The following is a 114,109-nucleotide window of genomic DNA, read 5'->3' on the forward strand; positions in this document are numbered from 1 at the left end:
CAGCCCCGCCACGATCGACTTGTGGCTGTCGCGCCCGACCAGGAGGCTGCCGTCACCGCCGGCGACGGCCATCATCGCCGCCCTGACCGATAGTGAACTGCCACAGGTGGAAAACCAGGCGACCTCGGCGCCCACGGCTTCGGCCATCAGGTCTTCGGCGTGCTTGAGGTATCCGTTCCTGGTTCTGCGGTCATCCAGCCCGCCACTGGCCAGCACGTCGTCCAGGAACGGCTCGCGGCCCAGGACTGCGAGGACCCGGCCGTCGGCACCGCGGCCCTGCCGGTGGCCCGGCGGTGTAAACCCGTACCGGTTCTGGTCCCGGTAATCGGCCAGCGCATCGAGCAAAGGAGCGGTCGACTGGTCCATGCCGGGCGGGTACCCGGCCGTCGGCGGCTAATTCGCGCCGACACCTGCAAAAGCGCGCGTGGGATGTGCGCCGGGGGCGTCAGCTCGAGGCGCCGGGTACGTCGGTGGTCTGGTCCCACCAAGACTGGGGCTGTTGGCTGGCCCATCCGCAGACGGCTTCCAGCTCGGCGGCCAGCGAAATCAGCATGCCCTCGCTGTTCGCCGGACCCATCAGCTGCACGCCGATCGGCAAGCCGTCGGACGTGAAGCCGGCGGGGACATTGATCGACGGCCAGCCCAGCACGTTCCACGGGAAGGTCAGCGGGCACGCCGCGATCATGGCGCGGTCGGTGCCGAAGCCACTCAACCGGTCGAAGGCGCGGGCCAGCGGCGGCGGCTGGGCCGTGGTCGGCGCCAGCACGACGTCGACGATGTCGAAGATCGATCCCACCCGGCGCTGGTCGGCCGCTTCGTGGTGGCGGGCGCTGCGCAGGATCGCCTGTCCCAGCACCGCGCCCAGACGCAGGTTGGACAGGGTTCGGGGGTCCAGCACCACGCCGTCGCCCAGCCGCTCCTCCCAATCGCGGAGGCCCGAGGTGGACCGGGCGAGGAAGTCCCAGGACAGCCGCATGCCGTAGTCCGGGTTGCCGGGCACCACGGTGTGGCCGAGCAGTTCGAGTTGCTTGCCGACGGCCCGCGTCGCGGCCAGGATTTCCGGGTGCAGCTTCGGCCGGAAGCCGGTGTACGGGAACCGGGTGGACAGCGCGATGTTCAGCGGGCCGGGCGCTTTACCGACATAGTCGGACGCGGTGATCGGGGGCGGCTTGTGCCGGTCGCCCTCGACATTGCCCGACGCCGCGTCGAGCACCAGCGCCGCATCGGCCACGGTCCGGGCCAGCACGCCATTGACAGTGATGCCGTTGAACGCCTCCGGCAACGGCCAGGTCGAGATGCGTCCACGCTGCGGCTTGATGCCCACCAAATGTGTCCACGCCGCCGGTATGCGGATACTGCCGGCGCCGTCGGAGCCGATCGCGGCCGTGACCAGGCCGGCCGCCACCGCCGCGGCGCTGCCGCCCGACGATCCGCCGGGGGTGTGCCGGCGCGACCAGGGGTTGCGGGTATGCCCGAAACCGGGCCCGCTGGTGAACGGCCATTGTCCGAGTTCGCAGGTGTTGGTCTTGCCGACGATCACGGCGCCGGCCGCCTTGAGCCGGCGCACCACCTCGGCGTCGTGCATGGCGGGCGCGACCGATCCCTCGGTCCCGAAGGCGGTGGGCACCCCGGCAACGTCGACGTCGTCTTTCACCGCGATCGGAATCCCCAGCAGGGGGGCGGTGTCCCCGGCCGCGCGCCGCCGGTCGGCCTCCGCCGCGTCGGCCAGCGCCGAGTCGGTGAGCACCACCCGGAAGGCGTTCAGCGTGGGCTGGCTGGCGTGGATGGCGTGCAGGGAGCGACCCACCAATGTGGTGGACGTCACCGAGCGGCTGGCGAGTTGATAGAGCAGGTCAGTGAGTGTGGGCAGGCGCCGGTGGCCGGATCCGGCAATGGACCCGGGACCCGTCCCAGAAGCGCCAATCACGGGGTACGAGACTAACGGCGCGGATACCCGTAATGTCGCGGCGGGGTGCAAAACTATTGTGATGCGGCTATACCGAGACCGGGCTGTTGTGTTGCGCCAGCACAAGCTCGGCGAAGCCGACCGGATCGTCACGTTGCTTACTCGTGATCACGGACTGGTCCGCGCGGTCGCCAAGGGCGTGCGCCGCACCCGCAGCAAATTTGGTGCGCGGCTGGAGCCGTTTGCGCACATCGATGTGCAATTACATCCCGGCCGCAACCTCGACATCGTCACCCAGGTCGTCTCCATCGACGCGTTCGCCACCGACATCGTCAACGACTACGGGCGTTACACCTGCGGCTGCGCCATGCTGGAAACCGCCGAGCGCCTCGCCGGCGAGGAGCGGGCGCCCGCCCCGGCCTTGCACGGGCTCACGGTGAGCGCGTTGCGGGCGGTGGCCGACGGCCGGCGGTCCCGGGGCCTCCTGCTGGACGCCTACCTGCTGCGCGCGATGGGCATCGCCGGATGGGCGCCGGCGCTGGGCGAGTGCGCCCGGTGCGCCACGCCCGGTCCCCATCGGGCGTTCCACGTCGGCGCCGGCGGCAGCGTCTGTGCACACTGCCGGCCGGCGGGTTCGACGACACCGCCGCCGGGGGTGCTGGATCTGATGTCCGCGCTGCACGACGGCGATTGGGACTTCGCCGAGAAGACGCCGCAATCGCACCGCAACTACGTCAGCGGTCTGGTGGCCGCGCACCTGCAGTGGCATCTGGAGCGGCAGCTCAAGACGTTGCCGCTCGTGGAACGGACGTATCACGTCGACCGGACCATCGCCGACCAGCGCGCGGCGCTGATCGGGCAGGATATGGACTGTGGCTAAACTCTGGGCCGGCGGCTCGGGGCGAAAGGCCGAGCCCGCCACGGCGCCAGCCGATTTCCCGCAGTTGGACCCCGCGCCCGACGACTATCCGGTATTTCCCGACAAGTCGACCTGGCCGGTCGTCTTTCCGGAGTTGCCGCCGTCCCCTGACGGGGGGCCGTCTCGGCCACCACAGCACATCTCGAAGGCGGCCCCGCCCAGGATCGAGGCCGCCCGACTGCCCAACCATGTGGCCATCGTGATGGACGGCAATGGCCGCTGGGCCACCCAACAGGGCCTGAGCCGCACCGACGGCCATAAGGCCGGCGAGGCGGTCGTCATCGACATCGTCTGCGGCGCAATCGAGATCGGTATCAAATGGCTCAGCCTCTACGCCTTCTCGACCGAAAACTGGAAGCGTTCGCCCGAAGAGGTTCGCTTCCTGATGGGGTTCAACCGTGACGTGGTCCGCATGCGCCGGGTGAACCTCAAGGCGATCGGGGTCAAAATCCGGTGGGTGGGTTCACGGCCCCGCCTCTGGCGCAGCGTGATCAACGAGTTGGCGATCGCGGAGGATATGACGAAAGACAACGACGTCATCACCGTGAACTACTGCGTCAACTACGGTGGGCGCGCCGAAATCGCCGAAGCCACAAAGGAAATTGCGCGCCTGGCCGCCGCGGGCCGACTGAACCCGGAGCGCATCAGCGAGTCGACGGTGACGCATCACCTGCAGCGACCCGACATTCCCGACGTCGACTTGTTTCTGCGGACCTCGGGGGAGCATCGGTCCAGCAATTTCATGTTGTGGCAGGCCGCGTACGCCGAGTATGTATTTCAGGACAAGCTCTGGCCCGACTACGACCGCCGCGATTTATGGGCCGCGTGTGAGGAATACGCTTCCCGCAACCGCAGATTCGGGAGCGCATGATGCCGTCGCTGCAGGAACGGTTGGCTGCGATACTCGGCGACGTCCTTCCGCTCGACGAGGAGCCCGACGGCGCGGTCACGGTGCGCCACGACGGCACCATCGCCTCGTTGCGCGTGGTGAATATCGCCGAAGGCCTCGACCTAGTATCGCTCACCCAGATCCTGGCCTGGGATCTGCCGCTGACCAAGAAGGTCAGCGAGCAGGTCGCCGCGCAGGCCCGCGACAGCAATTTCGGCAGTGTGAGCCTGATCGAGAAGGTCAATGAGAAGGCCGTGCAACGCAACTCGGGCAAGGGTGCGTCGAAAACCGCCGACGTAATGCTGCGGTACAACTTTCCCGGCGGCGGCCTGACCGACGAGGCCCTCAGGACGCTGATCCTGTTGGTGCTGGACACCGGCGCCGGGATACGTCGGACGCTGATGGCGTAATCGGCTATCGGCCGTCGCAATCCGAACAGGTGCCGAAGATTTCGATGGTGTGGCTGACGTCGGAGAAGCCGTGTGTGGCGGCCACTTCCGCCGCCCACTCCTCGACCTCGTGATCGCCCACCTCGATGGTGGCGCCGCAGGTGCGGCAGACCAGGTGGTGGTGATGGTGCTCGGAACACCTGCGGTAGACCGACTCACCGGTGTCGGTGCGCAGCGTGTCGATCATCCCGGCCGCGGCCATCGACTGCAGCGTCCGGTAAACGGTGGTCAGGCCGATGTTCTCGCCGCGGCGGCGCAGCTCGTCATGCAGCTCCTGGGCCGAGCGGAACTCATCGAGCGTCTCCAGCAGCGTGGAGATCGCCGCGCGCTGCCGGGTAGAACGGACGCTCACCCCGGTCATTGGCGCCACTCCTTCTCATTGCTAGGCGCTGCATCGTCGCTGGCGCGGGTCATTGTCGCGGCTCCTCACTGGCGTGCGCGACGGCGTCCACCACGATGTGCGCAAGGTGATGATCGGCGAGGCGGTAGAGCACTTCGCGACCGGATCGCTCCCCGGTGACCACCCCGGCCGCCTTGAGAATCTTCAGATGCTGGCTGACCAGCGGCTGGGGCACGCCGAGCGCATCCACCAGCTCGTGCACGCAGCGATGGGACTCGCGCAACTGCAACACGATCGCGATACGCACGGGCGCGGCCAGCGCGCGCAGCAACTCGCCGGCGGCGTCGAGGATGTCCCGGGGCGGCGGGACGGGGTAGGCGGCCAAACCGGGGTGCCCACCGGCGCCGAGCGCGTCGGGGTCGTGGCCGACCACGCCCGGGTCCGCGTCGCCGTCTTGCGCGGCCGGCATCGAGGCAGAAGGTGACGGGGACGTCATCATGGGAGCGGCATCACCTCGAAAGTGCCAGGTAGTGGGAAAAGTTTCCGCCATTGAATGTCGTTATCGGCTGCCATCCACTGTCACATGCATGATGACGCATGTCAAAGACCACGGCGTCGATCGCTACCATGACTGATGCTCTGCGCACCGCGGTCGATCGCCGCGCGTGCCCGCCCGAACCCGGAAAGGGAGTGCACCACGCCGTGGCGTCCGTCATCGACACCGTAGTGAACCTGGCCAAACGGCGCGGCTTCGTCTTTCCCTCCGGGGAGATCTACGGCGGCACTCGGTCGGCGTGGGATTACGGCCCGCTGGGTGTGGAGTTCAAAGAGAACATCAAACGGCAGTGGTGGCGCTCGGTGGTCAGCGGTCGCGATGACGTTGTGGGACTGGATTCGTCGATCATCTTGCCCCGGCAGGTGTGGGTCGCCTCGGGCCATGTCCAGGTCTTTCACGACCCGCTGGTCGAATCGCTGATCACCCACAAGCGCTATCGCGCCGACCACCTCATCGAGGCATACGAGGCGAAACATGGGCACCCGCCGCCCAACGGCCTGGCCGACATCCGCGATCCAGAGACCGGCGAGCCGGGCCAATGGACCGAGCCGCGCGAATTCAACATGATGCTCAAGACTTACCTGGGCCCGATCGAGACCGAGGAGGGTCTGCACTACCTGCGCCCGGAGACCGCGCAGGGCATCTTCGTCAACTTCGCCAACGTAGTGACGACCGCCCGCAAGAAGCCGCCTTTCGGTATCGGCCAGATCGGCAAGAGTTTTCGCAACGAGATAACCCCGGGCAACTTCATTTTCCGGACCCGCGAGTTCGAACAAATGGAAATGGAGTTCTTCGTCGAGCCCTCGACCGCGAAGGAATGGCATCAGTACTGGATCGACACCCGGCTGCAATGGTATGTCGACCTGGGCATCGACCCGGAGAACTTGCGGTTATTTGAACATCCAGCCGACAAGCTGTCGCACTACTCCGATCGCACCGTCGATATCGAGTACAAGTTCGGTTTCGCCGGTAATCCCTGGGGCGAGTTGGAAGGTGTTGCGAACCGGACCGATTTCGACTTGTCGACGCATGCTAAGCATTCCGGCGTCGACCTGTCGTTTTACGATCAGGTCACCGACACCCGGTACACGCCCTACGTGATCGAGCCGGCCGCCGGCCTGACGCGATCGTTCATGGCGTTCTTGATCGACGCCTACACAGAGGACGAAGCCCCGAATGCCAAGGGCAAGATGGAGAAACGCACGGTTCTGCGCCTCGACCCGCGCCTGTCTCCGGTCAAAGCCGCGGTGCTTCCGCTGTCCCGCCACGCCGACTTGAGTCCCAAAGCGCGAGACTTGGCCGCCGAGTTACGCAAATTCTGGAATATCGATTTCGACGACGCCGGTGCGATCGGGCGACGTTATCGGCGCCAGGACGAGATTGGCACACCGTTCTGCGTGACGGTGGATTTCGACTCGCTCGAAGACGATGCAGTGACGGTGCGCCGGCGCGACGACATGTCCCAGGAACGGGTCGCTATGAATGCGGTCTCGGAGTATTTGGCGGTGCGCCTTAAGGGCTGTTAGTCGTCCCTCCTGACCCCGGCTCGTGGATTTTCTGTGCCTGGACATCCGGCCATCTGATCGTCCCGCCCGGGCGGCGATAAGTCATCACTTACTCCGGATATTGTTAAATCGAGGGTTTGTTTTAAACTTCGGCCTTTCGCGTGGGGTGCCTCAAGGTCTTCGTTGCGGTATAAGTAGTAGCTAATGGCCGCGGGCGGACGTCGAGCCGTCCGGGGTAGTAGCCGTTGACTCGGTCGGTTGGGGTTGCGATTGATTCCCGCGTTTGTGTTCTTCCCTCCTGAGATCAACTCGGCCTTGATATTTGGCGGCCCGGGATCCGGACCTCTGCTCGAGGCGGCCTCGGCGTGGGATGGGCTGGCGGCCGAGTTGTCGTCCTCGGCATCGTCTTTTCACACCGTGGTTTCGGATCTGGCCAGTGGTCCCTGGCTGGGGCCGTCGTCGACCTCGATGACCGCGGCCTCGGCGCCCTACGTGGAATGGCTGCTCATCGCCGCGGCACAGGCAGAGGTGGCGGCGTTGCAGGCCCGGATGGCGGCCCTGGCCTTTGAGGGGGCTTTGGTGGCGACGGTGCCACTGCCGGAGGTGTTGGCGAATCGGGCCAGGCTGCTCGTCTTGATAGCGACGAACTTTCTGGGCCTGAACACGGCGGCGATCGCGCAGACCGAGTTTGAGTACGTCGAGATGTGGGCGCGGGATGTGGCCGCGATGCTGGGCTATCAGGCCGGGGCTCAATCGATGGCGGAGGCATTGCCGAATTTCAGCGTTCCGCCCGCGGCCCTCGGGGGCGGCGCGCCATCCGCGGACGGGGCGGACCTGGCCGGGTTGGTGACCGCCCCCTTGACTTTTGCGTCGCAGTTCTTGCAGGGCTTGTCGTCGCTGGGAACCGCGTTCGCCTCGCAGCTGCAGTCGGTGTTTTCGGCCCTCTCGCCGGCCGTCTCGTCGTTGACGTCACTGCTTTTGTCGACGCCGGTGGCCGCGTTGACGACGGCCGCGCAGGCCGGAGCGTACCCGGCAACCGCGTTGATGACGCCCATGGTGACGCTCGCGCAAAGTACGGGCCCGGCAGCGGCGGCACCGACACCCGTGCCTCCACTGGCGCCGGCACCGGGGTTGGTCGGTGCGACCAACGCGCCCCTCAGCGCGCCACCTAGCTCGGGTGGCGCGTTAACGGACCTGCAGCCGTTGGCCGGTGGGGGGTTGGGCGCCTTGGGCGTTGCGACGGCGGGGCTAGGCAGTGCGCGATTCGTCGGGTCGATGTCGGTGCCCGCCGCGTGGCAAGGGTCGATGCCGGCCTACATCGCCGCTCCGGCGATGTCGGGTGCGGGCTCTGGAGCTCCGGTTGCGGTGGGATCAACCGGAACCGGAAATGGCGTGCCGATGGCGGCGGTGCCGGTGAACGAGAAGAACCCCGAGGGCGAGGACCGGGGGACCAGGGCGCAGGTGGTGAGATCTCGTCCCAAAGTTGTTCCGCGCGGCCGGCGCGGATAGCGCGACGATGCTGCTGTTGCAGACGTGCATATTGTGCAAAGCGGCGAGAATTAAATACTTTTTGATTTGTCGACCTGCGCGGTAACACGCGGTGTAACGCGACGCGTAATTCATCGGGTGCGCCGGGTAAGACCAACCGCCCGCCTACTCGTCCAACCGAAGAAACCGGTCGAGAACCGACGCCCGCGACCCTTGAGCGGCCTCGTCTCGCCATCGAAGCCCGGCCTCGGTTCCATCCCTAAAGTGTTGTGTATCAACACATTATGAATTGATGACACCCGGCCGCACGAAACGTCGCACCAAGCGTCGGACACCGGCCGTCGTCCACGCGCGTGACGGCGTCCGGGCCGGCCGTCGTCGAGGAGTTGACGACGGGTCGCGCGCCGTTGAGCATGTGTTCGACAAAAATAATGTTCGGCAAGTCCCGCATATTTTGTTCAGTTTGTCTTACGATGTGAGCCGGTGGGCGTGAATTCGATTCGCCACAGCGCCTGAACGCTTTAATCGGCTGTGGAAGGGGGCAAGGGTGCTTTTGCCTCTCGGTTCGCCGTTGCCGGATGACACGGTGTCGGCAGTTCGCGGTGAGTCCGGCATGCTCGGTGGTCTGTCGGTCCCGCTCAAGTGGGGCGTGGTCGTCCCGCCGGATGACTATGACCATTGGGCGCCGAAGTCGGACGGCGCCGAAGCTCGCGAAGAGAAGGCGGACGGTGCGCGTAGCGGCTGGGAAAACGACCGTACCCCGGGCGTGGTACCGCATTCCCCGGCGGCTGGTTAAAGGCGGAGCGAACACCTAAAGCCGCTGCGATCGCCGGCGTCAGGCGCTGCTCAGAATCGGCCGCCGCCACCCATGAAACCGCCGCCGGATGCACCCGGGCTGCCGCCGAACGAGGTCGGGCTCCAGCCGCCGAATCCGCCCCGCATGCCTCCGCCGAGGACGTTGCCGATGATGATGCCGCCGAGCATCGCACCCATGTCGCTGCCGCCGCGGCCCATGTAGGCCCGCTGCGCCAGTTGCACGTCGTCGTTAGCCAGGGACTGCGCCGTGGCAGCCAGCGTCGACGCCGCATTGGCGTGCGCGATCGCCTCGGTCGGCAGCGTCGATCGTTTGTCCTGCGCGGCTTGGAGATGCCGTTTGGCTTCGGCCAGCCGGGTGCGCGCCTCGGGACCGATGCTGCCCCGACGGGTGTCTACGTAGTCCGACACCGCGCGCACCCGCGACTGCGCGGTGAACAACGCCTGCTCCATTGACCGGTTCAGCTGTTCGGCGGCGGCCTGCTCGGAGGCCAGCGTGGCCAGTAGCCCATTGAGGGCGGCGTCGGCCTTGGTCAACTGTGCGAACTCGCCCAGCGGATCGTCGGAAGCACCGGCTCGTGCGCGTTCGACGGCCGTGATGGCCGCGTCGCGCGCCGCGATCAGATCAGTGGTGTGGACGGTTTTGACGTTCGATGTCTTGCGCAACAGTTCGTCGGCGCGCGCGATGTCGTTCTGGATGTCGGTCATCGCCGACGGCAGCCTGTCGATGGCGTGCTGGATGTCCCCGGCCGCGTGGTCAACCGCGTCGAGCAACGCGTGCGCTTGGCCCAGCGCTGATTCGGCGGCCCGGACGGCGTCGACCAGACGGGACTGCTGCCCGCTGACGGCTTGGGCGGCAAGCTCACGGCCGGTGCCGATGTTGCGGTCGGCGAACGCCAGCCGCTCCTTGGCCGCCGTGACATTGCCGGACACCGACGTGAGCGCGGCGGCGCTGAAGTCCTTGTGCAGTGCGGCAAGTCGTTGATCGGCCGGCGCGATGCGGGTGGTGAGTTCCACGTATTGCTGCGTCAGTGCGTCCAGGCGGGCGGGTGCATTGATCACCAAATCGCGCAACTGCTCGAATGCTTCGGTTTGCGACTCCAGCTCGCGGTCGGCGCGCGCCGCCGAGACGATCACCCGGGTGAGCAGGTCGCGGCGCTGCGCCGGTGTCTCGGGCATCGCGTCGTCGAGTTGCTGGCGGATCGTGAAAGCCTGGGCCAGAGCAGCTTTGGCGTTCGTCACCGCCTGCGTGAACGGCTGGGTGCGGTCCTCGCCGAATTCGGCGACTGCCAGATCCAGTTCGTTGGCGCTGGTGCGTATCGCATTGTCGACGTCCACCACCAATGCACGGGAGAGGTCGTCGAGTGCCTGCGACGGCACCTCCGCCAGCGCGTTGGCGTCGGTGGGATCGACTCGTCGTGCCGCGGCCAACGCCGCGGCGCGACGGCGCCTGCGGCGGTAACGCATGACCAGCAGCAGGACTGCCAGTGCGATGAGGATGCCGGCCAATACGGCCAGCAGCGCCACTCGGCCCGATGAGCCCGGCGAGGCGTCCAGGCCGTTGGCCGCCGCCACGGCGGCGCCGCTCCAATCGCCGTTGTGCAGCGCGGGTTCGATCCTGTTGCGCCGCAACTTGTCGACCTGATTTGCGTTGACACTCTTGATCGTGGACGGCACCAGGAAGGCATACGCACGGCTCACGGTGCCGATAGCCAGCAGCGCGTCGTAGTCGCCGAGGTCGCTGCTGCTCACGGTCCGTTGTGCCCACTCGGCCGCGGGCTGCCCGGAGAAGTTGTCGACGTAGACCACCCACAGCCGGATGTGGCGGTCGGTGTACAGCTTGTTCAGCGCGGCCGTTACCGCACTGCGCCCGGAATCCGACAGCGCCCCCGCGTTGTCGGTGATGTAGTCGGCCAACCGGAGGGGTGGCTGCGCGCCCGCGGGCGGAGCCAGCAGCAACCCGCCGCTGAAGCTGAGGATCGTCGCGATCACGGCGATCAGGCGAGCGGTGCGCATAGGGCCAATCTAGCGCCGTGACGATGCACGCCAGTAGGCCTGAGTCGAGGCGAACTTCGCCAGGCAATCCCTGGCAGACTGTGCGTCGGTGACCGGGAATCAGCACGACCCATACGACGACTTCGACCGTCAGCGACGCGTGGCCGAAGCGCCGAAGACTGCGGGTCTGCCGGGCACCGAGGGGCAGCACCGCACGGACTTCGCCCGCGATCGCGCACGGGTCCTGCACAGCGCCGCATTACGCCGGTTGGCCGACAAGACCCAGGTGGTCGGGCCCCGAGAGGGCGACACACCGCGCACCCGGCTGACGCACTCGCTCGAGGTGGCCCAGATCGGGCGCGGGATGGCGATCGGCCTGGGCTGCGACCTCGACTTGGTCGAGCTGGCGGGTCTGGCCCACGACATCGGCCACCCGCCGTACGGCCACAACGGCGAACACGCGCTCGATGAGGTCGCGACGGACTATGGCGGCTTCGAGGGCAACGCCCAGAACTTTCGAATCCTGACCAGCCTTGAACCCAAAGTCCTTGATGCACAGGGCAATAGCGCAGGGCTGAATTTGACTCGTGCGTCGCTGGACGCGGTCACCAAGTATCCCTGGCCGCGCGGCGAAGGGCGACGCAAATTCGGGTTTTACGACGACGACCGCGAGCCGGCCGCCTGGGTTCGGGCGGGTGCCCCGGAGGGCCGGATGTGCCTGGAAGCGCAGGTCATGGACTGGGCCGACGATGTGGCGTATTCGGTCCACGACGTCGAGGACGGTGTGGTGTCTCAACGCATAGACCTGCGGGTGCTTGCCGACGATGACGAGGCCGCCGCATTGGCCGCGCTGGGCGAAACCGAATTCTCCCGGGTGCGCGCCGACGACTTCATGGCGGCCGCGCGTAGGCTCTCCGCCCTGCCGGTGGTCGCGGCCGTGGGCAAATACGACGCTACATTGGCGGCCTCGGTCGCGCTGAAGCGATTGACCAGTGAATTGGTCGGCAGGTTCGCCTCCGCGGCCATCGCGACCACCCGGGCGGCGGCCGGTCCCGGACCGCTGGTGCGTTACCGGGCCGAGTTGCAGGTTCCCGACTTGGTGCGCGCCGAGGTTGCCTTGCTGAAAATCTTGGCGCTGCAATTCATCATGTCCGATCCGCGGCATCAGGAGACTCAAGCCCGACAGCGTGAACGCATCCACCGGGTGGCGCACTGGCTGTATGCCGGGGCGCCCCGAACGCTCGATCCGGTGTTCGCTGCGGCCTTCAACACCGCCGCCGACGGGGCCGGCCGGTGGCGAGTCATCGTCGATCAGATCGCGTCGTACACCGAGGGCCGCCTCGAACGGATCGACGTTCGCCAGGCCGGGCCGTAGTCACCGGTGGGCATCAAGTCGTCCGGTCCGGGGATCAGCGGAGCCGCCGCGAGTTAGGCTCCCCGACATGAAGAAATTCAGCGGCTCGCCCTTTGTGGCCTCCTTCTTGATGGGACTTCCCGTCGTCGCCATGACTGCCTGCAGTTCACCGCAGCATGCGAGCACCCAACCGGGCACCACGCCTCCGGTGAAAAGTGGCGCTCCGACGTCGTCCGGTGAGACGACCACCCCGGCACCCGCCGGCGGCTCGCTCACCGCGGAGCTCAAGACGCCCGATGGCCGGTCGGCGGCCACCGCGACCTTCGACTTCACCGGCGGCTATGTGACCGTCACCGTGAAGACGACGGCTCCTGGCATCCTGACGCCCGGCATCCACGGCCTGCATGTGCACGAGATCGGCAAGTGCGAGCCCAACTCGGTGGCTCCCACCGGCGGTGCACCCGGGAACTTCCTGTCCGCCGGCGGTCATTACCAGGCCCCCGGCCACACCGGTAAGCCGGAAAGCGGCGATCTGACGTCCCTCGAGGTCCGTCAGGATGGCTCGGCATACCTGGTCACCACCACCGATTCGTTCAACCGGGACGATCTGCTGGCGGGCCACAAGACCGCGCTGATGCTGCACGGCGCCCAGGACAGCGAGAACGCGATGGAGCGGGTCGCCTGCGGTGTCATCGGTACGGGCTAGCGTTCGACGTCGCGCCTTAGACTGAGCCGATGTCAAGCCCGGCAGGTTCACGCGCGGAGGGCGATGGCCGTGCCCGGGGTCGCGGCCGGATTCCCGACCGCGATATCGCGGCCATCCGGGAACGGGTGCGCATCGATGAAGTCATCGGCGATTACGTCCAATTGCGGCGTGCCGGAGCCGATTCGCTCAAAGGCCTGTGCCCGTTCCACGACGAGAAGTCGCCGTCGTTTCACGTCCGCCCCAACCACGGGCACTTTCACTGCTTCGGCTGTGGCGAGGGCGGCGACGTCTACGCGTTCATCCAGAAGATCGAACACGTCAGCTTCGTCGAGGCCGTCGAACTGCTGGCCGACCGGATCGGCCACACCATCAATTACTCCGGCTCGGCCACCAGCGTTCAGCGGGACCGCGGCAGCCGCAGCCGACTCGTCGCGGCCAACGCCGCGGCGGCGGAGTTCTATGCGGAGGCGCTGGAATCCGACGAGGCCGCACCGGCACGGCAGTACCTGACCGAGCGGAACTTCGACGCCGACGCGGCCCGTCACTTCGGTTGCGGCTTTGCGCCGTCGGGCTGGGATTCGCTGACGAAGCATCTGGTGCGCAAGGGTTTCGAGTTCAAGGAACTGGAATCGGCGGGCCTGTCGAGGCAGGGTCGCCGCGGACCGATGGACCGCTTCCACCGCCGGTTGTTGTGGCCTATCCGGAGTTCAGCCGGCGAGGTGATCGGTTTCGGTGCCCGGCGGCTGTTCGACGACGACCCGATGGAAGCCAAGTACATCAACACGCCAGAGACGCTGCTGTACAAGAAGTCGAACGTGATGTTCGGCATCGACTTGGCCAAACGCGACATCGCCAAAGGCCACCAGGCCGTCGTCGTCGAGGGCTACACCGATGTGATGGCGATGCATCTGAGTGGGGTCACCACCGCGGTCGCCTCGTGCGGCACCGCGTTCGGCGATGAGCATCTGTCGATGCTGCGCCGACTGATGATGGACGACAGCTTCTTTCGCGGCGAACTGATCTACGTTTTCGACGGCGACGCGGCCGGGCGGGCCGCCGCGCTCAAGGCGTTCGGCGGCGAGCAGAACCTGGCGGGGCAGTCGTTTGTGGCCGTCGCGCCCGACGGCATGGATCCCTGCGATCTGCGGCTGAAATCCGGCGACGGGGCGCTGCGCGATCTGGTGGCGCGGCGAACGCCGCTGTTCGAATTCGCGATTCGCTCGGCGCTCGCCGAGATGGATCTGGACAGTGCCGAGGGCCGGGTTGCCGCGCTGCGCCGCTGCGTGCCGATGGTGAGCCAGATCAAGGACCCCACCCTGCGCGACGAGTACGCCCGTCAGCTCGCGGGGTGGGTCGGCTGGGACGACGTCGCGCAAGTCATCGACCGGGTGCGCGGCCAAGCCAAAACCACCAGTTCTCAGGCCCGCGGCGGTGCTGGGCCCCGGGCTTCCCGCCGCGCGGCCCAGCCGGCGCCGGACGCGGCCCAGTCCACCACCGGCCGCCCGGACCCGCGCGACCCCACCCTGTGGCCACAACGGGAGGCGCTCAAGGCGGCCCTGCAGTACCCGGCGTTCGCGGGGCCGGTGTTCGACACGCTGACCGTCGAGAGCTTCACCCATCCCGGGTACGCGGCGATCCGCGCGGCCATCGAGACCGCCGGTGGCACGTCGAGCGGGATCACCGGCGCGCAGTGGATCGAGGCGGTGCGCGATCAGGCCTCCTCGCCCTTGACGGCCGGCCTCGCCAGCGAACTGGGTGTGGAGGCCATCCAGGTCGACGAGGAGAAGCTGCCGCGCTACATCGGCGGTGTGCTGGCCCGGCTACAGGAGGTGTGGATGGGCCGGCAGATCGCCGAAGTGAAGTCGAAGCTGCAGCGCATGTCGCCGATCGACCAGGGCGACGAGTACCACGCTCTATTCGGCGACCTGGTGGCGATGGAGTCCTATCGTCGCAGTCTGCTGGAACAGGCTAGCGGCGGCGATTAGACGGCGTCAGCGCTTCGGCCGAGCCCTCGACGTCGCGTTCCATGATGGCCGTCTGGTCGTCGATCTCTGTCAGCGTGACGAAACCGGCGTCGGGGGAGATCCGATTGGCGACCTTGCGCCGTCCCCCTTCGATCATTGACTTGGCCACCGGACTGCTGGTCAGCGCGCGATAGGTGCCGACGAGCTGCTCGTACCGGCGACGCCCGGCCTTCGAGCCCAGCACGTAACCCAGTCCAAGCACCACGACATACCGGATCAAGACGTTCCTCCCGACGATCGATGGCTTCCATCCTGCCTCACCGGCCGGCGACCCGCTGCGCCGCGCTTGCGATCGGGGCGGTCCACACTAGTTGGGTGCGGTCGTGCCAGTACGCTAGAGTCGTCCCGCGATCGGGTTAGTCCCCTGTAGCTCAATTGGCAGAGCATTCGGCTGTTAACCGAAGGGTTCCTGGTTCGAGTCCAGGCGGGGGAGCATTTTCTTAGCCGGCGGCGGCCTGACGTGCCGTCCGCCCCGGGGTGGGCACCAAGCCCAAATGCTCGCGCAACGTCTGCCCGCGGTATTCGGTACGGAAGCTACCGCGCTCCTGCAGCAGCGGGACCACCTTCTCGACGAACTCGTCGAGCCCATGAGGCGTCAGGTGGGGCACCAGGATGAAGCCGTCGCAGGCATCCGACTGCACATAGCGATCGATCTCTTCGGCGACCTGCCCCGGAGTCCCGACGAACTGCTGGCGGCTGGTCACTTCGATGATCAGCTCGCGGATCGACAGGTGCTCGGCTTCGGCTCGGGCGCGCCAGGTTTCAGCGACCGCCCTGGGATCACCGTGCCGCACCCGCCCTCGGGTGATGTTCGGGTTTTCGGCGGTCTCGACCTCGGGCAAGGGCCCGTCGGGGTCGTAGGCCGAAAGGTCCACGCCCCACACCTGTTCGAGGAACGCGATCGCGGTCGGGCCGCTCACCTGCTGCTCGCGGATGAAACGGGCGTTGTCCTGCGCCTCGGCCGGGGTGTCACCCAGTGCGAACGTCGCGCCAGGCAGCACCTTGAGCTGGTTGGGGTCCCGCCCGTAGGCCGCAGCGCGGCTCTTCACGTCGGCGTAGTAGCGCCGGCCCGCCTCGAGCGACCCGTGCAACGTGAACAGGGCATCGGCGTGCCTGGCGCCGAAGTCGCGACCGTCGTCGGAGTCACCGGCCTGCAGCAGCACCGGGTGGCCTTGCGGCCCGGCGGGCAGCGAGGCGACGCCGCGGACGCCGAAATGCGGGCCGTCGTGTTCGACGCTGCCGATGAGGGCCGGATCGGCATAGACTCCGGCGTCGACGTCGGCAACCACGGCCTCGGGTGCCCAACTGTCCCAGAACCGCCGCGCCACGGTGATGAATTCCTCGGCTCGGCGGTAGCGGTCGGCATGGGCGAGGAACCCGCCGCGGCGGAAGTTCTCCCCGGTGAACGCGTCCGAGGACGTCACCATGTTCCATCCCGCCCGACCGTCGGACAGGTGATCCAGCGTCGCGAATTGCCTTGCCACCTCGTAGGGTTCGTTGAACGTGGTGTTGATGGTGCCGGCGAGGCCAAGGTGAGTGGTCACTGCAGCGAGCGCCGCCAGCACCGTGAAGGTGTCGGGCCTGCCGACGACGTCGAGGTCGTGAATCTTGCCGCGATGCTCACGCAGCCGCAGGCCCTCGGCCAAGAAGAAGAAGTCGAACAGGCCCCGTTCGGCCGACTCGGCAAGGTGCACGAACGATTCGAACGCGATCTGGCTGCCCGCGCTCGGATCGGACCAGACCGTGGTGTTGTTCACCCCGGGGAAGTGCGCGCCGAGGTGTATCTGCTTGCGGTGGCGGGCTTCTCGAATGGTCATCCGGTCAGTCCCCATCGCTTGGCGATCAGTTCGTGCGAGCGCAGCCGGTCGGCATGCCGGTGTGTCACCGAGGTGATCACCAGTTCATCGGCATCGGTGGCTCGGCGCAGCAGCTCGAGCCGGTCGGCGATCTCGTCCGGGTTGCCGACGAATTGTGTCGCGGTGCGATCGGCCACCAGCGCCTGCTCGTCCTCGGTCAGGGGCTGGCAGAAGTCGGGATCCGGGTAGGGGATGGCACCCTGGCCGCTGCGAATGGAGTGCACCCAGCGGCCGTAGCCGGATGCGAGATGGCGTGCGGTCGCGCTGTCCTCGGCGACCACGACGTCGGCCGACACCACCACATACGGCGCCGATAGCCGGGCGGAGGGGCGGAATGCGTTGCGATACGCGGTGATCGCGTCGATCGCGGTGCCCGGGGTGATGTGGTAGCTCGCGACAAACGGAAGTCCACGCGCGCCGGCCACTTCCGCGCTTTGGCCCTTGGTGCTGCCGAAGATCCACGGAGTCAACTGGGCGTGCTCGCCCGGGACGGCATGTAGCTCATGGCCATTGACGGTGTAGGTACCGTCCAGCATCGCTTCGATATCGGCCAGCTGTTCGGCGAAGTCCGGGGGTTGCGCGCACGGCTGGCTGAGGACCATGCCCTGGGCCCGGATCCGGTCGCTTTTCATCAGCGGCGTCTGATCGAAGGGCGCGGGAATGACGACGCCGGCTACCTCACGCCAGGGCGTGGGCGCACGTTCGGTGACGGCCGGAGGCGACGTGGCCGCCTCTTGGCGCCGCTGCCCGGATCGGCCCAATCCCATGTCGATGCGGCCCGGATAGAGCGCGTCGAGGATGCCAAAGCTTTCCACCACGGCAAGCGCCGTCGTGTGGCCCACCTGTACCGCCGCCGACCCGACGTGGATTCGCTCGGTGGCCGCGGCGATTTGGCCGATCAGGGTCACCGGCGATGAGCTGGCCACCGCGACGAAGTGGTGCTCGGCGAGCCAGTAGCGCCGGTAGCCCCATCGCTCGGCGTGCTGGGCGAGGTCGATGGTGTTGCGCAGTGCCGTCGCGGCGTCCCCGCCGGCGCTGATAGGCGCCAGGTCGAGGATCGACAGGGGAGTGACGGTCATGACGGCACCGTCGCGTAGCGGTTCGGTGCCGGCGCCAGACCCAGGCGTTCGCGCAGTGTCTCGCGGTCGCGGTAGCCGGCGCGGAATCGGCCGGCACGCTGCAGTCGCGGAACCAGGTCGTCGACGATGGCGGGCAGGTCGATGGCGTTGATCGCGGGCCGCAGCCGCACCCCGTCGACCCCGGCTTCCTGCCATGCGAGCAGAAGTTCCGCCAGATCGCTTGTGCTGCCGATGAATACATGCGCATCGGACGTGAGGGCCGCCGCCGGCGCCAACGGATCGTCGGCCAGCGACACCACCAGGTCCGCGTAAACCAGGAGCCGCCGGCCCACGGCGCACTGCGCCTGGCCTACCTCGGCCAGGATCTCGCGTAGCGAACTCTCGTCGTGCGGGGTGACGAACACCAGGTCGGCGCTGGCGGCAGCGAAGTCGTAGGCGGCGTGTGCCAGCGCCGTCACCACCGGCTGGCCCTGAGGTGGGCGCGGCGTGATCGAGGGGCCCTTGACCGAGAAGTATTGCCCGGTGAAGTCGATGTAATGCAGCTTGTCACGGTCGATGTAGCGGCTGGTCGCGACATCGCGGATGACGGCGCCGTCCTCCCAACTGTCCCAAAGGCGGCGCACCACCTCGACGGCGTCGGCCGCCTCGTCGAACAGTTCGTCGGCGTCGGGGGCGGACCGCCGGCCGAACAGCGCCGCTTCGTGCGCCGTCGGGCTCACCCGAATCTGCCAGCCGGCCCGGCCGTGCGAGATATGGTCGAGCGTCGCAATCGCTTTCGAGACGTGGAACGGCTCTGTATGCGTGACCGTTGCAACGGGAATCAAGCCGATGTGTCGAGTGACCGGCGCGATCCGGGCGGCCACCAACGTGGCATCCGCGCGACCCGCCAGGCGCCGCGGCGAGATTTCCGCCCGGCGCCCGGGTTGCGCGTCCAGGCTGTCGTCAATCGTGAGGAAATCCAGCAGCCCACGCTCCGCGGTGGCGGCCAGCGCGGCCCAATAGCGGCCGCTGAGTTGGCCGCCACCGGTCGCGTTGTGCGCGAACGCGTGTCGCCACGCCTGGGGATGCCAACCGTAGCCATCCAGGCCCACTGCCAGATGCAGCTCGGTCATCAGCGCTCCGCGAAAGTGGCGCCGTCGCGCATGGTGGTCATAACCCACTGTGCAACGCTGCAGCCGGCGATGCATTCCGCGACCGCGTTATGTTCAGCGTGAGTAATACTTCGCCGATCTCAAGCCTGCCGAACGCGGCGATGACGGTTTGGTGCAGGCTGGCGAATACCGGCGATCAGAGTGGGTTGAGCTGAGCTCCACAATCTTTCAGATCGAGAAGTCCTCGCCGTGCCAGACGCCGGCCTCGGGCGGCCTGATGACGTGATTGGTCTGGGAGCCGTCCGCGTGCGCTTCGAGTCTGGTCACGCGGGTCAGCAGCGACTGCAGGCTGACGCCGACGAGGTCGGGCATCATCGAGTCGTCCGGACTGCCTGGACGGCTGCGGCTGATGACCTGCCCCGGAACCCCGATGACCACCGAGCTCGATGGAACCTCCTTGACCACCACGGCGTTGGCGCCGATGCGGCTGTCGTCGCCGACCTTGATCGCGCCCAGAATTTTCGCTCCGGCGCCGACGATCACCCGATCACCGATGGTGGGGTGTCGTTTTCCGGTGTCCCTGCCGCTGCCGCCGAGGGTGACGCCGTGGTAGAGGGTCACGTCCTCGCCCACCTCGGCGGTCTCACCGATCACCACGCCGGTCGCGTGGTCGATGAAAAGACCGGGGCCCAAGATGGCACCGGGATGGATCTCGACGCCGGTCAGAATCCGGGTGATTTCGGCGGTGATGCGTGCGGCGAGCTTCGCGCCGCGCTGCCACAGCCAGTGGTTGACCCGGTGGCACCAGATGGCGTGCACGCCCGGGTAGGCAAAGATCACCTGCAGCGTGGTCGGAGCGGCCGGATCGCGCTCCTTGGCCGCTCGTATGTCCTGTCGGATGGCTTCGAGCACGGCTAATCTGCCAGGTCGGCGAACAACGGCGTGCTGAGGTACCGCTCGCCGAAGTCGGGTAGCACCACGACGACGAGCTTTCCAGCGTTCTCGGGCCTGCGGGCGACCTCCAGCGCGGCGACCACCGCCGCCCCCGACGAGATGCCGACCAACAGTCCCTCTTCGGCGGCCAGCCGCCGGGCCAGGGTCATGGACTCCTCGTTGCCGACGGTGATCACCTCGTCGACCAGATCCATCGCGAGCACGGGCGGGACGAACCCGGCGCCCAAGCCCTGGATGGGGTGCGGGCCTTTCTGACCGCCGGACAACACCGGCGACCCGGCCGGCTCGACGGCGATGAATTGTGTTGAAGGCTTGCGTTCCTTGATCACCTGCGCCACACCGGTGATGGTGCCGCCGGTGCCCACGCCGGCGACGAAGATATCGACTTTGCCGTCCGTGTCGCGCCACACTTCCTCCGCGGTGGTGGCGCGGTGGATCGCGGGGTTGGCCTTGTTCTCGAATTGCTGTGGCACGAAATACCGTTGGTCGCTCTTGGCCAGTTCCTCGGCCTTGGCGATAGCGCCCGGCATGCCCTCGGAGCCCGGCGTCAAAACGATCTCGGCGCCCAAGGCGCGCAACAACATTCGTCGCTCGACGCTCATGGTCTCGGGCATGGTCAGCACGCAGCGGTAGCCACGGGCGGCGGCCACCAGCGCCAGGGCGATGCCGGTGTTGCCGCTCGTCGGCTCGAGAATGATCGTGTCCGGTTTGATCAGGCCCGCCTGCTCGGCCGCATCGATCATCGCGACCCCGATGCGGTCCTTGACACTGTTGCCCGGGTTGAAGAATTCCAGCTTGGCGACGACGTCGGCGACCGCACCTTCGGTGACCCGGTTGAGCCGGACCAGCGGGGTGTTACCGATCAGTTCCGTGACGTTCTCGGCGATGCTCATCTACCTATTGTCTCCAACGATGTAGGGCCAGGCCTCGACCTGCCAGCTAATATCGGACTCTATGTTCATCTCGGCGGGGATGGCTAGCGCCACCGGGGTCAAGCGCTGCGACGCTTTGCCCAACGCCACCCGGTGAGGCACGCGTCCACGCTGATCGCAAACCGTTTTCGCGGCGCCGAGGGCTCGAGGAAATCAACAACAACAACAACAGCGACAACAGTCCACGGCGAGGTCACGCGACGGGACAAAGCGCAGCTGTGCGGGGCATTGCATGTCACCACTATAGGGCATCTGACGGCGGCGGTCGGTCGGCTCAGCTCGGCCGCAGGCCTTCTGGCCAGGACTTATTCCTGCCTCCGCTCGCCGCTGCTTTCTCCGGTGTGCACGGGGGATCACATGATCGCCGATGTCGTGCTGGGGCGGTCGCACAACAGCGGCACTGGGCCGAGCCCATTTCTGCTGGCACTGCGATTGCCGCTTGCAGAACCCCCGGCTAGCTGGGTGTGGGGCTTCGAGCGCCCCCCGCCGGGCGCTCAGGTGCCTGCGCTCCAACCGAATACGCGTGACGTCAGCAGCACGACGCCGAGCGAGATGGTGGCGACGACGGTGAGCCCGATGACCGCGACTACCAGCGGACGCCATCCGGTGCGCGCGATCTGACGGATATCGGTGTTGAGCCCCACGCCAGCAAACGTCAGCAAAAACGCCCATTTCGAGATGTTGGCCAGGTTGGCGGTTTGACCCTTGGTCAGCCAGCCCGCGGTGGCGATCCCCGAGACCACCAGGAAGCCGAGCACGAATTTCGGGAACTTGTTCCAGATGAACGCGACCTTGGCCTTGGCGCCCCGCGCGATTTCGTCGGCTTGCCCCCTACCCGCCCAGAACAGCGCGAAGCCCAGCACGACGAACCCGATCAGGGCGTTGCGAGTCGACTTCACCAGCACTGCGATCTTGCCGGCATGGTCGGAGTAGAGGTATCCGGTGGCGGTCGTCTCGGCGGTGTTGTCCACGGAAAGCCCCGCCCACAGACCGAATTCGTGGTCGCTAAGGCCGATCGCATGTCCTAGCGGCGGCAACACGAACAGCGATACCGCCCCCAGAGCCAGGATTGCCGCGATCGCGTAACTGACATCGGAGTTGCGGGCCCGGATCGCGCCTTTGGCGGCCACGATGGCCGACACCCCGCAGATGGACGTACCTATCGCCAACAGCGACCCGAGCTTGCCCGATAACCCGAACGCGCTGGCCACCACGATGATGATCGTCCCGGCGATCGTCATGTCCACGAGGATCTGTACCAGGCTGATCCCACCGAGTTTGGCGATATCGCCCAGCACGAATCGCGAACCGAGCGCCACGATGCCGGCCTTGAGCCAGAATTCATACGTCAGCACGCCGGGGCGGAAAATCGGGTGCAGGCCGACGGTGTTGGTGATGAGCAACCCAATCACTATCGCCCACGACACGTATTCGATGTCGGGCACGGTCCAATGTTCGTGCTTGGCCAGGGCGTTCCACCAGATCTGGGCGTACTTGCCCACCACCCCCACGCCGACCAGGAGCAGGACGCCGGGTACGTAGTCGAGCGGACGGGTGCTGGTGAAGGTGGCTTCGGTCGACGTGTCGTCGGGCCGCACCTGGACTGTGCTCACTCCGGTCACCAGGGGACCTTCGGGAGCGCGTCGGCCACGGCCAGCGCGACGATCACACCTGCCACCGCCGTCGCCCACCAGTCCACCGACACCGAGCCGAGCCGGGCCGCCCAATCCGGCCCCCGCGGAACCTCGAGGTTTTTGATTGGCACGTCTTCGCCCACGATGATCGCTCCTCAAGCGCCTATGGGGGCGCCCTTAGCCGCACCCGTCGACTCCGAATGGTGGCGTGCGCGGGGGCGGCATCGGAAGTGATTGGCTCGGGCTGAATTTAGCTCTGCCGGTCGATCAGGTTGGCAGGCCGTACTTCTCGGCGTCGGCGCGGTAGCGGTCCACCCAATCGTCGGAGCGCTGGTCGGCCTGGCGCTCCAGCACCGGGTCGGGCGCCAGCTGCGGGTCCAGTCCCAGCGCCTCGAGGATGGATCCCACCACCTGAGTCAGGTTGCGCCACAACACCGGATACGAAATGTCCATGGGCTTGATGTCCTCTTCGGCGAACCAGTTTCGCCAGCCCTCTTCTTGCGCACGCAGCATGCTGACCACGTGGGCGATCGCCCCGGCGTGATACGTGGCGCGCGCGTCCCGCACCGGGTCGGGCCTGCCTCGCCAGACCCGTGTCTGCACCGCCCGCCAGAACGACACGGCCTGGGAGACGACGTCGGGCCGGTAGACGTGAATCAGCAGCGGCCGCTCGCCCACTACATCGGTGATCGCCGCCAGCAGGCCCTCGCCACTCCGATCCGGCAGGTTCTTGGCACGATTCAGCAGCAGCGGCGTCTGGTTCCACATCAGCTTGCCGCCCCACACCCCGTTCGGTGTGCGTCCGACCGTGCGAATGTAGGCACGCCAGATCTCGGGCGGCGCCAGGTCCGGTGTCCCGACGTCCAGCGGATCGAGCAGGCTCAGGATCGTCTCGTCCTCGACACCGGCGAACCACTCCCGCGGCTGAGGGGATTGGCTGGTGGAGGGCAGGTACTGGAAGAACTCCTGTGGCTCGCCGGCCACGCCGGTGGCGCGCAGCGACTCGACCAGCAGCGTGCTGCCGCTGCGCTGCGACGCCAACACCAGATATGACGACGGGCTACCAGTCACCGGCAGAGTGTATCCAGAACCGCCAATTCTTATCCGGGGTAGCGCGATTACGGTCAGTATGAGTGAAAGTCTTGCGTTGAACGGGATTTGCCGAATGTAAACGGCAACGCTTGTCTTCGAGCCGACGTCACCGTCGCCGCAAGATCAAGTGCTTCAGCGGCATTCAAGGCTCGGTCGCGATTGACCCCGCCTCCGGCAGTTGATGTTTTATGAGTGCGAATCTGAGGTGATCTGCACTGTCCCCGCGCCGTCAGGTTCCTCGGCGGTCTCGCAGACGCATACGTGGACGCCGTGTCGCCACGGCCCGAACTGCGTGCCGCGCCTGCGCAGCAGGTGCTGCTTGTAGACCTTGTCGCGTTGATCCCGTGAGAATGCAAAATCCAGGTTGACGGGCAGGCCGGCCCAGTCACACTGGTCACCGACCGATCCGTCGGTCATGTCGGTGTACCGCAGTCGGCATTGCAGCGGGCAGCCGTTCTTGAAGACCCGATCGGGTCCATCACACTGCTGAGCCACGATGACGTCACTCCTTCAGGCGTGCGACCTTGTGAGTGCATCGTGCGGCGCAGAGGTTTCAGGCGCGGGTGTGCGATGTTTCCGCTGTGTTAAGGGTGTGGCCGATCGGCGCTAGTAGACGTCGCGGTGGTAGCGCTTGTCGGCGCTCAACGATTGGACGTAATCCTTCGCCGCGTCCTGGTCGAGGTTGCCGAATTCGGCCGCGATCTCGCAGAGCGCCCGGTCAACGTCCTTGGCCATGGGATCCGCGGTGCCGCAGACGTACAGCTGGGCGCCGTCCTGCAGCCAGCTCCACAGCTGGGCTCCACGTTTGCGCATCAGGTGCTGCACGTAGACCTTCTGCTGCTGGTCCCTCGAGAACGCCAGGTCCAGCTCGGTGAGAAACCCGTCGTCACGCATCTGCTCGAGTTCGTCGCGGTAGTAGAAGTCGGTGGCGGCGTGTTGCTCACCGAAGAACAGCCAGTTGGGGCCGGTGTGACCCAGCGCGCGTCGTTCCTGCAGAAAACCGCGGAAGGGCGCGATGCCGGTCCCGGGGCCGATCATGATCATCGGCGTGTCCGAGTCACTCGGCGGCCGGAAATTGCTCGACTGCTGCAGATAGACAGCCACTCGGTCGCCGGGTGAGCGGTCCGCCAGGTAAGTCGAGCACACCCCGCGACGCGGCACGCCCTGGAAGTTGAACCGCACCGGGGAGACCGTCAGGTGAACTTCGCCCGGACACGCTTTGGGGCTGGACGAGATCGAGTACAGCCGCGGCTGAAGGCGCTTGAGAACGCGCAGCCATTCGTGGGCCGATGCGGAGACCGGCAGCTTCGACAGCAGGTCGATGGATTGGCGCCCCCACGTCCAATCCGCCAGCGCGCGCTTGTTTTCCGGCTTCAGCAGCTCCGCGAGTGTCGAGTCGCCGGTGCGCTCCTGCACGAACCGCACCAGGTCGCGGCTGATGTGGGCGATCTCGATGCGCTCGGTGAGCGCGGAGCGCAACGACATCAGACCATGCTCGCCGACCTCGACCGGTGTCTGCCCGCTCAGGCCGGTGACCGACAGCCATTCGTCGACCAACTCGTCGCTGTTGCGTGGCCACACGCCCAGTGCGTCGCCGGCCTCGTACGTCACGGATTCTTCCGGCATGTCGAAAACCAAGTGCCGCACGTCTTTTGACGATTGCGGCTGGCTCAACACGGTGTTGCGCATCATGCCGGTGATCAGCGGATGCTTCTTGCTGTAGGAGCCAGGCGCGCCCGGCCGGGATGGCGCCACGACCGCGGAAGCGCGGGCCGGCGCTGCCGCGGCTCCGTCTCCGCCGACCGACGTGGGCGTCTTGGTGAGGGCGTCGATGACGTCGCCCAGCCACTTCGCCGCGGTGTCGTCGTAGTCGGGTTCGCAATCCACCCGATCGGTGATGCGGGCCGCGCCGAGCTCGGCGAGGCGCGCGTCCAGTTTGCGTCCATGCCCGCAGAAATCGTCGTAATTGGAATCGCCCAGCGCAAGTACGGCATAGCGGGTGCCGGTCAGTCGCGGTGCGCTGTCGGCGGTCAGCGCCCGCCACAGGCCGGCGCCGTTGTCCGGCGCTTCGCCGTCACCGGTGGTGCTGGTGACGAGCAGGAGTTCCTTCGTCGTCGCCAAGTCGCTTGCAGGGAAGTCATCCATGCTGCGTAATGTGACCGGAAGTTCGGCGGCACCCAACCGCGCGGCGATGGCGGCGGCGAGTTCCTCTGCGTTCCCGGTCTGCGACGCCCATAACACCACCACGGGCGCGCGCCGGGCCGCGGGTTTGGCATCGGCGGGCGGCGAAGTCGACCGGGACTTCTCTGGTATCGAGGCCGGCTCGGGTCCGTCGGTGCGCGAAAACAAACCCGCCAGCAGGCCGTCCACCCATAACCGGGTGCTTGAATCAAACGGCGCGCTCAGCGGCAGGGTGGGCACCCCACCGGCGCGGCGGCCGGCCTCCGAGCGCAAGCCGGAGAGCATGCCGGCGAGGTATGAGCGGCCACGATCATCGAATTCAGGCTTGGGTTGTGTTGCCACACCGAGCAATTCGCTGAGGGCGTCGACTTGTGACACGCTGATTTCTCGTACCTCCGTGGGCGCGGGTTCTGGTGTGTCGCTGGGGGTCGGCACCTCAGTGCCCGAAACGGGTTGTGAGACGGCCACCTTCGTCAGCGCGACGGCGCACGCCTTGAATTCTGGTTGGCTCGAGATCGGATCCACCGCGTCGTTGGTGACGGCGTTGATCGACAGGTACTCGCCGAAGGCGTCGTTCCAATGGAAGGGCGCGAAGCAGTTGCCGGGCCGCACCCGGTCGCTGATGACGGCGGGGAGTACGGCGCGGCCTCGGCGGGAGGCGATTTCGATCTGATCGTCGTCGGCGATCTGTAGGTTGACGGCATCGTCGGGGTGGATCTCGACGAAGGGCCGGGGATTGAGCTTGGTTAGCTTTGCCACCTTGCCGGTCTTGGTCATGGTGTGCCACTGGTGCGGCAGGCGACCGGTGTTCAGCAGAAACGGGTAGTCGTCGTCGGGCATTTCCTCGGGCAGCAGGTGCGGGCGGGCGAAGAACACCGCACGGCCCGTCGGAGTCGGGAAGGCCAGCCGCGGCACGCTGCCGTCCTCGCGGACCAGTTGCGTCTGGCTCACGCCGTCGTTGAGGTAGCGGATCGGGTTGCGGTCGCGCGCACCGTCGGGGGCGCACGGCCACTGCATCGGACCCTGACGCAGTCGCTCATGACTGACGCCGCGCAGGTCATATCCGGTCCTCGGGTTCCAGAACCGCTTGATCTCTTCGAAGACTTCATCGGCGGAGTCGTAGCTGAATGCCTCCGAAAAGCCCATCTCGCAGGCGATCCGGGCGATGATCTGCCAGTCGGGCAAAGCTTGGCCGGGCGCCCGCACCGCCGGCTGGAACAATGTCATGGTTCGCTCCGAATTGACCATGACCCCTTCGGACTCCGTCCACAGGGCCGCCGGCAATAACACGTCGGCGTATCCGTTGCTCTCGGTTTCGAAGAACGCGTCCTGGGCAATCACGAATTCGGTGCGTTCCAGTCCGGCCAGCACCGTCTTTCGATTGGCAACTGAGGCAACGGGGTTGGTGCAGATGATCCAGCACGCCTTGATGTGCCCGTCGGCCATCCGGGAGAACATGTCGATGGTGCCTTTACCGACCTCGGTACGCAGCGTTCCGCGGGGGATGGCCCACAGGTTTTCGACGAACTCGCGGTCGTCGTCCGATGCCACCGAACGCTGGCCGGGCAAACCCGGCCCCATGTAACCCATCTCGCGACCACCCATCGCGTTAGGCTGGCCGGTGAGCGAGAAGGGACCGCTCCCTGGCTTACAGATCGAACCGGTCGCCAGGTGCAGGTTGCAGATGGCATTGGTGTTCCAGGTGCCATGGGTGCTCTGATTGAGGCCCATCGTCCAGCAGCTCATGAAGTTCTCGGCCTCGCCGATCATTTGAGCCGCTTTGCGGATGTCCGCTTCGGGTATCCCGGTCACCGCGCTGACCATGTCGGGGGTGTACTGCTCGAGGAAACCGGGCATCGCCTCCCAGCCCTCGGTGAATTCGGCGATGAATTCCGCGTCGGTGTTGCCGTTCTCGACGATCAGGTGCAGCAGTCCGTTGAGCAGCGCCAGATCGGTCCCCGGCGCGATCTGCAGGAACAGATCGGCCTTGTCGGCGGTCGCGGTGCGGCGCGGGTCGACGACGATCAGCCGCGCGCCCGCTTTGACCCGGTCCATCATGCGCAGGAATAGGATGGGATGGCAGTCGACCATGTTGGCGCCGATGACGAAAAAGACGTCGGCCCGCTCGAAGTCCTGGTATGACCCGGGTGGTCCGTCCGCGCCCAGCGAGAGCTTGTAACCAGAACCGGCGCTGGCCATGCACAGACGCGAGTTCGACTCGATCTGGTTGGTGCCGATGAAGCCTTTGGTCAGCTTGTTCGCCAGGTACTGCGCCTCGATGGACATCTGGCCGGACACGTACATGGCGAAGGCATCCGCGCCGTGTTCGTCGACGATTGCGCGTAACCGCTTCGCGCACTGCGCGATTGCCTGGTCCACGTCGACGGGCTCGAGCGGTTCGCCGCGGTCGGCCCGCACATGCGCCGATTCCATCCGGCCGGGCGCACCAAGCATGTCCGCGGTGGTGGCACCCTTGGTGCACAATCGGCCGAAGTTCGCCGGATGTTCCTTGTTCCCAACCGACTTCGCGATGTGATCGCGGCCCGTTTTCGGATCCTTGGTGATCTGCAACACCATGCCGCAACCGACGCCGCAGTAAGCGCACATGGTGTTCACGGCGTTGTCGGGCGCCATGGACTCCCTAGCCACGCTTACGTCCCTCCGTCAAGTGCGTACGGTTAGCTCCCTATGGGTGAGTTCATTGTGGAGCAGGCATGTTTCGGCATCGCTGCTCGAAATTTCCCCCGGTTTACTTCTTCCTCTCAACGGTCAACGTGCCGGTGTGAAATCGCCGGGGGTATTCACGCGTGAGGACCGCATTAACGCAGGTCACCGTCGACCGCCTGTCCCGCTTGAGGTTACTCAGTGCGCCCTTCGAAACGCTTCTCAGAACAGGGTTTTTGACCAAACCGATGGGACATTCACAGTCTTCGCTAAGCTCACCGCGTGCGTCAGCTCATTGTGATCTTCCTGGTTTTGCTGGCCTCCGGCTGCGGCTGGAAGCCCACCGCGCCACCACAGGCCCGGCCAGACACCTGCAAGGACTCCGATGGACCCACCGCCGACACCGTGCGCCGGGCCATCACCGCGGTTCCCATCGCGGTCCCCGGCACCATTTGGGTCGAGATGGGCCGGGGACACACGCGGAACTGCCGGTTGTACTGGGTGCAGATCATCCCGACGATCGCCAGCGAATCGACTCCGCAACAGCTGATCTTCTTCGACCACAACACCCCGCTCGGTAGCCCAACCTCGAACCCCAAGCCGTATATCACCGTGCTGCCGCCCTCGGATGACACCGTCACCGTTCAATACCAGTGGCAGAAGGGAAATGATCAGCTGTGCTGTCCCACTGGAATCGGCACGGTGAAGTTCCGGATCGGCCCGGATGGCAAGCTGCAAACCCTTGGCAAGGTGCCGAACCAGTAACGTTGACGAGCCCGGGGCCAGCCGAGCGGGTGGACGATTGCCGAGCAGCCCGTCAGCTCGTGACGGCCTCGGCCAAATTCTCCGGATGCAGCATCTCGACGTAACGCAGCCGCTCCGGGACCCCGAACCCGTCGACAAGCGTCTCGGCATGCGGGCGCAACGCGCGACACCGGTCGTTGATCCCGCGGGTGACGGCCTTAGCGCGTTCGGTGGACAGGTAGCGGTGCTCGATGTACCAGGCCTTGTCGTCCTCGATGACTGATAGCGCGTACAGGTCGCACAAGATGCCGAGTAGTTCGCGGGCCTGCTCGTCGGGGCACGCGTCGATCCCTGCGACGAACGCCTCCAGGATGACGCGATCGATGTGCGCGCTGGCCGCGTGCAACACGTGATCTTGCACCGAGTTGAACGCGTCGAATGCCGACATCTCCTTGGACTTGGCCTGCAGCCTGCGCGCCACCGACGCCAGCAGATATTCCTCGCGGTCCTCGAACATCTTGATCTGGGTGCCGCGGTTGAAGAGGCTCCCCTCTTCTTCGCTGTCTTGCCGGGTGTCCACGATGGTTTGGATAATCGCTTCTGCCGCAGTGCGTTTCACCACACGCTCGCCAACGGTGTTGGCGGCGAAGCGCACCCATTCGACCGGACTCATGCTCTTGATGTCGTCGGCGTAGGCCGTGAGCAGTTCCTTGGCCACCAACTGGGTCAGCACGTGGTTGTCGCCCTCGAACGTGGTGAAAACGTCGGTGTCACCCCGAAGCCCGATCAGCCTGTTCTCGGCCATGTAGCCCGCACCACCACATGCCTCGCGGGACTCCTGGATCGCCCGGCTCGCATGCCAGGTGTTCGCGGCCTTCAGCCCGGCGGCACGCGCCTCGAGTTCGCGCTGCTCGTCGGCGTCGGGCGCGTCGGCGCTCTGCACGTCATGACACTTGCCGACCAGTTCGTTCTGCGCGAACTGCAATGCGTAGGACTTCGCGATCAACGGAAACAGTCGCCGCTGGTGCACCAAGTAGTCCATGATCAGCACTTCGGAGTCGTCATCGGGTGCGCTGAACTGCCTGCGCTGCAACGCATACCGGGTTGCGATATCCAGCGCGACGCGACCGGCGGCACCAGCGCTGCCGCCCACAGTGATGCGGCCACGGACCAGGGTGCCCAGCATGGTGAAGAACCGGCGGTTCGGGTTGTCGATCGGCGAACTGTACGTGCCGTCCGCGGCGACATCGCCGTACTTGTTCAGCAGGTTGACTCGCGGGACGCGGACATGGTCGAACACGATGCGGCCGTTGTCGACGCCGGGCAGCCCGCCCTTGTACTCGCAGTCCGACGTGGTGACTCCGGGCAGGTCGTTGCCGTCCTCGTCGCGGATCGGGACCAGAACACAGTGCACACCGTGATTGACCGGCTTGCCGTCCTCGGTGGTGATCAGCTGCGCGAAAACCGCTGCCATGGTTGCGGTTTCGGCGGCACCGCCGATGTAGTCCTTGCGTGCCGACGGGGTGGGGGAGTCGATGACGAACTCTTGAGTCTCAGGGTCGTACGTCGCGGTGGTCTCCAGTGACTGCACGTCGCTGCCGTGTCCGGTCTCGGTCATGGCGAAACATCCGCGCAACTCCAGGCTGATGATCTTGGGCACGTACATCTCGTGGTGGCGCTCGGTACCCAAGTTCTCCACGGCCCCGCCGAACAGGCCCCACTGCACGCCGGCCTTCACCATCAGCGACAGGTCCGACATCGCGAGCATCTCGATCATCGTGATCGCCGCACCGACGTCGCCGGTGCCGCCGTGTTCCTTTTTGAAACTGTCGGCGGCCGCGCCGAACGCCGCCATGATCCTCATCTGCTCCGCCACCTTGGTGCGGGCGATCACCGTGTTCGGCGTGTAGTGCGGGCGGAACAGGTCCTCGGTGAGCGTGTCCCGCATCCGGTTCCTGACGTCGCGCCAACGCCCGTCCAAGGCATTGCGCAGATGTTCGGCAGTGGTAGTCGTTTCAGGCGCCATAATCCGACAGTAATGGGCGGTTCGCGTCGCGGCGAACAACCACGAAGTTCATGTCGGCGAACCGACCTTCGCCACCGCCGTCAGCCCCCGGTGCCCGAACTCAGCGCTGGGTTTGAGGGGCTTCCCGGGGCTTGCGGTCGGGCGCCGGGTTGCGGTTCTCGCCGTGCGGCGACCGCAGCCGGTAGAGCGCGAACCCGGCCGCGACGACACCGAACAGGACGAGCATCCCCATGTCGAACACCCACCAGCCGCTGTAGTGCGTCCACGTCACGGCGTCGGCGGCCAGCGAGTCGACCCTGCGCAGATTCACGGTGGACGCGCCGGCCGCGAAACCCCATTGGGCCGGGACCAACCAGCTGATCTGCTGCAGGCCCCACAGACTCACCAGCTGCACCAGGCTCCCGTTGAACAGCGCCGAGGCCAGGACCACGGGCACCACCAGCGGCAGCACCTCCCGCAGCGACGTCCCCAAGGACGACAGCGCGAGGCCGATGACCGCGGACACGATTGCGGTGACGGCCACACTCACGTAAAGCTCGACCGTGGCGTTGTGCAGCAAGGCGGCGCTTCCTCCCGGCTCGCCCTTCACCGCGATGACGATCGTCACCATGACGGCGGTCCAGATGGCCGCGGCCAGGCCGTACACGGTGATCTTGGCGGTCAGGTACGCCGGTGCGGACAGTCCGACCTCCTGCTCGCGCCGGAAGATGCGGTGTTCGCAAACCAGCGCCCGGATGGTCAGCGCCGTGCCGATGATCACCGCGGCGATGTTGAGTCCGGCCAGGATCTCGATGGCCTCGTGCGCATTCGCACTGCCCGGGTCAGGCCGCGTCAGGCCGGACTCACCTGGAACCAGCAGCGTCAATCCCGCCAACACGAACGGCAGGATCGCCAGGAACGCGAAATAGATGGGATCGCCGAGAAGCAGGTGAGCCTCGCGCCGGACCACCAATCGGATCTGGCGGTTCCTGGATAGCCCGGGCGGCGGCGGACCGGGGGCCGCGACGTCTGGAGGGGTGGCCGGCGCCCCCGCCTGCTGCGTCGCACGGAAGGCACGGTGGGCTCCCTCGGGATCGGCTCCGACCTGCGACAGCACTCTCGACCAGTCGCTGGTGCCCATCACGGACTCGACCTGCAGGGGCGTTCCCAGATAGGCCATCCTGCCCGCCGCGGTTAGGACCAGCACCTGGTCGCATGCGTTCACGTCGGTGAGGGCCGCGCGGTCCGAGATCGCGACGACGACGGCGCAGCCGATATTGGCCTGGTGCCGCAGAATCGCCATGACCCGACGTTGTTGTGCCGCATCCAGTCCGGCAGTCGGTTCGTCGACCACGAGCAGACTCGGTCGGGTGACGAGCTCGACCGCCAGGGCAGCGCATCGTCGCACCTCGGGGGCGAGCTTGCGGATTCTGGTATCCCGGTGCGACGTCAGCTCGAGTTCGTCGAGAACCTGGCTGACCACGCGGTCGCGTTGCTCGGGCAACGTGTCCGGTGGCAGCCGCATTTCGGCGGCATACTCCACGGTCTGGGCGACCGTGAGCTGACGGTGCAGACGGTCGTCGCGCGGGACTACCCCGATCCGAGTCCGCATGTACTCCGGTCCTGCGTGGACATCGTGTTCGTCCACGGTGACGCGCCCGGAGCTGGGTGTTCTGGTGCCGGCCAGCAGCGCGAGCAGCGCGGAATTGCGCGCGGCCGAGGGCCCGATGACTGCGGTCATGGCGCCGGGACGCGCTTTGAACGAGATGTCCGACAGGGTCTCGTGCCCGTCGACTGTCAGCCCCATCTGATACGCGGCCATCCCGGTGGTGCGTGACGCGGTCTGCAGCGGCAGGCGATAGGTGGAGTCGGGTTCAGCGGTGCGAAACGAGGGGCGCTGGACGCGGAGCTTGCTGGTCACCATGCGCTCGATCAGGCTAGGGCCCTTTTGCTGCTCGCGTTCCGCGGCGGGCGGGCCGGTCGGTGCCATCGGGGGCTGAGCCGGGGGCGCCGCGACCGAGGGGACCGTACCGGGGGGAGGTGGCGGTGGACTGGGCTGGGGTGGCTGCTGGGCGGCGGCGGGCGGTGGGGGTGCTGCGACGGGCATCCGCTGCGTGGCGCTCTGGGTGGGTATCCGCGGGTCGGGCTCGTTCGGACGACCCGGCGGCGGCGCGCCTGGGGGAAATGGAGGCGCCTGCGGTGCATTCGGCGGGGGATACGTCTGGCCACGAGGCGGCTGGCCGGATGGTGCGCTAGAGAGCGCAGTTTGAAAGACGAGGCGCGGACCGTGCTGGGGATCCGCGATGGCGATTTCCAAGCCGTCGCGAATCTCGAGGGTGGGCACTCGGGTTCCGCGGGTGAACATGCCGCGACGGCTCAGGTCGATCGCCACCCATTGAGTTCCGGTGAACCGCAAGATCACATCGACTCGGGGCGCCGCGGGCGGTTGCGGCGGATTTTCGAGACGCTCCAGCGAAATGTCGCTACCCGGGCCGTAGCCCACGATCACGTCACGGCCCGGGGTAAAGACATACCTCGTCGGTCCCGCCCAGACGGTCAGCGAGGCCGGGTGTGCCGAAGCCTCGGTCGGCATTGCCGCCACCTTTCGTCACGTTCCGCTGGATTGATCTCGCGCTCAAGGACGGCCAGGCCCTCAGGCGCCGGTCGCCGCGTTCGCTTAACTGTCTACTCTCGTCCGAGCTGCTACCACCAGCGTCGGCTATTCACACCGTGGTACGCCGACCCGCGAGGGAGGCGCCACGCGACGCGTTGTCGAGCAGCCCGCGCAGCACGTCGACCGCTTGCACCAGCACTTGACGGTCCGCGGGATCGAGCAGCGCCAATTGCGGTTCGATCGCGGCGGCGCGGTCGGCCCGAACCGCGTTGAGCGTGCGCCTGCCCGCGGTCGTGATGCGGATCCGGACTGCCCGCGCGTCTCCCGGGTCGACCATCCGCGTGACCAAGCCCGCCTCCTCGAGACGGCGCACCTGCGTCGTCATCGTCGGTTGCGAACAGTGATCGACGGCGGCCAGGTCACCGATTCGGGCTTCGCCGTGAGCTTCGATGGTCGCCAGCAGCCTGGCCTGCGCCGCCGGCAATGGCATGTGGATGCGTTGGGTGGCCATGCGGTTGAGCCGTGCGACCACGGCGAGCAGATCGGCTCCCAGCCCCTGTGCTCCCTCGAACTTTGCGGCATCGACGACGTTGTCCATGCATCCATGGTTGCATAGCTTTGCTAAGCGAGGCAGAAATGGCGACGCGTTTCGCGTCGTGCGCAGATCACAGGATGTATCGGCGGGACTTCGCGCTGCGGCCTGGCAGAATCGTTGAAGTGAAAACCCCACCCCCGGTCCGTTTGCGCGATCGGGGTGGACCCCTAAAACCGACCGAGTTGGCACAGGCCTCGGTCATGGGTGCTCTCTGCGCGGTGATCGCCATCATCGCTACGGTGGTCCCGTTCGCTCAGGGCTTGGCGTTGCTGGGCACGGTGCCCATGGCGCTGTTGGCTTACCGCTACCGGCTTCGCGTGCTTATCGCCGCGACGGTTGCTGCCGGAATGATCACCTTTCTCATTTCCGGACTAGGTAGCTTGGCGGCGGTCCTCAACTGCGTCTACATCGGCGGGTTGACCGGGCTGGTCAAACGCAAGGGCCGAGGCGCACCGACTGTGGTTGTCACGTCCTTTGTCGCCGGGGCGGTCGTCGGCGGAGTAACCGTCGGAATGTTGGCGGTGCTAACCCGGCTGCGGCATCTCATTTTTCAGGTCATGACCGCGAATGTGGATGGTGTCAAAACATTCTTGGTGCGGATACACCTGCAAGGAGTCGCCGCCGGTGTGCAGCGGTGCTTTGCCTACGGGCTGCATTACTGGCCGTGGTTGATGCTCTGCTATCTCACCTACGGGGTGATGATCTCGTCGCTGATCGGGTGGTGGGTACTTTCGCGGCTGTTGCAGCGTATGCACAACATTCCCGACGTGCACAAGCTGGACACTGCTGACAGCGCCGGATTGTCGGATGCCGCGATCGGTCCTGTGCCGGTGCGGTTGGTCGACGTGCGGTTCCGCTACCCGGGCGCAACCCAAGACGCGTTGCGTGAGATCAGTCTGGACCTCCGGGTCGGCGAACATGTCGCCGTCGTCGGCGCTAACGGTTCCGGGAAAACGACCTTGACGCTGATTCTGGCGGGCCGGGAACCGACGTCGGGTGCCGTATATCGCCCTGGCGCAGTGGGTTTGGGGAGAGTCGGTGGCACGTCGCTCGTGCTTCAGCACCCCCAAACCCAGGTCTTGGGCACCAGAGTGGCAGACGATGTGGTCTGGGGCCTGCCGCCGGGCACAAAAGTCGACGTGAACCAGTTGCTGAGCGAGGTGGGCCTCGACGGGCTCGCCGAGCGCGACACCGGAAGCCTGTCCGGCGGGGAGCTGCAGCGCCTGGCGCTGGCCGCCGCGCTCGCCCGGGAGCCGTCGCTGTTGATCGCCGACGAGTTCACCAGCATGATCGACCAGCCGGGCCGCGAACTCTTGTTGGACGTCCTGTCCGGTCTCCCAGAGCGACACCGCACGGCCCTAGTGCACATCACGCACTTCGACAATGAGGCTGCATCGGCGGATCGCACGATCAATCTCAGCGATTCATCCGACAACAGCGGCATGGTCGAGATCGCACCGGCGCCGGTGCCGACCGGCGCACGCAGGCCCGGCTCCAACAAACCGGTCCTCGAGGTGGTGGGCGTCGGGCACGAATACCACAGCGGTACGCCGTGGGCGAAGACCGCGCTGCGCGATATCAACTTCACGGTGGAGCAAGGCGACGGCTTGCTCATCCACGGCGGCAACGGCTCTGGCAAGTCGACACTGGCGTGGATTATGGCCGGCCTGACGGTGCCTACCGAGGGTGTCTGCCTCATTGACGGTGAACCCACCCATCGGCATGTCGGCGCGGTGGCCTTGTCGTTCCAGGCCGCCCGGCTGCAGTTGATGCGCAGCCACGTCGACCGGGAACTGGCGTCCGTCGCGGGCTTCTCGCACCGGGACCACGATCGCGTGGCCGCCGCGTTGATCGCGGTTGGACTGGACCCGGCACTGGGCAAGCGGCGCATCGATCAGCTCAGCGGTGGGCAGATGCGCCGCGTGGTGCTGGCCGGACTGTTGGCGTGTTCGCCCCGGGTGTTGATTCTCGACGAACCGTTGGCGGGACTGGATGCCAGCAGCCAGCGCGGTCTCCTGCGAGTGCTTGCGAATTTGCGCCGTACCCGCGGAGTGACGTTGGTCGTCATTTCGCACGACTTCGTCGGGCTTGACGAGGTTTGTCCGCGGACCATCCGGTTGCGCAACGGTGCGCTGGAAACGGTGTCCACCACGGCCGCGGCGGGAGGCCCGGCGTGACGACTCCATCCACCGCGGCGACCAATGTGAATCGGCGCCGTTCCACATCGGTCGTCCTGCTGGTCCCGGTGCCCGGAAGATCGGCCATTCACGACCTTTGGGCCGGCACCAAACTGCTGGTCGTCTTCGGCGTTTCGGTGCTGCTGACGTTCTATCCGGGATGGACGACGATCGCGTTGGTGGCGGCACTGGTAGCGGCGGCGGTCTGGATTGCACGAATTCCCCGTGGTGCGCTGCCGCCGATCCCGCGGTGGCTGTGGGCCCTTCTCGCGTTGGGTTTTGTCACCGCGGCGCTGGCCGGCGGCCGTCCCACGGTGCCGATAGGCGATGTGGTCCTGGGGCTCGGTGGGGCTTTGCAGTTCCTCAGGATCACCGCGCTGTCGATCGTGCTGCTGGGCCTGGGAGCGATGGTGTCATGGACCACGAACGTTGCCGAAATCGCGCCGGCCATAGCGACGTTGGGTCGTCCGCTGAGAGTGCTTCGCATTCCGGTTGACGAATGGGCAGTGGCCCTGGCTCTCGCGTTGCGCGCGTTCCCGATGCTTATCGACGAGTTTCATGTGCTCTACGCCGCTCGGCTGTTGCGGCCCAACCGAATACCCGCGGGTCGCAGGGCACGGCTTCGGCAGCAGAGCCGGGGCGTGATCGACCTGATGGCCGCGGCGGTCGTCGTGACCCTGCGTCGGGCGGACGAGATGGGCGACGCTATCACCGCCCGTGGTGGCATCGGTCAGTTGTCCGCCAGCCCGGCGCGGCCGAAACTGGCGGACTGGTTGACGCTTACCATCACCGTTTTCGTCTGCATCGCCGCAGTGGTGATCGAGACCCTGCTGCCGCAAGTCGGCTGACGTCGGCGGCCCGGCCGCCCAGCGTCAAGTCCGCATCCGGTCGAGCAGGTTGGACAGCACGACGATGCTCTCACTGCGTTCGATGTCGGCGCTGGACCGGATTCGTTCCAATGCTGTCTCCAAATGCCGCATGTCGCGGGCCAGCACATGCAGGATCGCATCGGGAGTTCCGGTCACCGTCGCGGCGCTGAACACCTCGGGAATATCCACCCACGCCGCCCGCAGCGCGTCGGGCGCGATCCGGCCGTGGCAGAACACCTGCACGTAGGCCTCGGTGTTCCACCCCAGGGCGTTGCGGTCGATGACCGTGGTGAAGCCCTTGATGACGCCGCTGTCCAGCATCCGATCGACGCGCCGCTTCACCGCCGGCGCAGACAAATTCACCTTTTCGCCGATCTCGGCGAACGTGGCCCGGGCATGCTCGGTCAGCTCGGCGAGGATGCGCTCGTCGGTCTCGTCCAAGCGGTCCATAGTGGTCTTTCCTCCCGCAGAAGCAACGAATCACCATAATCCGCGATTTAACGCAACAAATCAACACTAAGCACGCAATAGGCGTGGTTTGATTAACGTTCGTGCCGTAAATATCGTTGATTTATGACGGACCAACACGTGGTAGCGGCGCTTGCGCCCGGGCCCGCCGCGCTTCGTCGCACCCCGAGCGTCCGTCGCTACGCGATGACGCCGCCGACCTTCTTCGCGGTCGAATACGCGATCAACCCCTGGATGGACATCAATGCACCCATCGATGTTGTTCTCGCACAGGCGCAGTGGGAAAGCTTGTATGAAACCTACCTACGGTTGGGGCATCACGTGGACGTGGTCCGGCCCGTGGCCGGTCTTCCGGACATGGTCTATGCCGCCAATGGAGGGTTCGTCGCCCATGATGTCGCGATTGTCGCGAGGTTCCGGTTCGCCGAACGGGCCGGCGAATCACACGCCTACGCCCGGTGGATGTCATCGCTCGGCTACCGGCCCGTGTGCACCCGTCACGTCAACGAAGGGCAGGGCGACCTGCTGAAGGTCGGCGACATCGTGCTGGCCGGCTGGGGATTTCGCACCGACCGGCGTGCGCATGCGGAAATCTCCGCGGCGTTGCGCGCGCCGGTGATCTCATTGGAACTGGTAGACCCTCGCTTCTACCATCTCGACACGGCACTGGCCGTTCTCGACGATCACACCATCGCCTTCTACCCGCCGGCTTTCAGCGTCGCCGCCCAAGCGCACCTGGCCGCGCTGTTCCCCGATGCCATCATCGCCGACACGGCCGATGCCTACGTGCTGGGCCTCAACGTCGTCTCCGATGGTCTGCACGTGATACATCCCAGCGCAGCAACGGGTTTCGCGGCGAAGCTGCGCGGGGCCGGGTTCGAGCCGATCGGGGTCGATTTGTCCGAGCTGCTCAAGGGCGGCGGTTCCGTCAAGTGCTGCACGTTGGAGGTATTCCCATGACGATTCTGGATGCGCAAACGTCGCAGAAGGTCACCGCCAATCGGATCGAGACTGCGATCCGATTGGTGAATAGGCGGACGGCGCACAACTATTCGCCGCTGCCGGTGGTCGCCGCAAGCGCCGAGGGAGCGTGGATCACCGACATCGACGGCCGACGCTACCTGGATTGCCTGTCCGCCTATTCCGCAGTGAACTTCGGTCACCGCAACCCGGAGATCACCGCCACCGCGCATGCGCAGCTCGACACCGTGACGTTGGTCAGCCGCGCATTTCATTCCGACAAGCTCGGGCCCTTCTGCGCCGCACTTGCCTACCTGTGCGACAAGGACATGGTGCTGCCGATGAACTCGGGCGCCGAGGCCGTCGAAAGCGGCCTCAAGGTGGCTCGCAAGTGGGGTGTCGACGTCAAGGGCGTTCCCGCGGATCAAGCCAACATCATCGTCGCCGACAACAACTTCCATGGCCGCACGATCAGCATCGTCAGCTTCTCCTCGGATCCCGCGGCGCGAACAGGATTCGGGCCCTTCACGCCGGGATTCCGTTCGGTGCCCTTCGGTGACGCCGCAGCGCTGGCTCAAGCGATCGACGCCAACACCGTCGCGGTGCTGTTGGAGCCGATCCAGGGCGAAGCCGGGATCATCGTCCCGCCCGACGATTACCTGCCGGCGGTCCGCGCGCTGTGCAGCGAGCACAACGTGCTGATGATCGTCGATGAGATCCAGTCGGGCCTGGCGCGGACCGGCTACACGTTCGCCTGTGACCGGTGGCGGGTGGTCCCCGACGTCTACCTGCTGGGCAAGGCGCTGGGCGGCGGGGTGGTTCCGCTGTCGGCGGTGGTGGCCGACCGCGACGTCCTGGGCGTGTTGCACCCGGGCGAGCACGGGTCTACCTTCGGCGGCAATCCGCTGGCCGCGGCGATCGGCACCACGGTGGTGTCCATGCTGGCGCGCGGCGAGTTCCAGGCGCGGGCGACGGCGCTGGGTGCGCACCTGCATCGGCGGCTGCGACGGCTGCTCGGGCACGGTGTCCAGGAGGTACGGGGTCTGGGTTTGTGGGCCGGCGTCGACATCGACCCCTCGCTGGGCAGCGGCAAAGAGATCAGTCGGCGGCTTGCCGATCGCGGAGTACTGGTGAAAGACACTCACGGTTCGACGTTGCGCTTCGCTCCGCCTTTGGTGGTCACCGCCCAGGAGATCGAGTGGGCGGTTGGCCAGCTTGCTGCGGTATTGCGGGAGGCTGCTTCATAATCAGCTGATCCGGCCACAGGAGGGTGCTTGCCAGCCACGTCGATCAGCCTGAAAGAGCAGATGCTGCGGCGGCGCCCGGTGGTGGGTGCGCACGCCGCACACGGGACCGCCGACCAACTCAAGCGCGGCATCGGAGCGTTCCAGCTGACCATGTTCGGGGTCGGTTCGACGGTCGGTACCGGGATCTTCTTCGTCATGTCGCAGGCCGTCCCCGAAGCGGGCCCGGGAGTGATCGTGTCCTTCCTCCTCGCGGGCATCGCGGCAGGTTTGGCGGCCGTCTGTTACGCCGAGTTGGCCTCGGCGGTGCCGGTTTCGGGGTCGTCGTATTCCTACGCCTACACCACACTCGGTGAGGTGGTGGCCGTGGGTGTGGCGGCCTGCCTGCTGCTGGAATACGGGGTGGCGACCGCCGCGGTCGCGGTCAGCTGGAGCGGCTATCTGAACAAGCTGCTGAGTAATGTCCTGGGATTTCGGCTGCCGCAAGCCTTATCGGCCGCGCCGTGGGACTCCCAACCCGGTTACGTGAATGTGCCGGCGGTCCTGCTGATCGTGATGTGCGCGTTGCTGCTCATCCGCGGCGCCAGCGAGTCGGCCAAGGTCAACGCCGTCATGGTGATGATCAAACTCGGCGTGTTGGTCGTCTTCGCCGCGGTCGCTTTCACGGCGTTCGATGCGAGCCATCTGCGTGACTTCGCGCCCTTCGGCGTTTCGGGCATCGGTTCGGCCGCCGGCACCATCTTCTTCTCCTACATCGGCCTCGATGCCGTGTCCACCGCGGGCGATGAGGTGAACAACCCGCAGAAAACCATGCCGCGCGCACTGATCGGGGCGCTGCTCACCGTCACCGGCGTCTACGTCCTTGTCGCGGTGGCCGCGCTGGGCACCCAGCCGTGGCAGGACTTCGCCGGCCAGCAGGAAGCCGGGCTGGCCACGATCCTGGACAACGTCACCCACGGCGGCTGGGCCGGCACGATTCTGGCTGCCGGAGCGGTCATTTCGATCTTCAGCGTCACGCTGGTCACCATGTACGGCCTGACCCGCATCCTGTTCGCAATGGGCCGTGATGGGCTGCTGCCGGCGAGGTTCGCGACGGTAAACGCGCGCACCATGACACCGGTGACCAACACGGTGATCGTCGCCATCGTGGCCTCGACTCTGGCGGCCTTCATCCCGCTGCAGAAGCTCGCCGACATGGTGTCGATCGGCACGCTCACCGCGTTCGTCGTCGTGTCCGTCGGGGTGATCATCCTGCGGGTGCGCGAGCCCGACCTGCCACGCGGATTCAAGGTCCCGGGTTATCCCGTCACGCCCGTCGTTTCCGTGGCGGCCTGCGGCTACATCCTGGCCAGCCTGCACTGGTACACGTGGATCGCGTTCAGCGGCTGGGTGTTACTGGCGCTGATCTTCTATTTCGCCTGGGGTCGCCACCACAGCGCGCTCAACGACGAGGCGGTCGAGCGGTCACTGGGCGACGCCCGGTGACGTGACCTCACTGGCGCGTCGCCGCGGCGTTGGCCGCCGCCTGAGCCCTTTGCAGCGTCGCCGCGACATCGCCACGGCCCAGGAACATTTCGTCGAAGTACGGTTGCAAGGCGTCGTTGCCGGCGGCAAATCCCGCGCCTCCGGGAGCCGCGATGCGCGGCCCATTCAGTACGGCGAAAAAGGGCGTGACGTCGACACCCCTGGTGGCCCAGTACTGGAAGTAGACCGGTTGGGCGCTGGACACCGCGGGGATAGCCGCACCGTAGCGTCCCAGGTATTCGTTGCCCTGCTTGCTCCCCATCCAGGCCAGCACCTGACGCACGGCGTCGGGGTGCTTCGTCGCCGCATTGCCCGCCGCGGCAATGCCATTGGTGACGCTGACGCGCCCGGCCGGACCGGTGGGCATCATCGCAACGCCCCAAGGGAAGCGGGCGTCGCGCGCTATAGGTGACAGGTTGTAGGTGCCGGACTGGAAGAGCGCCATTCTGCCGGCCAGGAATTGGTTACGGGAGAAGTCGCCGTTGTCGTTGGTGTCGGCCGCCGGGGGCGCGACGTGGTCACGGTTGATCAGATCGATCAGATACCGAAAGGCCGTCACGGCGGCGGGATTGTCAAACGCGAAGTTGTCGCCTCGCTGGAACACGCCGCCGGCCGAACCGATGTAGTTCAAGTAGATGGCTTGGGGGTCGTTCGCCGCGTTGTACGCCCACTGTCGCACCCGTCCCGCATCGAAACCTGCTGCGTCGCCGCGGTTTCCGTCGGCATCGACGGTGAGGCGACGTAACAGGGGAAGCAAGGTGTCGCCGTCGTTGGGATTCCACCGCAGGGTGCTCAGCTGCGCGGGATCGACGCCCGCGGCGGCGAGAAGATCGGCGTTGTAATACAACGCGATCCCAGCGTCGGTCAGCTGCGGCACGCCCCACAACGTGTCGTTGCGGGTGAACTGCTCGACGACCGGCCGCTCCCACCCGGACGCGGCCTCAGGCCCCAGTAGTTTGCCGATGTTCAGGAGCCGGCCGCTGTCGGCATACGCGGCGAGATAGGCGTTGGACAGCCAGAAGATGTCGTCGGCGCTGCCGCCGGCAACGTCGGTGCGCAGCGTGTTGAAGTAGGTCGAGTACGCGACCAGATTCAGGTGTATCTCGATGTCGGGATGGGCGCGGCTGAAGGCCTCGAAGGATTGTCGATAGGCCGCACCGATCTGATCGCCCCAGATGCGCACCGTGACGACGGTCTTGCCGCCGTGTGGCTGAGCGGAGTAGTCCAGCACCATCGCCATCGCGGCCAGCAGCACGGCCACCAGCGCAACCGATCCCGCGACCAGTGTGGAAAAGCGCGGCCGCCTCACTTGAGTCCCGAGACGACGATCGAAGCGACGATGTGGCGTTGGAACACCACGAACAGTGCGATCAGTGGGGCGATCGCGACCGTGGTCGCCGCCATCACCAACGTCCACTGGGAATTGAACCGCGACTGTAGGTCGGCGGTCGCAACGGTGAGCACCCGCCACTTGTGCCCGCTGGTGATCACCAACGGCCACATGAAGTTATTCCACTGCGAGACCACGGTGATCAATGCCAGCGCGGCCAGGACCGGGCGACTGGACGGAATCACCACGTGCACGATCACGTCCAAGGTCTTCGCGCCGTCCAGGCGGGCGGCGTTGATCAATTCGTTCGGGATGATCCGGAAATGCTCGCGCAGCAAGAAGATCGCGTACGGGGAGCCGAACATGAACGGCAGCACCAACGCCCAGAACGTGTTGCGCAGCCCGAGTTGCGCCATCATGAGGTACATCGGCACCACCGTGACCGTTCCCGGCACCATCAGCGTCGCGATGTACACCCAGAACAGCGCATCACGACCGGGGAATTGCAAGCGCGCGAAGGCATATCCGGCCAGCACCGAGAAGGTCAACTGGCCCAGCAGAATCACCGCCGTCATTAAGGCCGTCACCGCCGCCGCGCGGCCGAACCCGGCCCCGCCCAGGCTGGCGAAATTCGACAGCGTGGGCGGCCGCGGCAGCTGCAACGGCGTACCCGTGACGAACTGGTGCGCCGAGGTGAACGACGTCATCAGTCCAAGGGCGAACGGCGCCAACGTGATCAACGCGCCCAGCGACAGCCCGGCATAAATCGCCACATTGGACGCGATCCGGCTAGGTGAGGTCATAACTGATCCGTCGCCGGAAATACAGATGCTGGACCACGGTGACGCCGATCAGGATCACGAATAACACCAACGCCATCACCGACGCCCGGCCAACGGACGCCGAAGCGAAAGCCTCGGCGTAGATGCGATGGGCCACCAGGTCGGTGCTATTGGCCGGTCCGCCGCCGGTGAGGGCGTACACCATGTCGAAAACCTGTGCCGCGCTCACGATCCCGGTCACCAACACAAAGAAGGTCGTCGGTCGCAGCATGGGCATGGTGATGCGCCAGAACCGCTGCCATGCGGTGGCGCCGTCGGTGCGTGCGGCGGCATGGACGTCCTCGGGAATGGCCAGCAGGCCCGCCAGGAACGACAATGAGACGTAGCCGACGTTGGTCCACACCACCACGGCCGACACCAGCGGCAGCGCAAAGCTGGGATCCGAAAGCCATCCGATGCTGTGTCCCAGCACCGTGCTCACGGCGCCGTCCGTGGGAGCCAGGATCCAGCGCCACAGCACCGCGATGGCCAGCGGCGCGCAAATCCACGGCAGCACAAATAGGGTGCGAAACAGATTGGTGCCGCGGAGCTGTTGGGCCAGCATGGTCGCGGCCAGCAGTCCCAACATGGTCTGCGCCGGCACCACGATCGCCACGAAGATGACCGTGACGATCAGGGAGTTGCCGAACCCGGCGTCGGTCAGGACCGAGCGCCAGTTGGACAGGCCGACGAAGTGCAGCGGGCCGAGCAGGTCCCATCGGCACAGGCTCAGCCAGAGCACGACCAGGATGGGCAGCAGAAGAAAGGCGACCACGCCGAACAGGCTGGGCGCCAGCAGCGCGTAGCCCAGCGCGGTGGATCGAGGTTGAATCCCGCGTACCGCGCTGGCCATGGGGTAATTAAAGCGGGCGCTGGCGGGATTTGTGGTGACCGGTCGTTACGGTGGAAGCGTGACACCGAACCGGGGGATCGATGCCGACTTCCTGGACCTGCCGCGCCACGACCTGGCCGAAGCCGCGCTCTCGGCGGCGAAAGCAGCCGGGGCGACGCACGCCGACCTGCGGGTTCATCGCATCATCACCGAGATCATCCAGCTGCGCGACGGCGAGCTGGAGACCGCGGTGATCAATCGTGAGGTGGGCCTGGCGGTGCGAGTGATCGTCGACGGCACCTGGGGATTCGCCTCGCACGCGGAACTGGCGCCGTCGGTGGCGGCCGAGACGGCGCGGCGCGCGGTGCACGTGGCCACCACTTTGGCGACGCTGAGCAGCGAGCGCGTCGAGCTGGCCCCCGAGCCGGTCTACCCGGACGCGGCCTGGGTGTCGGACTATCGGATCGACCCGTTCGACATCTCGACGACCGACAAGATCGCCGTGCTGGAGGATTACTCCGGACGGCTGCTGAGCGCCGACGGCATCAACCACGTGTCGGCGATCATGACCGCCGTGAAGGAGCAGACGTTCTACGCCGACACGTTCGGATCCTCGATCACCCAGCAGCGGGTGCGGGTGCTGCCCTCGCTGGAGGCGGTGACGGTCGACGCGAAAGCGGGCACCTTCGATTCGATGCGGACGCTGGTGCCGCCGATGGGGCGGGGCTGGGAAGCCGTGGCCGGCGACGAGGTCTGGAACTGGACCGACGAGCTGGCGCAGCTGCCATCATTGCTCGCCGAAAAGATCAAGGCGCCCACCGTTATCCCAGGGCACAAAGACCTCGTGATCGACCCGACAAACCTGTGGCTGACAATTCATGAATCGATCGGGCACGCGACCGAATACGACCGCGCGATCGGCTACGAGGCCGCCTACGCCGGTACGTCGTTCGCCACACCGGACAAGCTGGGCACCATGCGATACGGGTCCCCGGTGATGACGGTGACCGCCGACCGCACCGTCGAATTCGGTTTGGCCACCATCGGTTACGACGACGAAGGGGTGGCCGCGCAAAGCTGGGATCTGGTGCGCGACGGGATCTTCACCGGCTATCAGCTCGACCGAGTGTTTGCCCGGCGGCTGGGGCAGCCGCGCTCCAACGGATGCTCGTATGCCGACTCGCCGCATCATGTGCCGATCCAGCGGATGGCCAACGTGTCGCTGCAGCCGGCACCCGACGACATTAGCACCGACGACTTGATCGGCCGGGTCGAGGACGGCATTTACATCGTCGGCGACAAGTCATGGTCGATCGACATGCAGCGCTATAACTTTCAGTTCACCGGCCAGCGCTTCTTCCAGATTCGTGATGGTCGGCTGGACGGTCAGCTGCGCGACGTCGCCTATCAGGCGACCACGACCGAGTTCTGGAATTCGATGGAGGCGGTGGGGGGCCCGTCGACGTGGCGCCTGGGTGGCGCCTTCAATTGCGGCAAGGCCCAGCCCGGCCAGATCGCTGCGGTCAGCCACGGCTGCCCGTCGGCGTTGTTCCGCGGCGTCAACGTGCTCAACACCCGCACCGAGGGCGGCCGATGATCACTGCGCAGCACGTCGTCAACATCGTGCTCGATGAGGCGGCCAAGCTCGGCCGCGCCGACGAGACCATGGTGCTGGTCACCGACAAGGTTGAGGCCACACTGCGTTGGGCGGGCAATTCGATGACCACCAACGGGGTTTCGGTGAGCCGCAGCGTGACGGTGATCTCGGTTGTGCGTCGCGGGTCCGGTGCGCGCATCGGCACGGTCATGTCCGCCGAGGCCGATCCGCGGGTGCTGCCCGGGCTCGTGGCCGCATCGCAGGAGGCGGCCGGCGCTGCGCCGGAGGCCGGCGACGCCGCGCCGCTGCTCGCCGACACCGGGGTGCCGGTCGATTGGGACGCGCCGGTACCCGGCACCGGGCCCCTTATCTTCTCCGACGTCGCCGACTCGCTGAGCCGTGGGTTCCGCGGCGCAGACCGGCTGTACGGCTTTGCCCACCACAGCGTTTCGACGACGTTCCTGGCGTCGTCGACCGGACTGCGCCGACGATTCACCCAACCCACCGGAGCGGTGGAGATCAACGCAAAACGCGGCGACGCCAGTGCCTGGGCGGGCGTCGGCACACCCGACTTCGTCGATGTGCCCACCGATTCGCTCCTTGAGCAGCTCTCGACGCGGCTGGGCTGGGCACAGCGCAGCGTCGAGTTACCGGCGGGCCGCTACGAGACGATCATGCCGCCGTCGACGGTGGCCGACATGATGATCTACATGGCCTGGTCGATGGCCGGCCGCGGCGCCCAGGAAGGCCGGACCGCGTTCTCGGCGCCCGGCGGCGGAACCCGGGTGGGGGAGCGGCTCACCGACTTGCCGCTGACCCTCTTCTCCGATCCGATGGCTCCCGGCCTCGCCTGCACGCCGTTCGTCGCGGTCAGCAGTTCCTCGGAGACGGTGTCGGTGTTCGATAACGGCGCGGAGATCAACCACGTCGACTGGATCCGCGAAGGGGTGATCAACGCGCTGGCCTATCCGCGGGCCACGGCCGCCAAATACGACGCCGACGTTGCGGTGGCGGCCGACAACCTGGTGATGACGGGGGGAACGGCCAGCCAGGACGACATGATCGCGACCACCGAGCGCGGCCTGCTGCTGACCACGCTGTGGTACATCCGCGTCGTCGACCCCACCACGCTGTTGTTCACCGGGCTGACCCGCGACGGTGTCTACCTCATCGAGGACGGCAAGGTGACCGCGGCGGTCAACAACTTCCGGTTCAACGAGAGTCCGTTGGACCTGCTGCGACGGGCCACCGAGGCCGGCGTCAGCGAGAAGACGCTGCCGCGGGAATGGGGTGATTGGGCCACCCGCGCCGCCATGCCGCCGCTGCGGATACCCGACTTCCACATGTCATCGGTGAGCCAGGCGCAGTAACTCGTTGCCGCCGGGGAACGCGCGATCTAGCGTGTGACGAATGGCCGCTCCGGTTTTTATTCGCGAAGACCAGCTCACGCGCTTGGTGTCGTTGTGCCCGGACGACGGTCGCATCGCGGCGCTGGTTCGCCGGGTATGCGCACAGACGATGTCGCTGCCGCCGCTGCCCGCGAGCGTCGAGGTGGGCGAGCCGGCATCGGAAGCCGAGGCCGCCGTCGCCGAGTTCGCCGAACAGTTCAGCGCCGACGTCTCGTCGGTGACCGCCGAGCAGCGGTTGCGGTTATCAAAGCAGCTAGGGGACAGAACCTTTGGGGTCGTCGTGCAGATGTACATCGCCGACTTCATTCCACGGGTGCGAGCGGGGCTGGAAGCGCTTGGCGTCGGCACGCAGTATCTGGGCTGGGTCGCCGAACCGATTGCCTGGGATCACACCACCGACCCTGCGGGCCTGGTGTTCGACGACTTTTTAATCGCGGTGGCGCGAATGCGCGCGCTTGACCCCGTGACCTCCGAGCTGGTTCGGCTGCGCGGGGCGGCGCAGCACAATTGCCGCCTGTGCAGCTCGCTTCGCGAGGGTGGCGCGATCGACGCCGGCGGTTCGGAAACGCTGTACGAGGAGATCGAACGCTTCGAGTCGTCGAATTTGCTCGACGACCGCGCTAAGGCAGCGCTGCGCTATGCCGATGCGTTAATTTGGACCCCTGCGCACCTCGTCGCCGACGATGTCGCCGAGGTGCGCTCTCGGTTCTCCGAGGCAGAGGCCGTGGAGCTCACCTTTGACATCATGCGGAATGCCAGCAACAAAGTAGCCGTGTCATTGGGTGCCGACGCGCCGCGCGTCGAGAATGGCACCGAGCGGTACTTGCTCGACACCGACGGCCAGACAGTATTCGGCTGACGTTTGCCGACACGAGGTCAGCCCGGACGAGCCGTAGTACCGCTCGTAGCTGTCGGGGCCATGGCATGAGCACCATTTGTTTGCAGCGCCGCCCGAAGGGCTTGGCGACCTGGGCCGCCGCCCGAGCTTGCCGGGCCGAGGGCACGAAATGTTAACCATTCATACACCCACGCGCAAGCGTGCGTTTCCGCTGTGTGCGGGGGTCATTCGCTACTTTTAGCCCGTTCGCCGACACTGAAACAACACCGATAAGTGACGGTAACCAGATGGCAGCGTGGCCCGAGCAGGATAGCCATCGATCGTGCGTCATTGGCCACGCTCCGGATGGCTTGCCGGCTCAGTTTTTTGCACGATTTCTAGCTTGGGGTTGCGTCGGAAGCGACTGGGTTTCCGCGCAGAGGGAGGTTCGGAAATGACCAGCACCCGTTCACGTTCGCGCGTTCGAGTGTCATCGGTGTGGGCTGCGGGCGTCGCGCTGGGCGCCTCGATGCTCGGCGGCGCCGTGCTGTCAGCTCCGTTAGCCTCGGCAAATTGCAATCTGAGTCCCGCCGACGATCAGTACATCAAATTGCTCGCGCAGAACAAGATGGTGCACAACGCCGACTACAGCGATTGCCACGAGGCCGCCGAGGGGCGTTGGTTCGCCGACCAGGTTCGGGCCAACCCCAATCCGTTCGGTGAGGGCCAGGAGCTGATCAACATGATCACGAACACCACCCCGATGACCCAGGCGCAGGCGGAGTGGGAGGTCGAGTCGGCGATTTACGTCTACGCGCCCGAACTGATCCCCAAGATCAAAGACCAAGCCGCAAAAGCAAACTGGCCGGCGGAGTAGCGAGAGCGATTGGTGCGCAGCGGATTTCGTTGCGCTGAGCGTAAACGGCCGGAGGGCTTGCCCTCCGGCCGTTTTATTTCTAGCTAACTACGTCATGGGCGCCGCCCCGCGTTGGGTCGGGCGGCCGGCCGGGCGCACCGCTTAACCGGCATTGGAACCGCTCCGTTAGCCCTTTGGACCCGATTTGTTTCTCGCACAGTAATTTCAGCCAATTGCTGTTCATGCGTTGTTGATAGGAAACCTCGTTTGCCGCGCTGATTGCCGGTGGTACCCGAACTTTGCCGCTAAGGGCAAGTAGCAAATTCCACGAAGAGGGGGTCCGGAGGAATGGCAACGACACGATCGTGCGTTCAGGTGCTGACGGCGGGGGCCGCCGGCATTGCGCTAGGGGCCGCGATGTTCGGCAGTTCTGTGCTGTCGGCGCCGCCAGCGTCGGCGTCGTGCAACATGAGTCCTGCCGACGATCAGTACATCAAACTGCTGGCGCAGAACAAGATGGTGCACAACGCCGACTTCAACGACTGCAGCGAAGCCGCCGAGGGACGATGGTTCGCCGATCAGGTGCGGTCCAACCCCAACCCGTACGGCGAGGGCCAGGAGCTGATCAACATGATCACGCGTACGACGCCCATGAGTCAGGCCCAGGCCGAGTGGGAGGTCGAGTCGGCGATTTTCGTCTACGCGCCAGAGATGATCCCCAAGATCAAGTCTCAAGCCCCCCAGGCGGGGCCGGGTCCCGCGTAGCGCGCGGGCATTAGAGCAGGTGCCGGTGGCGCTCCCGGAACGGGTCGCCCGCCGGGTTGTTGTGCAGGCGGCCGCGCCGCCCGACGGACATTGGTTCCCGGCTTCCGCTACGGTTTCCTACGGGACTACCCCGTCGGGGCGGTAGCTCAGTTGGTTAGAGCCGCGGACTCATAATCCGTTGGTCGCGGGTTCGAGCCCCGCCCGCCCCACTTCAGAGCATGTATGACGTCGGCTGATGGTTGACGGATCTATGTCGGGTGATGCCTGACAGTGTTTCGGCTGATGCTTGACAGTTGTTTCGGTTGATCCTTGACACTGCTGGACGAGGTAGTCGACCGTGGCCGGGCGGCCGGCACCGGGCCATGATGGCGGTGCTTAGTGAGGGCCTGTCGATCGCGCCGGTCGCTGAGAAGGCTGGGGTCTCGCGCCAGACGCTGCATGCGCGGTTGGCACGCTCTGGATCAGGCGGGCTCAGCGGTCGGTCGCATCGCCGGCCCGTCTTCGCGTTGAAGAATCCTCCGGCGAACGTCGTCGCGTCAGGGATGTGTGACGAGGTAGGTTTCGTTGTCCAGGCCGGCGGTAAGCTCGTCGACGTTGAACGGGCGGTCGAGGCGTGCCCGGAGCTCCGCGGGATCGACTAGGAGGCTGATTTCTGCGGTCTGCCATGCAAACATGCGTCCGACCAATGGATAAATCCGCCGCATGATCGCTCGTTCAGCGGGAGTGCATCGGGAGGCGCAGTAACCGACGTGACCCACTTCGTCGGTGAGGATTTCGCTGTAGAGGCGCTCTACGCGTTCGCAAACTTCTGGCTCGTCGGCGAACAGTTCGATCCCTACGCGGCGCAGTTCGTCGAACATGACGCATCCGGCCATCTCTCCTGCACCGATGAACGAAATTCCGAGTCTTTCAGGCAGAAACACACCCGTCTTGACGAATTGGCGCATGACAAATGGTGGGGGAACCACTTGGAATGTCAAGTCGAAGATGTCCAGCACGTATGCGAGAAGCCGAGTGTGGTAGTGCTCTTCGAGTTCGATGTACACCCGCTCAGGTGGCAGATTCTCGTCACTGTTCATTCCGTAGGTCTCGCCGAGTCCGACTCCGAACCGCTCAGCCTGGTTCAGCTTGGCGGTCGCTAACAGGAAGAGCATTTTCCGGTCCAAGCCTGGTTCGGGCTTGCGGCGGCGCAGGTTTCGAAGGAAAGCCGCTCGGTCGGCCGGATGGCCTGACCGCACTGGATTGGTCTCGAGGTGTCGGAAGAATTGTTCGCGATTCTCCAAGCGCCTGTTGAGTAAGTCGGCCTCCCCATCACGCCTGCGCAGGAAATCCCGATAGCCCTCGATTTCGGTGGTGTTCACCTTGCCTCCATCCCTCTGACGATGGTTGTCACGTAACGGCTGAGCACCGCGTCGGCGGTCGGGGAGTCCTGCACGCCAGTTGTGAGGAGCGCGAATAGTCCAGTTAGGAAAAACATTCCGAGTTCACCGGCGTCGGCGTCCAACGGTACTCGGCCCGCATGCTGCGCCTCCGTGATTGCGCCGCGCACAACCTCTGCCAAGGGGTGTTCGGCCAATTCATCTTCGACTGGCCGGGTCGACGAGAAGTGCAACCCCAGCATGTCGCGGAAGATCGCAGGGCCTAAGCGGCGTTCGGCTTCGAGTACTTGCCGCACCAGCAGCAGAAGCGTTGACGTCAGGTCGGCGTTGTCGGCTAGGGCATCGCGGAGTCGGGCCACCATCTTGGCTTCTTCGTTGCGTTCGAGTTCGGCTAGCACGTGTTCTTTCGTTGGGAAGTGAAAGTAGAACGTTCCTCGAACTACTCCCGCGGCGTTTGCGATGGCAGTTACGTCGGCAGCGGCCAGACCTGAGCGGTCTATTTCGGCCAGTGCTGCATCGAACAGACGTGCTCGCGTTTCGAGCCGTCGTGCTTCTCGAGTGCTTCGAACCTGCGAAGTTGCTTCCGCGGCGGCGTGTGATGACCGCATGGGAGCACCGTAGAACAATCGTTGACGATCGTCAATGACGACCGTCAACGACATGACGTGGTGTGGCGACGTACATCCGCCTGGCCAAGACAGGCGCTGCAAGACTCGTGTGGTCTCAAGGAAGATGGCGCCGTGGCAAACCACCTTCCCGAACCACTTGTTCCGGAAAATTTTGTCGGACAAGGCGAATAACGTGGCGACTTTGTTTGGGAGGTAAACGAACTGGCTTCGATACAGCGGGCCGGTCGGCTCGTCAGCGCACCGCAGGCCCACGCGACTGTTCCACGAGCTGAAACGGTGTCAAACTTCGGTGGTGTCCTCAGCGCTGCCGCCTCTTGTACTCCTGCATGGCGGATCCTGGTCTGGCGACCAATGGCGGGATGTTGCGCCGCTGCTGTCCCCTCACCACGACGTATACGCACCGTCAGCCCTCGGCCATCGTGGCGGACCAGTTGTGCAGCGGCGACCCGTCACGATCTGGGACGTAATTGATGAGTCCGAACGCTACCTCGACGAATGCGGACTGGATCGGCCACATTTGGCGGGCCACTCGATGGGTGGATTCACGGCACTCGAATTGGCGCGCCGTGGCCGGGCCGCATCCGTATGTGCGTTTTCGCCGGGCGGTTTGTGGTCAGACGGTCTGCGGGCTCGCGTCATTAGGCAAACTCGACGCCGCGTAGCGATGGGCCGATTGATGCGTCCCGTCACACCACTTCTAATGAAATCGCCGGGCATGCGCCGACGTGCGTTGGCGGATGCGACGTTGCATGGAGACCGACTCAGCTCCAGGCGAGCCATCGAAATCACCGAAGTGCCCTTTGACTGCACCATCATTGATGACATCTTCAACAACACTGACGAACAAGTCGCACCGATGGACCCTCTGCCGTGCCCAATCACCATCGCCTGGGCCGAAAAAGACAGGATTCTCCCAGTCGAGCTGTGCGCAGCCATCGCCCGTGACCGCCTGCCCCGCGCGACCTTCACCATCCTGCCCGGACTCCCGCACACTCCGACGATCGACGATCCCGAGCTGGTTGCGAGCACCATCCTCGCCGTCACCTGCGCCAACAAGGCGTAGCCATCGACGTATCAGCTGGCGCGCCTCGCCTTGACCAACCTAGCCTTCTAGGTGTACCGCGACCGTGCAGCTAACGTCGGAAAAGCGTTGTCCTGCAATTGATTGATTGCGAGGGATTAATTCGTTTCGCCTGGCGGCAGATGAGCGCCGACAGTACCGACTTACCGCTGGGTGCGGCGAAGTAGCGAGCTGTGCCGGCCTTGCTGCTGATCAACCGTAACCGCACCCTCGGCATCAGCGGATCCTTCGCCAAGAGCCACTGGACGTCGAACAGGCAGCGGGCGCGCAACAGCCAAACCTGCTGCGGTGACTCGACGGAGGCTCGCGGAGGCTGCGCAGGCGGTCGTCGCGCACCTGCGCGACCCCGATGGAAGACGTTTGCCGCTGCAAGGAACGGTCACCAGGATCGGCCGCCTCGCCGAGAATGACATCGTTCTCGACGATGACACCGTCAGCCGCCACCTCGCGGTAATCGTTGACACCGGCAACGCTTTGTCATCACCGACCTCCGGTCAGCCAACAGCGTCGACGTCGGGTACCAGCGGATTCGCACCAGCGCGACGCTGGCTGATGGCGACCGCATGTGCATCCGCGGCCACGAATTCACGTTGGAAATTGCGCCTTGGCCAACTGTGGGCTATTCCGCGCATCGCCGTCATTACAGTTGAACCAATGACCACGGGTGCAACGCCGAACGACGGCTTCGAGTTTGTCATTGCAGAACCGGGCGTCGAACTCTCGGTGCAACGGTCCGGCGAAGGCCCGACGGTGCTATTGATCGGCGGCCTCGGCATGCCGAGCATCACGTGGACCATCTGCGGACTTCCCCAGTCCCTCGTCGACGCGGGATTTCAGGTCATCGCATACAACGCTCGCGGAATGTCACCATCCTCCGCACCGGCCGCGCCGTACTCGGTGGCAGAGCTAGCCGCCGACGCCGCGGCCATCCTCGACCATTTCCAAGTCGCGCAGGCCACCGTCGTCGGCTACTCGATGGGTTGTTACACCGCGCAGACGCTGCTGCGTAACCGACCCGAGCGCGTGCGTGCGCTGGTCTTGTTCGCCGGGCTGCAGCCGTCGCCGGTGGGAGCGATGGTTGGCGAGATGGAGCTCGGCCTGATCGAGCGTTACGGTGAATTGCCGCGCGAGGTACTGGTGTTCGAGCAGCTGCTTACCACCCTCCACCTGCCGATGCTGCAAGATCCGGAGACCGTGAAGGGCTGGCAGCAGGCGCTGTCGGCCGGGTATGAGAGCGGTTGGGCTGGGCAGGAGGGCTTTACGGGCCAGCTGACGGCATCCCAGGAATGGATCACGTCCGGCGAACCGAAACCGGAGCATCTTGGCGCGATCGACGTGCCCACGCTGGTCCTGGCATTCGAACACGACCTGTTCTTCCCGCCGGGCCTCTGCGAGACGACGGCTCGCCTGATCCCTGGCGCGGAGTTCGCAAGGATCGACGGCGCGGGCCACGGAGGCATCTTCACCGCACCCGGCGACAGCGTCGCCCGGATCACCAATTTCTGTCGCGCGCACCGCGATTCACAGCGGTAGGTCGCCGCCGTCCCAGTCGTGATCGTGCATGAACGCGTCTGGGATATTCACCCGATAACGAGCGGCCTCGGTGAAGATGGTTGCCGCGACGAGCGGCAGCGCCAGGGTCGGCTTGAGATCGCTGCGTGTGAACACGGCGTCGTCGGTACGGCGATAATCTCGCAGAAATCCACGGAAAGTGTTGCCCTTCAGCGACGACTTGCGCCACCCGTACATCAGCATCCCCGGGCCCAGCATCTTGCGCACCCCGGGTTGGGGCGTGATGACCTCGTCGTTCACACCGAAAAATGCACGGTCGACCCTCGTTTCCGGATCGAACAACAGAATTCCGCTGGTTGCCCGCGGATTGCATTCGACCGTGAACAGACCCCGGCCCGGCACCTCGATGAAATCCAACCCCATCTGCCCGGTGAAATTGAACGCCTTGACGCATTCGCGCGTCCATTCGGCGATGCCCTCGTGCTGGACGGACTCGAACATCAGGCACGACGTACCGTCGATCGCGTAACGCACCGGGTACAGCGCGTGCGCTTTCACCTGCCCCTCGTGGCAGACGGAATACGAGCAATAGTTCGTGCCGTCCGCCCACTCTTGAGCAATCCACGGATTGCCCTCGTCGAAACTCAGGCCGCGAGGCAGTTCGCCCGGACGCACCTTGTGGACGTCCTGCGACCCGCGCGAGTAGACGCGCTTGAGGGCGAAGGGCTGGTCGAAGTCCAACGCTTCGAGCTCCTCCTGGCTGCGGACGAGCGCAAAGTCGAGGGTGGGCATTCCCAGCGTCTTGAGCGCGGCCTGGAACTCGTACTTGTTTTCCAACTGGGACTCGAGATCGAAACTGGATAAGAACAACTTCTGGCGGTCCGGGAACAGGTCGGGGTATCGCTTGATCGTGTTTGCCAGGATCTCGGTCCCCTCGTGGACCGTCACGACCATGTCTATGCCCTCGTCGCGAACGATCTGCGCAAGCGCCTGTGTCCATTCGATCGGTTCATACCTCGGCCGCGGTGCGCGGAATGTCTTCCTGACCGCCGATGAAAACCTGGTCACGGGAAACCGGACCGAGTCCGTAATCAGCACATCGTGTCCCGCGGCGCCCATCAAGCGGGCCAGGTGGAGCGACAGATATGACCGACCGAACGTGATCAGCACGGTCTTTCGACCAAATCCGGACATTGGACCTCCTATTGCGAACACCCTCTGCCCACCCTGCTTCGTCGACCTGCGGTCGGAGAGCCGAGCCTTAAGCTCCAGGTCTGACCGCGGTCCGGCCAGGTCTACGCGGCGTCCCGCATCGCACACTGCGGTGCCGAACCGTCCTATCCGACGCTACCCGCGCGGGTGCCGGAGGGGACTAGCTGCTGCCGTAGACGACGCATCCACCGGGTCGGAACCGGAGGAATTGCAAGCGCGTGCAGCTTCACTCGCTGCCGAAGTCGTACATCCGGTAGCTCAAGTCTCCGTTTTGCAATCCTTTGTGGCAGGTCTTCGCCCATCCCGCGTCGACAAGGAAGGCCGGACTGTAGCCGTTCACTTCCTTCAGGCGCGGCAAACTCTTCTCGAGTCCCCGTGCAACCTGTTCACTGATGATCGTTTCCGAAAACAGCCGCATCGGGCAGGCGTCGAGTTCCTTCTGCCACTGGGCGATACGATCGCTGTGCCGGATGTCGGCGTACAGGAAACGGCCCCCCGGGCGTAGTACGCGCGCCACTTCGGCGAGGAAACGGGGGGTCGATGGATAGCAAAACGCGGCTTCGATATTCAAGACGACGTCGAAGGACTGGTCGGGGAACGGTAGGTCCTCGGCGTCGCCTTGCACAAAATCCAGGCCCGGCATGTCGTGGCGTTTGCGGCAGAAGTCGACGCCGGCCGGGTTCAAGTCCAGCCCTGTGTAGGAGGCCGGGATGAGTGCGCGCATCAGGTAGGAGGCCCCGCCGCCGTGTCCGCAGCTGACTTCCAGCACGCGTTTGCCGGTGAGATCGACCTGGGTCGCCACGCGGTGATAGAGCTGGATGAAGAACCGGTTGGGCTCGTCGGACGCGTCCAACGGCAGGCCCATCGGCGGCTCTTCCTCGTAACCCGATCCGATGAAAACCAGATCATCGTTGCTGAAGTGGCTGAGGCAGCGGAACCAGTAGTTCGCCAAGAAGCCAAAGGAGTTCCGCGATCGGGTTGACCTTTGGCGTTCATAGAGCCGCACGGGCAAAGTATGCCACCACGCGCCGGTCGATTCGGCAAGTCAGCCAAGCCCGTTCAAGCGACCCAGGCAGTCCGGTTCACGGACGCAAGATGACGGTCCGGAGCCCTATGCTCGCCGTGGCGATCCCGCTCGTGCCGGCCTGCTCCCGCACGCTCATCACCTCGTTGAGAAAAACGGCGTGGAAGCCGTCAGCAAACCGTACACTCCGCGCATGCGCATGGCCGCATCCTGGGTCCTTTGGCCGCTGCTCGTTGCTGTCAGCTGTGCGATCACCGCCGCGGGGCTGTGCCACGGCGTCAATGGTTCCCTCGTCCTCGCGGGCGTCTACTTCGCCTTGATGCTGGCGTTGGGTGGCCTCGAGCGCGTGCTGCCGTTCGAGCGCGAATGGACCCGCTCCGACGGCCAAGTCACCCACGACGTGGTCTTCACGCTGATCGGCACCAGTTTGCCGGGCACGCTGGCTGACAGCCTCGTGCTGGCGGGCACCGTCGGGGTGGCGCAGTGGCTCGCCCGCCACGTCGGAGGCTCGTTATGGCCGCAGGCGTGGCCCGCGGTGGGGCAGATTGCGTTGGTGGTGCTGGTCGGCGACTTCGGCGCGTACTGGGGCCATCGCTCATTTCACAACGTCTCGTGGCTGTGGCCGTATCACGCCGTCCACCACAGCGTGCCGCGCCTCTGGTATCTCAACACCGGGCGCATTCATCCCGTCGACTCGGCGCTGATGATGGTGTTCTCGATGGTGCCGTTGTACTTGCTCGGGGCGCCCGAGGGCATGGTGGTGTGGCTGTTCTCGTTCACCACCTTCGTCGGCATGCTGTCGCACTGCAACGTCAACCTGCGTTGCGGCCCTCTCGACTGGTTGTTCTGCACCCCTGGAGTTCACCGCTGGCATCACTCGCGCCAGCTCTCCGAGAGCAACAACAACTACGGTGAGATCACCATGGTTTGGGACGTGCTGTTCCGCACGCACTACCGGCAGCAGAGGCGGCCGCCGTGCGACATCGGAACCAGCACACCCATACCGGCGGACATCCTCGGGCAGTTCACGGCGCCCCTGCGGCTGAGTTGGCAGGCAGCGACGGATCGCCCGACGCCATCCCTGTATGCACGAAAAGCACTGCATTACAGCAATCTTCGTGATCGTCCGCTCATGCCGTTACGCCCATTCGGGCAATAGTCGATTATCCGCGGACACGATAAATGGTTCGCGCAGGAGCGAACCCAGCCGCGTCGAAGTGGCTATTCGCGGTCCTCCGGCTTGATCCGGGTCTTGTCGCGGATCTTCGATCGCGCCTGATGCAGGTGTTTGGCCGCCCATCTGCGATACGTGCGTCGAGCCCACGACATCCGCTCCTGTGAATGCTCCGTACGGCGCACCAGCTCGAGTTCGACGTGGTCGAGCTCCTCCGCCCCGATCTCGACTCGGTCGCGACCGTGGATGAAGTCCAACACCAGCGCATCGGGGTCCAGCAATTCGCGCTCCCACGCCTCGTGGTCATCGAGGTCCGCTATGCCCATCGTGTCGGCGGCGTTGCGCAGCACGTCGCCCAGTTCGCCATCCAGCAGTTGACGGAACGCGTCGGCTCCTTGCCGCGGATTGGCGATCATCCACGAGTGGTACGCGTCGGGCACCCTGTACAGCGTGGCGTCGGACTCGTTGGCGATGTCGCGTGCGTGCGGGAACGGCACGATCATGTCTTTTTCGGCGTGCACCACCATCGTGGGCATCCCCTCGTCGCGCATGGTGTGCAGCAGCGGCGTGTAATCACCGGATTCGATGATCGCCTTGATCGTCCGCGCAGCTCCAATCGGATCACGCAGGTTCGGCACCGCCACCGCCCCCAGCACGCGGAAGTATGTGATTTGCTCCCCGGCCGAGAGCTGCGTCGGGTCGCCCAGCGTGTCGCGGACCGCGGTGTAGGCCGCGCCCAACGCCTTGGTGGGCGACTTCACCAGTTTTGGAATGGTCGTGTCGAACCGGCCTCCGGCCGCCGGGTCGAACAGCACGGCGGCAAGTACTCTTTCGGGCGCGCGGGCGGCCAGTTGGATCGTCATTCGCCCACCCATCGAATGGCCGACGAACACCGCCTGCCCAATGCCGAGTGCGTCCAGCGTGCGCAACACGGAGTCGGCTCGATCGGTGAAGGCGCACGCGTCGCTGGGCAGTCGCCCGGTGTCTCCGTGACCGGCCGCATCGACGGCGACGACCAGAAATCCCATACCGGCGATCCGGCTGAGCATCCGTAGATAGGCCTTACGGCTCAGCAGGAGCCCGTGCATGAACAACAACGGCACTCCGCGACCGCCGACTGACAGCCCGATCCGGCGCCCGTCATCGAGTTCCACAACGTGGTGACTCAGGCGGATGCGGCTCGGTGATGTCTCCGTCATGGCCTCGGCGGAATTCCCGGCCGGACAAGGGTTAAAACGGGGTCGAGACCAGACCGCTAATGAATCGCGAGAGCAAGCATCGCGCTTGCAGCGGCTTCGGTGGGGGTACTCGGCCTCCCAAGATGACCCAAATGTCCTATCGAAGCGCGGACGACATCGACCCTTGTGTGCGCGTTTACGGGTCGCGGGTCCACAATCTGCGGGGTGTCGACGTTGTCGCACCGCGTGACGCGCTGGTCGCCTTCACCGGGATCTCGGGATCCGGCAAATCGTCGTTGGCGTTCGGGACCATCTACGCCGAGGCTCAGCGCCGCTACTTCGAATCGGTCGCTCCGTACGCCCGTCGCCTGCTGTTGCCAACCGGTGCGCCGAAGGTAGATGACATCACCGGGCTACCGCCTGCGGTAGCTCTGCAGCAGCGCCGGGGTTCGGCGTCGTCGCGGTCGACGGTCGGCACCGTCACAACCCTGTCGAACCTGCTGAGGATGTTGTTCTCCCGCGCCGGGACCTATCCTCCCGGGGCCACCGAACGACTGGACTCCGATGCGTTCTCGCCGAACACCGCGGTGGGGGCGTGCCCGGAGTGCCACGGGTTGGGACGGATCCATCGGGTGACCGAAGAGACACTGGTACCTGATCCCTCGCTCACCATCCGCGAGGGCGCCGTCGCCGCATGGCCGGGCGCGTGGCAGGGCCAAAACCTACGCGACATCCTCGTCACGCTGGGGTATGACATCGACAAGCCTTGGCGCAAACTGCCTAAGCGTCAACGCAATTGGATTCTCTTCACCGATGAGCAACCAACGGTCGAAATCGATCCCAGCCAGCACCCCGTGCAGGCCGATTATTACTACAACGGCACGTTCTCCAGCGCCGAACGCCACGTCCGCCACACGCTGGCCAACTCCCATAGCGCGATGATGCGCCGCCGCGTACTGCAATACGTCGACAGCGTCGAGTGCCCAATATGCGAGGGCTCCGGACTACGGCCGGAGGCGCTGAAGGTGACGTTCGCGGGACGCACCATCGCCGACTACACGGCGATGCCGTTGGCCGACCTTGCTGATACGCTGCGCCCGACCGCTTCTCGGACCGATGCCGCCGCTGCTTATGAATCAACCGAATCCGGTGAGTTGACGGAAGTGGCGACCATGATCGCGGCGGATCTCGTCGCACGCCTGCAGGTACTCATCGATCTCGGCCTGGGCTATCTCACGCTTTCTCGGCGCACCCCGACGGTGTCGCCCGGCGAACTGCAGCGGTTGCGGCTGGCGACTCAGCTGCGCGCCGGCTTGTTCGGCGTGCTCTATGTGCTCGACGAGCCGTCGGCAGGACTGCACCCCGCCGACGCCGAACCGCTGCTCGAGGTGCTCGATCGCCTTCGGCGCGCGGGTAATTCGTTGTTTGTGGTCGAGCACGACATGGACGTGGTGCGCCGTGCCGACTGGGTCGTCGACGTTGGACCCGGGGCCGGAGAACTTGGTGGGGGCGTGCTCTACAGCGGGCCGGTGGCGGGCCTCGCCGAGATCGAGGCGTCGGTCACCCGTCGGTACCTTTTCGACGGGGCCGGGCCGCCGTCTCGCCAATCGCGCTCGCCGTCCGGGCGGCTGCGGCTGGGTGGCATTTGCTTCCACAATCTGAGAGACCTCGACGTGGATCTGCCGCTCGGTGTGTACACGGCGGTCACCGGGGTGTCCGGTTCGGGCAAGTCGACGCTCGTCGTCAAGGTTCTCGGCGATGTCGTGCACGGCCATCTCGGCACCGGACGCGCAGCCGAGCAAGCCGAATCCGATGATGACGAAACCGACAGTGGGATCGTCGATCTCGATCACGACGCAAGTTTGGGTGTGACGGTGGAGGGCGTCGAGCAGATCAACCGGCTGGTGTCGGTCGACCAACGCCCGATCGGACGCACGCCGCGCTCGACACTGGCGACCTACACGGGCTTGTTCGACGCCGTCCGCCGCGAATTCGCCGCGACCCCAAAGGCACGTCGCCGCGGCTGGACGGCAGGGAGGTTTTCGTTCAACGTGGCCGAAGGTCGCTGCCCCACCTGCCAAGGGGAGGGCTTCGTGTCGGTCGAATTGTTGTTCCTGCCTGGCATGTACGCGACATGCCCGGCGTGTCAAGGAGCGCGTTACTCCGCCGAGACGCTCGAAGTGCGCTACCGCGACCGAACGATCGCCGACGTGCTCGCGATGACCGTCGACGAGGCCTCGGATTTCTTTGTCGACGTCGCCAACGCGGCGCGGAGCCTGACCACGCTGCAAGAGGTCGGACTGGGGTACCTCCGACTGGGACAGCCCGCGACCGAGCTATCGGGTGGCGAGGCGCAGCGGATCAAGCTCGCCTCCGAACTACAACGACCCCGGCGCGGACATACCCTCTATGTCCTCGACGAGCCGACCACCGGGCTTCACCCCGCCGATGTGGATCTGCTCGATCGTCAACTCCACCGCCTGGTCGACGCGGGTAATACCGTAGTTGTGGCCGAACACGACATGCGGATGGTCGCGGGCTCGGACTGGGTGATCGACCTGGGACCGGGAGCCGGCAGCGACGGCGGCCGGGTCGTCGCGGCGGGCCCGCCGAAGAAAGTGGCACGTGCGAAACACAGTCGCACGGCGCCGTATCTGGCGAAAGCGGTTGGCGTCGTCTGATGCTCGGCGAAGTCGGCGATCTTCACGGAAGCTCTTGCTGAGGCGGAGTCACATCCGCGAATAGCGGCTCAGGGCGAAGCTGTACAGGCCGTAAGCGGCGAATCCGCTTCCCGCCAGAAGGATCAGCACCGTACCGAACGGGGCTTCTCGCAACGTTTTCACCGCGCCGTCGAGACCGGTCGCCTTCGATGGGTCGGCGCGAATGGAGGCCACGACCACCAAGAGGCCGGCCCCGGCCAAAACGGCACCTTCGGCGACGTACCCGCAAAAGCCCAGTGCCGTCATTGCCCGCCCGGGCGACACGGTGAGATCGTTGCAGAACTTCCGCGATGCTCCCTTGAAGGCGTAGTAGCTTCCGATTCCGACGATCACGAGGCCGACCGCGATCAGAACCGCTTTACCCGGCGTGGACTGCATCAACCGCGCGCTGAGCCCGGCGTTTTGCGCGGCGCTCGATCTGCGCCTTCCCAGCGCGAACTGCATCGCGGTGACTGCGACCGCTGCATATACAACGGCGAGGCCGAAAGCCTTGAGCCGGTTCACTATCCGAAGATCTCGAGGATCTCGGCGGCGTTCCGCCGGGTGGAGGCCGACGACGGTTTCGGCAAGCCGCCACAGCGTCAAGGGAACCAGTGCCACCGCGACTGCCCACAGCGCGACGACACCGCCGGTGGTGTCGGCGATGGTTCTCAACGCGCCGGTCTGATCAGCATCACCGTGACCTCCGAAGGCGATGCGGATGACGAGGTAGGCGATCAAAAGGTGCATCAGCCCGCTGATGAGATACCCGACGCGGGCGGCGATCTGCGCGGCCCGCTCGGATGTAGCGCGTCGCACGACATCGGTGGGACTGATCGCCCCGGCCATTTCGCTGGCGCTCCCCGGGTTGTTCCGGGTTTTATCCGCGCCGCTCATCAGAATGTCCTTCTCTTTGGTTCGACGTGATGCGCCGAGTGGCGATTACCCCTTTTCCTGCTGAGCCACGCGCGACGCGCGCCCTCTGGCCGTCACAGCTTGCTCAGGCGGCCAATCGTTAGAATCTCGGAGTCTCGGTACGGCCGTCCATCGGGTTGAAGCAGGTCCGCAAACCAGAGCTTCGGTTCCGCCGTATACGGGTGCTCCCAGGAGTCCCACGGTAAGTAGGTCTGCGTCTTCCCGGCGACCAGCCCCCAATTGATCGCACCAACGTTGTGCCGCTTGGCGATTGGCAGGACTCCATCCACGGTGCTGCCGATTGTCCGAGCCAGATACTCGGTGCAGAGGATTGGGCGTCCCAAAGGGGACAGCTCGGCGATCCGGGCCTCGAAGCCTGCTGGTTTGTCGTAAGAGTGAAAGGTGACTACGTCGGAGTTGTTCAGTTGAATTTCAGCGATTTCGCTACGCTTTGAAGGATCTCCCCACGCGCCGTCCCACACGCCACTGGTCAACGGTTGGCCCGCATCAACCGAGCGTGCCCACCCGAACGTCAGCGAGAGCAGGTCGGCGACGCGGTCGAGCTTGTCTTTCCTTTCGACGTTGCGATATTCGCGCGCGGGATTGTCGGGCTCATTCCACAGGTCCCAACCCAAAACTCGTTCGTCCGTGCGGAATTGAGTCAACACGCCGGTGACATAATCGCGCAGAGTGCGACGGTAGTCGAGGTCATCGAGGTGTTCGGCGCCTGGACTTTGTACCCAACCGGAGTTGTGCACCCCAGGCTTCGGTGACCGCTGTCGTCCCGGCTTGGGAAAAGGATCCCAACATGAATCGAATAAGACAAAGATGGGCTTGACGCGGTGGCGGGCGGCGATGCCGACAAATTCCGACAGACGTTTTTGAAATCCTCGTTGATCTTGGGCCCAGAGCTGATCGTGAAGGAAGACCCGCACCGTGTTCAGCCCGCGTAGCTGCGCCCAGCCGAGCTCGGTATCGATGCGCCGGGGGTCGAAAGTGTCGGCCTGAAACATCTCGAGCTGGTTGATGGCGTTCGAGGTGATGTAGTTGGCGCCGACGAGCCATCCCTGCGCCTGGTACCAGCGGTTGGCTCGTTCGGGTGACCAGGGGTTTTGCTCCGCTGCGGCGCGGGGCGTCGGGGTCAGCGTAACGCCGGCCGCGACTAGCAGCGGTAGCTTCAGCAGCGTTCGACGCCTCACGCACCGACCATAGGAGATGTGTCGCGACGGCACGGTGAAAAGCCCTTAAGACGGTGTCAGCGGTGGCCGCTCGAGCTCGTCGAATCTTGCGAGCGCGGCGTCGAGGTCTGTTTCGTCAAACATCTCACCGCGGTTGACCGCGTCTCCTTCGACTGTCAAAAGGGTGATTTCTCGCCACTCTGCGTCGAAGCCCTCTTGCGAGGTTCCGTAGAACGCGTGCGTGACCACCACGCCGATGTCACTCAGCCGGTGTACGGTCTCGATATGGCCCTTGCCGTCCGGGATGACGGTCCACGTGGCACTGACGAAAGGGATCATGTCGCCGGGCTCGAACGCCCTCCCGCGCCGGTGGTCGATGCTCACGAAGTCGGCTGTAGTTGAGGGTATCTCGTGCCTGTTGAGCGCGGCGTAGCCAGCCGCGATGACCGACCATGTGTGCGCATGGTCGGCCGCTTCGCCGGCGAGATACCGGGAATCGAGCTCGTCGAAGGCCGCATCGATGTCATCGGGGTCGAAGCTAATGGTCTGCTTCATTAGGTTGTCGTCGCCGACTTCCATCACAGACAAGGCCTCCCAGGTGATCGGTTGGTCAGTGTCATCGATGTCGCGGACGCGGTGGCGGGTCAGCGAAAGGCGAGATCCTCGGGTCCCGATGGCCTCCACGCTCAGTCGCCAGTTGCTAGGCGCCTGGAAAAGTTGTTGAACGTTCTTCCACAGCGCAAGCCCATCATGTATCCCGCGCAATCCCTTTCGTCGGTCGTCCAATCGAGCGTCTTCAGTCATGAGGGCGAGGAAGCCGCTCATGTCGCGGCGGTTGTACGCATCAACCAGGCGCACCCAGGTCCGAGTCGAGGCATTTTCGAGCGCAGGAGCCGGCCGATCGAGCTCGTCGAACCTGGCGAGCGCGGCGTCGAGGTCTGTTTCGTCGAAAATCTCGCCGCGGCTGAATAACTCGCCTTCAAAGGTGAGAATCATGATCTCTCGCCATTCGGCATCGAAACCGTCTCGCGTGGTCCCGTATGCAGCATGGGTGATGACCGCTCCTAAGTCGCTCAGCTGATGCACTGCCTCGGCGTAGGTGTAGAAGTTTTGGTAGACGTCGAACCCGACACGTACGTATTCGGTCCAATCCCCGGGCGCGAAAGCTGCCACTCGGCGGTGGTCGATGCCCACCCAGTCCCCAGTCCTCGCAGCGAATTCTCTCCGATTAACGGCGGCATATGTGCGTGTGACGGCGGACCAGATTTTCAAATGGGCGGCCGCTTCGCCGGCGAGATATCGGGAGTCCAGTTCCTCGAACGCGGCGACGAGATCTTCGGGATCAAACATAATATGGGTCGCGAGCCGATCGTCGGTGTCGAGCTCTGCGACGCAAAGCATTTCGACGCCGAAGTCACCTTGCTGCAGGTCGCGGTTCGGGGCAGAGATACGGGTCAGGGCGAGGCGTTCTCCGCGGGTCGCAATGGCAGTCGACGTTACGCCTGCCACAGCCTCCGCCAAATCCCGAATATTCGCGAGCACGACATCGCGCCCTTCCCAGGCGCCGATGTTCACGACGCGGCGCCGATCTTCGACAAGGCTGTCGTCGGCCAACATTTCAGCCGCGGCACCCCAATCACGCGCCCGGGTGTGGGCGAAGAAGCGGTCATCCGCCCGACTCGCCGCATTTGCGACCCGCGGCGCCTGTGGGTGCAGTTCCTCGAATCGGGCGAGTGCGGTGCCGAGGTCTGGCTCGTCGAAGTACTCGACGCGGCTCAAGAGCTGCCCTTCGACTATGGCCATGGCGATCATCCGCACTTCGGCGTCAAGGCCCTCGGGCGAGGCGGCTTTCACCACGTGGGTGACGACGGCTCCGAGTCCGTCCAGCCGATGCACAGCTTCGACGTAGAAGCTGGTGGCCGAAGTGATGTCCCATAAGGCTCTTAAAGATGCGGCCAGATCAACGCCCTCGACCGATACGAGCGCTCGATGATCGAGGTAAACGTGATCCGAAGTCGTCGCGGGAAGTTCGCGTCGATTGGCGCGCGCGTAACCGTCTGCAATCACCGACCATGTGTCGGCGTAGGCGGCCGCTTCACCGGCAAGGTACCGGGCATCGAATTCCTCGAACGCAACATCGACATCCTCGGGATCGAACGTCACGACCACCGAGATCCGCTCGTCATCGATCTCCACAATCTGTAGGACGTCGTGGAACTGGAACGCCTCGGGTCGTTTGTCGTTGCTCGGGTGGATGCAGTGCAGGACGAGGCGCTCCCCCCGGGTGGCGATGACGGTCGATGAAATGTTCTCGGCGCCGACGTCGGCGACGGCTTGCATGTTCGCAAGTTCGGCATCTCGACCGCGTCGGACGCCGGCATTGACCACTCGCCTGCGATCGTCGTCGAGTACGTCGTCAACCATCGTTTCGGCCATGGCTTCCCAGTCGCGGGCGGCATAGGATCGTTCAAAGCCCTCGACCACTTGGCTTGCTGTGTTTCCGAGACGTGGTGCTTTTGGGTACAGTTCCTCGAAGCGTGCGAGGGCTACGTCGAGATCTGTCTCGTCGAAAACTTCGGCGCGGCTAAGCAGGCCACCTTCGACGGTCTGTACTTCGATCATCCGCAACTCGGCGTCAACACCGTCGTTCGACGTTCCTTTATGGACTTGTGTGTAGACCGCTCCCAGTTGGTCCAGCCGATGCACCGCCTCGACGTAGACGCGGTACGCCGAGAAGATGTCGAACACCGCACGAATGGATGCGGCCAGATCGGCACCCTCGACCGATACCAGCGGACGATGATCGATGTAGCCCGGATTGGGTGTCGTGGCGGGAAGTTCGCGCCGATTGACCGCGGCCTGGATACCTGCGATTATCGACCACGTCTCCGCGTGGGCGGCTGCTTCGCCTGCGAGGTAGCGAGCATCCAGCTCAGCGATGGCAGCATCGAAGTCGTCGAGGTCGAGCGCGATGCGTGCCACGATCCGTTCGTGGCCATCGATCTCAATGATGCCGAGCACCTCGGCAATCACCACTTCGGACTGCTCGTCGCGGATTGAGAAGCAGTCACGACTGAGGGCGAGGCGCTCCCCACGGGTCGCGATAACCGCTGACGTAACTGATGAAAGCCCCAAGGCAGCCGAAGCTCGCATACTTTCGATCGTGGCGTCTCGGCCCTGTCGCAGCCCCGCGTTCACCACTCGACGGCGATCGTCGTTGAAAACGTCATCGGCCAGCATCTCCGCCACGGCATCCCAGTCGCGGGCAACCCAACGCGCCATAAAGCGTTTGAACAGCTGGCTTGCCGCGTTCTCGAGCCGCGGCGCCTGTTGGTGAAGTTCATCGAAGCGGGCGAGCGCGGCGTCGAGGTCCGCCTCGTCGAAGCACTCGGCGCGACTTACCAGTTCACCGTCGACTGTGACCATTTCGACGATCCGCAGCTCGGCTTCGAGGCCCCCCTGCATGGTCGCGTTTATCACCTGGGTAACGACGGCTCCGATTTTGTCCAGCCGATGGACTGCCTCGACGTAGACGTTGAAGGCAGAAGTAATGTCCCACAATGCATGTAGTGAGGCAGCCAGATCAACGCCCTCAATCGACACGAGCGGTCGATGATCGACGTAAACCGAATCCGGAGTGGTCGCAGGCACCTCTTGCCTATTGACTCCGGCGGTAATCTCTGCAACAAGCGACCACATTTCTGCGTGGGCGCTCGCTTCGCCGGCGATGTAACGAGCGTCAAGTTCAGCCACGGCGGCATCGAAGTCGTCAGCGTCGAATATAACGCGCGCCACGAGTTGGTCTTCGGCGTTGACCTCCGAAACGCATAGCGCCGTGGAGCCCGACCAGCGGTCTTCGATGAAGTAACGAGCGAGGACGAGGCGCTCCCCACGGATCGCGATAACCGTGGACGTCATGTTCGTTACCCCGACATCGGCGACGGCCCGCATGTTTGCGATCTCGGCACCTCGCCCGTGCCGAACACCGGCGTTCACTAGGTGACGCCGATCATCCAGCCGGATGTCTTCGGTGAACAGTTCCGCAATGGAGTCCCAGTCTCGGGCTGCAAAGCTGGCCAAGAAGCTTTGCTCCACTTCGCTTGCCGCATTTCTGACTTGCTGCGGCCGCGGTTGTAGTTCCTCAAACCGGACGAGCGCGGCGTCGAGGTCGGTGTCGTCGAAAAGTTCGAAGCGGCTGAGCAGGTCACCTTCGACCGTTAAAATCTCGATCATCCGCCACTCGACGTCAAAGCCGTCTTGCGAGGTCGCCGCCACCGCGTGGGTAATGGCCGCGCCGAAACTGCTGAGTCGATGCACTGCCTCGATGCGGAAACTTGCGTCCGGCGTGAGGTCCCAAAAGTCGCGCATTGCTGCGGCTAGATCACTCGTCTCGAACGTGGGGAGCTGCCGGTGATCGACGGTGACCCAGTCAGGCGTTGTCGCGGGAAGTTCACGGCGGTTGACCGCAGCGATACCACCCGAGATGACTGACCACGTGTGGGCGTACGGCGCCGCTTCTCCGGCGATGTACCGGGCGTCAAGCTCGGCGAAAGCGGCGTCGATGTCGTTGAGGTCGAATATGACGGCCGCTGCGACCCGTTCGTCGGTGTCGAATTCAAGGACCTGCAGCACATCGAATTGAACCGCGTCGGGGTCAGGGCCTGAGGCGCGCCAATGCGTGAGAATGCGACGCTCGCCCCGGCTCGCAATAATGTCCGCGGTGGCCATTGTCGTCAATCCGATGTCAGTAGCTACACGCAGGTCTTTGATCGCAGCATCTCGACCGCGGTAGACCCCGGCGTTCACGACTCGGCGGCGGTCGTCGAAGTGATAATTCTCAGCAAAGTCCTGCGCCATGGCGTCCCAGTCGCGAGTCGCGAAGTGCGTCAGGAAGCGTTCCGCCACTGCGCTTTTTAGCCGGGGGGAGCGCGGCTGCAGCTCGTCAAACCGGGCAATCGCCGCGTCGAGGTCCGTCTCGTCAAAGATCTCGCACCGATCGATTGAGTCACCGTCGACAGTCATCACTTCGACTCCACGCCATTCGGCGTCGAAGCCATCTCGCGAAATCCCATGCGCCACATGGCTGCAGACTGCCCCGCGGTTACTCAACCTATGCACGGTGTCCACCCGGAAGCTGACGTCCGGTGTGAGCTGCCACAGCGATTCTAGGGATGCGTTGAGCCCGCCCTCCTCGATAATCCTCGGCCGGCGGTGGTCGACGTTCACCCAATCCGGTGTCGTTGGGAAAAGTTCGTGCCGGTTCATCGCGGCGTAGGCGCCGGAGATAACCGACCACGTCTTCGCGTACGGTGCCGCTTCGCCGGCGAGGTAGCGGGTATCGAGTTCCTCAAAGGCTGCATCGATGTCATCAAGGTCGAACAACAGGCGGGCAGTGACCCGATTGTCAGCATTGAGCTCGACCAAACAGAGCACTTCGTTGCGGAAGGCCTCAGGCCCTTGATCGTCGACCGGGAGGAGGAGACGACCAAGGGTCAGGCGCTCAGCGCGTGTTGCTACCGCGGTAACCGTCACGTCCTTAACCCCGATGCTCGCGATTGCCCGCAGGTCCGCTATTTCGGCGTCTCGACCATGACGGATACCGGCATTCACCACTGGACGGCGATCCTCGGAGCAAATGTCTTCGGCCACCAGCTCCGCCAGGGCGATCCAGTCCCGGGCAGCGAAGCACGCGAAGACACGTTCAAGCACTTGGCTTGCCGCGTTCTCCAGCCGAGGGAAGCGCGGATGCAATTCATCAAAGCGGGCGAGTGCGGCGTCGAGGTCTGTCTCGTCGAAGATCTCGCATCGGTCGATTCGGTTGCCTTCGATAGTTAGAAGTTGGATTTGTCGCCACTCGGCGTCAAAGCCTTCTGATGAGGTTCCGTGCTGCGCATGGGTGATGACAGCTCCGAGATCGCTGAGCCGATGCACAGCCTCGATGTGAATCGTGAGATCTGGGGTGAGATCCCAGATGGCACGGATGGACGTGAGCATCGTGCCGGACGCGAAGGGTGTGCCCCGCCGATGGTCGACGGTGACCCAGTCCGTGGCGGGGAGTTCGTGCCGGTTGAACGCGGCATAGATACCTGCGATGACTGACCACGTGTGCGCGTGGACGGCCGCTTCGCCGGCGAGATAGCGGGCGTCAAGTTCGGCAATGGCGGCCTCGATGTTGTCGAGGTCGAACGAGATGGACGCCACAATTCTTTCGCTCGCGTCGATCTCGACGATGTTGAGGGCATCGTTTTGAATCGACCCGGGGTCGGCGCCCGCCGCGCGAACTCGCACGAGGGCGAGGCGGTCGCCGCGGATCGCAATGACTCCCAACATCGTTAGCGCGAAGCCGACCTCGGCGATCGCCCGCACATCTTCGATACCGGCGTCTCGACCGCGTCGGATCCCGGCATTCACCACCCGCCGGCGATCTTCGCTGGAAAAGTTATCCGCCACATTTGCGGCCATGGCGTCCCAGTCCCGCGCCGCGAACCACGCGTAGATGCGCTCATAGGCTTGGCTTGCGCGGTTTTGGAGCCGTGATGCCGGTGGACTGAGTTGTTCGAACCGCGCGATCGCTCTCTCGAGGTCTTCTTCTTCGAACACCTCACATCGGCTTAGTCGGCTACCTTCGACTGTGAGAACGTCGATCATCCGCCATTCGGCGTTGAAGCCCTCTGGCGAGTTCCCCCTCACCGCGTGGGTGACGACCGCTCCGTCATCGGACAGCCGATGTACAGCCTCGGTATAGATCCTGATGGTGGGCGTTTGATCCCACACTCCGCGAAGGTACGTGGGCAGATCGGCTGCTTCGACGGCTAAAACCGGTCGATGGTCGACGTACACCGAATCCGACGTCGTCGAGGGAAGTTCGTGCTGATTGAACAGAGCACAGGTTTGTGCCACCGCGGACCATGCGTGTGCATGTGCAGACGCTTCGCCGGCGAGGAAGCGACGGTCGAGTTCGTATATGGCGGCGTCGAAGTCATCAAGTTCGAACACCACGAGTGCCGCAATCCGCCCGTCGGTGTCGATCTCGATGAGATGAAGGACTTCGATCCGAATCGCCTCGGGGTCATGGCCGGTGGCTTGAGTGCGCGAAAGGATGAGACGCTCGCCCCGAGTAGCAATGATGGTCGACGTCAAGTTCGTGAAACCTACATTCGCGGCCGCCTTGGAATCTTCGATCTCGGCATCTCTCCCATATCGGACCCCCGCGTTCGCGATTCGGCGGCGGTCGTCAATGCAAACCTCCTCGGCCAAAATCTCGGCCATCACGTCCCAGTCGCGGTTTGCGAAACAGCTCAAGAAACGCTCGTACACCTGGCTTGCTGCGTTTTCCAGCCTTGGTGCCGGCTGGCTAAGCTGATCGAACTTTGCAAGCGCAACCTCCAGATCCGCCTCGTCAAATACCTCAGCTCGGCTGAGCATTTCACCGTCGACCGTCATGATTTCGACGCCCCGCCACTCCGCATCGAAGCCCTCCTGCGAGGCTCCATATCCCACCCAGGTGAACACCGCGCCGAGGGCGTGCGCCCGATGCACCGTCTCGACGTAGACATTGAGGGTTTGGTCGAGGTCCCACCCGGCACGGATGTAGTCAATTCCTTCGCCGGGTGCAAACGCGGCCCCTCGGCGATGGTCGAGACTCACCACATCCGGCGTCGCAGCGGCGATTTCGCGCCGATTGTGTGCGATGAAAGCACCGGTGATTACCGACCAGGTATCCGCATAGTCTGCTGCTTCACCGGCGATGTATCGGGCTTCGAGTTCGGCAAAGGCGGCTACAAGGTCATCGAGCTCGAACACTAAGATCGCTGCGATTCGCTCGTTGACGTCGATCTCGATGATGTGCAGGATTTCGACTCGAATCGCCTCGGGGTCCTGGCCGGTGGCTTGAGTCCGCGAAAGGACGAGCCGCTCGCCCCGCGTTGCAATGACTGTCGGCGTCAAGTCCGCGAAGCCCACGCTGGCAGCTGCCCGCAGGTCTTCGATCTCGGCATCTCTTCCGTGCCGGACCCCCGCGTTCGCGGCCCGCCGACGATCCTCAACGGAAACGTCCTCGGCGAGGACCTCCGCTATCGTGTCCCAATCACGGATCGCGAAGCAACTCCAGAAGCGTTCGGCCACTTGGCTTGCCCTATTTTCCAGCCGAGTTGCCGGGCGGCTGAGCTGATCAAACCTGAATATCGCGGCGTCGATCTCGTCTTCGTCGAACAGCTCGCAGCGATTGATCATGTCGCCTTGGACGGTCACCACATTGGCTCCGCGCCATTCGCTCTCGAAGCCTTCGTGGGAAACACTCTGCGCCGCATAGCTGTACACTGCGCCGAGGTCGCTCAGCCGGTGGACGGCTTCGATGTATACGTTCAGCTCTGCGGCGAGCTCCCACGGAGCACGGATGTACGCGGCCAGCTCGCCAGGCTCAAATGCGGTGACCCTGCGATGGTCGAGGGTGACACAGTCGGGTGTCATCGCGGGGAGCGCGTGCTGATTGACCGAGGTGAATGTTTTCGCGACCACCAACCAGGTGCGCGCATAGGTCGCCGATTCCCCGGCGAGGTAGCGCGCATCGAGGTCCGCAATGGCGGAGGCGAAGTCGTCGACGTCGAATGTGATCACTTCCGCGATCCGTTCGCCGGAATCGATCTGGACGACTTGCAGGACATCGTTTTGGATCGCAGCGGGATCGCGCCCAGCAGCGCGAACACGCACCAGAGCCAGACGGTCGCCGCGGGTGGCCCTGACATCTACGACCGATATGGTGAAGCCGATGTCGGCCGCCGCCCGCATTTCCTCGATTCCAGCGTCGCGACCGTGTCGGAGTCCGCCGTTCACCACTCGACGGCGATCATCGATCAACTCATGCTCGGCCACCATCCCGGTAATTGCCACCCAATCGCCGGCCTCGAAGTACTGCCACATGCGCTCGTAGGTTCGGGTTGCTGAGTTTTCGAGCCGCGGCGCCGGCCGACTGAGCTGATCGAACTTCGCGAGCGCGGCGTCGAGGTCGGCCTCGTCGAAGAATTCGCAGTGGTCGATCGTGTCGCCTTTAACCGTTGCGAGGCTGACTCCTCGCCACTCGGCATCGAAGCCCTGATCCGAAACACCGTGCGCCGCATAGCTGCAGACCCCGCCGAGATCGCTCAGCCGGTAGACAGCCTCGATGTACGGTGTGATCTTTTGGCCGAGGTCCCACCCGGCGCGGATATAAGTTGCGAGGTCAGTTGACCCGAACGCTGCTGCTCGGCGATGGTCAACAAACGCGGACTCATGGCTTATTGCGGGCAATTCCTGCCGGCTAAACGAGGCGTACGATTCCGCGATCATCGACCAGGCATGAGCGTGAATTGCCGCTTCACCGGCGAGATGACGAGCGTCGAGTTCGGCCATGGCGGCGTCGAAGTCGTCGACATCGAATTGGACGTGTGCCACCAATCGTCCGTCGGCGTCGAGTTCGACGATATCGAGGTAGACAACGTGGAACGTGTTGCGCGAGGATCGGATACGGCTGAGGGCCAGGCGTGCGCCCCGGATCGCGATGACGTCTGATGTCACGCTCTCAATTCCGACCTCGGCCAGCCCCGAGAGTTCGGCGATCAAGGCGTCTCGGCCCTGTCGGCGGCCGGAGTTGACTGTCGAGCGACGGTCCTCGCTCAAAACGTTGTCGGCCACCATCTCGGTTATCGCGGACCAGTCGCGGGCCGCGAAGCACACTTTGAATCGCTCGTAGAGTTGGCTTGCGGCGTTCTCGAGGCGCCGCGCCTGCGACTGCTCTTGGTCGAACCTGCCGTGCGTGGCGTCGAGTTCGGCGACGGCGGCGTCGAGGTCGTCAATGTCGAACCACACCTGCAGTGCGATGCGCCCGTCCTCGTCGAGGCCGTACAGCTGGAGAAATTCATCGCGCGGCGCCCCGGGGCTCAAGTCGGCACTGCTGATCACCAATCTTGCCAGAGCCAGGCGCTCACCTCGCACGGCGACAACGACTTGCTTGAACCGTAGGTGGTCATTTTCGACAGCGCGTCTGCTCTGGTGTACCCAGTCGGCCGAGGGGAGATCGCTCTGCTTGAAGCCGACAATCTTTCGGCGGCTTTCGACGAGACCGTCGGGCGCATACAGCTCCTTGACCACCTCCCAGGCCTCGCTATGGAGGGCAGCTATCACGCGTTCGCCCACTCGTACGCATGCATTGTCGAGCTCAATAACTGGCGCATCGGCTGGCGCCCGACTCACCGGGGCGGCCGGCATTTCGCGCGGGCTGAAAACAAGACGCGCCTTCTCAACGAGTGCGGCGGCCCCTTTTTGTTCCCATAGACCGGCGGCACGCTCGGCGGCGGCTCGTGCTCCCGAGACGTCACCCGCGGCGGCCAAAACCGTTGCCAATGCCAGGCATGCGTCGCCATGGTCAACCAACGCGTCGGTGCGCTCGGCCAGACTGACAGCGGCCTCGGCCACGTTGCGTGCCTCCACGTGATCATTGCTGCGCGACAGCAGCTGAGCCCGAAGCGTGCGCCAGGCGATCGAGGGCTTCAGCGCGTGGCCAGCGAGACGCTCACTTTCCGTGCATAACTCGCCGGCCTCCGCGTCTCGGTCTTGCAGGAGGCACGCACGACCGAGCAGGGCCGCGGTCTCCGCGGTGTCGGCGTCCAGGCCCATTCGGCGAAAACCGTTGTAGGCCTTACGCAGCGGCGGCTCGGCGGCAGCGGGGTCATCGATGACCAGCTCGACAATGCCGGCGAACTGCTCGACTTCCAGGAGTGCATGGCGCAGGCCGAGGTCCGTGACCGTGCGCCGGGCCGACTCGATCATTCTTCGGGCCGCAGCACCGCGGCCGCGGAAGGCTTCCAATAGCGCCTGGCATCGCGTCGACGTCGCCTCGACCGCAGGCGAATCGGTGGTGATTCGCAGTAGCCGCACCACGTCGAGACACCGTCCGCCCGCACGCGGAACGGGATTGGGGCCCCACAATGCGGCGAGCGGAGCGCCCGCCAACACGGCGTTGACCCGCCGGTGTTCACGCGCGCGCCGCGCCGCGGTAAGCGCTTCGTCCAGGGCGATTTCGCAGTCGGCGATTCGTCCGAGCCGCGCCAGGCAGGTGGCTCGTACGGTGTGGGCTTTGGCTTCCCCGGCGGCATCGTCCAGTTCAGCAAGCTTCTCGGCGGCCGCGCCCAACGCGGCTTCGACCTCGTCCAATCGCTCCGGGTGGATCAGCATCGACAGCTCACCGTCGAAACATGTCGCCCATGCCGCTAGCCGAGCCGAATCGACTGTCGCTGCCTGCAATTGCGAGACAGCCCCTGCCGCCGATATGACGTCGCCTGCGGCCAGCAGAGCCTCGCAGCGGGCGAGCAATAACTCCGCAGCCTGGTCGTTGCGGTCGGGTAGTTCGTCGTCGAGTTCCTCCAGGGCATGCAAGGCTCTGTCGTATAGCTCAGCCGCACCTTCGTAGCCGAGTCGTGCCATTGCCTGGTCTGCCGCACGCCGGCAGTACTCGACGGCCTTGGCCGCGTTTCCTGCCCATGCGCATTCGAAGTAGTGGTGCGCCAGTTCAGCCAGCAGCTCGTCGTCGGCGCCGGGCTCGGTCTCCAGCGTTGCGGCGATGCGCTGGTGGAGCCGCATGCGGCGCACCGATGCCAGCTCCGCAAGGAGCGACCGCCGCACAATGGCGTGGTTGAACCGGTATCGACCGCCGGGCTCCTCGATGACGATACCGGCCTTGCACGCCTCGTCGAAAGCGTCAACGAGATCCTGTTCGACGACCCGTTCCACGAGGTCCACGGCGAACCTGCTGCCGACGACGGCGGCTGCGGCAAGGGCCTTGTTCGTCTCTGCGGATAGCCGCGAAAGTCGGCGGCTCACGGTCTCACGGACGCCTTGCGGCAGGGTAGTCGGATCCCAAACGCCGCCACTCTCATCGACATGGCGCAGTGCCTCGATAAGAAAGAACGGGTTGCCACCGGTGACCGACGCCAACGCCCGCGCGAGCTCTTCGTCGTCGTAGCCGGCCTCATTGACGTACGCGGTCACGTCCCCCTCGTCAAGGCCGCTCAGTTGAAGGCGGTTGGCAGTGCCGGAATCGGCGCTGCGATGAAGATCGGCGAGCATGGCCGCCAACGGATGGGAGCGATCGAGGTCGGTGCTGCGGTACGTCCCGACGATCTGTACGCGGGCGTGGTCACCGAAGCGCAGGAGATGACGGAGCAAGAGCAGTGTGGGTTTGGCGGCCCAGTGCAGGTCGTCGAGAACAACGACGACGGGTGCGCTCGCGGAGGCGACTTCCAGCAACGCCACGACCGCGTCGAAAAGTGCGTAGCGTTCGGTGTCCGGGTCGGCAGGGGTTGGCGCGGCCAGATCAGGAAGGACATCGGTCAACCCGGGAACCAACGCGAGCAATGCTTCAACGCCGCGCACTGCGCGCAGTCGTGTGGCGCCGACGCACGGCACGAGCGAACGCAGTGCCTCCGCGAAGGGCTGATACGGCGCCCCGAGATCCTCATCGCAGCGGCCGTAAAGCACGACCGCCCCTTGCTGATAGACGCGTTGAGACCACTCGCCGGCCAGGCGCGTCTTACCGACGCCGGGTTCGCCGGCAATCAGAACCGCGTGCATGCCGCCCGTGAGCGCCGTCTTCCAAACGGACACAAGGCCTTCGAATTCATTGGTGCGGCCGACGAACGGACCGGGACCGATCAGCACCGCGGGGAGGCCGGGCCGCTCGAGGGGTGCGTCGGCCGGTTGTTCCGCCGGACCGTCCACGGTGGCGTGCAAGCGAAGCTCGAAAACGTGCTCGGGGCGTGCCAAGTTCTTGAGCTGGCGCATTCCCAAGTCGGCGAACACCACATCGTCGGGCAGTGAGTCGATGACGAGTTCGGCTGTCGCGCCGGAGCAAAGAATCTGGCCACCCGCTGCAAGCGACCTCAGGCGCGCAGCGCGGTTGACCGCACGACCGAAGTAGTCTCCGTCGCGAAGCTCTACCTCGCCGGTATGCAGCGCGATGCGGATCCGCATGGGTTCGCGCAGCGCCCATGGTTCTTGGGCAATCGCCTCTTGTAGCTCCAGCGCTGCAGTGGCCGCCGCCGACGGCCGATCGAAGACCGAGAACGTGGCGTCGCCCTCGCCGCGGGTCTTGATCAGCCGTCCTCCGCGGGACGTGACGATGTGTTCGGCAAGCTCGTCGTGGCGCGCGAGCGCGATCGCCATGGCTTCGGCGTCGGCCTCCCAAGCGGCGGTCGACCCCTCAATGTCGGTGAGTAGGAAGGTCACGGCGCGTGTCACCGTCGTAAGCTGTTGTCCTACGGGGACTTCCAGAGCTGCGTCCTGGGCAACGATCGCGGCTTCCAGGCGCCGGAGCTCCGGCCCGGGGTCGACCCCCAGCTCATCGGCCAGCAGCGATCGCGCTCGTTGGTAAGCGGCCAAGGCCTCGCCTTGCCTGCCGGCGCGGTAGAGGGCGAGCATCAGCTGGCCCCAGCGCCTTTCGCGAAGGGGAGCGTCGGATACGGCCGACTCGAGCTCGCCGATGATCTCGGCGGCCCGGCCGGTCGCTAGTAGAGCATCGGCGCGATCCTCGACCAGCGCGGCGTGGCCCTCTATCCAGCGTGTCTTCTCGGATACCCCCCGCCGGGTATCGGGCAGTTCCGGGATGCCGCGCCAGAGGGTCAGCGCCTCGTCGAAACGGGCCACCGCTTGGATGCTGTCGCCAGCCGCTGCGGCTTCACGGCCGTGCTTGGTTGCCAGCTTGTAGCGCGAAGCGTCGGTATCGGATTTGGTGAGGACCCATCCCGTTCCCTCGGTCAAAACGAAGCCGTCATCCAGCGTGCGCCGCAACGACGAAATGTGGGTCTGGAGCGCTTTGGCCGCGGTGCGCGGGGGATCGTCGCCCCACAAGAGCTCGAGCAGTGTCTCGGCCGACACGATCGAAGAACCGTGTAACCCGAGCATGGTCAGAATCGCGCGCGGCTTGGCGCCCGGGATTGTGACCAGGGCGCCGTCGCGTCGCACCTGGAGAGGTCCCAAAACCCCCAGTTCCACCGCATGAAGCGTACTCACGTTCCGATAGTCGGGGAGGGAAATCAACACACGGTCAAGGCCGAGTAAAGGTGTTTGCCGACAGCGAACCGCGGCCCTTGAGTCGCGCGGGCGCTACTCAGCGCTTGAGGCATCGACGGCCGGTCGCCGACGGCTCTGCCGGTTCCTTAGATTATCTGCACAACCGCTTGTTCAAAGAATTGGTTGTACGCAAGGTAGACAGGCTTTTTCCCGGTCGCTTCCAGGAACTCCTGGAATGCCTTGAATTCGTGTTCCGCGGCTTCGGGATAGTTATAGAATTCATCGAAAACTATGACCGTGCCCGACACGATGTTGTCGACAAGCTGGTCGAAGATTTCCTTTGCGGACGCATATATATCGCAATCCACATGTAAGAATGCGATGGGCGTCGATTTCAGGAATTCTGATTTGAACCGCGGAAGTGTGTCGTGAAACATGCCTTTCACCAGGCTCACATTGTGCAGAACCGGCGGCGTCCACCCTTCGGTGTTGACCCGGAAAGTACCCTGAGGGACGGTCAGATCCGTGCGAGCCCATTCTTCCGGAAGCCCGTCGAAGGAATCGAATCCCCAGATACGTTGCTCTGGATTGAGCGCGGCAATGAAATTGATGGTTCTTCCAGTGCACACCCCCATCTCCAAGTACGCGCCGCGCAGCGTAACCGCGTCAGAACCGAACTTCAGCACAGCCGCGTCGGTGTCCAAAGGCTTTGCATCTGCAAAGTATTCCGTCACCATTGCCCGAGCCGTCGGTGACTCTCGATAGTCCTTGTCCATCGGGTAGAAGTTGAGAACTTGGTGCCCCGTATGCCACTCGTCGCTCGCCGAGGGCATCTTTACCAATCGGTCCCAGTCGAACCCGTTGGTGTGCGTCAGTTCTGGGGTCATCTGCGGAATCTCGGTGCATCGCATGGCCGTGGGCGCAAGCCGAACATGCCGAGAAGACCTGCCGACAGGAGTGACGCCGCGGCGGACAGCAATTTCATGCGCTCAGCCTCCTCGCCGGATGACGCGGCATGATTAATCGGCAGCGTAGAGGCTGGGCGCGGACTTCACGATGGAATTGCGCGGTCGGCGCACGAGGCCACGAGTCCACCTATGACTGGAGTGTCACCTGAGACTGGCGTGGCGGATGAGTTATACGGGCGCCCAATCGAGCCCGCCATCGAGGCAAGCCAGCGCAGGGCCGCCCGGCGCGACGCCGGTCTTGCGGCGACATTGTACGGAAACACCAAGAATTAAGATTCCGCCGCGACCGCGCGCACAGTACTGTTTATGTGCCAGCGTCTCCGTGAGGGAGAGGGATCGTGGGATCGCAGAAAGTCGTCGGTAGTCGGCCGGATCGGCTTCCATTGGTCGCACGGTCATCCGCGGTGCCCGCGACGATCCTCCAACTAGGCACCCGGTATCCGGGTGCCGCGGTGTTGCTGGCGGTGCCGCTGGCGGTCGCCGGCATCTGGGGGATGGTCACGTGCCCGTCCTTGGCCCTGCCGCTGGTACTGCTGGCAGGCGTGGCCTTGGTTCTCTTCGATTTCCTGGCCGGGCCATACAGGGCGGTTGAGCAAAAGGCGCGGCTCACGACCGGCCCTCCGAAGCGGAACCTTCAGCCGCGCCCCAGCCAGCCCACGACCCACACCAAGCCAAAACCGTCGCGACGGGAATTAAAAGCCGAGGCGCGGGCGCAGAAAGAAGTGGCGCGGGCGCAGAAAGAAGCCGCGGCGGCCGAGGCGTTCGCCGACGAAGCCGAGGCTGACGCGCAGGCGCAGGTCGCCGCTGCCGAGGCGTTGGCCGCCGAAGCCGAGGCTGACGCGCAGGCACAAGCCGCGGCGGCCGAGGCGCTGGCCGCCGAAGCCGAGGCGGTGGCCCAGGCAGAAGCCGCGGCGGCCCAAGCGCTGGCCGCCGAAGCCGAGGCGGTGGCCGCCGAGGCGCGGGCGCGGGCAGACGCGGCCGCGGCCGAAGCCTTGGCCGCGGAAGCCGAAGCGCTGGCCGCGGAAGCCGAAGCGCTGGCCGCCGAGGCGCGCGCGCAGGAAGAGGCCGCCGCTGCCGAAGCGCTGGCCGCCGAACCCGAAGCGGTAGCCGCCGAGGCGCGGGCGCAGGCAGAGGCCGCCGAAGCGCTAGCGCTGGCCGCTGAGGCGCGGGTGCGAGAGCGGGCGCACGCCGAAGCCGCGGCGGCCGAAGCGCTGGCCGCCGAGGCGCGCAAGCGCGCAGAGGCCGCCGAAGCCGAAGCGCTGGCCGCCGAAGCTCGCAAGCAGGCCAAAGCCGCCGAAGCTCTGGCGCTGGCCGCCGAAGCGCGCAAGCAGGCCAAAGCCGCCGAACCGGAAGCGTTGGCCGCCGAGGCGCGGGCGCAGGCAGAGGCCGAAGAGATTGAGGCGCTGGCCGCCGAGGCGCGGGTGCGAGAGCGGGCCCGCGCGGAGGCCGCCGAAGCCGAAGCTCGGGCCGTCGAGGCGCGGAAGCGGGCGGAGGCGGCGGAAGCCGAAGCGCTGGCCGCCGCAGCGCGGAAGCGGGCTGAAGCTGCCGAAACTCAGGCCCAGGCCGCCGAAGCGCGGGAACGGGCAAAATTAGCCGAAGCCGAAGCGGTGGCCGCCGAGGCGCGGGCGCGCGCGGAAGCCGCCGAGACCCAGGCGCTGGCCGCCGAGGCGCGGGCACGCGAGCGGGCGCGCGCGGAAGCCGCCGACGCCGAAGCGGTGGCCGCCGAGGGGCGGGCGCGCGCGGAAGCCGCCGAAACCCGAGCTCGGGCCGCCGAGATTTGGGCGGGAGCCCAAGCCGCCGAAGCCCAAGCGGTGGCCGCCGAGGCGCGGGCGCGCGCAATCCGGCTGCGGCTGGAGGCTGAAGCCAAAGCCAAGCGGCACGGGAACAAACCGTAGGCGGACACAGCCCGGAGTGTCGTTCTACGGCACTTGGGTATCCCAGCGGGCGTATGTCTACAGCACGAACACAACCGGATCAGCGCGAAATTGATAGCGTCCGGGAGACCGTCGCCGCCATCTCCCAGGCATTCGCTGCCAAGATCGTCGGGCAGCGCGAGCTGCGCGAGTCGCTTCTGATCGGCCTGCTCGCGGGCGGCCACATCCTGCTCGAAAGCGTCCCGGGCCTGGCCAAGACCACTGCCGCGAAGGTGCTCGCCGAGTCGATTCAGGGCCGCTTTCAGCGCATTCAGTGCACGCCCGACCTGCTGCCCAGCGACATCATCGGCACCCAGATCTACGACTCGGCGACCAACTCTTTCGTCACCCAACTAGGTCCGGTGCACGCCAACATCGTGCTGCTCGACGAGATCAATCGATCGAGCGCGAAGACGCAGAGCGCAATGCTCGAGGCGATGGAGGAGCGGCAGACAACCATCGCCGGACAGGTCCACCCACTTGCAGATCCTTTTCTGGTCATCGCCACCCAGAACCCCGTCGACCAGGAGGGCACCTATCCGCTCTCCGAGGCACAGACCGATCGTTTCCTACTCAAGGAAATCGTGCGCTACCCCTCCCCGCAGGAGGAGGTAGAAGTCATGGCGCGGATCGACGCCGGCATCTACGACAAGGGACGGCCGACCGCGCCGGTGGTCAGCCTCGAGGACGTGGTGCGCGTCCAGGAGGTGGTGCGTCATGTCCACATGGACCGTGCGCTGATGCTCTACGCCAGCCAACTGGTTGACGTCACGCGCGATCCCGCACGGGCTTTGCCCAAGCAGATCGCGCGCCTCGTCGAGTACGGCGCCAGCCCACGTGCGACCATCGCGTTCTGCAAGGCGGCCCGGGCGCAGGCGGTGCTGGCCGGGCGGGCGCACGTGCTGCCCGAAGACATCGCGAAGCTTGCGCACCGGGTGCTGCGGCACCGGCTCATCCTCGGCTTCGAAGCGGCCAGCGCCGACATCACCTCCGAAGTCGTGGTCGACGCCGCATTGCGGGCTGTCCGGGTCCCTTGAGGTGCCAGAAGGCCAATCGTGGGTAAGCACCTAAACCGGGCGAAGGCGCACTTCGGCACCGATACCCGCGGCCTGCTCGAAGGCGGTCGATACGCGCTATTGCATACGCGCAGTATGGAATTCGACGATCTTCGCCCATACGTTCCCGGCGACGATGTGCGGGACATCGACTGGAAGGCTTCCGCACGATCGGGCGGCGTGCTCATCAAACGGTTCGTGTCCGAAAAGCATCACAAGATCCTGCTTGTCGCCGACGCCGGCCGCAACATGTCGGCGCTCGCCCCCAGCGGAGAGTGCAAACGCGACATCGCCGCGCACGTCATGGGTGCGGTGGGATTGATCGGATTACGGCGATCCGATCAGATCGGCATGGTCTACGGCGACCGGCGCGGTTGTGTGAACATTCCGCAACGGCGCGGCGAGTCGCACATCGAGGGCCTGCTGCACCGCTGGTACCAGCACACCACGGCCGGCCCCGGCCGCAGCGACATCACCGCCCAACTCGATTACGTCGCAACGCATTACCGGCATACCATGCTCATCATCGTGGTGTCCGACGAGCCCGAGGTGGACGACCGGCTGGGCGCGGTTCTCGGCAGGCTGACAGGGCGCCACGACATCATGTGGGCGATGGTGTCGGACATGCCTGCGGTGGGCCCCGACAACACCGACGGGTACGACGTCGCCACAGGTCGTTTCGTCCTGAACGGGGCCGACCTCGGTGCGCGGGTCGTCACCGCGTACCGCCGCGCCGAGCGGAAACGCCGCGACCGCCTCGATGCGTTCTTGACCGCTCACGCCATCGCGCACGCGACGATCGCCGGCAGCGGGGACATTCGGCGTGAACTCGTTCGCCTGACCGAGGTGGCCGCCCGTGCGGGATGACTTGCTGCGCTATGTGTTCGGTCCGCAGCCGTACTCGTCCTGGTGGCTGTGGTTGGCCGTCTTACTGATACTTGCCGTGATCGGTTGGTATGCAGTCGTTTTCGTGTGGACACTGCCGTCACGCCGGTTGCGGCGCATCCCGTTCGTACGGCGAATGCACGCCTGGCTGATCCGCGATCGATTCGCCCGCAGCGTGCAGCGCATCGCCCGCGAGCACGACGCCGGGCGGATGTCGACCCCCGCGGCGTGCGCAGCAATCAGCCGGAGTGTGCGCAGCTTTCTGCATCAAGCGACCGGCGCGCGTGCCCAGTACCTGCAGATCGGTGCGATGGCGGATGGGGGCCTGGCCCCGGCCGCGCCGCTGCTCACACGGCTCGGTGACGCGCAGTTCAACGCCGAGTCTCGCATCGAGGTCGCCGACATGAGTGCGCGGGCGCAGGAGCTGATCCGCTCGTGGACTTGAAGTGGTGGCCGGTAGCTGCCATTGGAGTGGCCTGTTTGGTCGCAGTCGTCGTGCTGGCGGCGTTGCTTCCGATGACCGCCGCTCGGCGGCGGCTGCGACCATTGGCCAACGTCGCGCGGCTGACCCGGTTGGCCGAGTACGCGAAGGTGGCGCGGCTGCGGTCGCTGGCAACCGTTGTGATGTTGATGGTGCTGACGGTCATGTTCGGTGCCGCGACCTGGGCTGCCGCCCGGCCCAACGTCATGAGCAAGGATTTCGACGCTGCTCACCCCGAGGACATCATGCTGTGCGTTGGGCGGCCGGTGACCGACGCGGCGACGACGGAGCTGCTCGACTACTTCGCGCGACAAGCCATTACGTCCCCTCGGGCACAACGCATCGGACTGACATCGGCCAACCGCCGCCTGGTGCCGCTCACGCGCGATCACCAATACGCAGCCGGGCGGTTCGGCGACTATACCGGCGACCGCCAGGCGCAGCCGGCATCGTTCGCCGCGCCCGTGTCCTATTCCGACTACGCCGCAAGCGTGAACGACGTTGTCGCGCTGTGCCTCTCGGGATTCCCCTCCGCCGAGCAGCGGGGCACTGGCCGACGCTCGGTCATCTATCTCGGTCCGTCGGATCTTCGCCCGGCCGGAGAGCAGCGCGCCGCTTTGTTCACCGATGACAGTGTCCGGGCCCTGGCCGAGCGCGCCGAGGCCCAAGTCGATGTGATTGACACTGCCCCCTCACCCACGAGCGGTGCGTTGGTCGCGCTCACCGAGCAGACCGGTGGCCGGTACGCCGTGCCGGCCACAAAGTCAGTGACCGCGATACTCAACGAGATTCGCGGTCACACCCCGCCGGCGCGCCGCGCCGACGGCACCATCGTGACAGCCGACCTCCGCGATGCGCCGGTAGTACCGCTGGTGATCGCCGTGTTGTCGGCTGCCGTGCTGTCGGTGGCCCTGTTGGTGTTGCGCCGATGACATTTCAGCCCGTGCTGCCCTGGCCGATCCTGGCCGTCGTTGCCGGTGCGCTATTGCTGGCGCGCCTGGTGACGCTGCGCCAGGCCTTGCTCTCGGCCGGACGCCGTAAACGGGCCGGGTTGCGATGGACCGGCGTGACTCTCGCGGTCCTGCTGCTCATCGTCGCGACCACCCGCCCGGCACTTGTCGACGACCAAAACCGCGAGGGCAAAACGGCCGCCGGCGCGAATCTCAACGTGTTTCTCGTCGTCGATCAGTCCGCCGACTCGGGCGTCGAGGACTACGGCAATGGCCAACCTCGGATCGCGGGCATGCGCGACGACATCGCGGCGTTGCTCAGGCAGTATCCGGCCGCACGGTACGCACTCGTCGGGTTCGCCTCGAAAGCTTCGCTGGACTGGCCACTATCCGAAGATGTCTGGAGTCTGCGCCCGACCATCGCGGCGCTCGGCTCCCAGAGGGCCACTCCTGACGCCGACGCGGGAGCGGCGGACAACGTGCTGCGATACCAGTTGATCGAGGCGACGCAGCAATACCCGGGTTCGCGGAACGTGGTGCTCTACTTCGGCTCCGGTGCGCCCGGATCGCGCGTGCCGCAGGGCGACTTCAACCTCATGCGGGGGTCGGTCGCAGGTGGCGCGGTGCTGGGCTACGGACAGACGATCGATGAAGCCGAATTGCACAGAATAGCAGCACAACTCGACGTGCCGTACCTGCACCGCGAGCCCGGACAACCGCTCCAACCGAACCTGCCCGACACACCGCATAGCCGAGCAGACCGCTCCGAACGGGCCGAACTGTATTGGCTACCTGCGCTGCTCGCCGCCGGCTTGCTGCTCGCGGAAATCTACCTGTCGGTCCGCGAGTTCCGCCGCGGCCGCATCGCACGACGGGACTTGGCGTCATGACGCCCCGACCGTCGCGCCTGCGGTTGCGACGACGGCTCCTTCTCTACTCTGCACCCGTCGTCGCCATCGCCCTCCTGGTCGCGATCAAGCTGTTTTCAGTTGTGTTGGTTGGCAACTCGGCAGGACACGCCTTTGCCAGCGGCGACGGAAGCGCGGTGCGGACCGATGCGGCGATCCTCGGGGTCGTCAACGTCGTGGAACCGGCGCGGGCGCCGTTCGCCGCGGGCATAGCCGCCGTGCTCGATGGCCGGCTAGAAGATGCCGACGCCCACTTCAGCGACGCGTTGTCCCGCAGCGACACCTCCGGTTCCTGTCCGGCGCGAGTCAATCTCGAATTGGTGCGCGAGACCCAGGGCGACCGGGCCGCGGCGGCAGGGGACCATGCACGCGCCGACGAACGCTATGCGAGCGCGTTGGCCGTCGTCGAAGCCGCGCCGCGCGGGTGCTTCCTCGGGAACACCGACCCAGACCGCCAGCGGCACTTCATCCGCGACGATGCCGCAAACCGGTTGGCGGCCAAGAGGACTGCTCTGACCGCCACGCCACCGGCAGCGCCACCGCCGCCCCCACCACCGCCGCCGGCGGCGCCACCCCCGCCGCCACCACCGCTGGACACCGTCACGGCCGGCGGGGAAAATAACCCACGTCGGCTCGATCCCGCGGGCGGTGATCCGCTCGACAAGTTGCAGCAGGTGCTGCAGGACGCCGCCGGCGCAGTGCCCCCCGGGGAGTCGCCCTAACGGTCTGTCAAGCTTTTGATGTGAATGACCTCCCTGGGCCGCCGTGCCCGTGCGGAAGCGACACGAGCTATCGCGCGTGTTGTGGGCCGTTTCACGAGGGCGAGTCACAGGCCCGGACGGCAGAGGAATTAATGCGATCGCGGTACTCGGCTTTCGCCTGCGGTGACTCCGACTATCTGTTTCGCACGTGGCACCCGCGCACGCGTCCAACGGAAGTAGCCGCCGATCCAACCATCGCCTGGACGGGCTTACGGGTGATCGACACGCTGGCGGGTGGGCCAGACGACGATGCCGGAGAAGTGGAATTCACGGCCAGCTTCGAGTCCGGGGGCCGCGCGGGCAGACTCCATGAGCGCAGTCGCTTCGAGCGCCGCGCCAATCGATGGTTCTACCTCGACGCCGTCACGGAAGATCTATAGCGGCCTTTCGCGTTGACAGGCTACGAAGGCAAACCCACAACAGGAACGAGGCACCTCCATGACCACGGACCCGCCTGGCACAGCCCTGGAGCTGCGATCGTTGGTGACCTCGGATGGCACGCTCGAACTCTCGCTGCACGATGTTCCCGTCCCCACCCCAGCCCCCAACGAGGTTTTGGTGCGCGTGGAAGCCTCGCCAATCAATCCCTCGGATCTGGGGCTGCTCATTGCCAGTGCGGACATGACGAAGGCGACGGTCGCGGGAACGCCGGAGCGTCCTGTCGTCACCGCCACCGTCGGCGAGGCGAGCCTGCAAGCGTTGTCGGCGCGACTCGACAAGTCGCTTCCGGTTGGAAATGAGGGCGCCGGCACCGTGGTGGCCGCGGGCTCCTCCGAAGCAGCCCAAGCACTGATCGGAAAGACGGTGGCGATCGCGGGCGGCGCGATGTATTCGCAGTATCGAGCGATCGATTCGTCCGCGTGTCTGGTTCTGCCCGAAGGGTCGACGGCGAAGGACGGCGCGTCGTCCTTCGTCAATCCAATGACCGCCCTCGGAATGACCGAAACCATGCGCCGCGAAGGACATTCGGGCCTTGTCCATACCGCTGCGGCGTCCAACCTCGGCCAGATGCTGGTCAAGCTCTGCCAACAAGACGGGATACCGCTGGTCAATGTTGTCCGCAAGCCCGAACAAGAGGAGCTGCTGAGGTCGCTCGGCGCAACTTATGTCCTGAACTCGTCAGCGTCGTCGTTCGCGGCCGACCTCGTTGAGGCTCTCAAAGCGACATCCGCGACGCTCGCGTTCGATGCCACGGGTGGTGGAACGCTGGCCGGTCAGATTCTGAACGGCATGGAGGAGGCGGCCAACTCGACCGCCGCTGAGTACTCGCGGTACGGGTCGAGCACCCACAAGCAGGTGTACATCTACGGGTCACTCGACACCGGTCCGACCGTCCTCAACCGGAACTTCGGCATGGCGTGGGGCGTGGGTGGCTGGTTGCTCACGTACTTCCTTCAGCACGCGGGCGTCGAGACCCTCGGCCGGCTGCGGGCCCGCGTCGCCTCCGAGCTCACCACGACATTCGCAAGTAGTTACACCCAGGAGGTCTCGCTTGCCGGCATGCTCAAACCCGACGCGTTCAAGTCCTACGTCAAGCGGGCGACCGGAGAGAAGTTCCTCGTGACTCCGCACGCCCTACCCTGATACCACTTGGCGCTCAACCCTTTTCGAAACTTGGAGCGAGTGACGGGATTTGAACCCGTGTATACGGCTTTGCAGGCCGCTGCCTAGCCACTCAGCCACACCCGCACAAGCCGCAACGATGCCAGCGCGCGCAGGCGTAGCCCAGGATTTTCCTCGGCGCGATCATTTCGGTTCTGCACTACGAGCTTGGGTGACGACGCGTTAGAGATGAGGGATGCCGGGCAGCGGAATGTGCGGAATGGGCACGGCCGGCGGACCGGCGGGGATTGGCGGACGTACTGGGGGGATCGGCGGCCCGGGCGGAGGTCCAGCCGGCCCGGGAAGACGCGGCGGAGGCAAGGGCAACCCCGGAGGGGGCGCCGGGAGTGCCGGGGGCGGGGCAGCAGGCGCTGGTGCGGCAGGCGCCGGTGCAACGCGGACCGGTGCCTGCGTTGGGGCGTTGGCAGGCGGGGGCGGTGCGGGCGCAGCAGGGGCGACGGCGTGTGCGCCGATTTGTGGTCTGGTGTCGGAATGCGGGCGAATCGCGATCGCCAGCGCGATCACCAGGGCCAAGACCCCGCCGACAAACAACGCCAACACGCTCAATGCCACCAAAAACGGCCGAGTGGTTCGCTGCTCACCGGGCGTGGCGCCCACGCCGGCCGACGTGTCGTCGTCGCCGAGAAACGCGGGATACGCGCCGGTGGGGTCGTCAGCCCCGGCGGGGTCGGCGCTATAGGCCAACGCGGGCGCGCCGCGTTCCACTGTGGCGACACCGTCCGCATTTCCGAGGGCCACCGCATGCGGAACCGCCGCAGCTGTCGCGGGATCCTGCGCGTAAGCGATCGCTGCTGTCGAGGACGAGAACAACGGCGGGTGTGCCGATGCCAGCGCCGCGCCCCTGGCCAGGGCCAGCTCCGGCTCCTCCGGTGTGCTCAACACAAGGGAACTGGCTGCCTGTAACTGCGTCCGGATTGCGGCGATGTCAACGCCGTCGCTGCCGACGACGAACAAACCGTCTGGGCGCTGTTCCATCGTTGCTGCCTCGGCGGCCATCGCGGTTAACGTGGTCAGCGCCTCGTATTCGTCGTCCGGGAGCTCCTGGCGGCGCACACCGGCGACTGAACCGTCGGCACTGTCGACCACAGCGATGGTCGCGGTGGCTGGCTCCACATACAACAACGCGGTGTGCGCGTACCCGGTCGTACTGCCCACCGTCTGGGTCAAGGCGGCCGCGGCCAGAAACGCCGAGACGAGCATGACTTTCTCGAGCCGCTGACCGGCCAGCAACTCTTGCAGGGCGGCGGCCTCGGTGGCATCGGTCCACGTCACGCCGATCGAAGCCAGCTGCAAACCGCTGTCAGCCGCCGCTTCGCGCGTCCCCAAGATCGCCGAGACAACCTGATGTGGCGCCGTCTGAGTTGACCGATCCCGAGAAGGAGGAACTTCGAACCTGTCCGTGTCGACCGTGGCGCCGTCGGCGTTTTCCCCTTCGACCACGACCATATGGACCGCCGTGGGTGTCATCGACACACCGAGTACGGTTTCCACCGCTCCTCCCAGATGGCTTACAGCGAACCTTGACCCGACACCCAGCGTATCCCTCGTTCGGCGGTCGGTGCCGGTGTCAGGCATTTCGATGCGATGACCGTCACCCAGCGGTGACCTGCGTGCGCGGCCTCCCCGGCGAGCCGCCCATCGTCGGGCAACCCGGTGGTAAGGCGGTCAATCGTCCTGGGGGACAACTGAAATCGTGCTTGTGGGCCTCGCGGCGCTGCTTGCCGATCAGAGGCCGATATAGACCGCTTTGGTATTGAAGTAGGCCTCGATACCCTTGCGGCCGCGCTCGCCGCCCCAGCCCGACTGCTTGTGACCACTGATCGGCATCGACGGGTCCGCCGCCAGCGAGGAGTTCACCCAAATCTGGCCCGCGCGAAGCTCATTCACGACGCGGTGGGCGCGAGACAGGTTCTCCGTCCAGATCGAGCCGGCGAGCCCGTAGTGCGTGTCGTTCGCGGCGGCGATCACCTCGTCCTCGTCGTCGAACGGGATCACACAGCCGACCGGTCCGAAGATCTCCTCCTTGATGAGGCGCATGTCCGGCGTGGTGTTGGTGATGATCGTCGCCTCGTAGAAATAGCCTTTGCGGTCCATCGGCTTGCCGCCGGTGATCACCTGCGCGCCGCCGGCGACGCCGTCATTGACGATGCCTTCCACGCGTTTGCGCTGCTTATCGCTGATCAACGGTCCCAGAACCGAATCGGGGTCATCGCTGCCGCCCATCGGCAGCATCTGCGCGAATCCTGCGAGGCCCTCGACCACCTTGTCGTAGATGCCGCGCTGGACATACATACGCGAGGTGCAGGAGCAGTTCTGGCCCGAGCCGGCGAGCAGGCCCATACCGGCCCCCATGATCGCCTTGTCGAGGTTGGCGTCGTCGAACATGATCAAGGGTGACTTGCCGCCGAGCTCGAGCGTCAGTCGCTTGAGGTTGCCCGCGGCCGCCTTCACGATCAGCCGTCCGACCTCCGTCGACCCGGTGAACGAGATCTTGTCGACGTCCGGATGCGCGGTGAGCGCGGCGCCGGTGGTCTCGCCGTAGCCGGTGATGACGTTCAGGACGCCATCGGGCAGACCGGCCTCGCGGAAGATCTCTTCCAACTTCAGCGCGGTGAGCGGCGTCTCCTCAGCAGGTTTGAGAACCGCACTGCACCCCGCCGCGAGCGCGGGCGCGACCTTGAGCATCGCGACGAAAAACGGTCCATTCCAAGGGATGATGAGGCCGACGACGCCGACGGGCTCGAGCTGGGTGAAGGTGTGGTAGGTCTCCCAGGTGCCGAGCAGACCATCGGAGACCAGATTGGCCGACTCGCCGTGAATCTTGCCGACCCAGCCGGCGTAGTACTTCAGCATGTCCACCGACACCGGGATGATGTGACGCGCGGCGGTCGTGTTCATGCCGTTGTCTTGGGCTTCGAGCGCGGCGAGTTCCTCAGTACGTTCCTCGATGATGCGCGCAGCCCGGAACAGGACGTTCGCGCGGTGCGAAGCCGGCGCCTTACGCCACACGCCCGACTCGAAGGTCTCGCGCGCCCGGGCCACCGCCGCGTCGACCGCCGCTTGGTCGGAATCGGGGACCTCCGCGATCTGCTCCTCGTTCGACGGGTTGAAGACCGCAATGGTGTTACTCAATGTTCCTGATGGCCCTTCACTCGCGGGAAATGCTGTGGTCGCGCGACAGAGGTTACGCGCTTAACCACAGGGTGTCCAGTGCGCACGCGGGTGGTCCCAGGTGGAAGATGTGCGCGGATTCCGCTGGTCACCGGGCTACCAGCCAGGAATGCTCGATCCGTCGGCGTGGGGTTCGAGCTACCCCCACGCCGCCTCAGATTGGCGGCTAGATTACCCCTATGCGGGTTTTTCGCCTGTCCGGCGCGGTCCTGTCAATGCTTGCGGCGGCGCTGTTATGGGCGAGCCCCGCGAGCGCGCAGCCGCCGTCCAAGCTCACCGATCACATCACCGACAGCGCCGGGGTATTGACGGCTTCCGACCGGGCAGCGGTCAGTGCCGCCATCGACCGGCTTAGCCGCGACCGGCGCATTCAACTGTGGGTGGTCTACGTCGACAACTTCGCCAGGTTCAAACCCGACAACTGGGCCGACCGAACACGCAGTGCCAGCGGGATGGGCGACCGCGACGCGCTGCTGGCCGTGGCTCCCAACACCAAGTCGTACACGTTCAACGTGCCGCCGCAGATGCTCTCGGCCGCGGAGTCGAACAAACTGCGTACCACCCAGATTGAGCCGGTACTGGGCGCCAAAGACTGGAGCGGTGCCGCGGTCGCCGCGGCGGACGGGTTGGACAAGTCGACGAGCTCTGCAAAGCCGGCGAGCCCGTCGAAGCCGCTCTGGCCGCTGATCGCGATCGGTGTCATCGTGGTCGTACTTGTCGTCGCGCTCCTTCTGCTGTTGGTGCTCGTGCGCGCACGCCGCCGCCGTCGCTCCGCGCGGAGTGGTGACCAGCTGGACATTGGCGGTGGTGATCATTCGGCGCAGCAGGCGTTGTCCACCGCGGACGCAAGAGTGCGTCAAATCTCCGACTACGTCGCCAGATATCACTCCAACATCGGCTCCGAGGCCCAGGCGCGGCTCGACGAGGCGAAACGCCACTTGGCAGCGGCGCGCAGAACGGAAACGGGGAACGGCGCCGATGCCATCGCGTATGCCAATAAGGCATCGACATTGGCTGCTCAGGCACAGACGCTGGCCAACGCCGACGTCCTCGAAGCGCACCGCACCCCGCGACGACGAGGCAGCACGTCTACCCGCTGACCGGCGTAACAAAAGGCGCGCAGATCATTTGGTGACGCACCACCGTCGTTAGCGGTAGGCGGCACGCAGCAGCGTCAGCGTCTGCTCAACGGTCTCCTCCATATCCCGCGTCGCGTCAACCCGCAGAAGGGACGGCTGCTCATCGGGAGGTGTGAACGCGGCCCGCAGCTCGGGCCACAGCTCGATCCGCGCATCTGAGACAACACCTTGCTCGGTGGCGCGCCGCTCGAGTCGTGCGATCAGGGTGGCATCGTCCGCTTCGCACAGCACGACGTGGAGGTGCGCTCCGAGCCGGTGCGCCAGTTGCCGGATCTGGGACCGCTCGCGCGGATTGCCGAATGTCGCATCGACGACCACGCCGCGGCCGCGGCGTAACCAGCGTGCCGCGTCGCGACGCAGCGCGGCATACGTGCTCCGCGTCATGGCCGGATCGTAGAGCCCCGAGCCAAATTCATCGTCACCGCGCCAGGTGGGCTCAATGCCCGCCATTCTCTTGCGCGCCACGTCGGACGAGAGGTGCACCAGCCCAAGCCGGCCGGCCAGCGCGCGCGCCAGGGTGGTCTTGCCGCTTGCCGGCAGGCCCATGGTGACCAGCATCGGTCGGTGGGGTAGGCCACCCGCGTGCGCCCACGCCAAATCGAAATACGCCCGCGATTCGGCGATGAGCTGACGCGCTTCACCACCCGGTGCCTGTTCGGCCTGTGCTAGACGCAGGCTGCGGACCTTGCCGCGCACGTAGGCCCGGTAGCAGGTATAGAAGTCGAGCAGGCTGACCAGTCCGTTATCGCCGCTGGCGCGCACGTAGGAGTCGACGAACCCCCAGGCCAGGTCCGTGCGACCGTGGTACTCGAAATCCATTGCCAGAAAAGCGACTTCCGAAGCCAAGTCGGCGCACCGAAAGCGTGGCGCGAACTGCAGGCTGTCGAACAGCAGGATCTCGCCGTCGATGACGCAGATGCTGGCGGCGTGCAGGTCACCGTGGCCGTCCCGGACATGACCGTCCGTTACTCGTCGCTGAAGCAACGGCGCGTTGCTCCGTATGAACTGGTCGACGTACTTTCGGATGTCCTCGTTGACGTCACTCGAGATGGTTCGACCGATGAAAGGGCCCATCTGGTCGAAGTTTTCCCGCCAGTTCGCTATCACGCTGGAAGCACTGCCGTACTCATCGATGTCGGAGCCGGTTTCGGCCCTGTCGTGAAGTTTGGCCAGGGTGCGACCGATTCGACGCGCGAGACGGAAGTCAACGTCGCCGCGCGCAAGCTTGGCGGGCAGCATGCCCTCTTCCGGTAGGCGCCGCATCCACACGGCCGGTTCGCCCGACCCCAATTCACCACCTATGCGGTAGTGACCATTTCGCTCGGCGACTTCGACGACTCCCAGATACATTTGCGGGCTGAACCGCCGATTGAGGCGCAGCTCCTCTTCGCAGTCCGCACGGCGGCGGTCGATGGTGGTGAAGTCCAGGAAGCCGAGGTTCACCGGCTTCTTGAGTTTGTAGGCATACGGGCCGGCGAGCACGACCCACGAGCTGTGCGTTTCGTGGAGACGCACATCGTCGGCCGGCGGGTCGTAGGCTTCGGGTCGCAACAAATCGGCGACGATCCGCGGGTGGCCGTCGGGTCCGGTCGGGTCGAAGGCGTGCGTCATGGTCTCGCTGAACGATTGCAGCCCCTCTGGTCGCGCGTCAAGGGCTTTCGTATCCTGGCCGGACTTCGGCGTGCACCAGCGAGTGCGTGACGCGCGCGCCCTCGAAGGTGACTGTGTGCGCGGGATGGCGCAGGGGCTCGATGGTGCCGCCCGGGTATGCGATAACGCCGCCGCCGGTGGGGATTCCAAGGCCGGTGACCGATCCGTCAAGCGTCTGAATCGCCCGCGACAGCCGTGCCCACCCGGCTCGCTCGTCGTGCGCGTCGATGACCAGGGGGACGAGATCGAACACGTCGAGCAACTCCGTTTCCTCGGGATTCGGCGTCTCGACGATTCCATAGCGCCCGAGCTGGACCGCGCCGGCCGAAACACCCACTAGCACCGCCCCTTTGGTGTGCCTGCCCAGGATCACGTCTTTCATGCCGGTTTTCTCGAACGTATTCCAGCCGAGCCGCACATCGCCGCCCGCGAGGACGATCAACCGGGCACCATCGAGGAAAGCGCGATCGTCTGGGCCGAACGACGAGTGGATCATGCGACGATCGGTCACTCCCACGGCATCCATTGCCGCTTCGAAGATTTCGTAGAACTCCGGACGGTCTTCGTTGGAAGCTCCGATGTACGCCGCGGTCAGCGGCACATCCCGAGCCAATCCATCGATTGCGTCTTCGAGCAGCAGTCTGTCGTCACGCTTCCAGAACAGCAGCTGACTGTCCGCCAGCAGATAGAGCGACTGGGGTTGTGGAGCAGTCATTTTGGCTGATTTTTGCCGGTGAGCTCGTCGAACCTGGCCAGGGCGGCGTCGACGTCCGGCTCGTCGAACACCTCGCAGTGATTGAGCTTGTCGCCATCAACCGTCAGGATGCTGACCTCTCGCCATTCGGCTTCGAAACCCTCGGGGGAGGTTCCAGTCGCCGCGTGAGTGACTACTGCGCCTTCCGGTCCCAGCCGATGCACCGCCGCGATGTGAATGCTGAGGTCAGGTGTCTGATCTAACGCGCTGCGAAGGAATTTGATCAGCTCGCCAGGGGCCATCGCCGCTCCTCGGCGGTGGTCGACGTCAATGAAGTCTGTTGTCGTCGAGGGAAGTTGCCCCCGACTGAGCGCGGCGTAACTCTCCACGATGGCTGACCACGCGTTGGCCTGCGCAGCCGCCTCGCCGGCCAGGTAACGAGTTTCGAGTTCGTTAAAGGCGGCATCGATGTCCTCGATGTTGAAGCCGACCTGCGCCGAGATCCGCTCCTCGTCGTCAATCTCGGCGAGGACTAACATGTCGCTGCTGAACTCTCCGTATTGCTGATTCCGGTTCGGAGAACACATGCGAGTAAGGGCGAGGCGCTCCCCGCGGGTCGCAACCACGGTAGAAGATGTGGGCGCCGCCTCAGCCAGGGCGCGCAGGTTTGCGATCACGACTTCGCGGCCGTCCCAGAACCCGGAATTCACCACATCGTGGCGATCATCGATGTAACTGTCGTCGGTGAGCATCTCGGCTATCGCTGCCCAGCTGCGTGCACGGAAGTACGCATAGAAGCGGTCAACTAATCGGCTGGCCGTGTTTTCTTGGCGGACCGGCCTGCTGAGCTCGTCGAACCGAGTCAGCGCGGCGTCGAGGTCCGCCTCGTCGAAGACCTCGCAGCGGTCGATCAGGTCACCGTCCAGAGTCAGGAGGTTGACCTCGAGCCACTCGGCGTCGAAGCCCTCCGGCGACGTCCCGTGCGTCGACTGGGTGACGACTGCCCCAAGATTGCTCAGCCGATGCACCGCATCGACGTATATCCTGGCGTGAGGCATCACCTGCCAGGTGGCGTGGATGTACGGAACCAGGTCGCCCGGCGAAAACGCTCGTCCTCGCCGGTGATCGATGTTCACCCAGCCTGGCGTCGTCGAAGGAAGCTTGTGTTCGTTGAACGCGGTGAAACCTCGCAACAGAGTCGACCATGTATGCCTATGGGCGGCCGCTTCGCCTGCCAGGTAACGTGTTTCGAGCTCCGCAAACGCGGCCTCAATGTCTTCGGGGTCGAAGATGACTGTAGCTGCAAATCGGTTATCCTCGCCGATATGCACGACGGAAAGTGCAGCGGCTTGGGACGCTGTGGGCAGCGAATCCTGGCTTGCGAAGGTGAAACGGAAGAGCCCGAGGCGCTGGCCGCGGGTCGCAACAACAGCCGCCCTCATATCAGACTTCCAAACCTCTGCGGTTGCTCGCCAATTCGCCATCTCAAAATCGCGGCCGCGTCGGATTCCGGCGTTTATGCCTCGGCGCCGGTCGTCGGAGCAGAACTCTGCATCGATCAGGTCTGCCATGGCATCCCAGTTGCGGGCCGAAAAGTGTGCCAGGAATTGTCCGATTACCCGGGTCGCGTCATTTTGGAGGCGGGATGCCGGCCTGCCGAGCTCCTCCAATCGCGCGATGGCGGCTTCCGGCTCTGTTTCGTCGAATACTTCGCAACGGGTGAGGCGGTCGCCGTCGACGATGAGAAGCATGATCATGCGCCATTCGACGCCCACGCCGTCGGGCGAGGAGCCGTGTGCATAGTTGGTGATCACCGCCCCAAGCGTGTTGAGGTGGTGAACGGCTTCAATATGGACCTTGAAATCCGGTGTGAGATCGAAGATGGTGTGAACGGCTGAAGTCATGTCGCCCGCAGCGAATGGTGTGCCTCGGCGGTGGTCAATGGTCACCCAATCCTCGGGGGGATATTCATGCCGGTTGAACATCGCGTGCACACCGGCTACCACCGACCACGTACCTGCATGAGAGGCCGCTTCGCCGGCGACATATCGGGCGTCAAGTTCGTTGAACGCCGCGTCGGCATCGTCCATGTCGAAGACCACGCGTGCCACGGCGCGGCCGTCGGTGTCGAGCTCGAGAATGTCGAGACCGACCACGTAAAATCCATCGGATCCTTGGTCCGGGCCGGAGTTTTGGACGCGGCTGAGGACGAGGCGCTCACCACGGGTCGCGATCACGTCGGTCATCAGGTCGATGCCAAGCTCGGCGAGCCCCGAAACCTCCTCCAGCACAGCACCTTTACCCTGCCGAATGCCGGCATTTACTACTCGTCGGCGGTCATCGGTGCAGACGTTGTCGGCGAACATATCGGCTATCGCTTGCAGGTCGCGGGCTTTATAAGACGCCTTGAACTGCTCATACAGTCGGCTTGCCGCGTTTTCCGGGTGTTTTGCGGGTGCTTGGATCGCCTCAAAGCGAGAAAGGGCAGCCGATAGGTCCGACTCGTCGAAGACCTCCAGGCGGTCGATCAGGCCGCCCTCGATCGTCAGCAGGTTGACCACTCGCCACTCGGCGTGGAAACCCTCCTTCGAGGTTTCCCGTGTCACAGAGGTGACCACAGCGCCGACGTCGTTGAGCCGCTGCACCGCCTCGACGAAGTTGTTAAAGTCAGGCGTGGCGTCCCAATTGGCGAGAAGCGCGGACCCTTCGCCGGGGGCAAACGATATTCCTCGGCGGTGATCGATGCTCGACCAATCGGCTGTCGTCAACGGTTGCTCACGGCGATTGAGCGCGGCGTAGGCCCGGGTGATCACCGACCAGGTGTGGGAGTAGGAGGCCGCTTCGCCCGCGGCGTATCTTGCGTCGAGTTCGGCTATGGCGGCGTCGAAATCATCAAGGTCGAACACGACCCGTGCCACGACTCGGTTGTCGTCATCGACCTCGACGAGGCCGAGCACCTCGCTGTGGAACGCGTTGGGCCCCTGCTCGCGACCCAAGAACCGGGTACGGCCCAGGACAAGGCGCTCGCCCCGGATCGCGATGACATCTGACGTCATGTTCCTGATGCCGACGTTAGCCCACGCCCGCATGTTTTCGAGATCGACATCCCGACCTAGTTGGACCCCCGCTCCAACCACCCGACGACGATCGTCACTGGAAAAGTCGTCGGCAGTCATTTCGGCCATCGCACCCCAGTCGCGTGCCGCGAAGTACGCCAGGAAGCGGTCGCTAATCTGGCTGGCTTTATTCTCCAGCCGTCGGGTGCGCGGCTGCAGCTGATCGAACCTCGCGAGTGCCCTGTCAAGATCTGACTCGTCGAAAAGCTCTGTGCGGCTGATTCGGTCGCCCTCGAACATCACAACGTCAACTACCCGCCACTCGGCGTCGAATCCATCCGTCGAGGTTCCGATCGCCACATGGGTATGCACCGCACCGACGCCGCTCAGCCGATGCACGGCTGTGACGTAGATGCGGGACTTCGGCGACAGCTCCCAAGTGGCATTGAGGTACGCGCCCAGATCACCGGACCCGATTGGTGCGAGGCGCCGGTGGTCAATGTTTGCCCAATCAGGCGTCGTCGCAGGTATTCTCCGTTGGTTCAGTGCCACGAAAGCCTCAGCCACGAGGGACCAGGTGTGCGAGTAGGCGGCTGCTTCGCCTGCGATGTATCGGGCGTCTAGCTCGGCGATGGCGGCATCGAAATCGTCAACGTCGAACACAACGCGTGCCACGATCCGGTCTTCCGCGTCGATCTCGACAATTTCGAGGACATCAGTGTGGAAGGCCTCGGGACGCCGGTCGCGTCCGGAAGTCCGAATCCGGCCAAAGACGAGGCGCTGCCCGCGGATAGCGATGACATCCGAGGTTGCGTTCGCAACGCCGATCGCCACAAGTGCTCGTGCCTCGGCAATCATGGCGTCTGGGCCTTGCCGCACTCCCACACCGACGACGCGCCGGCGATCGTCGTGGGACACGTCGTCGGCCAGTCCTTGAGCCAGGGCTTCCCAATTGCGGGTCGCGAACGACTCCTGGAAGCGTTTGTTCGCACGGCTTGCGGCATTCTCCAGCTGCGGCGCCGGCCGGGTCAGCTGTTCGAACCTGGCGATCGCGGCGTCAAGGTCCGATTCGTCGAAAACCTCTGTGCGGTTGATCATGTCGCCATCGACCGTGAAAACGGCTATCCCGCGCCACTCCGCGCGCAAGCCCTCTTGCGCGGTTTCATGCGCCGCATAGGTGACGATTGCTCCGGTGTCGCACAGCCGATGCACTTGCTCGACGTAGACGTTGATATTTTGCTCGGCGTCCCACCCCGCTTGGATGTATGCATTTACGTCGCCCGGTCCGAAAGCTGTTTCCCGTCGGTGCTCGACGTTGACGCAGTCCGGCGTTGTCAACGGCAACTTGTGCTTGTTCAGCGCCGCGTAACTCGCCGCAACGGCGGACCACATGCGCGCGTGGACGGCCGCTTCGCCGGTGAGGTATTGAGCGTCAAGCTCCGCGATGGCGGCGTCGAAGTCTTCGACGTCATACGTGGCGACCCGCGCGATTCGGTTGTCGCCGTCGACCTCGACGATGTTGAGGGCATCGTTTTGGATCGCTTCAGGGTCGCGGCCACAGGCGCGACTTCGTGCGAGGACCAGGCGCTCTCCGCGGATCGCAATCGCGTCCACCATCGAGATCGTGAATCCGACTTCCGCGGCCGCCTGCAGGTCTCTGATCACTTCATGTCGACCGTGTTGAGTTTCGGCACTGACGATTCGTCGGTGATCGATTCCCACATAGTTGTCGGCGACCGTTTGAGCCACGGCAACCCAGTCGCGAGCCGCGAAGTGCGACCAGACGTGCTCGAACACGCGCGCGGCTGCGTTCTCCAACCGCGGTGTCGCTCGGCTGAGCTCTTCGAATTTCGCGATCGCGGCGCCAAGGTCAGTCGCGTCATAGAGTTCGCAGCCGTTGACGATGTCGCCTTTGACTGTCGCAACGGCAATCTCGCGCCATTCGGCGTCGAAGCCCTCATGCGAAGCGCCTTGCGCCACATAGGAGCAAACGGCTCCCACGCTGTTCAGCCGGTGCACGACCTCGACGAAGGGCCGGATGGTCTGTTCGACGTCCCATCCGGCGCGGATGTATTCACCCAATTCGCCGGGAGCAAAAGCGGCCGCGCGACGATGGTCGATACTCGCGCAATCGCTTGTCAGAGCGGGCGATTCGTGGCTCCTGATCGAGGCGAACGTTCCCGCGACGGCTAGCCATACGCCCTCATAGGGCGCCGCTTCGCCGGCCAGGTAGCGGCGATCCAACTCCTCGAATGCCCCGTCGATGTCGTCAAGATCCAAGACAACGATCGCTGTGAGGCGCTCGTCGGCGTCGATCTCCACAAGATTGAATGCATCGTTCTGAATCGTGTCGGGATCTCGGCCGGCGGCGCGCACCCGCGTGAGGGCGAGGCGTTCGCCCCGGATAGCAACGACATCTGCCACCCATATCGTGAAGCCGAGGTCAGCAGCCACCTGCAGGTCCTCGATCACGGTGTCCTGGCTGCCTCGGTCCCCAGCATTCACCACCCGCCGGTGGTCTGCGCCGGAAAGCCGATCGGAGAGAATCACTTTCACGGCGTCCCAATCGCGGGCGGCAAAATAGGACCAGAAGCGCTCGTAGACGAGCGTCGCCGCGTTTTCCAGCCGCCGCGTAGGTGGCTGCTCTAAGGCATACGCAGCGTCGAGTTCGGCCAGCGCGGCGTCCATGTCTTCGACGTCGAACCACACCTGTCGCACGACTTGACCATTCTCGTCGATGGCGTATAACTGGAGGAGCTCGTCGTGCGGCGCCCCAGGGCTCTCGTCTACAGAGCTCGTGATCAATCGAGAGAGAGCCAGCCGCTCGCCCCGCGCGGCGACCATGACATAGTCAACACGCGCGACGCCCGCCTCGAGATCACGCCTCGTCTCACGTCGCATCGCGTCCGATGGGAGGTCAATTCCGACGATCTTCCGCCGATTCTCGATCGAGACATTTGGTGCGAACAGCCGCTCGAACTCATCCCAGTCCTTGCGATGAACGGCGGCCATCACGCGTTCGCCCACTCGCACGCATTCACTGTCCAATTCGACAACGGGCACTTCGGGAGGAGCCGGGGTGGGCGGCTGAGCCGGCTCGCCGAGAACTTGCCGGGCCATGTCGGCAAGCGCCGCAGCGCCTTTGCGCTCGTACAAATCGACCGCCCGCTCGGCGGCGGCACGCGCTCCCACGATGTCGCCGGCGGCGCCTAGAACCGTCGCCAGCGTCAGGCATGCGTCGCCGTGATCGACTAGGGCGTCGGTGCGTTCGGCCAGACTGACCGCCTCCTCAGCGAGCCGGCGGGCCCCGTCGTAATCGTAGTTTCGCGCCAGTAGATGCGCCCGAAGCGTCCGCCATGCGATCGACGCCTTCAGCGCGTGCCCGGCGAGACGCTCACTCTCCGAGCACAATTCACGGGCCTCGTCATCGCGATCGAGCGCAAGGCACCCCCGGCCCAGCAGCGCAGCGGTCTCGGCGGTATCGGCGTCCAGGCCCATGCGACGAAAGCCGTTGTAGGCCTTGCGCAGATGTGACTCCGCGGCGGCAGCATCATTGCCGATGAGTTCGACGATGCCGGCGAACTGCTCAACTTCCAGCAACGCGTGGCGCAAGCCGAGCTCGGTGAGTGTGCGGCGGGCCGAGTCGATCATCCGCCGTGCCGCCGCCGTGCGCCCGCGGAACGCCTCCAGGACGGCCTGGCATCGTGTCGACGTGGCCTCGACGACGGGCGAGTCGGTCGTGATCCGAAGCAGCCGGACCACGTCGAGACACCTTCCGCCCGCGCGCGGAACCGGATTGGGGCCCCACAGCGCCGCGAGCGGCGCACCCGCCAACACTGCGTTCACCCGGCGGTGTTCGCGCGCCCGACGCGCCGCGGTAAGGGCATCGTCCAGGGCGATCTCGCAGTCGCCGATTCGCCCGAGACGCGCCAGGCACCCGGCGCGGACGGTGTGCGCCTTGGCTTCCCCGGCGGCGTCGTCCAGCTCGGCGAGTTTGGCGGCGGCCGCACCCAACGCGGCTTCCACCTCGTCGAGCCGCTCGGGATGAATCAGCATCGACAGTTGACCGTCGAAGCACGTCGCCCACGCCGCCAACCGGGCCGAATCCGCTGCCGCAGCTTGCAATTGAGAGACCGCACCGGCCGCGGAGGACACGTCGCCGGCGGCCAGTAAGGCCTCGCATCGGGCGACCAAAAGTTCAACGGTCTGGTCGTCGCGGTCGGGAAGCTCATCGTCGATGTCCTCGAGCGCGTGCAGAGCGTGATCGTACAGATCGGCGGCACCCTCGTAGGCGAGTCGTGCCATCGCCTGGTCGGCGGCACGCCGACAGTAGAAGGCCGCCTTGGCTGCGTTTCCCGCCCAAGCGCATTCGAAATAGTGATGCGCCAGTTCGGCCAGCAGCTCGTCGTCGGCGCCGGGCAGCGTCTCGAGTGTCGTCGCGATGCGCTGGTGCAGTCGCATGCGCCGCACGGACGCCAGCTCGGCCAGCAGTGACTGCCGGACGATCGCGTGATTGAACCGGTAGTACCCCCCGGGCTCTTCGATGACGATGCCTGCCTGGCGTGCTTCGTCGAAGGCGTCGACGAGGTCGCTTCCGACCACCTGCTCGACCAGCTCCAGGGCAAACCGGCTGCCGACGACCGCGGCGGCGGCAAGGGCCTTGTTGGTGTCGGCAGGAAGCCGAGACAGCCTGCGGCTCACAGCTTCCCGCACGCCCTGGGGCAGGGTGCTCTGGTCCCACGCCCCGCCGCTCTCATCGACATGGCGCAAGGCCTCGATGAGGAAGAAGGGGTTGCCGCCTGTTACAGAGGCCAATGCGTGGGCGAGTTCCTCGTCGTCGTAGCCCGCCTCCGCGACGTAGGCCGTCACGTCGTCCTCATCGAGTCCGCTGAGCGTGAGCCGATCGGCTGTCCCGTCGCGGTGCAGGTCGGCGAGCGTCGCGGCGAGGGGGTGGGAGCGGTCGAGGTCGGTGCTGCGGTAGGTGCCGACGATCTGTACGCGGGCGTGGTCGCCGAATCGCAGCAGATGCCGCAACAGGAGCAGTGTCGGTTTGGCTGCCCAGTGCAGGTCGTCGACGATCATCACGATCGGCGCGCTCTTCGAGGCGATTTCCAGCAGTGCGACGACGGCATCGAACAACGCGTAGCGCTCGGTGTCGGGGTCGGCGTGTGCGGGGGGCGTGAGATCGGGCACGACGTCGGCCAATCCGGGCACCAGCGACAGCAATGCTTCGACGCCGCGCAGCCCGCGCAATCGGTCAGCACCCACGCACGGCGCGAGCGAACGCAGCGCCTCGGCGAACGGCTGATAGGGAGCACCGAGATCTTCGTCGCAGCGGCCGTACAGCACGACCGCCCCTTGTTGGTAAGCCTGTTGCGACCATTCACCGGCAAGGCGCGTCTTGCCGACGCCGGGTTCGCCTGCGATCAATACGGTGCGCACACCACCGGCGATCGCGGCCTGCCACGCCGAAAGCAGCCCTTCGAGTTCGCGGCCGCGCCCGACGAACGGCCCCGGGCCGACGAGTACGGCGGGAAAGCTGGGCCGCTCCATCGGCGCCTCAGGTGCCTGCGATTTCGGTTGGTCCGCAACGGTTTCCAATCGCAACTCGAAGACATGCTCGGGGCGCGCGAGGTTTTTGAGTTGACGCATCCCGAGGTCGGTGAGCACGACGTCGTCGGCCAGCGAGTCGAGGACGAGCTCGGCGGTCGCACCGGAGCACAGGATTTGGCCCCCCTCGGCCAGCGACCTCAGGCGCGCAACCCGGTTGACCGCCCGGCCGAAGTAGTCGCCGTCGCGCAGCTCGACCTCGCCGGTATGCAGCGCCATGCGGACACGGATGGGGTCCCGCGACCCCCACGGCTCGTGAGTAATCGCGTCCTGCAGCTCAATTGCCGCTGCGGCGCCCGCAGAAGGCCGGTCGAAGACCGAAAACGTCGCGTCCCCTTCTCCGCGCGTCTTGATCAGTCGACCGCCCCGTGACGTGACGACCTGTTCGACCAGCTCATCGTGGCGGGCGAGCGCCGCCGCCATGGCATCGGCATCCGCCTCCCACGCGGCCGTCGATCCCTCGATATCGGTGAGCAGGAATGTGACGGCCCGGGTCACCGACGGAGCGCTTTGTGCGACAACGATATCCAGCGAGGCGTCCTGCGTGACGATCGCAGCCTCGAGCCGGCGAAGTTCCGGCCCAGGATCGACTCCCAGGTCGTCGGCAAGCAGCGCCCGAGCCCGCTGATAAGCGCCCAGGGCCTCACCCTGCCGGCCCGCGCGGTAGAGGGCGAGCATCAGCTGGCCCCATCGCCTCTCCCGTAGCGGGGCATCAGCCACCGCGCTTTCGAGATCACCGATGACTTCCGCGGCGCGACCGGTAGCCAGCAGTGCGTCGGCTCGGTCCTCGACCAGTGCGGCGTGGCTTTCGACCCATCGTGTTTTTTCGGACGTTCCGTGTCGGCTATCGGGCAGTTCGGGGATTCCGCGCCAGAGGGCAAGGGCCTCCTCGAAGCGGGCCAGCGCTTGGCTGGTGTCGCCCGCGGCGGCGGCATCGCGTCCCAGCCGGGCCGCCGATTTGTAGCGCGCGGCATCGACCTCGCTCTCGGCGAGAGTCCAACCCGCGCCCTGCGTCACCACAAATCCGTCACCGAGGGTGCGACGCAGCGAAGAGATGTGGGTCTGCAGGGCCTTGGCGGCGGTGCGCGGCGGATCCTGGCCCCAGAGCAGTTCGACGAGGGTGTCGGCCGGTACGACGGAACCGCTGCGCAGCCCGAGCATCGTGAGGATGGCGCGCGGTTTCGTGCCCGGTATGACGACGGACGCGTCGCCTTGCCGGACCTGAAGAGGTCCCAAAACCCCCAGTTCCACCGATGAAAGATTACTCACGTCAGCTATCTTCGGCGGCACAATTCAATACCTGGTCAAGATCGGGTAAAGCCCCGCTGCCTGCAGTTCAATCAGCGTCTGGAACAGCCCGTGATCTCGGTGAATGGCGGCCAGCTACTGAGCCGGGACCCCCTGATCCGGCGGTTAAGCGTCAGCGGGGTGGCAGAACCGCCCAGATACCGAACATTCGTGTTCACCCCACCGTTTACCGTTGGTACCTATGGACAGCGACCAGAGCGAGTCCGCCTTCACTTGGCAGGGCCCGCGCGAGCTGGTGAGCCGAATGCATGATCAGCTCGACGAGCTGGTGGCGGCGCGTGACCAGATGGAACAGCTGGTGCGCGTCATCGTCGAGATCGGCTCCGATCTGGACCTGGACGTGACGCTGCACAGAGTCCTCCAAGCCGCGATGGAGTTGACCGGCGCCCGGTATGCCGCGCTGGGCATCCGCGCGTTCGACGGGGCCCTCGTTTCTTTCGTGCATGCGGGAATCGACGTTGACACTGCGCGCCGGCTCGGCGATCTTCCGGTCGGCGACGGCCTGCGCGTCGATGATCTGAGCACGCATCCCGATACCGCCGAGTTGGCCGGACACAATCCGCCGATGCATGCGCTGCTCGGGATTCCGATTACCGTGCGGGCCGCGAACTTCGGCAGCCTGTACCTCGCCGACGACCGACCAGGGCGGGTTTTCTCCGACACGCAGGAAGGCGCCGTACGCGCCATGGCTACGGCGGCCGCCGCCGCCATCGACAATGCCCGGCTCTTCGAGCGGGAACGTGAAGCGGCGAAATGGACGCGGGCCAGCCGCGAGATCACCACAGCGTTGCTGTCCGGCGACCCGCAGACAGGGCCGTTGCAGCTGATCGTGAACCGGGCGCTGGAGCTGGCCGGTGCCGAGCAGGCCATCCTGCTGGTTCCGCGGGAGGCCGACCTGCCCGTCGAACAGGTCGACACCCTGGTCGTAGCCGCGACCGCGGGCCGGTACTCCTCGGAGGTGATCGGTCGACAAGTTCCGATGGACGGCTCGACCACCGGCGGCGTGGCCCGCCGCGGTCTGCCGCTGATCACCGATTCCTTTCAATACCCGATCGAGGGTTTCACCGATGTCGGTGAACGCTCCGCGATCGTCATGCCGCTGATTGCGGACGACGCGGTGCTTGGCGTCATCGCCGTCGCGCGAGACCCGCACCAGCCCGCGTTCGGTAACGACTACCTCGAATTGGTAAGTGACTTCGCCCGGCACGCGGCGATCGCCTTGGCGTTGGCGGCGGGGCGCGAACACGCACTCAACCAGGAACTGGCCCAGGCCGACACCGTCGATGACGCGGTGCGAGCCGCCGCTGAGGAACTGCGCCGGCTCTGGCGGGCGCGCCGTGTGCTGGCCGTCACCTTCCCGGCCCAAAGTTCCTCGACCGAACCCGCCTTCGGTGCGCCGCGGATCGTGTCGGTTGGCGAGCCCGCGCAGTGGGCCGAGCTGCCACCGCGCATTCAGGAGGGGCTCAAAGCGTTGCGCGACGGCGACCTGCTGACCCCCAATGCGGCGCAGCCCGGAACGGCGGGCATTGGGCTGCAACACCCCGAAGGAGTCCTCGTGGTCTGGATGGACTTGACCGCGCAGCGTCCATTCACCCTCGAGGACCAGACCTTGCTCACCGTCCTGGCCGGGCGACTCGGCCAGGGCTTGCAGCGAGTGCATCAGGTAGATCAGCAGCGCGAGACCGCGTTGGCGCTGCAGCACGCGATCCTGGGTCCCGCCGACCTGCCCAGCGGTTTCGCGGTGCGCTATCAGGCCGCGACGCGTCCCCTCCAGGTTGGTGGTGACTGGTACGACATCGTCGACCTGGACGACGGGCGCATCGCGTTGGTCGTCGGCGACTGCGTCGGCCATGGCCTGGCTGCCGCCGCCGTGATGGGCCAGGTGCGCAGTGCCTGCCGCGCCTTACTATTCGAAAACCCAAGTCCTGGCGCAGCTCTCGCGGGGATGGACCGCTTTGCCGCGCGCCTGCCCGGCGCGCAGTGCACCACCGCTGTGTGCGCGGTGCTTACCCCCGAGACCGGTGAATTGGTCTATTCGAGCGCCGGTCATCCGCCGCCCATCCTGGTACACGGAGACGGCAGCACCCAAACCCTCGACGATGGGCACACCATCGCATTGGGGATACGGGCAAACTGGATTCGGCCGGAAGCCCGCGTGACCATCCCGGCGCGTTCGACCCTGTTGCTCTATACCGACGGACTGGTCGAACGTCGCCGCATTCCGCTCGACCACGGCATCTCCCGCGTCGCGGCCGTCGCGCAGGATTCGCGCGCTTTGAAACTGGAGGATCTGGCGAACCAGGTCATGTCCCGGGTCGCACCGCGCGGCGGATATCAGGACGACGTTGTGCTGCTGCTCTACCGCCACCCGGCCCCGTTGGAGCTGAACTTTCCCGCCGACGTCAACCAGCTCGCGCCTACCCGTACTGCCTTGCGCAACTGGCTGACCCGAGCCCGGTTGGACCCCGATCAAGCCCTGAACGTGCTAGTCGCCGCCGGGGAAGCCGTCGCCAACGCCATCGAACACGGTCATCGTCATAGACCGCAGGGCACAATTCGGCTGGGAGCGGTGGCGCTCGGCGACGAGGTCCAGTTGACCATCACCGACACTGGCTCGTGGAAGCCCCCGGAGCCGGCCTCGTACCCTCACCGAGGTCGGGGCATCCCGCTGATGCGAAGCCTCATGCGCGACGTCGACATTCGGCCCGATACCGGCGGCACCACCGTCCACCTATCCACGAGGATCACCTGATGACCAGCCCGCTCACGCTCGACACCGCACGCGGCAGCGACGGGAATTTCGTACTGGTCGCCGCTGGGGAGATCGACATGAGCAATATCGATGCGTTCAGCCGCGCGCTGGCCAATGCCGCAGCCGAGGCGTCCGGCGATGACGAAGCATTACTCGTCGACCTGAGCGCGGTGGAGTACCTGGACAGCGCCGCCATCAACGCCTTGGCCGCTCACGCCGAGAGCATTAAGCTCGTCGTGCACCCCATCCTGATGCCCGTCCTCAGGGTCAGCGGTCTCGCCGAATTGACCATCATCGAGCCCGCGCCGCCGGCAGCGGGTCGGTGACATATCTGCGATACTCAGACACGCCCGCTTGTGCTGGGTTGCCTTGCAGTGCAATATAAACGAGCTTGTGTTGGCCGACACCCCTGCCGCGTGCCACGATGGCGTCATGGCTGACGACGCGCTGAGCTCGGAACGGGAATTCAACGAACAAAACATTGAAGAGTTTCGCCGCAATGGTGGCAAAGTGGGCGGGCAATTCGAGGGCTTCCCGCTGCTGCTGCTGACTTCGACCGGTGCGCGAAGCGGCGCCCAGCGGGTCAACCCGGTCGCGTACTTCGATATCGACGACAAGATTTATGTCGTCGGCTCCGCCGCGGGTCGGGACAACAACCCCGCCTGGGTGCACAACATTCGCGCCAACCCTCGCGTGTCTGTCGAGATCGGCTCAGAGCCCGCGAAACCCGCGACCGCCCGCGAATTGCCGCGTGACGAAAGGGATTCAGTCTACCCGGTGGTGGTCGAGCGTGCTCCCGGGTTCGGCGAATACCAGCAACGCACCGACCGGCTCATCCCGGTCTTCGAATTGGTGGCCGACTGAAGACACAGGCCGCCGACGGTGAATGCGCCCCCGGTTGGGGCTGGAGCGTCGATCTGAGCGAATGGGTATTCTTGGCCCCGGCCGCGAACGGACCGGGCGGACCCGGGGGGCCACGGGGGCCGCATTAAATGATCCCGCTAGCTGCGGCAGCGTGACGCTCGGACTCGCGAACTAGTTGCGCTGCGAGCCGCGGGAACTTTGTGTGCCTGCCGGTCGTTATACCAGCTAAGTAACCTGTGACTCCGAGGGGGACAAACCGCATGCCACGCACAGACGACGACACCTGGGATTTGGCCACCAGTGTGGGCGCGACCGCGACGATGGTCGCCGCCGCGCGAGCGATCGCGACCAACGCCGACAACCCGCTGATCGAAGACCGCTTTGCTGAGCCGCTGGTGCGTGCCGTAGGAGTGGACTTTTTCACGCGCTGGGTCTCAGGTGACCTAGTGGCCGCCGACGTCGACGACCACGAGTCGGGCTGGAAGCTCGGACACATGCCCGCCGCAATGGCTGCTCGGACCCGATTCTTCGACTCGTTCTTTCACGCCGCGACGCAGGCCGGAATCCGGCAGGCCGTGATTTTGGCATCGGGCCTGGACGCGCGCGCCTACCGGTTGGCTTGGCCGGCTGATATGACCGTCTTCGAAATCGACCAGCCGCAGGTGATCGAATTCAAGGCCGCCACGCTGGCCAAGCTGGGCGCCGCCCCGCGGGCCGAGTTGCGCACGGTGGCCGTCGATCTGCGCAACGACTGGCCAAAGGCTCTGGCGGAAGCCGGCTTTGACAAGAGCCAGCCCACGGCCTGGATCGCGGAGGGGCTCTTTGGGTATCTGCCGCCGGAAGCGCAGGATCGCCTGCTGGACAACATCACCGCACTCAGCGCTGACGGCAGTCGCCTGGCGTGCGAAGCTATTCCGGACATGTCAGAGGTAGACACCGAGAAAGCCCACGAGATGATGAGCAGTGCCACCGCCAAATGGCGTGAGCATGGCTTCGACCTGGAATTCGGCGAGCTCGGCTACCAGGGCGAGCGTAATGACGTCTCCGCCTATCTCGACAACCTGGGATGGCGGTCGGGCGGAGTGCGGATGGGTGAGTTGTTGGCCGACTCCGGTCTCGACGCGATTCCGCAGACCAACGACTCCGTGTCGATGGCCGACACGATCTACTACAGCTCGGTGCTGAGCAAATGACGGCACCGCAGCGACGAGGGCTCAACGAGGCCGTCACGCGGATGTGGAGTTTTCTCGCGCCGGCTTACGATCTGCCCTTCTTGCAACGGTGGGTCTACCGACCTCCGCATAACGAGGTGATAGCCCAGCTGCGCAACCACGGCGCACGCAAGATCGCTGATATAGCCTGCGGCACAGGTATTTTGAGTGATCGAATTCAGCGTGAACTGCAGCCCGACGAGATCTACGGCGTCGACATGTCCGACGGCATGCTGGGCCAGGCTCGTGCAAGGTCGGATCGGGTGCAGTGGATGCGCGGCCCGGCCGAGCGGCTTCCTTTTGACGACGGCGCCCTGGATGCGGTCGTGACGACCTCCGCCTTTCACTTCTTCGATCAGCCCGCGGCGCTGCGTGAATTCTATCGTGTGCTGGCTCCGGGTGGCCTGGTGGCGGTCTCGGCGCTGAGCACGCGGCAACCGCGGCTGCAGTCATCTGCGAACTCTCGGTGGAAGCCGCAACACAACACGTCCGCGCCCGAGATGCGGACGTTGTTCGAAGATGCCGGGTTCGTCATCACGGATCAACACCGGATCCCGCGACCGGTGTGGACGGCGCTCGTATCCGACCTGTTGACCGTCGGCACGAAAAGTTAGAGAAAGCGCCGGGCAGGAAAGCCGTTCGGCGCCAGCGCATACAAGCGACGACGCCCGCTTCGCCAATCGGCGAAGCGGGCGTCTTGTCAGCTATCGATCACAGCGGGATCCACACTCCGAAGAGCCAGAAGCCCCACTGGTTGAAACCGGGATCCCAGATGGGCGTTTCCTGGTAGCCCCAGTAGTTGATCGGGCCGTAACCCCACTGCCCACCGGGCGGGGGGAGCGGTCGATCCCATGCCGGCCGCGGCGGCGCACCCGCGCCCCACGGGCCAGGCCCATCGCCCCACGGTGCCCCGCGGAAGTAACCACGCTGGGCGTCGCCGTGCCACGGGCCGCCAGGGTGAGGATCCGGTCCGCCGAATCCATTCGGGGCGCCGGGGTGATCGCCGGGACCGCCGGGGTGATCAGCGGGGCCGCCGGGGTGATCAGCGGGGCCACCGGGGTGATCAGCGGGACCAGCGGGACCGTTCGGTCCGCCGGGGTGCTGCGCTGGACCAGCGGGATTGCCGGGTCCTCCACCCCCTGGGCCGCCGTGCGGGCCACCGGGGCCCACAGGCCCGCCCGGATTGCCCGGATCATTGGGACCGGCAGGCGCCGGCCCGCCATGATTACCGCCGGGACCGCCCGCAGGCGGGGCGCCATGACCACCAGGAGGCTCCGGCGCTCCGGGAGCAGCGTTGGCAAACCCGGCGCCCATTCCCAGGGCCGCAGCGCTGAGCGCTCCGGCGATGGTCACCCCTCCGACAAGTTGCTTCAACTTCATGATGCTTCACCTATCCACCAGGGATTAATCGCAAGGAAGTTCCTTGGAACACCCCCCGTTACCACCCCGACGTTAAATAGCTTCCCTATGGATCAGCTGTGACTCGCCCGTGCGCAACTTTTGGCCCGGCCTCCATCACCCATTCGTCGCGGCAGCCCATCCGGGCCCAGTCGTCCGCCACGGGACTGCCGTACCTTTCGGCATCAGGCGTTTGACCGCGGACAGAGGCCGTCGTCAACCGGCGCGCGAAGGGGTTTGGGAAGGCTACGTTGGCTAGTCCGCCGGAGTTTTCCTCTATAGGGTTGCGGCCGTGTCGAATGCGTCACATCCGCACGAACCGCACGTCGGTTCGGTGTCATCGAAGCTGAATTGGCTGCGCGCGGGCGTCCTGGGCGCTAATGACGGGATCGTCTCCACCGCGGGCATCGTCGTGGGGGTCGCGGCGGCCACCGCCGAACGCGCCCCGATACTGACCGCCGGTAGCGCCGGACTGGTCGCGGGCGCGGTGTCGATGGCGCTGGGCGAATATGTCTCGGTCAGCACCCAGCGTGATACGGAGAAGGCGCTGTTGAGGCAGGAACGTCGCGAATTGCGCGACGATCCCGTCGCCGAATTGGACGAGCTCGCGACGCTATATGAGGCAAAAGGCCTCACGCCGGCGACCGCCCGCACCGTGGCCGAGGAACTCACCGACCACAATCCGCTGCTGGCCCACGCCGAGGTCGAACTGGGCATCAACCCCGAGGAGCTGACAAATCCCTGGCAGGCGGCATCGTCCTCGGCGCTCTCGTTCGCGATTGGTGCCCTGCTGCCGTTGATCGCAATCCTGGTCCCGCCCACGACGTGGCGAGTCCCCGTCACCGTCGCCGCGGTCCTCATAGCGCTGGTGATCACCGGTGCGGTCTCGGCCCGGTTGGGCGGAGCGCCAAAGGGTAGAGCGATGCTGCGCAACGCCATTGGCGGCAGTCTCGCGTTGGCGATCACCTACGCAATCGGTCATCTGGTGGGCTCCGCGATCAGCTGACCGTGGGGAGGACGGTGCATATTCGGAGACTGGAAGCGCAACTGTAACATCGACGGTTGCGGTCCTCAGCCGAGCCCGCCAATCCCAGACGCGGAGAGTCAAGCAGTGGCCGAGCTCGATATCGTGCCGGATGAAGCCCAATGGGCGGAACCGACGCCCTACTTTGTGCGCGACGACAAGTACTTTGTGCCAACCAAATTCGCGCGCGGAGCCCGAGTTTTGGCGCGGTTTCGATCACGGTGGGCTCGCTCGAGGATTAGCGGGGGACACCGGCTTTGAGGCCGTGACCCTCGACCTGGCAACACCCCCGGCCGCCGGTGAGCTGCGGCTGCCCGGCGCCGCGCTCGAGGCCCTGCCGGCGCCGCCAAGTGCCGCCCTTGAGGCACGCTGGATCTACTACTCCTCGGGAACCACCGCAGCACCCAAGGGGATCCGTCATACCGACACATCTGTCATCGCCGGCTCGGCCGGAGTGGTCGACATGGTGGGCGCCAACAGCAGCGACGTGGATCCGATCGCCTTCCCGATCGCCCACATCGGCGGCGCCGCGATGCTGGCCACCGCGCTGCTGACCGGCATGCGGCTGGCCCTGTTCGAGACGTTCGACCCGGCCACCACACCGTGGGCCATCGCCGCGCACAATCCGACGTTCCTGGGCACCGCGACCCCGTTCTTCGTCGCATTCCTCGAAGCCCAACGGGCTCAAGGCGATCGCCCGCTGTTTCCGTCGGTGCGGGGCTGCCTGGCCGGCGGCGCGCCCATCACCGCCGAACTGGGACGCCAGGTCCGCGAAACCTTCGGCCTGGCCGGCATCGCGAATGCGTGGGGAATGACGGAGTTTCCGTGCGCAACCTCACCCTCGCTGACCGCGGCGCCCGAGGTGCTCGACCATACGGTCGGCCCGCCGGTGCCTGGGGTCGAGGTGCACGTGGTCGACGGCCGAGGCGTCGAGGTGGCCGCCGGACAGGAGGGGGAGCTGCGGCTGAAGGGACCCCAGTGTTTCCTCGGCTACGCCGACCCGACGCTCGACGCCGGTGCCTTCGACAGCGACGGGTGGCTGCGCACAGGCGATCTCGGCCTGATCGATGCCAGCGGCAACGTCCGCGTCACGGGCCGTACCAAGGATGCGATCATCCGCAACGCGGAGAACATCTCGGCCCTGGAAATCGAGAATGCCCTGGCCACCCATCCCGGCGTCGCCGATGTCGCCGTCATCGGCATTCCTGACCCGCGCACCGGCGAACGCGTCTGTGCCGTCGTGGTTCCCGCGACGGCCGGCGGCGTGTCGTTGGAATCCCTTGTGCGACATTGCCAATCACGGGGGCTAAGCCGATACAAACACCCCGAGCATCTGGTGGTCGTCGACACGTTACCGCGCAATCAATTCGGCAAGGTGATCAAGAAGGAACTGCGCGAGGCGTTCGGGTGAAGCGTGCTAGCACGTCTCATGTTGCGGTGACGACACTGCACACAGCCCCGCCGGCCTACAGACCCTTGGGCGCATCGCGGACGGCCTGCACCGCGGCGGCGTCGCCGTCGAATTCGACCATGGCCTGTCGCCCCACCGAGAACAGCAGCAGCTCGTCGGGCGCCCCAGTCACCGTCACCGCCGGCCCCTGACCCGCGGTGAGCACCGTCTTGCCCTCGGTGGTACGCAACGCCACCCGCCCGGGCGTCTTGGCGAGTGTGAGCCGGGCCATCAACGGCAGGGTGCGCCGCAACATCTTGCTCAGCGCGGGCTCCAGAGAGCGCGGCTGCCAGCCCGGCTGCGCGCGTCGCACGTCCTCGTGGTGGATGAACATCTCGGCCACATTGGCCACCGGGTCGAGCAGTTTGAGCGGCGAGTAGACCGGCGGGCCCGCGGCGAGCTTGCCAACCAGCTCGTCCCAGTCGTTCTGCTCGGCCACCTGGTTCTGCACCTTCTCCGTGTGGGAGGCGAAGAAGGGGATCAGGATGCCCGGTGCCGCGTCCGGCCGGTACTCGCGGATCACCAGGTGGGCGGCCAAGTCCCGCGTCTTCCATCCCTCGCACAGGGTCGGCGCATCGGGCCCGACGCCGCGCATTGTTTCCACAAGGGCGGCACGTTCGCGTTGAGCAACAGACATCCGTTCAGCCTAGAGCCGGTCGCCCCCGGACAGCACGGGTCCACCGCGCACCACTCGTCGGCAGCTCGGTTAAATTTGGGACGTCATGTTGTCGAAGGGAATCTCATGAGCGCGCACGTTGAGCAGTTGGAGTTTCAGGCAGAGGCTCGGCAGCTGCTGGACCTGATGGTCCACTCCGTCTACTCCAACAAGGACTCGTTCCTGCGAGAGTTGATCTCCAACGCTTCCGATGCTTTGGACAAGCTGCGGCTTGAAGCGTTCCGGAACAAGGACCTGGACGTCGACACCTCCGACCTGCACATCGAGATCGACGTCGACAAGAATGCGCGCACCCTGACCATCCGCGACAACGGCATCGGGATGACCCGCGCCGAAGTGGTCGACCTGATCGGCACGCTGGCCAAGTCCGGCACCGCCGAGCTGCGCAAACAATTGCGCGAGGCCAAGAACGCCGCGGCCTCCGAGGAACTCATCGGTCAATTCGGGATCGGTTTCTATTCGAGCTTCATGGTCGCCGACAAGGTCG

At 65.5% G+C, this 114,109-nt stretch carries 78 protein-coding genes, 3 tRNA genes and 3 pseudogenes (1 of these 84 running past the window's edge); 44 read left to right on the top strand and 40 right to left on the bottom strand.

What is annotated here, in order from left to right:
• A pseudogene (locus tag AC5Y4H_RS08055) lies at positions 1-366 on the bottom strand (aminotransferase class I/II-fold pyridoxal phosphate-dependent enzyme) (it extends 1,090 nt beyond the left edge of the window).
• Positions 367-445: 79 nt separating this feature from the next.
• Entirely contained in the window at positions 446-1,927 is a 1,482-nt protein-coding gene (locus AC5Y4H_RS08060) for an amidase (protein ID WP_499980141.1), read from the bottom strand.
• Positions 1,928-1,988: 61 nt separating this feature from the next.
• Here AC5Y4H_RS08060 and recO point away from each other — a divergent pair, with 61 nt between their 5' ends.
• Genes recO through AC5Y4H_RS08075 form a run of 3 tightly spaced genes read left to right on the top strand, consistent with a single transcriptional unit; the run spans position 1,989 to position 4,124 of the window.
• Positions 1,989-2,786 (top strand): DNA repair protein RecO, encoded by a 798-nt coding sequence (gene recO / locus AC5Y4H_RS08065; protein ID WP_499980142.1) that lies wholly within the window; start codon positions 1,989-1,991, stop codon positions 2,784-2,786.
• Positions 2,779-3,696: a decaprenyl diphosphate synthase gene (locus AC5Y4H_RS08070; protein WP_499980143.1), complete on the top strand. Its 918-nt coding sequence runs from the start codon at positions 2,779-2,781 to the stop codon at positions 3,694-3,696. The genes recO and AC5Y4H_RS08070 overlap by 8 nt, the downstream gene beginning before the upstream one ends.
• Positions 3,696-4,124 carry a hypothetical protein gene (locus tag AC5Y4H_RS08075; RefSeq protein WP_499980296.1) on the top strand — a complete coding sequence of 143 codons (429 nt, stop codon included), beginning with the start codon at positions 3,696-3,698 and terminating at the stop codon, positions 4,122-4,124. Before AC5Y4H_RS08070 ends, AC5Y4H_RS08075 begins: the two co-directional genes overlap by 1 nt.
• A gap of 4 nt (positions 4,125-4,128) precedes the next feature.
• On the opposite strand, the gene AC5Y4H_RS08080 is transcribed toward AC5Y4H_RS08075, so the two are convergent.
• Positions 4,129-4,524, bottom strand: coding sequence for a Fur family transcriptional regulator (locus tag AC5Y4H_RS08080; protein ID WP_499980145.1), 396 nt, complete (start codon positions 4,522-4,524; stop codon positions 4,129-4,131).
• Between the two features lie 49 nt (positions 4,525-4,573).
• Positions 4,574-5,002: an ArsR/SmtB family transcription factor gene (locus tag AC5Y4H_RS08085; RefSeq protein WP_499980146.1), complete on the bottom strand. Its 429-nt coding sequence runs from the start codon at positions 5,000-5,002 to the stop codon at positions 4,574-4,576.
• A 191-nt stretch (positions 5,003-5,193) separates the two neighbouring features.
• Between AC5Y4H_RS08085 and AC5Y4H_RS08090 the strand changes: the two genes are divergently transcribed.
• The 3 genes and pseudogenes from AC5Y4H_RS08090 to AC5Y4H_RS08100 form a co-directional block, all read left to right on the top strand.
• Positions 5,194-6,585, top strand: a complete 1,392-nt coding sequence (locus AC5Y4H_RS08090) for a glycine--tRNA ligase (protein WP_499980298.1) — start codon at positions 5,194-5,196, stop codon at positions 6,583-6,585.
• Between the two features lie 249 nt (positions 6,586-6,834).
• The gene (locus AC5Y4H_RS08095; RefSeq protein WP_499980302.1) at positions 6,835-8,073 is read left to right on the top strand and encodes a PPE family protein; all 1,239 of its coding nucleotides are present in this window, start codon (positions 6,835-6,837) and stop codon (positions 8,071-8,073) included.
• 526 nt (positions 8,074-8,599) lie between these two features.
• Positions 8,600-8,759: pseudogene (locus AC5Y4H_RS08100) on the top strand (hypothetical protein); the annotation flags it as partial.
• Between the two features lie 139 nt (positions 8,760-8,898).
• On the opposite strand, the gene AC5Y4H_RS08105 reads toward AC5Y4H_RS08100, so the two are convergent.
• Entirely contained in the window at positions 8,899-10,881 is a 1,983-nt protein-coding gene (locus AC5Y4H_RS08105; RefSeq protein WP_499980147.1) for a TPM domain-containing protein, read from the bottom strand.
• Between the two features lie 88 nt (positions 10,882-10,969).
• Here AC5Y4H_RS08105 and AC5Y4H_RS08110 point away from each other — a divergent pair, with 88 nt between their 5' ends.
• From AC5Y4H_RS08110 to dnaG, 3 genes are all read left to right on the top strand, one after another.
• On the top strand, positions 10,970-12,235 hold the full coding sequence (locus tag AC5Y4H_RS08110; RefSeq protein ID WP_499980148.1) for a deoxyguanosinetriphosphate triphosphohydrolase: 1,266 nt from the start codon (positions 10,970-10,972) through the stop codon (positions 12,233-12,235).
• Positions 12,236-12,302: 67 nt separating this feature from the next.
• Entirely contained in the window at positions 12,303-12,920 is a 618-nt protein-coding gene (gene sodC, locus AC5Y4H_RS08115; RefSeq protein WP_499980149.1) for a superoxide dismutase[Cu-Zn], read from the top strand.
• 29 nt (positions 12,921-12,949) lie between these two features.
• Complete coding sequence (gene dnaG / locus AC5Y4H_RS08120; protein WP_499980151.1) at positions 12,950-14,905, top strand: DNA primase; 1,956 nt, start codon at positions 12,950-12,952, stop codon at positions 14,903-14,905.
• Here dnaG and AC5Y4H_RS08125 read toward each other — a convergent pair.
• Entirely contained in the window at positions 14,889-15,164 is a 276-nt protein-coding gene (locus AC5Y4H_RS08125; protein WP_499980153.1) for a hypothetical protein, read from the bottom strand. The two genes, dnaG and AC5Y4H_RS08125, sit on opposite strands and share 17 nt — an antisense overlap.
• Before the next feature lie 140 nt (positions 15,165-15,304).
• On the opposite strand from AC5Y4H_RS08125, the gene AC5Y4H_RS08130 reads away from it, so the two are divergent.
• Positions 15,305-15,377 (top strand) — tRNA-Asn (locus AC5Y4H_RS08130).
• A gap of 7 nt (positions 15,378-15,384) precedes the next feature.
• Here the strand turns inward: AC5Y4H_RS08130 and AC5Y4H_RS08135 are convergent.
• The 10 genes from AC5Y4H_RS08135 to AC5Y4H_RS08180 all read right to left on the bottom strand — a co-directional run bounded on the left by AC5Y4H_RS08135 (position 15,385) and on the right by AC5Y4H_RS08180 (position 28,397).
• Complete coding sequence (locus tag AC5Y4H_RS08135; protein WP_499980154.1) at positions 15,385-16,761, bottom strand: NtaA/DmoA family FMN-dependent monooxygenase; 1,377 nt, start codon at positions 16,759-16,761, stop codon at positions 15,385-15,387.
• Positions 16,758-17,879: an LLM class flavin-dependent oxidoreductase gene (locus AC5Y4H_RS08140; RefSeq protein ID WP_499980156.1), complete on the bottom strand. Its 1,122-nt coding sequence runs from the start codon at positions 17,877-17,879 to the stop codon at positions 16,758-16,760. Before AC5Y4H_RS08140 ends, AC5Y4H_RS08135 begins: the two co-directional genes overlap by 4 nt.
• A complete protein-coding gene (locus tag AC5Y4H_RS08145) occupies positions 17,876-18,991 on the bottom strand; it encodes an LLM class flavin-dependent oxidoreductase (RefSeq protein ID WP_499980157.1) in 1,116 nt (371 codons plus the stop codon). Before AC5Y4H_RS08145 ends, AC5Y4H_RS08140 begins: the two co-directional genes overlap by 4 nt.
• Positions 18,992-19,198: 207 nt before the next feature.
• Positions 19,199-19,882: a serine O-acetyltransferase gene (gene cysE, locus AC5Y4H_RS08150; protein ID WP_499980158.1), complete on the bottom strand. Its 684-nt coding sequence runs from the start codon at positions 19,880-19,882 to the stop codon at positions 19,199-19,201.
• A gap of 2 nt (positions 19,883-19,884) precedes the next feature.
• A complete protein-coding gene (cysK, locus tag AC5Y4H_RS08155; protein ID WP_499980160.1) occupies positions 19,885-20,817 on the bottom strand; it encodes a cysteine synthase A in 933 nt (310 codons plus the stop codon).
• A 533-nt stretch (positions 20,818-21,350) separates the two neighbouring features.
• Positions 21,351-22,481, bottom strand: coding sequence for a YeiH family protein (locus AC5Y4H_RS08160; protein WP_499980304.1), 1,131 nt, complete (start codon positions 22,479-22,481; stop codon positions 21,351-21,353).
• Positions 22,475-22,633, bottom strand: a complete 159-nt coding sequence (locus tag AC5Y4H_RS08165; RefSeq protein ID WP_499980163.1) for a hypothetical protein — start codon at positions 22,631-22,633, stop codon at positions 22,475-22,477. The genes AC5Y4H_RS08160 and AC5Y4H_RS08165 overlap by 7 nt, the downstream gene beginning before the upstream one ends.
• Positions 22,634-22,757: 124 nt before the next feature.
• Positions 22,758-23,561 (bottom strand): trehalose 2-sulfotransferase, encoded by an 804-nt coding sequence (gene stf0, locus AC5Y4H_RS08170; protein WP_499980165.1) that lies wholly within the window; start codon positions 23,559-23,561, stop codon positions 22,758-22,760.
• Positions 23,562-23,768: 207 nt separating this feature from the next.
• Positions 23,769-23,999 (bottom strand): hypothetical protein, encoded by a 231-nt coding sequence (locus AC5Y4H_RS08175; RefSeq protein ID WP_499980305.1) that lies wholly within the window; start codon positions 23,997-23,999, stop codon positions 23,769-23,771.
• A gap of 189 nt (positions 24,000-24,188) precedes the next feature.
• Positions 24,189-28,397: a bifunctional nitrate reductase/sulfite reductase flavoprotein subunit alpha gene (locus AC5Y4H_RS08180; protein WP_499980306.1), complete on the bottom strand. Its 4,209-nt coding sequence runs from the start codon at positions 28,395-28,397 to the stop codon at positions 24,189-24,191.
• Positions 28,398-28,724: 327 nt separating this feature from the next.
• Between AC5Y4H_RS08180 and AC5Y4H_RS08185 the strand changes: the two genes are divergently transcribed.
• Positions 28,725-29,192 carry an LppP/LprE family lipoprotein gene (locus AC5Y4H_RS08185; RefSeq protein ID WP_499980308.1) on the top strand — a complete coding sequence of 156 codons (468 nt, stop codon included), beginning with the start codon at positions 28,725-28,727 and terminating at the stop codon, positions 29,190-29,192.
• A gap of 52 nt (positions 29,193-29,244) precedes the next feature.
• Here AC5Y4H_RS08185 and AC5Y4H_RS08190 read toward each other — a convergent pair whose 3' ends face one another.
• From AC5Y4H_RS08190 to AC5Y4H_RS08200, 3 genes are all read right to left on the bottom strand, one after another.
• Complete coding sequence (locus AC5Y4H_RS08190; protein ID WP_499980166.1) at positions 29,245-31,197, bottom strand: acyl-CoA dehydrogenase family protein; 1,953 nt, start codon at positions 31,195-31,197, stop codon at positions 29,245-29,247.
• A 100-nt stretch (positions 31,198-31,297) separates the two neighbouring features.
• The gene (locus AC5Y4H_RS08195; protein ID WP_499980167.1) at positions 31,298-33,769 is read right to left on the bottom strand and encodes an ATP-binding cassette domain-containing protein; all 2,472 of its coding nucleotides are present in this window, start codon (positions 33,767-33,769) and stop codon (positions 31,298-31,300) included.
• A gap of 130 nt (positions 33,770-33,899) precedes the next feature.
• Complete coding sequence (locus AC5Y4H_RS08200) at positions 33,900-34,388, bottom strand: MarR family winged helix-turn-helix transcriptional regulator (protein WP_499980168.1); 489 nt, start codon at positions 34,386-34,388, stop codon at positions 33,900-33,902.
• 74 nt (positions 34,389-34,462) lie between these two features.
• On the opposite strand from AC5Y4H_RS08200, the gene AC5Y4H_RS08205 reads away from it, so the two are divergent.
• Both AC5Y4H_RS08205 and AC5Y4H_RS08210 read left to right on the top strand, forming a co-directional pair.
• Complete coding sequence (locus AC5Y4H_RS08205) at positions 34,463-36,562, top strand: ABC transporter ATP-binding protein (RefSeq protein ID WP_499980309.1); 2,100 nt, start codon at positions 34,463-34,465, stop codon at positions 36,560-36,562.
• Positions 36,559-37,410, top strand: a complete 852-nt coding sequence (locus AC5Y4H_RS08210; RefSeq protein ID WP_499980171.1) for a CbiQ family ECF transporter T component — start codon at positions 36,559-36,561, stop codon at positions 37,408-37,410. The genes AC5Y4H_RS08205 and AC5Y4H_RS08210 overlap by 4 nt, the downstream gene beginning before the upstream one ends.
• Positions 37,411-37,434: 24 nt before the next feature.
• Here the strand turns inward: AC5Y4H_RS08210 and AC5Y4H_RS08215 are convergent, their stop codons facing one another.
• On the bottom strand, positions 37,435-37,881 hold the full coding sequence (locus AC5Y4H_RS08215) for an Rv2324 family transcriptional regulator (RefSeq protein ID WP_499980176.1): 447 nt from the start codon (positions 37,879-37,881) through the stop codon (positions 37,435-37,437).
• Between the two features lie 123 nt (positions 37,882-38,004).
• On the opposite strand from AC5Y4H_RS08215, the gene ddaH reads away from it, so the two are divergent.
• Genes ddaH through AC5Y4H_RS08230 form a run of 3 tightly spaced genes read left to right on the top strand, consistent with a single transcriptional unit; the run spans position 38,005 to position 41,588 of the window.
• Positions 38,005-38,859: a dimethylargininase gene (gene ddaH / locus AC5Y4H_RS08220; RefSeq protein WP_499980179.1), complete on the top strand. Its 855-nt coding sequence runs from the start codon at positions 38,005-38,007 to the stop codon at positions 38,857-38,859.
• Positions 38,856-40,106: an ornithine--oxo-acid transaminase gene (gene rocD, locus AC5Y4H_RS08225; RefSeq protein WP_499980183.1), complete on the top strand. Its 1,251-nt coding sequence runs from the start codon at positions 38,856-38,858 to the stop codon at positions 40,104-40,106. The genes ddaH and rocD overlap by 4 nt, the downstream gene beginning before the upstream one ends.
• A 27-nt stretch (positions 40,107-40,133) precedes the next feature.
• Positions 40,134-41,588, top strand: a complete 1,455-nt coding sequence (locus AC5Y4H_RS08230) for an amino acid permease (RefSeq protein WP_499980186.1) — start codon at positions 40,134-40,136, stop codon at positions 41,586-41,588.
• A gap of 7 nt (positions 41,589-41,595) precedes the next feature.
• Here the strand turns inward: AC5Y4H_RS08230 and AC5Y4H_RS08235 are convergent, their stop codons facing one another.
• The 3 genes from AC5Y4H_RS08235 to AC5Y4H_RS08245 are packed head-to-tail and all read right to left on the bottom strand — an operon-like array spanning position 41,596 to position 44,631.
• On the bottom strand, positions 41,596-42,936 hold the full coding sequence (locus AC5Y4H_RS08235; protein ID WP_499980190.1) for an extracellular solute-binding protein: 1,341 nt from the start codon (positions 42,934-42,936) through the stop codon (positions 41,596-41,598).
• Positions 42,933-43,760: a carbohydrate ABC transporter permease gene (locus tag AC5Y4H_RS08240; protein WP_499980194.1), complete on the bottom strand. Its 828-nt coding sequence runs from the start codon at positions 43,758-43,760 to the stop codon at positions 42,933-42,935. The genes AC5Y4H_RS08235 and AC5Y4H_RS08240 overlap by 4 nt, the downstream gene beginning before the upstream one ends.
• Positions 43,747-44,631 carry a carbohydrate ABC transporter permease gene (locus AC5Y4H_RS08245; protein ID WP_499980198.1) on the bottom strand — a complete coding sequence of 295 codons (885 nt, stop codon included), beginning with the start codon at positions 44,629-44,631 and terminating at the stop codon, positions 43,747-43,749. Before AC5Y4H_RS08245 ends, AC5Y4H_RS08240 begins: the two co-directional genes overlap by 14 nt.
• Positions 44,632-44,689: 58 nt before the next feature.
• On the opposite strand from AC5Y4H_RS08245, the gene AC5Y4H_RS08250 reads away from it, so the two are divergent.
• The 6 genes from AC5Y4H_RS08250 (at position 44,690) to AC5Y4H_RS08275 (ending at position 50,263) form a co-directional block, all read left to right on the top strand.
• A complete protein-coding gene (locus tag AC5Y4H_RS08250; RefSeq protein ID WP_499980200.1) occupies positions 44,690-46,207 on the top strand; it encodes a TldD/PmbA family protein in 1,518 nt (505 codons plus the stop codon).
• Positions 46,204-47,577: a metallopeptidase TldD-related protein gene (locus tag AC5Y4H_RS08255; protein WP_499980202.1), complete on the top strand. Its 1,374-nt coding sequence runs from the start codon at positions 46,204-46,206 to the stop codon at positions 47,575-47,577. Before AC5Y4H_RS08250 ends, AC5Y4H_RS08255 begins: the two co-directional genes overlap by 4 nt.
• A 40-nt stretch (positions 47,578-47,617) precedes the next feature.
• Positions 47,618-48,475, top strand: coding sequence for a carboxymuconolactone decarboxylase family protein (locus AC5Y4H_RS08260; RefSeq protein ID WP_499980204.1), 858 nt, complete (start codon positions 47,618-47,620; stop codon positions 48,473-48,475).
• A gap of 412 nt (positions 48,476-48,887) precedes the next feature.
• Positions 48,888-49,310: a hypothetical protein gene (locus tag AC5Y4H_RS08265; protein ID WP_499980206.1), complete on the top strand. Its 423-nt coding sequence runs from the start codon at positions 48,888-48,890 to the stop codon at positions 49,308-49,310.
• Between the two features lie 327 nt (positions 49,311-49,637).
• On the top strand, positions 49,638-50,054 hold the full coding sequence (locus AC5Y4H_RS08270; protein ID WP_499980208.1) for a hypothetical protein: 417 nt from the start codon (positions 49,638-49,640) through the stop codon (positions 50,052-50,054).
• Between the two features lie 135 nt (positions 50,055-50,189).
• Positions 50,190-50,263: transfer RNA gene (locus AC5Y4H_RS08275), tRNA-Ile, on the top strand.
• A gap of 327 nt (positions 50,264-50,590) precedes the next feature.
• On the opposite strand, the gene AC5Y4H_RS08280 is transcribed toward AC5Y4H_RS08275, so the two are convergent.
• Both AC5Y4H_RS08280 and AC5Y4H_RS08285 read right to left on the bottom strand, forming a co-directional pair.
• Complete coding sequence (locus AC5Y4H_RS08280) at positions 50,591-51,415, bottom strand: hypothetical protein (protein WP_499980210.1); 825 nt, start codon at positions 51,413-51,415, stop codon at positions 50,591-50,593.
• Positions 51,412-52,041 (bottom strand): TetR/AcrR family transcriptional regulator, encoded by a 630-nt coding sequence (locus AC5Y4H_RS08285; RefSeq protein WP_499980311.1) that lies wholly within the window; start codon positions 52,039-52,041, stop codon positions 51,412-51,414. The genes AC5Y4H_RS08280 and AC5Y4H_RS08285 overlap by 4 nt, the downstream gene beginning before the upstream one ends.
• A gap of 313 nt (positions 52,042-52,354) precedes the next feature.
• On the opposite strand from AC5Y4H_RS08285, the gene AC5Y4H_RS08290 reads away from it, so the two are divergent.
• Together AC5Y4H_RS08290 and AC5Y4H_RS08295 are read left to right on the top strand one after the other, a co-directional pair.
• Positions 52,355-53,125, top strand: a complete 771-nt coding sequence (locus AC5Y4H_RS08290; protein WP_499980212.1) for an alpha/beta fold hydrolase — start codon at positions 52,355-52,357, stop codon at positions 53,123-53,125.
• Between the two features lie 672 nt (positions 53,126-53,797).
• A complete protein-coding gene (locus tag AC5Y4H_RS08295; protein WP_499980214.1) occupies positions 53,798-54,676 on the top strand; it encodes an alpha/beta fold hydrolase in 879 nt (292 codons plus the stop codon).
• Here AC5Y4H_RS08295 and AC5Y4H_RS08300 read toward each other — a convergent pair.
• Positions 54,665-55,849, bottom strand: a complete 1,185-nt coding sequence (locus AC5Y4H_RS08300; RefSeq protein WP_499980216.1) for an ATP-grasp domain-containing protein — start codon at positions 55,847-55,849, stop codon at positions 54,665-54,667. The two genes, AC5Y4H_RS08295 and AC5Y4H_RS08300, sit on opposite strands and share 12 nt — an antisense overlap.
• A gap of 244 nt (positions 55,850-56,093) precedes the next feature.
• Positions 56,094-56,879, bottom strand: a complete 786-nt coding sequence (locus AC5Y4H_RS08305) for a phthiotriol/phenolphthiotriol dimycocerosates methyltransferase (protein ID WP_499980219.1) — start codon at positions 56,877-56,879, stop codon at positions 56,094-56,096.
• Between the two features lie 205 nt (positions 56,880-57,084).
• Here AC5Y4H_RS08305 and AC5Y4H_RS08310 point away from each other — a divergent pair, with 205 nt between their 5' ends.
• Positions 57,085-58,050: a sterol desaturase family protein gene (locus tag AC5Y4H_RS08310; protein ID WP_499980221.1), complete on the top strand. Its 966-nt coding sequence runs from the start codon at positions 57,085-57,087 to the stop codon at positions 58,048-58,050.
• 62 nt (positions 58,051-58,112) lie between these two features.
• Here AC5Y4H_RS08310 and AC5Y4H_RS08315 read toward each other — a convergent pair whose 3' ends face one another.
• Complete coding sequence (locus AC5Y4H_RS08315) at positions 58,113-59,264, bottom strand: alpha/beta fold hydrolase (RefSeq protein WP_499980223.1); 1,152 nt, start codon at positions 59,262-59,264, stop codon at positions 58,113-58,115.
• Between the two features lie 122 nt (positions 59,265-59,386).
• On the opposite strand from AC5Y4H_RS08315, the gene AC5Y4H_RS08320 reads away from it, so the two are divergent.
• Positions 59,387-61,924 carry an excinuclease ABC subunit UvrA gene (locus AC5Y4H_RS08320; RefSeq protein WP_499980225.1) on the top strand — a complete coding sequence of 846 codons (2,538 nt, stop codon included), beginning with the start codon at positions 59,387-59,389 and terminating at the stop codon, positions 61,922-61,924.
• A gap of 48 nt (positions 61,925-61,972) precedes the next feature.
• Here AC5Y4H_RS08320 and AC5Y4H_RS08325 read toward each other — a convergent pair whose 3' ends face one another.
• The 4 genes from AC5Y4H_RS08325 to AC5Y4H_RS08340 all read right to left on the bottom strand — a co-directional run bounded on the left by AC5Y4H_RS08325 (position 61,973) and on the right by AC5Y4H_RS08340 (position 78,962).
• Entirely contained in the window at positions 61,973-62,791 is an 819-nt protein-coding gene (locus tag AC5Y4H_RS08325) for a DUF1206 domain-containing protein (RefSeq protein WP_499980312.1), read from the bottom strand.
• Between the two features lie 140 nt (positions 62,792-62,931).
• Entirely contained in the window at positions 62,932-64,056 is a 1,125-nt protein-coding gene (locus AC5Y4H_RS08330) for a glycoside hydrolase 5 family protein (RefSeq protein WP_499980227.1), read from the bottom strand.
• A 45-nt stretch (positions 64,057-64,101) separates the two neighbouring features.
• On the bottom strand, positions 64,102-78,057 hold the full coding sequence (locus AC5Y4H_RS08335) for a nuclear transport factor 2 family protein (RefSeq protein ID WP_499980314.1): 13,956 nt from the start codon (positions 78,055-78,057) through the stop codon (positions 64,102-64,104).
• 164 nt (positions 78,058-78,221) lie between these two features.
• A complete protein-coding gene (locus tag AC5Y4H_RS08340) occupies positions 78,222-78,962 on the bottom strand; it encodes a TylF/MycF/NovP-related O-methyltransferase (RefSeq protein WP_499980229.1) in 741 nt (246 codons plus the stop codon).
• 485 nt (positions 78,963-79,447) lie between these two features.
• On the opposite strand from AC5Y4H_RS08340, the gene AC5Y4H_RS08345 reads away from it, so the two are divergent.
• Genes AC5Y4H_RS08345 through AC5Y4H_RS08385 form a run of 9 tightly spaced genes read left to right on the top strand, consistent with a single transcriptional unit; the run spans position 79,448 to position 87,580 of the window.
• Positions 79,448-80,938 carry a hypothetical protein gene (locus tag AC5Y4H_RS08345; RefSeq protein WP_499980231.1) on the top strand — a complete coding sequence of 497 codons (1,491 nt, stop codon included), beginning with the start codon at positions 79,448-79,450 and terminating at the stop codon, positions 80,936-80,938.
• A 53-nt stretch (positions 80,939-80,991) separates the two neighbouring features.
• Positions 80,992-81,993, top strand: coding sequence for an AAA family ATPase (locus AC5Y4H_RS08350; RefSeq protein WP_499980234.1), 1,002 nt, complete (start codon positions 80,992-80,994; stop codon positions 81,991-81,993).
• A gap of 18 nt (positions 81,994-82,011) precedes the next feature.
• Entirely contained in the window at positions 82,012-82,878 is an 867-nt protein-coding gene (locus AC5Y4H_RS08355; protein ID WP_499980236.1) for a DUF58 domain-containing protein, read from the top strand.
• Positions 82,868-83,341: a hypothetical protein gene (locus AC5Y4H_RS08360; protein ID WP_499980238.1), complete on the top strand. Its 474-nt coding sequence runs from the start codon at positions 82,868-82,870 to the stop codon at positions 83,339-83,341. The genes AC5Y4H_RS08355 and AC5Y4H_RS08360 overlap by 11 nt, the downstream gene beginning before the upstream one ends.
• Before the next feature lie 26 nt (positions 83,342-83,367).
• Positions 83,368-84,309 (top strand): hypothetical protein, encoded by a 942-nt coding sequence (locus tag AC5Y4H_RS08365; RefSeq protein ID WP_499980315.1) that lies wholly within the window; start codon positions 83,368-83,370, stop codon positions 84,307-84,309.
• The gene (locus AC5Y4H_RS08370; RefSeq protein WP_499980241.1) at positions 84,306-85,217 is read left to right on the top strand and encodes a vWA domain-containing protein; all 912 of its coding nucleotides are present in this window, start codon (positions 84,306-84,308) and stop codon (positions 85,215-85,217) included. The genes AC5Y4H_RS08365 and AC5Y4H_RS08370 overlap by 4 nt, the downstream gene beginning before the upstream one ends.
• The gene (locus AC5Y4H_RS08375; protein ID WP_499980243.1) at positions 85,214-85,957 is read left to right on the top strand and encodes a hypothetical protein; all 744 of its coding nucleotides are present in this window, start codon (positions 85,214-85,216) and stop codon (positions 85,955-85,957) included. The genes AC5Y4H_RS08370 and AC5Y4H_RS08375 overlap by 4 nt, the downstream gene beginning before the upstream one ends.
• A 20-nt stretch (positions 85,958-85,977) precedes the next feature.
• A complete protein-coding gene (locus AC5Y4H_RS08380) occupies positions 85,978-86,376 on the top strand; it encodes a YchJ family protein (RefSeq protein WP_499980246.1) in 399 nt (132 codons plus the stop codon).
• A gap of 58 nt (positions 86,377-86,434) precedes the next feature.
• Positions 86,435-87,580: a zinc-binding dehydrogenase gene (locus AC5Y4H_RS08385; RefSeq protein WP_499980247.1), complete on the top strand. Its 1,146-nt coding sequence runs from the start codon at positions 86,435-86,437 to the stop codon at positions 87,578-87,580.
• Between the two features lie 31 nt (positions 87,581-87,611).
• On the opposite strand, the gene AC5Y4H_RS08390 is transcribed toward AC5Y4H_RS08385, so the two are convergent.
• From AC5Y4H_RS08390 to AC5Y4H_RS08400, 3 genes are all read right to left on the bottom strand, one after another.
• Positions 87,612-87,685 (bottom strand) — tRNA-Cys (locus AC5Y4H_RS08390).
• A 96-nt stretch (positions 87,686-87,781) separates the two neighbouring features.
• Positions 87,782-89,110: a DUF7159 family protein gene (locus AC5Y4H_RS08395; RefSeq protein ID WP_499980249.1), complete on the bottom strand. Its 1,329-nt coding sequence runs from the start codon at positions 89,108-89,110 to the stop codon at positions 87,782-87,784.
• A 234-nt stretch (positions 89,111-89,344) separates the two neighbouring features.
• Positions 89,345-90,751 (bottom strand): aldehyde dehydrogenase family protein, encoded by a 1,407-nt coding sequence (locus AC5Y4H_RS08400; RefSeq protein ID WP_499980253.1) that lies wholly within the window; start codon positions 90,749-90,751, stop codon positions 89,345-89,347.
• 218 nt (positions 90,752-90,969) lie between these two features.
• On the opposite strand from AC5Y4H_RS08400, the gene AC5Y4H_RS08405 reads away from it, so the two are divergent.
• Positions 90,970-91,890, top strand: coding sequence for a TPM domain-containing protein (locus AC5Y4H_RS08405; RefSeq protein WP_499980256.1), 921 nt, complete (start codon positions 90,970-90,972; stop codon positions 91,888-91,890).
• A 48-nt stretch (positions 91,891-91,938) separates the two neighbouring features.
• Here the strand turns inward: AC5Y4H_RS08405 and AC5Y4H_RS08410 are convergent, their stop codons facing one another.
• Genes AC5Y4H_RS08410 through AC5Y4H_RS08420 form a run of 3 tightly spaced genes read right to left on the bottom strand, consistent with a single transcriptional unit; the run spans position 91,939 to position 104,190 of the window.
• Entirely contained in the window at positions 91,939-93,540 is a 1,602-nt protein-coding gene (locus AC5Y4H_RS08410; protein ID WP_499980258.1) for a bifunctional aminoglycoside phosphotransferase/ATP-binding protein, read from the bottom strand.
• A 37-nt stretch (positions 93,541-93,577) separates the two neighbouring features.
• On the bottom strand, positions 93,578-94,294 hold the full coding sequence (locus tag AC5Y4H_RS08415) for a Type 1 glutamine amidotransferase-like domain-containing protein (protein WP_499980260.1): 717 nt from the start codon (positions 94,292-94,294) through the stop codon (positions 93,578-93,580).
• Complete coding sequence (locus AC5Y4H_RS08420; RefSeq protein ID WP_499980317.1) at positions 94,291-104,190, bottom strand: BTAD domain-containing putative transcriptional regulator; 9,900 nt, start codon at positions 104,188-104,190, stop codon at positions 94,291-94,293. Before AC5Y4H_RS08420 ends, AC5Y4H_RS08415 begins: the two co-directional genes overlap by 4 nt.
• Before the next feature lie 238 nt (positions 104,191-104,428).
• On the opposite strand from AC5Y4H_RS08420, the gene AC5Y4H_RS08425 reads away from it, so the two are divergent.
• From AC5Y4H_RS08425 to AC5Y4H_RS08445, 5 genes are all read left to right on the top strand, one after another.
• Positions 104,429-106,999, top strand: a complete 2,571-nt coding sequence (locus AC5Y4H_RS08425; protein ID WP_499980262.1) for a SpoIIE family protein phosphatase — start codon at positions 104,429-104,431, stop codon at positions 106,997-106,999.
• Complete coding sequence (locus AC5Y4H_RS08430) at positions 106,999-107,325, top strand: STAS domain-containing protein (protein ID WP_499980263.1); 327 nt, start codon at positions 106,999-107,001, stop codon at positions 107,323-107,325. The genes AC5Y4H_RS08425 and AC5Y4H_RS08430 overlap by 1 nt, the downstream gene beginning before the upstream one ends.
• A gap of 106 nt (positions 107,326-107,431) precedes the next feature.
• The gene (locus AC5Y4H_RS08435) at positions 107,432-107,863 is read left to right on the top strand and encodes a nitroreductase family deazaflavin-dependent oxidoreductase (RefSeq protein WP_499980266.1); all 432 of its coding nucleotides are present in this window, start codon (positions 107,432-107,434) and stop codon (positions 107,861-107,863) included.
• A 260-nt stretch (positions 107,864-108,123) separates the two neighbouring features.
• A complete protein-coding gene (locus AC5Y4H_RS08440) occupies positions 108,124-109,056 on the top strand; it encodes a class I SAM-dependent methyltransferase (RefSeq protein ID WP_499980269.1) in 933 nt (310 codons plus the stop codon).
• A complete protein-coding gene (locus AC5Y4H_RS08445) occupies positions 109,053-109,688 on the top strand; it encodes a class I SAM-dependent methyltransferase (RefSeq protein ID WP_499980272.1) in 636 nt (211 codons plus the stop codon). The genes AC5Y4H_RS08440 and AC5Y4H_RS08445 overlap by 4 nt, the downstream gene beginning before the upstream one ends.
• 90 nt (positions 109,689-109,778) lie before the next feature.
• On the opposite strand, the gene AC5Y4H_RS08450 is transcribed toward AC5Y4H_RS08445, so the two are convergent.
• Positions 109,779-110,375, bottom strand: coding sequence for a hypothetical protein (locus AC5Y4H_RS08450; protein ID WP_499980273.1), 597 nt, complete (start codon positions 110,373-110,375; stop codon positions 109,779-109,781).
• A gap of 389 nt (positions 110,376-110,764) precedes the next feature.
• Between AC5Y4H_RS08450 and AC5Y4H_RS08455 the strand changes: the two genes are divergently transcribed.
• Together AC5Y4H_RS08455 and AC5Y4H_RS08460 are read left to right on the top strand one after the other, a co-directional pair.
• Positions 110,765-111,478, top strand: coding sequence for a VIT1/CCC1 transporter family protein (locus AC5Y4H_RS08455; RefSeq protein WP_499980274.1), 714 nt, complete (start codon positions 110,765-110,767; stop codon positions 111,476-111,478).
• Between the two features lie 211 nt (positions 111,479-111,689).
• Positions 111,690-112,907, top strand: a pseudogene (locus AC5Y4H_RS08460) (class I adenylate-forming enzyme family protein); the annotation flags it as partial.
• 55 nt (positions 112,908-112,962) lie between these two features.
• Here the strand turns inward: AC5Y4H_RS08460 and AC5Y4H_RS08465 are convergent.
• Complete coding sequence (locus AC5Y4H_RS08465) at positions 112,963-113,583, bottom strand: TIGR03085 family metal-binding protein (protein WP_499980276.1); 621 nt, start codon at positions 113,581-113,583, stop codon at positions 112,963-112,965.
• Positions 113,584-113,688: 105 nt separating this feature from the next.
• Here AC5Y4H_RS08465 and AC5Y4H_RS08470 point away from each other — a divergent pair.
• On the top strand, positions 113,689-114,109 hold a 421-nt coding region (locus AC5Y4H_RS08470; RefSeq protein ID WP_499980277.1), incomplete at its 3' end, for an ATP-binding protein.

It is taken from the genome of Mycobacterium sp. NGS58 (assembly GCF_059812385.1).

Coding starts and splice junctions, on each gene's coding strand:
- recO (WP_499980142.1), top strand. CDS start 1,989: ATGCGGCTATACCGAGACCGGGCTGTTGTGTTGCGCCAGCACAAGCTC.
- AC5Y4H_RS08075 (WP_499980296.1), top strand. CDS start 3,696: ATGCCGTCGCTGCAGGAACGGTTGGCTGCGATACTCGGCGACGTCCTT.
- AC5Y4H_RS08080 (WP_499980145.1), bottom strand. CDS start 4,524: ATGACCGGGGTGAGCGTCCGTTCTACCCGGCAGCGCGCGGCGATCTCC.
- AC5Y4H_RS08085 (WP_499980146.1), bottom strand. CDS start 5,002: ATGATGACGTCCCCGTCACCTTCTGCCTCGATGCCGGCCGCGCAAGAC.
- AC5Y4H_RS08105 (WP_499980147.1), bottom strand. CDS start 10,881: ATGCGCACCGCTCGCCTGATCGCCGTGATCGCGACGATCCTCAGCTTC.
- sodC (WP_499980149.1), top strand. CDS start 12,303: ATGAAGAAATTCAGCGGCTCGCCCTTTGTGGCCTCCTTCTTGATGGGA.
- dnaG (WP_499980151.1), top strand. CDS start 12,950: ATGTCAAGCCCGGCAGGTTCACGCGCGGAGGGCGATGGCCGTGCCCGG.
- AC5Y4H_RS08135 (WP_499980154.1), bottom strand. CDS start 16,761: ATGACCATTCGAGAAGCCCGCCACCGCAAGCAGATACACCTCGGCGCG.
- AC5Y4H_RS08140 (WP_499980156.1), bottom strand. CDS start 17,879: ATGACCGTCACTCCCCTGTCGATCCTCGACCTGGCGCCTATCAGCGCC.
- AC5Y4H_RS08145 (WP_499980157.1), bottom strand. CDS start 18,991: ATGACCGAGCTGCATCTGGCAGTGGGCCTGGATGGCTACGGTTGGCAT.
- cysK (WP_499980160.1), bottom strand. CDS start 20,817: ATGAGCATCGCCGAGAACGTCACGGAACTGATCGGTAACACCCCGCTG.
- AC5Y4H_RS08175 (WP_499980305.1), bottom strand. CDS start 23,999: ATGACCGACGGATCGGTCGGTGACCAGTGTGACTGGGCCGGCCTGCCC.
- AC5Y4H_RS08180 (WP_499980306.1), bottom strand. CDS start 28,397: ATGGCGCCCGACAACGCCGTGAACACCATGTGCGCTTACTGCGGCGTC.
- AC5Y4H_RS08190 (WP_499980166.1), bottom strand. CDS start 31,197: ATGGCGCCTGAAACGACTACCACTGCCGAACATCTGCGCAATGCCTTG.
- AC5Y4H_RS08195 (WP_499980167.1), bottom strand. CDS start 33,769: ATGCCGACCGAGGCTTCGGCACACCCGGCCTCGCTGACCGTCTGGGCG.
- AC5Y4H_RS08200 (WP_499980168.1), bottom strand. CDS start 34,388: ATGGACAACGTCGTCGATGCCGCAAAGTTCGAGGGAGCACAGGGGCTG.
- AC5Y4H_RS08205 (WP_499980309.1), top strand. CDS start 34,463: ATGTATCGGCGGGACTTCGCGCTGCGGCCTGGCAGAATCGTTGAAGTG.
- AC5Y4H_RS08215 (WP_499980176.1), bottom strand. CDS start 37,881: ATGGACCGCTTGGACGAGACCGACGAGCGCATCCTCGCCGAGCTGACC.
- ddaH (WP_499980179.1), top strand. CDS start 38,005: ATGACGGACCAACACGTGGTAGCGGCGCTTGCGCCCGGGCCCGCCGCG.
- rocD (WP_499980183.1), top strand. CDS start 38,856: ATGACGATTCTGGATGCGCAAACGTCGCAGAAGGTCACCGCCAATCGG.
- AC5Y4H_RS08240 (WP_499980194.1), bottom strand. CDS start 43,760: ATGACCTCACCTAGCCGGATCGCGTCCAATGTGGCGATTTATGCCGGG.
- AC5Y4H_RS08245 (WP_499980198.1), bottom strand. CDS start 44,631: ATGGCCAGCGCGGTACGCGGGATTCAACCTCGATCCACCGCGCTGGGC.
- AC5Y4H_RS08255 (WP_499980202.1), top strand. CDS start 46,204: ATGATCACTGCGCAGCACGTCGTCAACATCGTGCTCGATGAGGCGGCC.
- AC5Y4H_RS08260 (WP_499980204.1), top strand. CDS start 47,618: ATGGCCGCTCCGGTTTTTATTCGCGAAGACCAGCTCACGCGCTTGGTG.
- AC5Y4H_RS08265 (WP_499980206.1), top strand. CDS start 48,888: ATGACCAGCACCCGTTCACGTTCGCGCGTTCGAGTGTCATCGGTGTGG.
- AC5Y4H_RS08270 (WP_499980208.1), top strand. CDS start 49,638: ATGGCAACGACACGATCGTGCGTTCAGGTGCTGACGGCGGGGGCCGCC.
- AC5Y4H_RS08285 (WP_499980311.1), bottom strand. CDS start 52,041: ATGCGGTCATCACACGCCGCCGCGGAAGCAACTTCGCAGGTTCGAAGC.
- AC5Y4H_RS08295 (WP_499980214.1), top strand. CDS start 53,798: ATGACCACGGGTGCAACGCCGAACGACGGCTTCGAGTTTGTCATTGCA.
- AC5Y4H_RS08300 (WP_499980216.1), bottom strand. CDS start 55,849: ATGTCCGGATTTGGTCGAAAGACCGTGCTGATCACGTTCGGTCGGTCA.
- AC5Y4H_RS08310 (WP_499980221.1), top strand. CDS start 57,085: ATGCGCATGGCCGCATCCTGGGTCCTTTGGCCGCTGCTCGTTGCTGTC.
- AC5Y4H_RS08315 (WP_499980223.1), bottom strand. CDS start 59,264: ATGACGGAGACATCACCGAGCCGCATCCGCCTGAGTCACCACGTTGTG.
- AC5Y4H_RS08320 (WP_499980225.1), top strand. CDS start 59,387: ATGACCCAAATGTCCTATCGAAGCGCGGACGACATCGACCCTTGTGTG.
- AC5Y4H_RS08325 (WP_499980312.1), bottom strand. CDS start 62,791: ATGGCCGGGGCGATCAGTCCCACCGATGTCGTGCGACGCGCTACATCC.
- AC5Y4H_RS08340 (WP_499980229.1), bottom strand. CDS start 78,962: ATGACCCCAGAACTGACGCACACCAACGGGTTCGACTGGGACCGATTG.
- AC5Y4H_RS08350 (WP_499980234.1), top strand. CDS start 80,992: ATGTCTACAGCACGAACACAACCGGATCAGCGCGAAATTGATAGCGTC.
- AC5Y4H_RS08370 (WP_499980241.1), top strand. CDS start 84,306: ATGACATTTCAGCCCGTGCTGCCCTGGCCGATCCTGGCCGTCGTTGCC.
- AC5Y4H_RS08375 (WP_499980243.1), top strand. CDS start 85,214: ATGACGCCCCGACCGTCGCGCCTGCGGTTGCGACGACGGCTCCTTCTC.
- AC5Y4H_RS08385 (WP_499980247.1), top strand. CDS start 86,435: ATGACCACGGACCCGCCTGGCACAGCCCTGGAGCTGCGATCGTTGGTG.
- AC5Y4H_RS08405 (WP_499980256.1), top strand. CDS start 90,970: ATGCGGGTTTTTCGCCTGTCCGGCGCGGTCCTGTCAATGCTTGCGGCG.
- AC5Y4H_RS08410 (WP_499980258.1), bottom strand. CDS start 93,540: ATGACGCACGCCTTCGACCCGACCGGACCCGACGGCCACCCGCGGATC.
- AC5Y4H_RS08415 (WP_499980260.1), bottom strand. CDS start 94,294: ATGACTGCTCCACAACCCCAGTCGCTCTATCTGCTGGCGGACAGTCAG.
- AC5Y4H_RS08425 (WP_499980262.1), top strand. CDS start 104,429: ATGGACAGCGACCAGAGCGAGTCCGCCTTCACTTGGCAGGGCCCGCGC.
- AC5Y4H_RS08430 (WP_499980263.1), top strand. CDS start 106,999: ATGACCAGCCCGCTCACGCTCGACACCGCACGCGGCAGCGACGGGAAT.
- AC5Y4H_RS08435 (WP_499980266.1), top strand. CDS start 107,432: ATGGCTGACGACGCGCTGAGCTCGGAACGGGAATTCAACGAACAAAAC.
- AC5Y4H_RS08440 (WP_499980269.1), top strand. CDS start 108,124: ATGCCACGCACAGACGACGACACCTGGGATTTGGCCACCAGTGTGGGC.
- AC5Y4H_RS08445 (WP_499980272.1), top strand. CDS start 109,053: ATGACGGCACCGCAGCGACGAGGGCTCAACGAGGCCGTCACGCGGATG.
- AC5Y4H_RS08465 (WP_499980276.1), bottom strand. CDS start 113,583: ATGTCTGTTGCTCAACGCGAACGTGCCGCCCTTGTGGAAACAATGCGC.